Origin of the sequence: Sphingomonas lenta (assembly GCF_002288825.1) — a bacterium.
Classification (GTDB): Bacteria; Pseudomonadota; Alphaproteobacteria; order Sphingomonadales; family Sphingomonadaceae; genus Sphingomonas; species Sphingomonas lenta.
The window spans coordinates 109,120-224,040 of sequence record NZ_NSLI01000005.1; the positions used below are offsets into that span (position 1 = coordinate 109,120).

Consider the following 114,921-nt stretch of genomic DNA (forward strand, 5'->3'; position numbering starts at 1 on the left):
AGGACCTGCTCGTGGAGAGCCGCGTCGACCTGCTCGAACAGCCATTGCCCGCAGGCGAAGACGGCGCGCTGGCGGGCCGGCGCTGGCGCGTCCCCGTCTGCGCCGACGAGTCGCTCCACACCCGCGCCGACCTCGACGCGCTCGTCGGTCGATACAGCCACGTCAACATCAAGCTCGACAAGACGGGCGGGCTGACCGAGGCTCTCCAGCTTGGCGAGGCCGCAAAGGCGAGGGGGTTCGGGCTGATGGTCGGTTGCATGGTGTCGTCGTCGTTGAGTATCGCGCCGGCGATGCTGGTGGCGGGCGGGGCCGAGTTCGTCGACCTAGACGGCCCGCTCTGGCTGGCCGAGGACCGGCCGGGCGGCGTGGTCGACCGCGACGGCGTCATGTCGCCGCCCGCGCCCGGCTTCTGGGGCGGCGTGGCTTGAGCTTCGCGCGCGGCTGGTTCGCGATCCCGCTCTGGAAGCGGGTCGTCGCGGGCCTCGTGCTCGGCGTGGCGCTCGGCATGCTCTGGCCGGAGGGCGCGGCGGCGATCCGCATCCTGGGCGAGCTGTTCGTCAGGCTGATCCGCATGCTGGTCGTGCCCGTCGTGCTCGTCACCGTCGCCGCCGGCATCGCCTCACTCGGCGATCCGCGAAGGCTGGGGCCGATCGGCGGGCGTACGGTGGCGCTGTTCGCGGCTACGACGCTGATCGCGGTCACGATCGGCATGGCGACCGGCCTCCTGATCCGCCCGGGCGAGGGGATCGCGCTCGCCGGCGTCGCGCCGCACGCGCTCGGCCAGCCCGTCACGCCGGCCGAGCAGCTCCTCAACATCATTCCCACCAACATTATTGACGCGCTCGCCAAAGGCGACATGCTCGCGATCCTGTTCACCGCCGTGCTGCTGGGCGTGGGCAGCGTCGTCGCGGGCGAGGCGGGCAGGCCCGTGGTGGCGCTGCTCCAAGCTTTGAGCAACGTGCTCCTCCACATCGTCCGCATCGTGATGGAGGTGACCCCCTTCGGCGTGCTCGCGCTGATCGCCAACGCGGTCGCGACAGGGGGTGCGGCGGTGTTCGTCAACATCGGCTGGCTGGCGCTCTGCGTCCTCGTCGCGTCGCTCGCACAGATGGCGCTGGTGCACGCCACGCTGATCCGGCTCTGGGCCAGGCTGCCCGTGGTGCGTTTCTACCGCGGGATCGTCGACGCGCTGGCGGTGGCGTTCTCGACGGCGTCGTCCTCCGCGACGCTCCCCGTCGCGCTCAGGGTCGCGAGCGATAACCTCGGCGTCGCCAGGCCGATCGCATCTACCGTGCTCCCGCTCGGCGCCAGCATCGGCAAGGACGGCACCGCCATGTATGTGGGCCTGCTCGGCCAGTTCGCGCTCCAGGCGCTGGGCGTTGTCCCCGACGGGTGGATGCTCGTCGTCATGCTGCTCACCGGCGCGCTCGCGGCGTTCGGCACCGCGCCCATCCCGTCCGCGTCCCTGTTCATGCTGGCCGCGATGTTGTCGGCGGTGGGCGTGGGACCCGAGCAGACGGCGCTCGTCGTCGGGCTCGTGCTGCCGTTCGACCGCCTGCTCGACATGACGCGCACCGTGCCGTCCGCGTCCGCCAACCTCACGGTGGCGACGCTGGTCGCCCGCGCCGAGGGCGCGCTGGACGAGCCGCGCTTCCGAGGTCTAGCATCTGCGCCGGCATGAACTTGCGCCATATCGAGATCTTCCACGCGGTCTACGTCAACGGCTCGGTCAGCGCGGCGGCGCGCGCGCTCAACGTGTCGCAGCCGTCCGTCTCCAAGACGCTGCGCCACGCCGAGGGCCAGCTCGGCCTGGAGCTGTTCCAGCGCACGGGCGGGCGGCTCGTGCCGACGGAGGACGCGCACGCGCTCTTCTCGGGCGTCGCCGAAATTCAGGAACGCGTGCGCGCGCTGCGCGAGGTGGGCCGCAACCTGCGCCTCGGCGCGGGAACGAGCCTTCGCGTCTCCGCACTCCCCAGCCTGGCGCTGGGGCCCTTGCCCGCCGCCGTGGCGCGCTTCCTCGGGCGGCGGCCGGAGGTGCATTTCGACCTCCAGACGATCCACCACGACGACCTGCTTCGGAAGTTGTACGAGCGCGAGACCGACCTCGCCATCGCGTCCGAAGTGCCGCTGGGCGCACCGCTCGGCTCCGCATGGCTCGGCGAGGGCGAGCTAGTGGTGCTCTACCGCGAGGCCGACATGCCCGACGCGCCGCCCCGCATCGAGCTGGCGCAGCTCGCCGGCCGGCCCTTCATCTCGCTCGCGGCGAGCGGCCCGATCGGCCGCGCCTTCACGACCGAGCTCGACCGCTTGGGCGTGGAGCTGGACGAGGTCGCGTCGGCCCGCACCTTCTATATCGCCGCAGCACTCGTCCGCGCGGGCGTGGGCTGCACGGTGGTCGACGGCTTCACCGCCGAGGCGTCGCTCGCGCCCGGCCTGTCGATGCGGCCGCTGAAACCCTCGCTGACCTACGACGTGCACGCCGTCCACCTGCTCGACCGGCCGCCTAGCGCGCTCGCGGGCGAGTTCCTGACGACCCTGAGCGACGTGATCGAGGGGCGATGAGAAAAGTCACGCTCGCCCTCGCGCTGCTGGCTGCCCCCGTCCGCGCCGAGCCCGACGCCACCGTCGCGGCCGCGCTTGCCAAGGCGGGGCCGGGCGCGCGCATCGGCCTCGTCGTCGTCGACGACACCGGCAACGAGATCGTCGCCATCCGCCCCGACGAGCGCTTCGTGCCCGCGTCCAACACCAAGATGTTCACCACCGCCGCCGCCTTTGCGACGCTCGACACGGCCGGCCCCGACGCCGCCGGCGCGACGGTGCGGCTCGACGGCCGCGACGTGGTGCTCGCCGGCCACGGCGACGCGCGGTTGTCGAGCGCGGCGGATTGCCGCACAGACTGCCTCGTCGAACTCGCGCGCGCGGTCGCGGCGCGCACCCGCGTCGTCGGAGACGTGATCGGTGACGACAGCTTCTTTCCCGACGAGCGCTGGCCGGTGGGGATGAGCTGGAACAACATGGCCGGGCGTTACGGCACCGCGATCTCGGCGTTGACGATCGACGACAATGTCGCGGTGCTCGACGTCCGGCCCGGCGCACCCGGCGCGGCGCCGGTGATCACCGGCGACGGTTACTACCGGATCGAGAACCGCGCGGTGACGGTCGCCGGCGGCAAGGCGTCGCTGAGTGCCACGCGCACGCCGGGGAGCGACCTGCTGCGGGTGACTGGCACCGTGCCGGCCGGAACGGCAACTGAAACTCTGACCGTCGGCGTCGACGATCCCGCGCACCGCGCCGCTTGGCGGCTCGCGGCGCTGCTCAGACGAGAAGGTGTTCGCGTGACGGGCCGCGTCGGCGTACGCCACCGGCCGATCGGGCCGGCCGACGATCCGGAGACCCGCTGTGCGGCTCCGCCCGCGCGTCCGCCTGCGCCGCCCGTGCTGGCGCGCCTCAGCCCGCCGCCGCTCGCTGAGGACCTGACCGTCACCAACAAGGTCAGCCAGAACCTCCACGCCGACCTGCTGCTGCGCCGCGTCGGCGCGGTCGGCGGCACGGGGTCGGTCGCGGACGGGCGCGCGGCGGTGCGGGCGATGCTTACCCTCGCAGGCGTGGAGCGCTGGGCCTACGACTTCGCCGATGGCTCCGGCATGTCGAGCTACAACCGCGTGACGCCCCGCGCGACGATCCGCTTTCTGCGCTGGGTCGAGGCGCAGCCCTGGGGCGAGGCGTGGCGCGGGACGCTGCCCGTGGCGGGCGTGGACGGTACGCTCGCCCGCCGCTTCAAGGGCACGCCGCTCGAGAGCAAGCTGTTCGCCAAGACGGGCACGCTCAACGCGACGAACGCGCTGTCGGGTCACATGGTCGCGGCGAGCGGGCGCAGGCTCACCTTCTCCGCCTTCGCCAACGACGTGCCGGGCGACGCGTCGGCGACGGCGGCGATCGACGCGGCGCTGCTAGCGGTCGCCGCCGCCAACTGACGCGTCCCAGGCGGCGATCAGCGCGTCGCCTGTCGCCGGGCGCAGCTCGAAGATGCCGCTGTCGAAGTGCCGCGTCGGATGTACGCGGTTGGTGAGCAGCGTCCAGGCGAGCCTGCGCTCCCAGTCGATCCACAGCCCCGTGCCCGTGAATCCGGTATGCCCGATCGTGCCGGCGGAGCAGGCCTGTCCGCCCGACCAGCCCGGATGGCGGATCTCCCATCCGAGCATGCGGTGCTGCTCCAACGGCGTGCGGATCGCCTCGATCGCCGCGGAGGACGCGCCGCTGCCGTCGAGCAGGCCCAGCGCGAAGTCGAGCACGCCGTCCACCGTCCCGAACAGCCCGGCATGGCCCGTGCGCCCGCCCATCGCATGAGCGTTCTCGTCGTGCACCTCGCCCTTCAGCACGCGCCCGCGCCACGGGCACAGCTCGGTCGCGACCGCCGGGCCGGGCGGCGGTCCCCAGGCCAGGCCAGGGTCGAGCGGCAGCGCGTCGAGCCCGCCCCCCGTCAGCCGCTCCACGACGATGCCCAACAGGATGAAGTTGATGTCCGAATAGACTGGCGGGCCGTGTCGCCATTCGCGCTGGAGCACGAAGGCGCGCAATCGGGCGGGGTCGTCGCCATAAGTGTAGATCGGCTCTACCGCGGGCAGGAAGGTGCGGTGCGCCAGGCAGTCGCGGAACGTCAGCCGCCGCTCGGGCGCGTTCGCGACGTCGTACTGGCGCAGGTCGGGGATGGCGTCGGTCAGCGGCCGGTCGAGGTCGATGCGCCCCTCGTCGGCCAGCCTGAGCACGAAGCTGGTGGTGGCGATTACCTTGGTGAGCGAGGCGAGGTCGAACCAGTGTCCGCGCGTGAGCGGCTCGGGTGCTGGAACGCGTTGCGCGAGGCCGGCCGTCCGCACGGCGCGCGCGCCGTCGGCGGTGACGATCCCGAGCGTCGCGCCAGGGATGCGGCCGTCCTCGACGGAGGCGAGCGCCGGCGCGAACGCGGCGTCGGCGACCTGCTCGATCACGCGTCGTCACGCGGGCGGACGCGCGCCAGCACCGGCAGGAACGGGATCGCGGCGAGGCTCAGCACGCCCGACAGCAGGAAGAAATTGTCATAGCCGATCGCCCCCACGATCGTCCCGCCCGCGCCCGCGAGCAGCCGCGGCAGCAGGAACGCGAAACCGGTGAGAAAGGCGTATTGCGCTCCGGAGAAGCGCGGGTTCACCAGCAACGACAGGTACACCACGAACACCGCGCCCGCGAGCCCGTTGCCGAACTGGTCGAGCGCGGTGGCGAGGTAGAGGACCGGCTCGGCCACCTCCCGGTGCGCGAGCCAGACGAAGCCGAAGTTGCCGATCGCGGCGGTGAGCGCGCCGAGCGCCAACGTCCATCCCATGCGCCAGCGCGTGACTAGCCAGCCGCCCGTGCCGACACCGGCGACGCTCGCCGCGAGCGCCACCACGCCGTCGGCGCGGCCGATCTGGGAGAGGCCATAGCCCAGCTCCTTGATCATCGGCTTGGACAGGTTGAGCGCGAGCACGTCGCCCATGCGGTAGAGCGACACGAACGCCATCAGCACGATCGCGGCGAAGCCGTATCGCCAGAAGAAGTCGGCATAGGGCCCGATCGCCGCCGACCGGCGGACCCACGCGTCGGCGGGCGCGCGGCGGATGCGCGGCAGCGCGGCGGCCATCGCCAGGAACGGCAGCATGCACAGCCCCAGCACCCAGGGCGTGACGTTCGCCCGCCCGTCGATGCCGGCCGCGGCCGCGAGCCCCAGCGCGACCGAGCCGACGCCCGCCGTCAGCGCCGCCGCGCCGAGCAGGATCGCCGCGCCCGCCAACAGGCCCGCCAGGAGCGCCGCGCCCCGCCCGCCTCCCGCGCCGTCGGCCGGCCGCATCGCGACCAGCACGGGAAAGGGCAGGAACGCCACGCCCGCGACCGCGAGATAGGCGAGCGTCCACCCGCCCGCATCCGCCAGCAAGAGCGCGCCGCTGCCCGCGGCGACCATCGCGCTGCGGTAGCCCCAGAGGTTCGCCGCGACGATCGGCCCCTGCTCGTCCTGGGTCGGGAACAGCTCGATGCGCCACGCGTCCGCCGCGATCTCCAGCGTCGTCGTCCAAAAGGCGAGCAGCACGGCGAAGAGGGCGGTCACGGCCAGACCGTCGCCGCCCGTGAACGCCAGCGCCGCCATCGAGGACGCGATGCCGAGCTGCGCCAGCATGATCCACCCCCGGCGCTTGCCCCACCAGCGGCCGAAGCCGGGCACGACGAAGCGGTCGAGCAGCGGCGCCCAGACGAACTTCAGCGTCGGCAGCAGCTGCACCCAGGCGAAGAAGCCGATCACCGCCAGCGCGACCCCGTCCGCCTGCAGCCTGAGCGCGAGCACGGTCGAGAACATGTAGAAGGGCAGCCCCGCCGAAAAGCCGAGCAGGCCGAAGAGCGCCATGCTCCCCCGGTCCGGTCGGGCGCGATAGGCGGCGGGGGAGGCCGCGACGGCGGCGATCGAGGTCATCCGCCTTTCCTAACGAAGTGCGGGGCGGCCGTCGCGTGGTCGATGCCTATGTTCGTATCGCCTTCGCATATTCCCGTCATGCGGTGCTGACCCGCGGACGGCGGGATGTTAGGGGCCGGTGGTGCACGGCGTTCCCCACCCTTGGCGGCTCCACATTGATCGCGGGGGAACGTTCACCGACGTGGTGGCCCGCGCGCCGGACGGGCGGCTGCTGACGGCCAAGCTCTTGTCGGAGGACCCCGGCCGCTACGACGACGCCGCCGTCGAGGCGATCCGGCGATTGACGGGCGTACGCGACGGGCCGCTGCCGCCCGCCGAGATCCGCATCGGCACCACCGTCGCGACCAACGCGCTGCTCGAGCGCAAGGGCGAGTCGACCCTGCTCGCGATCACGCGCGGCTTCGGCGACGCGCTCCGCATCGGCTACCAGGATCGGCCCGACATTTTCGCGCGCGCCATCCGCCTGCCCGAGCCGCTGTACGATTGCGTCGTCGAGGTGGACGAGCGGGTGGACGCCGACGGTGGGGTGCTCAGGCCGCTCGACCTGGACACGGCGGAGCGGGACTTCCACGCCGCGTACGACGCGGGACTGCGCTCGATCGCGATCGCGCTGATGCACGGCTACCGCCACTCTGAGCACGAGCGGGCGCTGGCCGAATTGGCAAAGCGCATCGGCTTCACTCAGGTGTCGGCGAGCCACGACGTCGCGCCCGTCATCAAGCTCGTCGCGCGCGGGGATACGACGGTGGTCGACGCGTATCTCTCGCCGGGCCTCGGGCGCTACGTCGAAGGTCTGGAGCGCGAGTTGGGCGGGGCCAGGCCGCTGTTCATGCAGTCGAACGGCGGGCTGGTCGAAGGCGCGCGGTTCCGCGGCCGCGACGCGCTGCTGTCGGGTCCGGCGGGTGGGATCGTCGGCATGGCGCGCACCGCGGAGGCGGCCGGGTTCTCCCACGTCATCGGCTTCGACATGGGCGGCACCTCGACCGACGTCTCGCTCTACGCCGGGCGGTTCGAGCGGCGGCACGAGGGCGTGGTGGCGGGCGTGCGCGTGGTCGCGCCCACCATGCGCATCGACACGGTCGCGGCGGGCGGCGGGTCGATCTGCCTGTTCGAGGACGGCCGTTTCCGCGTCGGCCCCGGATCGGCGGGGGCCGATCCGGGGCCGGCCTGCTACCGCCGCGGCGGACCGCTCACCGTCACCGACTGCAACCTGCTGCTCGGCAAGATCCAGCCCAGGCACTTCCCGCAGGTGTTCGGGCCCGCGGGCGACCAGCCGCTCGACCGCGCGGCGGCGGAGGCGCGCATGGACGCGCTGCTTGATCAAGTCGAGGCGGCGACCGGCGCGCGGCCTGCCCAAGAGGCGGCGGCGGAGGGGTTGGTCGCGATCGCGGTCGCCAACATGGCGGGGGCGATCAAGGCGATATCGGTCGCGCGCGGGCATGATCCCGCCGCCTACACGCTCGCCTGCTTCGGCGGCGCGGGCGGGCAGCACGCCTGCCTCGTCGCCGACGCGCTGGGCATGGAGCGGGTGATGATCCACCCGCTCGCGGGCGTGCTGTCGGCCTATGGCATGGGGCTCGCCGACCGGCGCGTGCTCCAGGAGGCGACGGTGGCGCTCGCGCTGGAGGACGCGGCCGCACTGGAGACGGCACGGGCCGAGCTGGAAATCCGAGCACGCGACGAGCTGGCGATGCAGGGCGTGACGGAGGGCGTCGCGGCGGAGTCGCGCGCGCAGCTGCGGTTCGCGCGGGCCGACTTCGGCATCGAGGTGCCGTTCGGCCCGGCCGACGCCATGCGCGCGGCGTTCGACGCGGCGCACCGCGAGCGCTTCGGCTTCACGGGCGGGGGCGCGCTCGTCGTCGAGCTGCTGCGCGTGGAGGCGGTCGCCGCCGCGGGCGAGGGCGGCGCGGCCGTCACGCTCCCGTCCGATAGCGCGCCGCCGATCGCGGAGGTCGCGACCCACCTCGCCGGCGAGGCCCGTCGCGCGCCGCTGTACGAGCGGAGCGGGCTGACCGTCGGTGCGGAGATCGCGGGGCCTGCGCTGATCGTCGATCCCGTGTCGACCACCGTCGTCGAGCCTGGCTGGACTGCGCGCGTGCAAAGCGAGGGCAGCCTGGTGCTCACCCGCCGCGCGCCGCGCGCGCGAGCGACGGCGGGCGCGGCGCTCGACCCTGTGAGGCTCGAGATCTTCGCCGGCCTGTTCATGGGGCTGGCGGAGGAGATGGGCGCGGCGCTCCAGCGGAGCGCGTCGTCGGTCAACATTCGCGAACGGCTCGACTTCTCCTGCGCGCTGTTCGACGGGCAGGGCAACCTCGTCGCCAACGCCCCGCACATCCCCGTGCACCTCGGCAGCATGGGCGAGAGCATCCGCACGGTGATCGAGAGCCGGCGGGGCACGATGAAGCCCGGCGACGTCTATGCGCTGAACGCGCCCTATCGCGGCGGCACGCACCTGCCCGACATCACTGCGATTATGCCGGTGTTCGCTGGCAGCCCCGATCCCGCCTTCTTCGTCGCCGCACGCGGGCATCATGCCGACGTGGGCGGGATCAGCCCCGGCTCCATGCCCCCACACAGCCGCACGATCGAGGAGGAGGGCATGATCCTCGACGACGTGACGGTCGTCGACGGCGGCGCGTTCCGCGAGGCGGAGCTGCGCGCGCTGTTCGCGTCCGGCCGGTATCCGGCGCGCAATGTCGACCAGAACATCGCCGACCTGCTGGCCCAGGTCGCCGCATGCGCCCGCGGCGCGTACGGGCTCGAGGCGCTCGTGGCAGCGCACGGGGCCGAGACGGTCGCCGCGTATATGGAGCACGTCCAGGCGCACGCTGCCGACGCGGTGCGGACGCTGATCGCCGACCTGCCCGAAGGCGCGTTCGCGTACGAGCTGGACGACGGCGCGGTCGTGCGTGTCGCGGTGCGCGTCGAGCGCGATCAGGGTCGGGCGGTCGTGGACTTCACCGGCACGAGCCCGCAGCACCCGGGCAACTTTAACGCCCCGCGCTCGGTCGTGCGCGCGGCGGTGCTCTACGTCATGCGGCTGATGGTCGGGCGGAGCATCCCCCTGAACGACGGCTTCCTCCGCCCCGTCGAGATCGTCATCCCGGACGGCTCCATGCTGTCCCCGCGCCACCCCGCCGCCGTGGTGGCGGGCAATGTGGAGGTGAGCCAGGTCGTCACCGATGCGCTGCTCGGCGCGCTGGGCGCGATGGCGGCCTCGCAGGGCACGATGAACAACTTCACCTTCGGCGACGCCACCCGCCAATATTACGAGACGATCGCCGGCGGCGCGGGCGCAGGGCCCGACGGCGAGGGCGCGTCGGCGGTGCAGACGCACATGACCAACAGCCGCCTGACCGACCCCGAGGTGCTTGAAACGCGCTTCCCCGTGCTGCTGGAGGAGTTCGCGATCCGGCGCGGATCGGGCGGCGAGGGCGCGCATAGCGGCGGCGACGGCGCGGTGCGCCGCATCCGCTTTCGCGCACCCATGCGCGCCGCGATCCTGTCGAACCGCCGCCGCGTGCCGCCTTTCGGCCTGGACGGCGGCGGGTCGGGCGCTGCCGGCGCGAACCGCGTCGAGCGCGCGGACGGCTCGGTCGAGCCGCTCGGCTCCACCGCCGCGGTGGAGATGACGCCGGGCGACGCGTTCGTGATCGAGACGCCGGGCGGCGGCGGATGGGGACGGTTAGGGTGAGCTACCCTCACCCCGGCCGCCCCCGTCATGCCGGACTTGTTCCGGCATCCATCGTCGTGCGAGCGATCCGTCCGGAGTGCGCGGACCACGATGGACCCCGGAACAAGTCCGGGGTGACGAAAGGTGGGCGCATGAGGGAAGGGCGAGCCTGATGCTGGTGCTGGCGGGCATACTGGTGATCGCGGGCGGGTTCCTGCTCAGGTTCAACCCGCTGCTGGTGGTGCTCGCCTCCGCGCTGGTGACGGGGCTGGCGGCGGGGCTCGACCCGCTGCGCATCGTCTCGGTGTTCGGCAAGGCGTTCAACGACAGTCGCTACGTGTCGGCGATTTACATCGTGCTGCCGGTGATCGGGCTGCTCGAACGCTATGGCCTCCAGGCCCGCGCCCGCGAACTGATCGGGCGGTTCGCGCGGGTGACCGCCGGGCGGCTGCTGATTTTCTACCTGCTATTCCGCCAGGTCACGGCGGCGCTGGGCCTCGTGTCGATCGCCGGGCACGCGGTGACCGTGCGGCCGCTCGTCGCGCCCATGGCGGAGGCCGCGGCGGAGGGGCGGGGCGCGGTCGACCAGGGCGAGCGCGTCAAGGCGCTCACCGCCGCGACCGACAATGTCGGCCTGTTCTTCGGCGAGGACATCTTCATCGCGATCGGCTCCATCCTGCTGATGGTGGGCGTGCTTCAGGGCTACGGCATCGCCGTCGAGCCGTTCGACCTGTCGGTCTGGGCGATCCCGACCGCGGTGGCGGCGTTCCTGATCCACGGATTCCGCCTCCACCTGCTCGACCGCAGGCTGCCGAAGTGATCGGCCTCAACCTCGTCTACGGCGTCGCGGGCTCGGTCTTCGCGCTGTTCGCGGTGCTGGCGCTGGCCGACGCCCCGCGCCGGATCGCCAACGCCGCCTTCTACGCGCTCCTGTCAGTCAGCTTCTTCGCGGGCGACCTCCTCGGCGATTTCGGCAACGGCCTGCTCGTGATCGCGCTCACCGCCATCGCCGCCTCCGGCCGCTTCCGCGCCCGCCCGCGCGAGGCGTCGCCCGAGCGGCCGCGCGGCAACGCGCTGTTCGCGGCCGCGCTCATCATCCCGGCCACGGCGCTCGTCGGTACGCTGCTGTTCAAGCAAGTGCCGGCGCTGGTCGACGCGCGGCAGGCGACGTTGGTCGCGCTGGCGCTCGGCGTGCTGCTGGCGCTCGGGATCGGCTATGCCTGGCTCCGGCCCGGCCTGGCGACGCCATTCCGCGAGGGCAGGCGGCTGATGGATGATGTGGGGTGGGCGGCGGTGCTGCCGCAGATGCTGGCGAGCCTCGGGGCGGTGTTCGCAATCGCGGGTGTCGGCGACGTTGTCGGCGGCTTGGTGGGCGGCGCGATCCCGGAAGGGAGCCTGCTCGGCGCGGTCGCGGCGTACGCGGTCGGCATGGCGCTGTTCACGGTGGTGATGGGCAACGCCTTCGCGGCCTTCCCTGTGATGGCGGCGGCGGTGGGCGTGCCGATCCTGATGCGGCAGTTCGGGGGCGACCCCGCGCCCGTGGCCGCGATCGGCATGCTGGCGGGCTTCTGCGGGACGCTGATGACGCCTATGGCCGCGAACTTCAACCTGGTGCCCGCGGCGCTCCTCGAGCTCAAGGACCGCAACGGCGTGGTGAAGGCGCAGGTGCCCACCGCGCTGCCGCTGCTCCTGTTCAACCTCGCGCTCCTCTGGTGGGTGCTGTCGTGAGCCGCCTCACGCGAGTCGTCGCCGAGCGCTTCGCCCAGCTCACCCTGTCGCACATCGGCCAGGAATACCCGCACAAGCTCGACCATGTGCTGAACGGGCCGGAGGACGCGGCGACGCCCTCGGCGCTGCACCCGATCTTCCACGGCAGCTTCGACTGGCATAGCTGCGTCCACGGCTGGTGGCAGCTCCTGCGCCTGCTCGGGCTCCATCCCGACATGGCGCAAGCGGGCGACATCCGCGAGCGGGCGGACGCGATGCTCACGCCCGACAAGGTCGCGGGCGAGCTCGCCTATCTGGACCGGCCGGGGAGCGCCGGTTTCGAGCGGCCGTACGGCTGGGCCTGGGCGCTGGCGCTGCACGGGGAGGCGGCCCGGCACGACGCGGATTGGGGTGGAGCGCTGGAGCCGCTGGCCCGCGCCTTCGCCGAGCGGTTCCGCGCGCACCTGCCCAAGCTGACCTATCCGATCCGCACGGGCACGCACTTCAACACCGCCTTCGCCCTGACACTCGCCCATGAGTGGGCCGAGATCCACGACCCGGACTTGGCGGACTTGACCGCCGAACGCGCGCTCGCCTGGTTCGGGGCCGACCGCGGCTGCCAGGCCTGGGAGCCCGGCGGCGACGAGTTCCTCTCCCCCGCGCTGTCGGAAGCGCTGCTGATGAGCCGCGTCCTCGGCCGCGACGCGTTCGGCGGGTGGTTCGACGTCTTCCTGCCCGACCTCTGCGACGGCCGGCCCGCGACCCTGTTCGAGCCCGCGCACGTGTCCGACCGCTCGGACGGCAAGATCGCCCACCTCGACGGGCTCAACCTCAGCCGCGCCTGGTGCTGGCGCGGGATCGGGCGGGCGCTGGGAGCGGATCACCCGGTCGCCCGCATGGCCGAAGCCGCGGCGGAGCGCCACGTCGCCGCCAGCCTGCCGCACATCGCCGACGATTATATGGGCACGCACTGGCTCGCCACCTTCGCGCTGCTCGCGCTCGAAGGCTAGGCGATCGGCAGCTCCAGCTCGAACGCCGCGCCCTCCACGCTGTCCGTCAGCGCGATCGTCGCGCCGTCGCTCTCCAGCAGCGAGCGCAGGATCGGCAGGCCGAGCCCCGTGCCGCCCCCTGCGCGCTTGGTCGTGAAGAAGGGTTCGAACACCCGCGCGCGGTCCGTCGGCGCGATACCGGGCCCGTCGTCGGCGACGCGCAGGACCAGCGTCGCGTCCCGGCGCTCGGCGGCGACCGCGATCCGCGTCGCGCCCGCCTGGCGGCTATTCTCGAACAAGGTGGTGAGCGCCGCCTCCAGCGCGGACGCGGACATGGCCAGCCGCGGGAGGTCGGCCGGCAGCGCGACCGCGAAGTCGGGCGTGCGGAACGCGTCGGCGACGCGGGCGAGCACGGGGACGGGATCGATAGTCTCACCTCCGGCGCCCGGCGTCATGTCGGCGCGCGCGAGCTCCAGCAGGCGCGTGACGAGCGCGGTCAGGCGGCCCGCGTCGGCGTCGGCGTTGGCGATGAAGCGCGCGCGTTCGGCGGCGCTCATCTCCGCGCCGTGGTCGGCGAGCAGCTCCAACGCGCCGCGGATCCCCGCCAGCGGCGTCTTGAACTCGTGGCTGACCGCGTGCGCGAAGTCGCGCAGGTAGCGGGAGCGGCGCTCGACGCGGTCGGCCATGGTGGCGAAATCGGCGTAGAGGCCCTGGATCTCGACCGCGGCGGTGGTGGGCGGGTCGGGCACGCGCACCCCGCCGCGCCCGCCCGCCACCTGGCGCGTGACGCTACCCAGGCCCTCGATCGGCTTGGCGATGCCGCGCGACAGGACGCCGCTCAGGATCACGAGCAGCAGGAAAATGGAGAGCACGCCCAGCGCGATCTTGCCGCGGTCCTCGTAGAGGCCCCGGAACAGCGCGCGCGCCGACCGCGACAGCAACAGCACGCCGACCACGCGGCCCTCGACGACGATCGGCCGCGCATGATGCACGCGGATCGCGGCGGCGCGCGACAGCCATTCGAAGCGGTACACCGCGCGGTAGCCGCTATGCCGCCGGAGCACGGTCGCCGGCCGGCCCCTGAGCGCGCGGGCCACCTCGGGCAGGTGCGCATAGCCCGCCGCCGTCCCGATCAGCCGTCCCCGCCCGTCGAGCAGCGCGATCGACGCGAGCGTGGTCCGGCGCGTGCGCCGGAGCACGGGCGCGATCCGCTGGGCCGCCCGCCGCGCGACCGGGTCGGGCGCGCCCGCGATCGCGCGGGGCGGCGGGCGCTCGGGCAGGATGGGCGAGGTGCTGAGGTCGATGGAGGGCGGCTCGGGCCGGAACTCGGCGGGCGGCGTGGCGAGCGGCGGCGCGCCCGGCCAGAGCGCGGCCGCGGCGGCGGCGAGCGCGGCGGACTGCGCGATCAGCTCCGATTCCGTCTGGCGGACGAGCGTGTTCTCGTAGACGCGTAAGCCCACCGCGCCGACGCCCGGCAGCGCCGCGACGAAGAACAGCACGGCGAACAGGATGGTCCTGAGCCGTAGCCTCGGCCAGCGGCGCTTCAGCCAGTCCTTGGCGGCGCGGATCACCGGCCGGCGCACGCGCCCAGGCGATAGCCCACGCCGGGCCGCGTCTCCACCACGTCGACGCCGCCCACGTTCGCGAACTTGGCGCGGAGGTTGCGGACATGGCTGTCGATCGTGCGGTCGGTGATGGCGAAGCCGGGGCCGTGCAGCCGGTCGATGATCTGGTCGCGGCTCCACACGCGGCCAGGCATGGAGGCGAGCGTGCGCAGCACCGAGAACTCGGTCACGGTGAGCGGCACCTCCGCCCCCGCCCATTCCGCGCGCCAGCCGTCCGGGTCGAGCAGGAGGCGCCCGTGGCGGAGCGGCTGCGCGGCGTCCTGAACGGCGGGCGGTCGCGGCGCGGTGCGGCGCAGCACCGCCTGCACGCGCGCCACCACCTCGCGCGGCGAGAAGGGCTTCACCACGTAATCGTCCGCGCCGAGCTCGATGCCGAGCACCCGGTCGATCTCGTCGTCGCGCGACGACAGGAACAGCACGGGCAGGTCGCCGCCCGCGCGCAACCGTCGGCACACCTCCAGCCCGTCCATCCGCGGCATGTTGATGTCGAGCACGACCAGGTCGGGCCGGACCCGCTCGACCGCGGCGAGCGCGGCCTCGCCGTCCTCCGCCTCCGCGGTGTCGAGCCCCGCCTTGTCGAGCGCGAAGAGCAGGAGCTGGCGGATGTGCGGGTCGTCGTCGACGACCAGGATGGTGCGGGGCATGGGGCACTGGATCACGGCCGCGCCTCCGCCGTCAACGGCCGCGCGGGGGGCTGGACCTGCGGCGGGGGAGGCGGGAGCGGCGCGCCGCCGCAGGCGCGGCCGTTCGCGGGCTCGGGCGGGCGCGGCTTCTCCGGCCCGACGATCGCCTCCGCGGCGGCGAGCCGGCGCGCGCCGCGCCACGTCCAGCTGCGCCAATCCCCTTGCTCGCGCCGGAGCTGGGCCAGCGCGTCCTCGCGCAGATAGGCGACGCGGTCGCGCAGCACCGGACCGCCCGCTCGGCGCTCCAGCTCGACGAGCGGGATCAGCGCGGAGGTGCCGAGTTGCTGGAGGTAGCAGAGGTCGATCCGGTCGCCCTCGCGCGCGTTGCGCACGTTGTAGGCCGCCGCGGTCGCCTCCAGATCCACGACGCTTGCGCCCGCCAGCGTCAGCGCGGCCGCGAGCGCGTTGGCGTTGAGGAGCCACGCCGCCGACCGGCCGCGCAGCATGCGCCAGCACACCAGCACCAGCCCCACCGCGACGAGCGCCATCCAGGCGAGCGCCGCCAACCGCAGCACCGTCATCTGGTACGCGTCGACGTAATCGAGCGTGCGCCGCGCGCTGGAGGCGACGAGCAGGAGGTTCTGCGCGATCCAGAGCACGACGAGCCGGCGCACGAGCGGGCTCCGCGCGCCCGGACCGCCGGGGCGCAATGCGACGAGCACGAACGCGCCCGCGAGAAGCGCGGTGACGATCAGCAGGTACGCGCCGCGATGCGCGTAGTCGGCGAGCGTCACTTCGCCGGGCAGCGGCGCGCCGCTCCAGAGGAAGAGGAGGTCGAGCGCGTTCTCGACGGCGAAGATGACGTTGAACGTCAGGAGCGAGAGCGTGAGCGTGGCAACGCTCGGGTCGGGAAGCAGGGGTCCCGAGACGCGGACGGTAGGCAGACGGAGCGCGTACGGCCTGAAGCTCGGCCACACGGTGACGAGCACCGCACCCCAGAACACCAGGCGCACCACCGTCTCCCAGAACGAGGGCGGCTCCAGCCGGCCGACCGCTTCGCCGATCAGCGGGTTCGCGCCTGCGAACAGCAGGATGAACACCGCGCCGCCGATCACCGGCAGCGCCAGCGTGCCGATCACGGTGCGCGCGCCGCCGCCCGTCCCCCGACGGAGCAGGCGGAGCGCGTCGCCGAGCAGGCGGAACGGAGCGGCCACGGCATAGGCGGCGAGCCGGACCGCCCAGCGCGCGGCGTCGTCGAAGCGGACGCGCGTGAGCAGCGCCGCCGAGGAGACGGACGTCCAGAACAGCGCCCATGCGAGCGGGCTGGGGTCGTCGACCAGCACCAGCCCAAACAACGCCGCCGCGCCGAGCGCCGGCAGCGCCGCGCGCCGCCGCACCGCGGGCGCCGCGATCGCGAGCGCCGCGGCCCAGGCCAGCGCGAAGCCGCCCAACGTCCAGCCCGGCTCGTGCCCGAAGAAGAGCTGGTGCGCGAGCACGACGAGCAGGAACGCGGCGGCGACCTTGCGCTGGAAGCTCAAGCGGGTCGGGGTGGATCGGGGCATGCACGGGCTCCTGACGGTGGAGCCTCGGCCCTGGCAGCCGCGCGTCGAGAGGAGGCTGCGCCGCCCGCGCGGTTTCGGCGCGGACGCCGTGCAGGAATGGTGCAGGGCTGAGTGCGCCGCTCTACTTCACCCCCACTCGTCACCCCGGACTTGTTCCGGGGTCCATCGCCGTCCGGGCGGACCGGTCGCGAGCGGGGGGACGGACGGCGGTGCGCACCCTCGACGCGGATCGTGCGTACGACGATGGACCCCGGAACAAGTCCGGGGTGACGGGCGAGGGGTTAAGCGGGGAACGCCCGCCCCACGCCGTCGTTTGCCCTCGTAACGAACACATGGTTTGGAGCACCCTTATGGCATCGGCGGCGGTTACGGCGATCGGCGACACCCTGAACCCGGTCGACGGCGACCGGGAGAACCCGGCGCGCGGGCTGCCGAGCACGGCGGCGGTGGGCGGCCATCCGCTGCATCCGATGATGATCCCGTACCCGGTCGCGTTCCTCACGGGCGCGCTTGTCACCGATCTCGCCGCGCGCAGCACCGAAGACCCGTTCTGGGCGCGCGCGTCCAAATGGCTGCTGGGCGCGGGCATCGTCTCGGGCTTGGCCGCGGGTGCGGTTGGCGCGATCGACTATTTCACCATCCGCCGCGCGCGCGAGAAGACGGTCGGCAAGCTGCACGCCTACGGCAACCCGGCGGCGCTGGGCTTGGCGGCGGCGAGCCTGCTCGCACGGCGCGGTTCGGGCGACGAGCCGCCGAGCACGACCGCGGTCGGCCTGAGCGCGGCGACGGCGGCGCTGGTGGGCGTCACCGGCTGGGCGGGCGCGGAGCTCTCCTATCGCCACATGGTCGGCGTGATCGGCGAGAACGACCAGCACGACCACGAGGAGAAGCAGCTGGTCCACTGATCGTACCCGGCTAGGACGACATAGATCATTCCCGACCGAAACGATCTGGGCTACCCGCACCGCGTGAGGCGGCTAGAACGGTACGCATGAAACGGCGGGACGGCACGGTCGGGCTGGTCGAGATCGCGCGGATCGCGGGCGTGTCGCCGGCGACCGTGTCGCGCGCGCTGGCCGGCAATCCGGTGGTCGCGGAGGCGACGCGGGTGCGCGTCCGCGAGCTGGCGCGCGAGCACGGCTTCCGCCTCAACCAGACGGCGAGCGCGCTGCGCAAGCGGCGCACCGCGACGATCGGCGTCGTGATCCCGCTGGGTCACGAGGCGGGGCAGGCGCTGTCGGATCCTTTCTTCATGGGGCTGATCGCGCCGCTCGCCGACAGGCTGGCGGAGGCCGGCTACGACCTCCTTCTCTCCCGCGTGATCCCGGCCGACGACGAGTGGTTGACCGATCGCGTCGACAGCGGCCGCGTCGACGGCACGGTGGTGATCGGCCAGTCGGACCAGATGGACGCGATCGAGGACGTGGCGCGCCGCTACCAGCCGATGGTCGTCTGGGGCGCGCGCGTCGCGGACGGCGCGCAGGTGACGGTGGGCACCGACAACGTCGCCGGCGGGCGCGTCGCGGCCGAGCACCTGCTGGAACGCGGCCGCACGCGCCCGGCTTTCCTCGGCAATCCGGCGGTGCCCGAGTTCGCCGCGCGCTACCAGGGTTTCCACCAGGCGATGGCGGAGCACTCGGTCGGCGACACGGTGTGGCCCGTGCACCTGACCACGACCGACGCGTATCAGGAGATCGCGGCGTTCCTGGCCGGCCACGAGCCGCCGGACGGCATCGTCGCCGCGTCGGACGTGATCGCGATGACGGCGATGCAGGCGCTCGCCGAGCGGGGCTTGCGCGTGCCGGAGGACGTGTCCGTCGTGGGCTATGACGATATCGCCGTCGCGCGCTACACCACCCCGCCGCTGACCACCGTGCGCCAGGACTTGGGATTGGGCGCGCGGCTGATCGTCGACCTGCTCCTGAAGCGCATGCGCGGCGAGGCGGTCGAGTCGGTCGAGATGCCGCCGGAGCTGATCGTCCGCGGGTCGAGCTAGGCGGCCAACGCGCTCGGCGCGACCTCCCGCGGCGCGCGCACCAGCATCGTCGCGACGGCGGCCGCCAGCATCATCGCACCCGCCAGCAGCAGCACGTTGCGCGCGTCGCCGCGAAGCCACGGCTCGTAGATCAGCGGCATGGTCAGGCTCTGGATCAGCATGGGCACGACGATGAACATGTTGAAGATGCCCATATAGACGCCCGTCCGCTCCACCGGGATGGAGCCCGCGAGCATGACGTAGGGGTTGCCCATCAGGCTCGCCCAGCCGAGCCCGATGCCGATCATGGGGAAGTACGCCCACCCCTCGCTCGTCATGCCGGGCAGCGCCAGCATCGCGAGGCCGCTCGCGACCATGCAGAGCGCGTGGACGGGCTTCGCGCCCATGCGCCGCGTGACGGGCACCAGCGCGAGCGCGGCGACGAAGGCGACGGCGTTGTAGAAGCCGCCGAGCCGCCCGTTGACGAGCGCCGCGTCGCGCACCGCGTCCGCCGCCGTGCTCCCGTAGAGCGAGCGCGACAGCGAAAAGACGACGTACTGCCAGTAACAGAACATGCCGTACCACTGGAACAGCATCGCGACCGCCAGCTGGCGCATCGGGCGCGGCATGTCGCGGAACGCCTCCGCGAGGTCGCGCGCCATGGTGCCGATCCCCTGCGGGCGCGAGCGCATCCGCGCGACCTCCGCGTCGCTCAGCGGCAGCTCGGGCACGCGCCAGACCGACCAGACGATCGTCGACAGGCTCAGGATCGCGCCGATCACGAACGCGATCTTGGTCACCTGCGGGATGCCGTTCGCGTCGACCAGGTCGGGGTTCATGCCGAGCGCGACGAAGATCGTCGGCGCTAGGTACGAGAGCGTCTGCGCGAGCCCCGTAAACGCGCTCTGCGTCAGGAACCCTAGCGGCCGCTGCGGCTCGTCCAGCCGGTCGCTGACGTATGCGCGGTACGGCTCCATGGTGATGTTGTTGGCCGCGTCCAGGATCCAGAGCAGCGACGCCGCGACCCACAGCTCGGGGCTGTACGGCATGGCGAGGAGCGCCAGCGAGCAGATCACCGCGCCGATGAGGAAATAGGGCGTCCGCCGCCCGATGCGCGTGACGGTGCGGTCGCTGAGCGCCCCCACGATCGGCTGGACGATGAGCCCCGTCATCGGTCCCGCCAGCCACAGGAGCGGCATGGTCGCCTCGTCCGCGCCCAGATAGCTGTAGATCGGCCCCATGTTCGACTGCTGCAGCCCGAACGAGAATTGCAGGCCCAGGAAGCCTAGGTTCATCTGCACGATGCGGGCGAAGGACAGGCGGGGTTTGTTCAAGATCGCTCTCCTGGGCGCGGCCTCTCAGGTGCCACTGTGGGAGGCAGCGTACCAGCACGGCAAACGTTTGCAAGTTGCCGCTTGAAAACGTTTGCGGGTCGGCTATGCAGAGGAAAGCGAGTCGGCCGGAGCCGACCGACGGTTCAGAGGAGAGGTTTCGCATGAAGGCGACATCGCTATTGCTCGCCGCGTCCGTGCTGGCGCTGGCCGTTCCCGCAGCCGCTCAGGACATCACGCCGCCACCCGACGCCGCCGGCCAAGCGCAGCAGGCTCCGCTCGCGCAGGACGGCGAGCTGGAAGGCGAGCAGGCGGGCGACATCGTCGTCACCGCCGTCGCGCGCGGGACCAACCGGCTCGACAGCTCGGTTTCGGTCAGCTCGCTGGGCGAGGAGGAGATCCAGAAGATCGCGCCGCGCTCCGTCGCCGAGGTGTTCCGCAACATCCCTGGCATCCGCTCCGAGTCGTCGGGCGGCGAAGGCAACGCCAACATCGCCGTGCGCGGCCTGCCGGTGGCGTCGGGCGGTGCCAAGTTTCTCCAGCTCCAGGAGGACGGGCTGCCCGTCCTCGAGTTCGGCGACATCACCTTCGGCAACGCCGACATCTTCCTGCGCTCCGACTTCAACGTCGCGCGCGTGGAGGCGGTGCGCGGCGGCTCGGCGTCGACCTTCGCGTCCAACTCGCCGGGCGGCGTCATCAACCTCATCTCCAAGACGGGCGAGACGCAAGGCGGCTCGATCCAGGGTACGCTGGGCCTCGACTATGAGGAGTACCGCGTCGACGCCGATTATGGCGGCCGCTTGGCCCCCGACCTCCGCTTCCACATCGGCGGCTTCTACCGCCAGGGCGAGGGTCCCCGCCGCGCCGGTTACGACGGCAACAAGGGCGGCCAGATCAAGGCCAACATCACCAAGGAGTTCGCGGGCGGCTACCTCCGCGTCTTCGGCAAGTACCTGAACGACCGCGCGATCGGCTATCTGCCCAACCCGGTGCTGGTGCGCGGCAGCAACGGCGATCCGGACTACCAGAACGTGCCCGGCTTCCGCATCAACCGCGACACGCTCCACTCGCGCTACTTCACCACCAACGTGACGCTGGACGCGGACAACCGGCTCACCACCAACGACATCCGCGACGGCCAGCACCCCGTCGTGTTCGCCGCCGGCTTCGAGGTGCAGGGCGAGTTCGCCGACGGCTGGACGGTGACCAACCGCTTCCGCTTCTCCGACGTGTCGGGCCGGTTCATCTCCAACTTCCCCGGCTCCGTCGACACGGCCGCGGGCACCGCGACGGCGCTGGGCGGGGCGGGCGCGACCGCGCGTTATTTCAACGGCCCGAACGCCGGCCAGGCGGTGCCGGCGAACCAGCTGGTCGCGTCGATCGTCGTGTTCGACACCAAGCTCAACAGCCTGGACAACATCACCAACGACCTGCGCCTCGGCCGCCAGTTCGAGCTCGGCGGCGGCACGCTCGACCTGACGGGCGGCTTCTACGCCTCGCAGCAGGAGATCGACACGGCGTGGCTCTGGACCTCGACGCTGCTCGAGGTGCGCGGGCGCGGGAACGCGGCTCTCGTCGACGTGCGCGGGCCCGCTGGCCAGGTCGTCACGCAGGACGGCTTCTACGGCTACGGCGCGCGCTTCTTCGGAAATTGCTGCCGCCGGCGCTACGACGTGACCTACGAAACCTACGCGCCGTTCGCGAGCGCCACCTTCTCCAGCGGCGGGCTGACGCTCGACGGCTCGCTCCGCTACGATTTCGGCAACGCGGAGGGCGCGGTCTACGGGTCCGATCTGGGCGGCGGGCGCGTCGGCATCACGCGGGGCGACATCAACGCCGACGGCGTCATCACGCCGCCGGAGACGCAGGTGGCGTTCATTCCCTACGCCCAGCCCGCGCCGGTCGACTATGATTACGACTACCTGTCCTACTCGGTGGGCGTGAACTACCGCTTCCGCGACGACCTGTCCGCCTTCGCGCGCTACAGTCGGGGGGCGCGCGCCAACGCCGACCGGCTGCTGTTCGGCCCGGCGGTGAGCACGGTTACGGGCGACCTGGTCGACGCCGACGCCGCGGTCGACTTCGTCAAGCAGGCCGAGGGCGGGCTCAAATACCGCCAGGGCGGGCTCGCGCTGTTCGGCACCGTCTTCTACGCGGAGACGGAGGAGCAGAATTTCGAGGCGACCACCCAGCGCTTCTTCAACCGCGATTATCGCGCCTGGGGCGTCGAGCTGGAAGGCAGCATCCGCCGCGGGCCGTTCAGCCTGTCGGCCGGCGCGACCTATACCGACGCGGAGATCCGCCGCGACGCGATCAACCCGGGCGTCGAGGGCAACCGCCCGCGCCGCCAGGCCGAGTTCATCTATCAGGTGACGCCGCAATTCGACACGGAGCGCTTCACGATCGGCGCGAACGTGGTCGGCACCACCGACAGCTTCGCGCAGGACAACAACGAGCTCGTGCTGCCCGGCTTCACCCAGGTGAACGCGTTCGCGCAGGTGCGGCTCATGGACCGGGTGCAGCTCGCGGTGAACGCCAACAACCTGTTCAACGTGAAGGGCTTCACCGAGGCGGAGGAGGGGACGATCCCGGCGAACGGCATCGTCCGCGCCCGCTCGATCAACGGGCGCACCGTGTCCGCCTCGGTCCGGCTCGACTTCTGATCCACGTCCTCCCCACTGGCCCGGCGGGTTGCGAGCCCGCCGGGTCCTTCTTTACCGGACCGAGATGACCCCGTTCCGCTGGACCCCCGAGCACGTCGCGGCGATCGGCCGCGCGCCCGTGCCGAGCGCACCGCTCATCACCGCCGCCCCGCGCGTGATCGAGGGCGTCGACCTGTGGGACCATTGGCCGGTGCTGGAGGAGAAGGGCGACCTCGCGGAGATCGCGGGCGGGCTGCTGGTCGTGGCGCTCTCCGCGCCCGTGCTGCCCGATCCCGACGCGCGCCACGCGATGGCGCGGCTCCGGCTGCTGCACCGGCGGGGCGAGACGTGGCGCGACCTCGGGCCGCTGCTGCCCGACGGCTTCTCGCCGGGCAGCCGCGAATGGGCGGGCTCGGCGGTCGTCGACCGCGAGCGTCGCCGGCTGACGCTCTACTTCACCGCGGCGGGAGCGCGGGGCGAGGCGGCGGTCACGTTCGACCAGCGCCTGTTCGAGACCTCCGCGGCGCTGGATGTAGCGGGCGACGCCGTGCGCTTGGGCGACTGGACGCGGCCCGCCGAGATCGTGCGCCCGGACGGCGTCACTTACGAGACGGACATGGCCGGAGGCGGCGCGGTCGGCACGATCAAGGCGTTCCGCGACCCGTACCACCTCCGCCAAAACGGAAACGACGTAGTGCTCTTCGCCGCGTCGCGCGCGGGCGCGGCGAGCGCGTTCAACGGCCTGGTCGGCGCGGCGGTCAGGTGCGGCCAGGGCTGGTCGCTCCTGCCGCCGCTCGTGGACGCGACGGGCGTCAACAACGAGCTGGAACGCCCGCATGGCGTTCGGCACGCGGGCCTGACCTACCTGTTCTGGTCGACCCAGGCCAAGGTGTTCGCACCTGGCCTGGACGCGCCGACCGGCCTGTACGGCCTCGTCGCCGAGGGACTGGACGGGCCGTGGCGGCCGCTCAACGGCCACGGCCTGGTGTTCGCCAACCCGGCCGCGGCGCCCGCCCAGGCCTATAGCTGGCAAGTGCTGCCCGACCTGTCGGTATGGGGCTTCGCCGACATGGTCGGCCTCGCGCACCCGCCGCGCAACAGCGCCGAGGCGCGCGCGCATTTCGCGGGCACGCCCGCGCCGGTGCTGCGGCTGCGGCTGGACGGGGACCGCGCCGTTCTCGCCTGAGGTGAACCCAATCTTCACCTAATCCGAATTAGTCCGGTTCGGTGACGAGGAGGCGGTATCGGCAGGCGCGTGTGGCGGTCGCGACGGGGGCGGCGTATTTCGTCGTCGCCCTGGCGACGATCGCGCTGACCCGCTTCGGCGGCGGCGTCGCGTGCCTGTGGTTCGCGGGCGCGGTGCAGATCGCCGGCCTCGTCGTCCGCCCGCGCCGCGAATGGCCGGGCATCCTGCTCGCCTGCGCGGCGGCCAGCGCCGTCGCGACCGCCTGGGTGGGCGTCGGGCCGGTCGGGGCCGTGCCGCTGGCCCTCATCAACATGCTCGAAGGCGTGATCGCGGCGCACCTGCTGCACCGGTTCGACGTCGGGCGCGACCCGCTCGACTCGCTGGGCCGGCTGACCCGCCTGGTGTTCGCCGTCGGCGTGGCCGCGCCGCTCGCGACGGCCCCGCTCGGCGCGGCGGTGGTTTCGCGGATCACGGGCACCTCGTTCTTCGACAATCTGGTGCTGTGGATGTCGGCGCACGCGCTCGGCAACATCAGCGCGGTGCCGATCCTGGGCTTCGTCGCGTCGGGCGCGGTCGGGCGCTGGGTCCGGAACGCGTCGCCCGAGCGCCTGGCGGAAGCGGCCGGGCTCGTGGCGCTGACGGTCGGCGTCACCGCCGGCGTCTTCGCGCAGAACGGCGCGCCGCTGCTCTTCGCGCCCGTGCTGCCGGCCATGGTCACCACCTTCCGCGTCGGCAGGATGGGCGCCGCGGCGTCCGTGCTGATCATCGCCGGCGTCGGCGGCCTGTGCACGGTGGTCGGGTCCGGGCCCGTCCACCTGCTCGACGGCGATCAGGTGCAGAAGTCGCAGTTCTTCCTGCTTTACCTGGCGGCGACGGTGCTCACCATCCTGCCGGTCGCGGCCGATCTCCGGCGCCGGCGCACCCTGTTCAACGAGTTGCGGGAGAGCGAGGCGCGCTACCGGCTGCTGGCCGACAACTCCACGGACATCGTGCTGAACTTGGACGTGGATGGGACCATCCGCTACGCCTCGCCGTCGATCGCGCAGCTGGGCGGGTTCACGCCCGAATCGGTGCTCGGCCGGAACGCCGTCGAGCTCGTGCTGCCCGAGCACCGCGCGGAGGTGACGCGCGCGCACCTCGCCGCGCTCGAGGACCCGGACAGCACGGTCGCCGTGGAGTACCGCGCCGCCACCGCATCGGGCGAGGTGCGCTGGTTCGAGACGCACACGCGCGGCTTCCGCAACGGGCTGGGCGAGGTGACCGGAGTGGTGAGCGCGATCCGCGACATCAGCCAGCGCAAGGCCGTGGAGGGCGAGCTGTCGCGCGCGGCGGCCACCGATCCGCTCACCGGGCTCGCCAACCGGCGCGTGTTCGACGCGGCGCTGGACCGCGTGCTCGGCGCGGGCGGCCGCGCCTGCGTGGCGGTGGTCGACCTCGACCATTTCAAGCAGGTCAACGACCGGTTCGGCCACGAGGCGGGCGACCGCGTGCTCGCGCGCTTCGCCGAGCTGGCGCGCGGGAGCCTGCGCGACGGCGACCTGGTGGCGCGGCTGGGCGGCGAAGAATTCGGCGTGCTCCTGCCGAGCGCCGACGTGGAACGCGCGCAGGCGGTGTGCGAGCGGTTGCGCCTGCTGGTGGCCGCGACCGGCTTCCCGGCCGGCCGCGCCGTGCTGCGCGTCACGGCGAGCATCGGCTTGGCCGAGGTCGCGCCGGGCGCCACGCGCGCCGACGTGATGCGCGCCGCCGACGAAGCGCTCTACCGCGCGAAAGCGGAAGGACGCGACCGGCTGAGGCTCGCCGCGTAACGGGCACCCCGCAAAACAGCACTTTGCGGGGTGCCCCTAGCTTGCGCCCGCCGCCCGGCGGCGGCATCGCGACGCTATGGACCGGTACGACGTCGTCATCGTGGGCGGGGGGCATGGCGGCGCGCAGGCCGCGATCGCGCTCCGCCAGGCCAAGTTCGCCGGCTCGATCGCGATCGTGGGCGACGAGCCCGAGCTCCCCTATGAGCGCCCGCCGCTCTCCAAGGAATACCTGTCCGGCGAGAAGGAGTGGGAGCGGCTGCTGATCCGCCCGCCCGCCTTCTGGGCGGACCGCGACGTGAAGCTCCGGCTCGGCGAGCGGGTGACGGCGGTCGATCCGGCCGGCCACGCGCTGATCACGCCGACGGGCGAGGTCGGCTACGGCGAGCTGATCTGGGCTGCGGGCGGCCGGCCCAGGCGGCTGACGTGCCGCGGCGGCGACCTCGCGGGCGTGCACAGCGTCCGCACGCGCGCCGACGTCGACCGGATGCGCGCCGAGCTGCCCGACGTGGCCCAAGCGGTGGTCGTCGGCGGCGGCTATATCGGGCTGGAGGCGGCCGCCGTGATGCGCAAGGCGGGCGTCGCGGTCACCCTGCTCGAAGCGCAGGAACGTGTCCTCGCGCGCGTGGCGGGCGAGGCGCTGTCGCGCTTCTTCGAGGCCGAGCACCGCGCGCAGGGCGTCGACGTGCGGCTGGGCGTCGCGGTCGACCGGCTGGAGGGCGATGGGCGCGTCACCGGCGTGCGGCTGGCCGACGGCGAGCTGCTGCCCGCCGACCTCGTGGTAGTCGGCATCGGCATCGAGCCGGCGGTCGAGCCGCTGCTTCGAGCGGGCGCGGAAGGCGGCGACGGCGTCCTCGTCGATGAGGCGTGCCGGACCTCGCTCCCGCACGTCTACGCCGTCGGCGACTGCGCCCTCCACCGCAACCGCTTCGCCGGCGGCGCGGCGGTCCGCATCGAGTCGGTCCAGAACGCCAACGACCAGGCCAGCGTCGCCGCCAAGCACATCGCCGGCGAGGCCGCGGCGTACGACGCCGTGCCCTGGTTCTGGTCGAACCAGTACGACCTGAAGCTCCAGACGATGGGCCTCTCGACCGGCCACGACGCCGCGCTGGTCCGGGGCGACCCGGCCGCGCGCAGCTTCTCGGTCGTCTACCTGCGCGGGGGCAGGGTGGTGGCGCTCGACTGCGTCAACAGCGTCAAAGACTATGTGCAGGGCCGCAAGCTGGTGCTCGACGGCGCGCGAATTTCGCCCGATCGGCTCGCGGACGCGGCCGTGCCGCTCAAGGAGATGGCCTGACGTTGCGCCCGCGCGCGCGGCGTGGTGAAACGGCCGCAACAACCGAGAGGAACGCGATGGCGACCAGCCCCAAGCCGCCCAGCATCCCCATGCCGCCCGCCCTGCCGATGGTGGGCCACCTCCACCAGCTCCGCGGCGGGCTCGTATCGCCGCTGCTCCGTATGGGCCGCGACTTCCCCGACGGCATCTTCAAGCTGAAGTTCGGCAGCCGCGTGGGCATCTTCGTCACCGACCCCGACCTCGTCGCCGAGCTGTCGGACGAACGCCGCTTCCGCAAGATGCCCGGCCCAGCACTCCGCGTCGTCCGTAAGTTCGCCGGCGACGGCCTGTTCACCGCCTTCAGCGACGAGCCCAACTGGGGCAAGGCGCACCGCATCCTGCTCCCCGCCTTCAGCCAGCGCGCGATGCGGGGCTATTTCGACATGATCGTCGAAGTCTGCGATCAGCTGGTGGAAAAGTGGTCGCGCGCGAGCGGCGCGGACGTCCACGTCGCCGACGACATGACGCGGCTGACGCTCGATTCGATCGCGATCGCCGGCTTCGGCCACCGCTTCGACAGCTTCCAGCGCGAGGAGCTCGACAGCTTCCTCACCGCGCTGGGCCGCGCGCTCGGCGAGGCGCTCAGCACCATAACGCGCCTGCCCATCCAGAACCGCTTCGCCAAGCGCGCCAAGGCGCAATACGAGGCCGACATCGCCGAGATGAACGCGCTCGTCGACGGCATCATCGCCGACCGGAGGCGGAACCCGACCGACGGCCGCGACCTCCTCAACCTCATGCTCACCGCGACCGACCCGGAAACGGGCGAGCAACTCGACGACGTCAATATCCGCTACCAGGTGCTGACCTTCCTGATCGCCGGCCACGAGACGACGTCGGGCATGCTGACCTTCGCGTTCAGCTACCTGCTCCGCAACCCGGCGGTGCTCGCGCAGGCGTACGCCGAGGTCGACCGCGTCCTCCCCGGCGACCGTCGCCCCGACTTCACCGACGTGGCCCGCCTGGAGGTGGTCGAGCGCATCCTGAAGGAGGCGCTCCGCCTCTGGCCCACGGCACCCGCCTTCAGCCTCGCCCCTTTCGAGGACGAGGTGATCGGCGGCCGCTGGCTGATGCGCAAGGACCGGCCCGTCAACGTCTTCGTCCCCGGCCTCCACCGCAACCCGAAGGTCTGGCCCGAGCCGGAGGAGTTCAGCATCGACCGCTGGCTGCCGGAGGCGGAGGCCGCGCGCCATCCCCACGCCTACAAGCCCTTCGGCAACGGCGAGCGCGCCTGCATCGGCCGCCAGTTCGCGATGGTGGAGGCCAAGATCGCGATGGCGATGATCCTCCGCCGCTTCGCGATCAGCGATCCGCACGCCTATCGCCTGCGCATCAAGGAGACGCTGTCGATCAAGCCCGACGACTTCTTCATGCGCGTCCGCCTCCGCGCACCCCATGAACGGCTCCAGCTCGGCCACGCCGAGCCGGTCGCGGAGGACGCCCCCGTCGCCGCCGTAGCGGGCACCGGCCGGCGCTTCGCCGTGCTCTACGGCACCAGCCTCGGCACCGCGCGCGACGTGGCGGAGGAGATCGCCGAGCGCGCGCGCCTCGACGGCTTCGACGTCGTCGTCCGCGCGCTCGACGAGAGCTTCAAGGGCGGCGCTAGGCCCGAGGACAAGATCGTCGTCGTCGTCACCGCGACGTACAACGGCCGCGCCCCCGATAGCGCCGTCGAGGTGGAGCGCGCGCTCGACGCCGGCCTCTTCGAGCCGACCCGGATCGGCGACGAGTGGCGCGGCGCGAGCTTCGCGGTGCTGGGCTTAGGCAACAGCCAGTGGCCCAACTACCAGGCCTTCCCCAAGCGCGTCGACGCCGCGCTCGAGGTCGCGGGCGCGACCCGGCTCGTCGCGCGCGCGGAGGCGGACGGGCAGGGCAACTTCGACGGCGCGGTCGCCGCGTTCGTCTGCGACCTGTGGCGTGCGCTCGGCGCCACCGCCGAACCCAGCGACGCCGCATCCTCGCTGACGCTCCGCCCCGTCGACCTCGGCGACGCGCGCCAGCAGGCGCTCCCCGAGCACGCGCAGCGCCTCGAGATCGTCGCCAACGAGGAGCTCGTCACCCCCGCGACGCCGGACCTGTGGGACTTCGCGACCGAGCCGCCCAGGCCCTCCACGCGCCTCATCACCGTGCGCCTGCCCGAAGGCCAGAGCTACCACACCGGTGACCACGTCGCCGTCTACGCCAGCAACCGCCCCGAGCTCGTCGAGCGCGCGCTCGCCCGCCTCGGCCTCGACGGCGCCGCGCAGCTCCGCGTCGACGGCCGGGGAGGCCGCTTCAAGCACCTGCCCCTCGGCCAGACGGTCACCGTGCGCCAGCTCCTCACCGACTTCGTCGAACTGTCGGACACGCTCCCCCGCCGCGCGCTCGACGCGGCCGCCCAGCACACGCGCTGCCCGCATACGCGCGCCGAGCTGGAACGCCTCGCCGCCGATTACGACGCCGAGGTCACGGCCAAGCGCCTGACGCTCCTAGACCTGCTCGACCGCCACGGCGCGATCGAGCTCCCCCTCGACGCCTTTGTCGAGCTCTGCGCGCCCATTTCCCCACGCTTCTACTCCATCGCCTCCAGCCCGCTCGCGCGCCCCGATGCGATCGACCTCATCGTCGGCACCATCGCCGCCCCCGCCTGGTCGGGCCTGGGCGAGCATCGCGGCTTCGCGAGCGGCTACATGGCGGGCAAGCGGCCGGGCGACCACGTATTCGGCTATGTCCGCCGCCCCAACCCGCCCTTCGCTCCGCCCGCCGACCCGGCGACGGCGACCATATTGATCGGTCCCGGCACCGGCTTCGCCCCGCTCAGGGGTTTCCTCCAGGAACGTGAGGCGCAGGCGGACGGGGGCGCATCAGTCGGCCGCAACCTCCTCTTCTTCGGCTGCCGCCACCCCGACCATGACTGGATCTGCCGCGCCGAGATGGAGCGCTGGCGCGACCGGGGCCTGGCCGATTTGTACTTAGCCGTCTCCGCCGTCCCCTCGCACCCGTGGCGCTACGTCCAAGACGCGCTCTGGGCCGAGCAGGCCCAGGTGTGGGCCGCGCTGGAGCAGGGCGCGCACCTTTACCTTTGCGGCGACGGCAAGTTCATGGCCCCCGCCGTCCGCGACACGCTGATCCGCATCTGGATGAACCAGGCCGGCGGCGAGCACGCGCAAGGCTCGGAATGGCTCAATGCGCTGATCGAGGACGGCCGCTTCCACCAGGACGTATTCGGCTTCGGGAAGTAGCTAGCCTGCAGGCTGGGCCTATGTTATGGCCTATGCCGTGGGTTATGAGCGTCACGTCCGCCTGTTCCGCAACGGTCGTAGCCAAGCGGTCCGCATCCCGCGCGAGTTCGAGCTGCCCGGGAACGAGGTCGTGATGCGTAAGGAAGGACACCGCATCATTATCGAGTCGGCGCTGGTGCGCCCGCTTGCCGAGGTCCTCGCCGGGCTTGAGACGCTGGACGAGGACTTCGGACCGATCGACGATCCAGCGCCCGGTCCCGTTAACTTCTGACCGGTCATATGTACCTGCTCGACACGATGATCGTGTCGGCCCTCGTCCGCGACCCTCATGGCAAGCTCGCCCAGCGCGTTGCGCGAGCTCCGGCGGATGGGGTCGCCACCAGCATCGTCTGCGCTGCCGAGCTTTGGTACGGTGCCGAACGCTCCGGCTCCGCGCGGCTGAGATCCCAACTGGAGCAGGTTCTGCGCGCACTGCCCGTCCTGCCGTTCGGCGACGATGCCGATCGCCGCTACGGCGCGCTCCGTGCTGCTCTGGAGCGCAAGGGCCAAGTCATCGGCGGCAACGACATGCTGATTGCCGCCCATGCGCTATCGCTCGACGCGATGCTTGTAACCGACAACCTGCGCGAGTTCGACCGCGTCGACGGTCTAAGGACGGAAAACTGGCTGCGTACTACGGGGTAAAAAACGGCTGTCCTACAACCCCCGACTCATGGCCTACCCTGTCGGATGAGCAAGCAGCGCAGACGCCGGCAGCACCGGCAGCCCGCCCGCAGCCCGGTCACCACCGGCTCCGCGACCCCCTTCACCCCCGTAACCTTACGCCCGCGCCACGACGGCTGGACGCCCGCGCGGCAGGAGGCGTTCATCCGGACGCTCGCCGAGTGCGCCAACGTCGAGGAGGCGGGCGCCGCGGTGGGCATGTCGCCGCGCTCCGCCTACACGCTCCGCGCCCGCGCCGACGCCGGCAGCTTCCGCCAGGCCTGGGACGCGGCGCTGGACTACGGCGTCGGGCGGCTCGAGGACGCGATGCTGGGCCGCGCGCTCCACGGCGTCGCCGTGCCCGTCTTCTACCAAGGCGAGCAGATCGGCGAGCGCCGCCGCTACGACGAGCAGCTCGCCATGTTCATCCTGCGCGCCCGCGCGCCCGAGCGCTACGGCAAGTGGCGCGACGGCCTGATGGCAAAGCGCGAGCATCCCGATGGCGTGGCGCTGATGCTCCAGCGGGCGATCCTCAACTTGGCCGAGGACAATCTGGCCGACGAAGCGGGCCGCCCCCGCCGCGAGCGCCCGCCGCTCAGACGCGTGTACCTCGCCGCCGACCCCGCCGAACGGGAGGCGATGGACGAGGAGCGCCAGCGCCAGGACGCGGCGGCGCGCCAGGCGAGCTTCGAGGCCTATCTCCAGACGCTCCGCCGGCATACCGGCCTGGGCTCGTCCGAGGACGACTACGTCGACGACGTAGCGCGAACTTCCTGAACTTCCGAGGTGCGCGATCAGGAGCGCGCGGACGGCGCCAAGCCCCTCCCGTCACCCCGGACTTGTTCCGGGGTCCATCGTGGTGCGCGCGCTACGGTCGACCGGGTATGCGCGACGGTCCGTCCCCTCGCTCGCGGACGGATCGCCTGGACGGCGATGGACCCCGGAACAAGTCCGGGGTGACGAAGAAGGTGGCTGGTCCGATACACGCGGAGGCGAGTCAGGACCCTTGCGGGAGAACCGAGCCGCGTCCAACGTTTAACCCAGATCGATAAGAGCCAGCATAGGAGAGGGCCGATGCAGCAACTGAGCGCGATGGACGCGTCGTTCGTCTATCTGGAAACCCCGCACACGCCGATGCACATCGGCTCCGTCGGCATCTACGACCCCTCCACCGCGCCCGGCGGCTTCGTCCGGTTCAAGGACATCCTCCAGTTCATCCAGTCGCGCCTCTCCGGCGCGCGCAGCTTCCGCCAGCGCCTCGTCCGCGTGCCCTTCGACCTCGACCATCCCTACTGGATCGAGGACCCCGAGTTCGACATCGAGTTCCACGTCCGGCACATCGCGCTCCCCAAGCCCGGCGACTGGCGACAGCTCTGCATCCAGGTGGCGCGCCTTCACTCGCGGCCCTTGGACATGACCAAGCCGCTCTGGGAGTTCACGATCGTCGAAGGCCTCGACAATGTCGAAGGCCTGCCGCCCGGCTGCTTCGCGCTCGTCTCCAAGGTCCACCACGCCGCCATCGACGGCATGTCGGGCGTCGAGATGTCGGCGGCGATCCACGACCTCGACCCCAACATGGCCCCGCGCGAGGGCGAGCCCGACACGTGGCGGCCGGAGAACATGCCGCACGTCGCCGACCTGCTCGTGCGCTCCTACTTCAACTCGCTCGCCCAGCCCGCGCGCGTCATGGAGACGATCGGGCGGTCGCTGCCCGGCATGGCGCGGCTCGGCAGCCAGGTCGGCAAGGGCGACGTGTCGATCCGCAACGCCCGCCCCGCGCCGCGCACGCGCTTCAACGGCAAGGTCTCGGCGCACCGCGTCTGGGACGCCGTCCCGTTCAAGCTCGCCGACATCCGCGCGGTGAAGGAGGCTGTGCCCGACGCGACCGTCAACGACGTGATCCTCGCCGTCGTCGGCGGCGCGCTGCGCAAGTACCTCCTGAGCAAGGGCGAGCTGCCGCGCGACACCTTGACCGCCATGGCCCCGATCTCGGTCCGCGGCGACGGCGACAAGGGCGCGCTCGGCAACCTCGTCTCCGCGATGGTGGTGGGGCTGGGCACCACGGTCGAGGACCCGATCGAGCGGCTGCGCTACGTCCATGAGGAGGCGATCAATTCGAAGGCGATGACCAACGCGGTCGGCGCCAAGAACCTGTCCGACTATTCCAAGCTGATGCCCTCCGCACTCGCGGGGCTGGGCGCGCGCCTATACACCCGCGTGGGCGCGGCAAACGCGCACTCGCCGGTGTTCAACTGCGTCGTCACCAACGTGCCGGGCTCCCGCGTGCCGCTCTACTTCTCGGGCGCGCGCATGGTGGCGATGTACGGGACGGGGCCGATCTTCGACGGCATGGGGCTGATCAACACCATCTACAGCTACGGCCAGACGATCGCGATATCCTTCACCTCCGACCGCGACATGATGCCCGACCCTGCGGCCTATGCCGACGCGCTCCGCGAGACGTTCGCCGAGATGCAGGCCGCGTCGACGAACCTTGGCGCGAAACCAAGCGCGGCGCTGCCGGTTAACGTGGGTGAGGCCGAACCGGCCGCTCGATAGAGGAGAAGCACCATGGCCCAGGACGACAACGCCGCATCCCAAGCCGACGCCACCGCCCGCGAGGCAGCGGGCGCCGCGCAGGGGACCACCGACCGGATGCGCGAGGGCATGGCGCGCGCCGGCGAGGCTATGCGTGCCGGCGGGCAGAAGATCGCCGAGAACAACGCGCAGATCGGCTTGAAGATGATCGATCAAGCGGAGACCAACGCCCACCAGGCCTTCGAGGCGATGCGCCGCGCCGCCCAGGCCAAGGACCTGTCGGAGGTCATGCGCATCCAGGGCGACTATCTGCGCGAACAGGGCACGCGCTCGATGACCCAGGCGCGCGAGATCGGCGAGCTGATCATGCAGTTCGGCCGCGACGCCGTCGGCACGATGCGCGGCCAGGGCGGCTCAGGCCAGGGATGACCGACCTCTTCCCTCTCCCGCTTTCGCGGGAGAGGGTGGCCGAGCGCAGCGAGGTCAGGTGAGGGCCCGTTCTGACGTAAGAGGGTGCCCTCACTCTGCTGCTTCGCAGCTGTCCCTCTCCCACGAAAGCGGGAGAGGGCAAAATTGGGTCAGGCGTGCCCGGCCCGGGGGTAGACCCAGCTCCTCAAGCCCTCGCGCTTGAACGGGGCCCAGCCGTCCTCCGGCTGCGCTAGCCGGTCGGCGACCGCGTAGAGCGCGGCCGGGTTGACGCCCAGACCGCAATGGCTGCCGTACACCTCGATATTGTCGGTCGTGCCGCACTGGGGCTCGCGGCAGTTCTGCCAGGCGACGACGCCGTCCTCCTTGCTGTAGATGGCGGTGGACGGCACGGGCGGGGGCGAACGGCCCTCCTCGATCATGCCCCGCGTGTAGCGGTCGTCGACCCGGTCGCCGCTCATCAGCTCATAGAGCCGCCACACGGTGGTCGCCTTGGGCGTGCCCGCGAAGGGGGAGCCCAGCGTGATGATCTGGCGCACCGCGTCCGGCGCGCGGCGCGCGGCCATGCGGGCGAGCACGCCGCCCAGGCTCCAGCCGACCAGGCTCACCTTCTGGCCGGTGCGCTCGTGGATCTCGCGGATCTTGGCGACCAGCTTCTCGCCCTCGCGGCCGACCGCGCGGGGGCCGAGGTTGCGGCCCAGACCCCACTCGCACGCGTCATAGCCGAGCTGGCGCAGGAAGCGGCGGAGCACGGCGGTGGACGCGTCGGTCGTCATGAAGCCCGGCAGCACGAGCACGGGATGTCCGTCGCCCCGCGGCGCCGTCGCCAGAAGCGGGCCGGCGGCGACCGAAAACGACCCCCACTCCGCGAGCGCGCGGGGGAGTTCGGTCAAAGCGAGTAGCGCGGAAGGCGGCCGGGTGGCGCCTCCCGTGGGAATGGCGGATGCCATGTGTTTCTCCTGCGAGGTGCCGTCATCAACCCCCGGACGGCTATATGGTTCATTTCACGCCGAATGCATGGTGCCGGGCAAACACCCGCGCGGCGTCGAACGACAGGATCGCGAGGTCGTGCCGCGTCCCGCCGCGGTCCTGCACATGCTCGCGCAGGAGCGCCTCTCCTCGGAAGCCCAGGCTCTCGAACAGCTGCACCGCGCCCGTCTGGTCGGGCGTCATGTGGGCGACGAGCTTGGCAAGCCCGCGCTCCGCCGCGATCGCGAACACCGCCTCGAGGAGGTCGCGGCCGAGCCCGTGTCCGCGCCGCTCCGCGGAGACGAGCAGGCGCACTTCGCCGACATGCGGGCTCCACCCCAGTGGATCGCGCACCAGCGCGGCGGTGCCGACGAGCTCGCCCCCATCCTCCGCGACGAGGCTGTCGATCCAGCCCTCCCTGATCGCGCGCAGCCACGCCTCGATCACGCGCGGATGCTTGAGGTCGCGGCCGAGGAACAGGAGGTCGTGCTCGGGCAATCCGGCGGCGAAGCTCCGCATCCGCTCGGCGTCGTCGGGTTCGAAGCGGCGGATTATATGGCTCATGTCGAACGCACCCCCAACCAGTGGACGAGCTTGGGCCAGAGCCGCTTCACCGCGTTGCCGCCGGCGACGAGGCTGACATGGCCGCCTTTCAGGACGACTTCCTCCTTGTCCGCCGAGCCGATCATGCCGATGAGCGGCGCGGAGGCTTCGGTCGGCACGATATGGTCGTGCTGCGCCGCGACGTGGAGGAAGGGGGCGGTGATGCGCCGGAGGTCGACGCGCCGCCCGCCCACCTCCAGCGTGCCGGCGAGCAGCCGGTTCTCCCACATGAGCAGCTTGGTCGTCTGCCGGAAATACTCGCCCGCGAGCGGCAGGATGTCGCTCGCCCAGCGGTCGAACATGCGGAAGGATTTCACGAACTCGTCATCGTGGAGTTGGTCGTAGAGCCTCGCCCCGGTCACCGCGCGCGTGCCGGGGCGGAGCATGTCGAACGCGGTGTAGAGATAGTCGCCCGGGCAGTTGCCGAACGTGTCCACCAGCCGGTCCACGTCGAAGAAGCGCCGGTCGGCCCAGGCCTGGAACATCTCCATCCGGCTGAAATCGACGGGCGTGGTGAAGGTGACTAGGTTGGCGAGCGGGCCGTTCCCCTCCAGCGCCGCCCAGAGCAGCGACAGCACGCCGCCGAAGCAGTAGCCGACGACCGAGACGTCCGGCTCGCCGGTCTCCTCCTGCACCCGCGCGACGGCGCTCGGCAGGAAGTCGAGCACGTAGCTCTCCAACGTCAGCCGCCGCTCGTCGGCGCGGGGCGGGGCCCAATCGAGCATGAACACGTCGAAGCCGTGATCGAGAAGGTATTCAACCAGGCTTTGACCCGGCACCATGTCGAAGATGTAGCCGCGGTTGGTCGTCGCCATGACGAGCAGCAGCGGCACGCGGTACACGTCGTCGACGCGCGGCCGATAGCGGTAGAGCCGCATCGTGCCGCGCTCGACGAGCACGTCCTTCGCGGACGCTCCGAGCACGGGTGCGGGGGAGGCGAGATACTCCAGCCCTTTGATGTTGCGCCGGAGCGCGCGTTCGAACTCGGCCTGCGCGGCGAGGAATGGGTCGGGGGCGGGTGCGTTCACCCCTCGGGCGTCTCCGGCGGCTTGCGGTTGCGGGTAGGTCCGGCGGGCGCGGGCTTCTCCGTCGCGGCGGGCGCGAGCTCCGCCAGCTTCGCCTCCATCCGGAACAGCGCACCCTCGATGCGCGCGAGCCGGGCGGAGATGTCCTCGATCTCCGCGCGGCTCGGCATGTTGGCGGCGGCGAGCGCGCGTTCCATCACGCCGCGGAACGCTTCCTGCGCGTGGCTCGTCGCGGCCGTCGCGCCGCCCAGCATGCGCACGAACTCTTCGGATTTCAGCGTCTGGCCGCCCATCGAGTTGGTGGCCTTCTCCCACTCGCCCAGCATGGAACGGAAGAACGCGGCATAGTCGGGCGGCGTGCTGCTCATCCCCGCATCGTCGCGCGGGCGGGGGAGGGCGTCAAGGGCGACGCTCGCGGGCCTCCGGCGCGGGCGGGATCTCGGGGAGCGGTTCGTCGATGCGGGGTCCGCCGGAAGGCGTGACGGGGACGGGACCCGACGCCGTCGTCTCCAGGGTCGCGTCGCCGCCGAGCGAGCGGTATAGCGCGACGCGGTTGGTGCCCGCCAGCAACTGCGCCTGCACCAGCGTCTGCTGCGCCTGCAGGAAGGAGCGCTGCGCGTCGAGCAGCGTTAGGAACGTATCGATGCCGCCGCGATAACGCGCCTCGTTGAGCCGCAGCGTCTCGTTGGTGGCGGCGACGAGCTGGCGGCTGGCGCGCAGCTGCTCGCCGATCGTGCCCTGCCGCGCGAGCGCGTCCGACACCTCGCGAAAGGCGATCTGGATCGCGCGCTCGTACGTGGCGAGCGCGGCGTCGCGCTGCGCCTGGCTGAGCCGCACGTTCGCCCGCGCCGCGCCGGCCTGAAAGATCGAATAGGTGGCCTGCGGCGAAACGGAGTAAGTGAAGGTGTCGCCCGAGAAGAGGCTGGAGAGCGCATTGCTCGCGAAGCCGAGTACGCTCGTCAGCGAGATGCGCGGGAACAGGGCCGCGCGCGCCGCGCCGATCTCGGCGTTGACCGCGCGCAGCTCGTACTCCGCCTGCACCACGTCCGGGCGGCGAAGCAGGATGCGGCTGTCGAGCCCGGCGGGAAGCGCCGCCAGCGTCTGCGACGCCTCATCGATCGTGGCGGGGAGCAGCGCCTCATCGACGGGCGCCCCCACGAGCAGCTGTAGCGCGTTCGCGTCCTGCGCGACCAACGCGCGCTGGTTCGCGAGCGAGGCCTCGGCGGTCGCCAGGATCTGCTGCGCCTGGGTCAGGTCGGACCGCGGCGCGATGCCGCCCTCCAGCCGCGCGCGCGTGAGGCGCACGCTCGCCTGCGCCGCGCGCGCGGTCTCCTCGGCGACGCGGAGCAGCGATCGGTCGGCGGCGTAGGTCAGCCACGCTTCCGCGATGTCGCCGACCAGGATCAACCGCGTCGCGCGTGCGGCGGCTTCTTGCGCGAAATAGCGTTGCTGCGCCGCGCGGGTGAGCGAGGCGACGCGGCCGAACAGGTCGATCTCGAACTGGGTGAAGCCGAGCTGCGTCTGGAAAAAGTCGGTCGCGCGGCCGCCGCTGGAGCTGCTGGTGGTCGTGCCGGTTCCGGTGCCGCCCGAACCGGTGCCGGTCCCTCCGGTGCCGGTGCCCGTACCTGTCCCGGTGCCCGTTCCTCCGGTCGTGCCGCCCGTGGTCGTGCCGCTGTTGTTGCCCGTGAAGCCGCCCGCGACACCCTGCGCACGCTGGTAACGGCCGGTCAGATCGACCTGCGGGAACCGCTCAGCGCGCTGGATGCGGTAGAGCTCGCGCGCGGAGCGGATGTTGGCGACGGCGATCCGCAGGTCGCGGTTGTTGGCGAGCCCCTGCGCGATGACCTGCTGGAGCCGCGGATCGCGGAAGATGTCGCGATAGGTGATCGCCGGCAGTGACGCCTCCGACTGGCGCAGATACGCATCGCCTACCGGCCAGGAGGGCGGGACGGGCAGGTCGGGCCGGACCAGCTTCGGGTCCATCGAGCAACCGGCGAGCGCCGCTGCCGCGGCGAGCAGGATGACCTTGCGCATCACGCCGGCTCCGCCTCCGGTTCCTTGCCGTCGCGTGGGCGATGCCCCGTCGGCTCGCCCCTGAGCTTCGCCAGCCCGTCGCGTGCGCCGCGGCGGACCAGGACGAAGAAGAAGGGGATGTAGAACACGGCCAGCACCGTCGCGGTCAGCATGCCGCCGATCACCGAGGTGCCGATCGCGATACGGCTGTTCGCGCCCGCGCCCGTCGAGATGGCGAGCGGCAGCACGCCGATGATGCACGCGATGCTGGTCATCAGGATCGGCCGGAAGCGCAGGCGCGCGGCCTCCAGCGCGGCGTCGATCACGCGCGCGCCGCCCTTCTCCTCCTGCTCGGCGAACTCGATCATCAGGATGGCGTTCTTGGCCGCCAAGCCCATGGTCGTGAGCAGGCCGATCTGCAGGTACACGTCGTTGATGAGCCCGCGCAGCGTCACGAACGCGACCGCGCCCACCAGGCCCAGCGGAATCGTGAGCATCACCGCGACCGGAATGGACCAGCTCTCGAACAGAGCGGCGAGGCAGAGGAAGACGACCAGCAGCGACAGCGCGTAGAGGAGCGGCGCCTGGCCCGAGGAAAGCTCCTCTTGATAGGAGAGGCCCGACAGCTCGACGCTGGTGCCCGGGATCTCCGCCGCCAGTTCGCGCATGCGCTCCAGCGCCTCGCCCGAGCTGCGGCCGGGCGCGGCCGAACCCTGGAATTCGAAGGAGGGGATGCCGTTGAAGCGCGACAAGGTGGTCGGCGCCTGGCTCCAGCCGGTGGTGGCGAAGGACGAGAAGGGGACCATCTGGCCGTTCGCTCCGCGCACGAACCACTGGTTCAGATCCTCCGGCTGGTCGCGATACTCGGCGTCGCCCTGGACATAGACGCGCTTCACGCGGCCGCGGTCGACGAAGTCGTTCACATACTGCCCGCCCCAGGCGATCGACAGCGCGCCGTTCACGCCCTGCTGCGTCAGGCCCAGCGCCGTCAGCTTCTGCTGGTCGGCGTTGACCTGCAGCGTGGCGACGTCGGGCAGCTCGGTCTGGCGGACGGAGGCGAGCAGCGGGTCGGCACGCGCCGCGGCGAGCAGCTGGTCGGCGGCTTCCCTGAACCGCTGGCGGCTGAGCCCGCCCGTGTTCTGGAGCTGGATGCTGAAGCCGTTCGCTTGGCCGAGACCGCGGATCGCCGGCGGCACCAGCGCGAACACCTGCGCGTCGCGGAAGCCCTGGAAGGCGGCGGAGGCGCGGGCGACGATCGACTCGGCGTCCTGGCCTTCCCCCTCGCGCTGCGCCCAGTCGACGAAGTTGAGGTAGGCCTGGCCGGTGTTCTGGCCGCTCGTTCCGCCACCGCCGCCACCCGCGACGGTGAACATGGTGCGGAGATTCTGCCCCTCGTTGCGGGCGAAATACTCTTCGATGCGGCGCTGCACTTCCGTCGTCCGGCCCTGCGTCGCGCCCGGCGGCAGCTGGAACTGGACGATCGCGCCGCCTTGGTCCTCGGTCGGCAGGAAGCCGGTGGGCAGGCGCAGGAAAAGCACGGCCAGCAGCGCGCAGGTCGCGACGTAAGCGCCCATCGACAGCCACTTGCGCTCGATCACCTTCCGCGTGACCCGCAGGTACCAGTCGGTCAAGCGCCGGAAGCCGTTGTTGAACCCGTCGCGCAGGCGTCCAACGAACCTCGCCACGCGCGGCAGCCGGCGGGCGAACCAGCCGCGGGTCTTCTCGCCGTCGGCCTGCTCCTCTTCCCGACGCTTCAGGAAGTTGGAGGTGAGCGCGGGCGAGAGGATCAGCGCCACCAGCACCGACAGGATCATGCCTGCGATGATCGTGACGGAGAACTGGCGATAGATGACGCCCGTCGAGCCGCCGAAGAAGGCCATGGGTATGAACACCGTCGAGAGCGCGATCGCGACGGCGATCAGCGCGACGCTGATCTCGTCCATCGACCGAATCGTCGCCTCCTTGGGGGTCATGCCGGGATTCTCCTCGAGCAGACGCTCGACGTTCTCGACGACCACGATCGCGTCGTCGACGAGCAGACCGATCGAGAGCACAAGGCCGAACAGGGTCAGCGTGTTGATCGACAATCCCAGCGCGTAGAACACGGCAAAGGTGCCGAGCAGCACCACGGGCACCGCGATCGTCGGGATCAGCGTCGCGCGCCAGCTCTGCAGAAAGACGAACATGACGACGACGACCAGGATGATCGCCTCAATCAGCGTCTTCACCACCTCCTCGATCGACAGGCGGATGAAGTCGGTGGAGTCGTTGGCGTAACCGAACTTCAGGCCCGGCGGGAAGTTCTCGGCCGCCGCCTCGATCTGCTGCTTGACGAGCTGCGCGGTCGCCAGCGCGTCCGCGCCGGGCGCCAGGAGGATGGCGATGCCCGCGCCGGGGTGGCGATTCACGCGCGACAGCGCCGCGTAGCTCTCCGCGCCCAGCTCCACCCAGCCCACGTCCGATATGCGGACGGTGGCGCCGTTGGGCAACGTCTTCAGGATGATGTCGCGGAACTGCTGCGGCGTCTGGAGCCGCGACTGGGCGGTGACCTGCGCGTTCAGGAGGTTGGTCGTGGGCTGGGGCTGGCCGCCCAGCTCGCCGGCCGCGACCTCCGTATTCTGCGCCTGGATGGCCGCCGTCACGTCCTGGGGCACGAGCTGGAAGCTCTGCAGCTTCTCCGGCTCCAGCCAGATGCGCATGGCGTATTGCGATCCGAACACGTTGGTGTCGCCCACGCCCGGCGTGCGCGCGAGCGGGTCCTGCAGCGTGGAGACGAGATAGTCGGACACGTCGCGGTTGGTGAGCCGGTCCGTCTCGTCATAGACGCCGACGATCATCAGGAAGTCCGGGTTGGACTTGCGGACGACCAGGCCCTGCTGCTGCACCTGGGCGGGCAGGCGGGGGATGGCCTGCTGCACCTGGTTCTGGACCTGCACCTGCGCGATGTCGGGGTCGACGCCCTTGTCGAACGTCGCGGTGATCGAGACCTGCCCGCGCGAGCTCGACTGCGACTGGAAATAGAGCAGGCCGTCGATGCCCGTCAGCGACTGCTCGACGACCTGCGTCACCGAGTTCTGGATCGTCTCCGCGTTCGCGCCGGGATAATTGGCGCGGATCGTCACCTGAGGCGGGGCCACGTCCGGATATTGCGCGATCGGCAGGCCGAAGATCGCGCCCACGCCCGCCAGCATGACGATGATGGCGAGCACCCAAGCGAAGATGGGCCGTTCGATAAAGATGCGGGACACTGCTCGGCTACCCGCCCTTCTTCGACTGTTGCATCTTTTCCAGCTGCTCGGGCGAGGGCGGGCGGACCTGCTGCGGCGCGGTGGCGGGCACGGGGCGGACGGGCGCGTTGGGGCGCAGCGTCGGCAGCAACCCTTGCGTGATCACCCGGTCGCCGGGGTTCAGGCCCTGCGTCACGACCCAGTACTCGCCCTGCGTACGCTCGGCGACGACGTCGCGCTGCACGGCACGGTTGCCCGGGCCGACGATGAACAGCCGGGCGCGGCCCTGCGGGTCGCGGGTGACAGCGGACTGCGGCACCAGGAAGGCGCGCTGGTTGATCGCCTGCGCGAAGCTCGCGCGAACGAACATGCCGGGCAGCAGCAGCCCCTGCGGGTTCGGGAAACGCGCGCGGATCGTGACGGTGCCCGTGGACTGGTCGACGACCACCTCCGAGAACTGGACGGTGCCGGCGTACCCGTAGTCGCTGCCGTCCTCCAGCTGGAGGCGCATCTGCGCGCTGGCGGGCACGACGCCGCCCTGCGCCAGGGACCGTCGCAGGCTGAGCAGGTCGGCGGCCGAGCGCTGGATGTCGACGAAGATCGGGTCGAGCTGCTGGATCGTGGCGAGCGGGTCCGCCTGGCTGGTCGTCACCAGCGCGCCGACGGTGAACAGCGACCGGCCGATCCGTCCGCTGATGGGGGCGGGCACGGTGGTGAAGCGCAGGTTGATGCGCGCCGTCTCCAGCGCGGCGCGGTTCTGCTGCACGGTGGCGGCCGACTGGCGCGCGGTGGCGGCGGCGTCCGTATATTCCTGGCGCGACACCGCTTCGATCTCCGCGAGCGGTGCCAGGCGTCCGGCGCGCACCTGCGCCGCCTGGGCGGCGGCCTGCGAGGCGGTGACGTTGGCGGCGGCCTGGTTCACCGCGGCGCGGTAGAGCGAGGGATCGATTTGATAGAGCGGCTGTCCCTGACGGACGATCGACCCTTCTTCGAAGAAGCGGCGCTGGATCACGCCCGACACCTGCGGGCGGACCTCCGAACTCTGAAACGCGACGGTGCGGCCGGGGAGCACGGTGACGAGCGCGGCGTCGGTCGGCTGCACGGTGATGAAGCCGACCTGCGGCGGCTGCCCTCCCGGACCGCCCGGACCGCCGCCTTTCTGTCCGCCCTGACCTTTCGCGGCGCCTTCGCCGCTTCCGCAGGCGGCGAGCGTCAACGCCAGAACCGCGCAGCCCGCGCGCAGGAGACTGCCCGCACCACCGATCGACCGCGTCACCCCATTCTCCTGAACCGCGCCGGCGAGCGCCGGGCGAGGACGCCCATGCGTCATGCGGACCCTTCTTGCAAACCCGTTACAGCCCTGCGCCGCTTCCGTCATCGGCGGCGCGTTAGCCGGACGGCGCGGTCGCCGCTTCCACCTGAATTATGTCTGAATGATTTCCCTAATAGGCGGGCGTCAGCACGCCCAGCAGCGCGCTCAGCGCCGCGTCCTCCCGCTCCTCCAGCCAGTGCGCATAGACGCCGAAGCGGGCGGCGGGATGCGCGAAGGGGAGGAGCGCGACCTGCCCGAGCGCGGGGTAGTCATGACTCTCGCAGAGCAGCGCCGCGCCCCCGCCGTCGGCGACCATCGCCAGGATACGTCCCAAGCCGCAGTCGCGCATGTCGCTGGTGGGGCAGGCGCCCTCGCCGAAGACGCGCCGCGACAGGAAGCGGTGCACCTCCGCGCCCGCCGAGCGGCGCGACGCCAGGAACAGGAGGTCGCGCGCAGCGTCCGGCGCGACGTACGCCTCGGCGGCGAGCGCGTGCCCGCGCGGCAGGGCGAGCAGCGCCCGGTCCTCCCAGAGCCGGACCGAGCGGAAGCCCGGATCGGGCTCGCCCGGCAGCAGCCCCAGCGCGATCTCGCCCGACCGCAAGCCAGCGAGCAGGCCCGCGCGCCCCATCTCGTGCACGCCGACCAGCACGTCGGGTCGTCGTCGCCCGAAGGCGACCAGCTCCTCGCCTAACCGGTCGCGGCCGATCGCCGCCGAACAGCCGATGGCCAGCGTGATGTCGTCCAAGCTCCTCTCGAAGGGCGACTCTGTCGTGGTCGTTGCCATTGGGCGCGAGCATGCGCGAGGGCGGTCCCGCCCGCGCATGCTCCGCGACGAAGCTGCGACGAAGCCGCGCACGGCATCTCGCCGGGCTCCGGCCCAGCTGCTAAACGGTTCCGAACAGGGGAGGACCAGGGCGTCATGTCCGCACCGCACATCGTCATGGTGGACGACGAGGAAGACCTGCGCGAGCCGGTCGCCGCTTACTTGCGCGACCAGGGCGTGGAGGTGGAGGAAGCCGACGGCGGCCCCGCGCTCGACCGGCTGCTCTCCGCGCGCGTGCCGCAGGTCGCGGTGCTCGACGTCACCATGCCGGGCGAGGACGGCTTCTCGATCGCGCGCCGCCTGCGCGCCTCCTACGGCCCCCGGATCGGCATCATCATGCTGACCGCGCGGCGCGACCTGGTCGACCGCGTCGTCGGCCTGGAGCTGGGCGCGGACGATTACATGATGAAGCCGTTCGAGCCGCGCGAGCTCCTCGCCCGCGTCCGCTCGGTCGCGCGCCGCGTGGCTGAGCCCGCGGCCGCCGCTCCCGCGCCGGAACCGGAGGCGAAGCCCGCGCCGGCGAACGGCTATCACGACGCTTTTTGGGTGCAGACGAGCCGCGGCCAGATCCGCGTCCCCGTCGACACGATCGAGTGGATCGAGGCCGCCAAGGACTATGCGCTGCTCCACACGGGTGAGCGCAGCCACATGATCCGCGTCACCATGGCCGCGCTCGCCGAGACGCTCGACCCCGAGCGCATGATGCGCGTCCACCGCTCCGCCTTCGTGCGGCCGGCGGCGGTGAGGGAGGTCGCCCAAGTGGGGCGGCACACGACGCTGGTGCTGCAATCGGGGACGGCGGTGCGGGTGGGCCCTATCCACGCCGACGAAGTCCGGCAGCGGTTGAGGCGTTAGTTCGGCCAGGTGATCCTATCTCAGCCGTCATCCTGAACTTGTTTCAGGATCCAGCGTGGTACGCGCGACCAAGGCTGAGTCGTTCGCACAGCCCTGGATGCTGAAACAAGTTCAGCATGACGGGGATGAAGAGGGCTCCAGGGCGGCGCTAAGCGAATCAGGTACTCGTCATCCGCTTCGTCGCTTCGTCTCCATCCCGTCGCGAAACGGCTGACCGGAGAAGCCTGAGGGTGGATAGCGCGCTCAACGCTTTTCCAAGGTCACCCACGATGAAGAAGCAGCCCAATCCCTATCTCATCGGCATCATCAGCTTCGCCGTCACGGTGTTGGCCATCATGCCGCAGGCGTCGATCGCCTGAGCGTTTCGCGCGGCTGGACTCCTCCCCGCTCCCGGCCGCGCGCCGGCGGTCCGCTTCCCTCGTGCGGAACCGTCGGAGGGGCCGCCCGGACCTGTTCCGGGCGGCCTTTCAGTTTCCCGCCAGCAGATCGCGGCACGCCGCGCGCAGCACCTCTTCGACGCAGGGGTGGTAGAAGGCCTGGTCCGCCAGCCGTCCCGCGCTCATGCCCTGTGCCACCGCGAGGCAGAGTAGGTGCCCGACATGCTCCGCGCCCGGCCCGACGATCGCGCCGCCGAGCAGCCTGCCTTCGCGGTCGGCATAGACGCTGAGGAGCCCGCCCGCGTCGCGCCCGCCGTCGATCGTGACGCGGCCGTTGTCGCCGAAATCAGCCCGGCCGATCCGATGCCCCTCGGGTAACGCCCCGTAGCCGCAGCCGACCAGCACCACCTCCGGCTCGGTGAACGTCATCGCCAGCTCGGGCAGCCGCGCGAGCGGAGCTCCGCCCACCGCCACCGCGCCCGCGCTCTCGCCCGTGCGCGACGCCTCGTGCAGCACGGGCCGGTCGGCGGCCGCGTCGCCCGCCATGAACACCGCGCTGTCACCGCAGCGCCGCGTGACGGGGTCGAACTCGGGCGTGCCGTGCTCGTCCAGCTTCAGCCCCGCCGCTTCGAGGTTCAGCGGCTTCAACTCCGGCCGGATGCCGCTGGCGGAGATCACGAGGTCGAACGTTCCTTCGCCGCCCGCCCAGCGCAGCCGCGCCGCGCCCTCGGCCATCTTCGCCGCCTCCAGTTCCTGCTCGAGCCGCAGGTCGACCATGCCGGCGAAGATGTCGCGTGCGACCCGGGCCACGTCCGGGTCCTCCAGCTTGGCGACGGTCGCCCCGTCGTCGATGACCGTCACCTCCGCGCCCAGCCAGCGGAACGCCTGCGCCTGCTCCAGCCCCAGCGGCCCCGCGCCGAGCACCGCGACGCGGCGGGGCAGGGTGGGGATCTCGAACAGGTCCTCGTAGGTGCGCACCAGCGAGCGCACGGGATCGAGCACGGGCGGCACGGCGGGCCGCCCGCCCGTCGCGATCACCACCGCGCCCGCCTCGATGCGCGGGCCGCCCTCGACCTCCAGTGCCGTCGGCCCGACGAACCGCGCCGCGCCGTCGATCCGCTGAGCTTCCGGGATTGCGAACCAGCCCTCCATCGCCGACGCGACGAAACGGTCGCGCTCGGCCCTCATCCGCGCGAGCACCGCCACGCCGTCCACCTCGACCGAGCCGGTGCGCACGCCGAACATGCCCGTCCGCCGGGCGTGCTCCGCCGCCTTGGCCGCGGCGAGCATCAGCTTGGACGGCATGCAGCCGACGCGCGCACAGGTGGTGCCGCCCGGTCCGCGCTCGACGATGACGGCGCGCTTGCCCAGGCCGTTTGCCGCGCGCCAGGCGGCGAGTCCCGCCGTGCCTGCGCCGATCACCGCCACGTCGCAGGTCAGGGTCTCGCTCATCCAGGTTAGACGCGGGCCGAGCGCCGCCGGTTCCGGGGAACAAAGCGCCCGCGTCGCGGGGTTGGTGGCGCATGATCATCGCCGAGCCCCTCGCCCCCCATCTGGTCCAGGCGCGCGCGCCCGACCCGGCCATGTTCGCAGCCCCCGACCCGAAACCGCCCTCGGCGCGGCGCTGGATGCCCAAGCGCGTGCTCGTCGCGAAGTCGGCGCTGGAATGGGAGCACGGCCGCGCCGTCGCCGAGCGCGCGGCGGCGCTGGGCGTCGACGTGGTCGAGCTGCCGTCGGACCGCCTCAACCTCAACTTCCCCGACGACCCGCGCCGCGCTTACGCCGAGGCCAAGGCGACGATGGCGCTGGTCGTGGCGAGCCCGTCCAAGCGCAAGCTCCAGCCGATCGCACCGTCGGCCGACTGGCGCGTCGACCTGGCGGAGGGGTGCCCCGCGCATTGCAGCTACTGCTACCTCGCCGGCTCGCTCAAAGGCCCGCCGATCACGCGCGTCTACGCAAACCTCCCGGAAGTCTTTAAGGAGCTGCCCCGGCACTTAGGGATGGGCACGATCACTTCGCGCTCGCGCCACCGCCAGCACGAAGGCACGACTTATGAAGCGTCCTGCTACACCGACCCGATCGCGCTGGAGCACCTGACCGGCTCGCTCTCCGCGCTCATCGCCTATGTCGGCGCATGGGACGCCGACGCGCAGCTCCGCTTCACGACCAAATTCTCCGGCATCGACCCGCTGCTGACGATCGAGCACAACGGCCGCACGCGCATGCGCGCGTCCTTGAACCCCAAGCCCTATGCCCGCTTCGAGGGCGGCACGAGTCCTGTCGCCCAGCGCATCGGGGCGCTCCGCCGCATGGCCGACGCCGGCTATCCCGTCGGGCTCACGATCGCCCCCATCATCGCCGCGCCCGGCTGGGAGATGGCCTATGGCGGCCTGATCGACGATGTCGCCGCCGCGCTGGAGGGCGCCGAGCCCGACCTGACCGTCGAGCTCATCACCCATCGCTTCACCGAGGGCTCCAAGGCGGTGCTCGAGAGCTGGTACCCCGGCTCCGGCCTCGACATGGGCCCCGACGGCCGCACGGTGAAGCGCACCAAGTTCGGCGCGGTGAAGCACGTCTACGATAAGGACGTGATGAAGACGCTCCGGGCGTTCTTCGAGGAGCGGATCGCGGAACGGCTTCCCTACGCACGCATCCTTTATTGGACCTGAGAGTTCGCGCCCGTCGCAACCCCTAAACCGTCACCCCGGACTTGTTCCGGGGTCCATCGTGGTGCGTACGATCCGGTAGGTGCGCGCGTACGACGATGGATGCCGGAACAAGTCCGGCATGACGCTAGGTATTCGACATCCAATCACAGGTCCTCAAACCCATGCCCATCCGCGCCATCCTCTTCGACATCGACGGCACGCTGGTCGACTCCAACGACCTCCACGTCGACGCCTGGCTCGAGGCGTTCGAGCGTCACGGCCACCGTTTCACCCGCGACCAGGTCCGCGAGCAGATCGGCAAAGGCGGCGACATGCTCGTCCCCGCGCTGCTTCCCGACCTGCCCGAAGACGAGCAGGAGAAGCTCGCCGACGCCCACGGCGAAGCGTTCCAAGGTGCGCGCCTACAGCAGGTTCAACCCTTTCCCGGCGCACACGATCTCGTCGCGCGCGTGAAGCAGGCCGGGCTCAAGGTCGCGCTCGCCTCATCTGCTGCGCAAGCGGAGCTCGACCATTATCTCGACCTGCTCGCCATCCGCGACCTGGTCGACGAGACCACCACGACCGACGACGTCGAGAACTCCAAGCCAGCCCCCGACGTCGTCGCCACCGCGCTCAAGAAGCTCGGGCTCGGCGCGCACGAGGTGCTGTTCGTCGGCGACACGCCCTACGATATCCAGTCGGGCGCGAAGTGCGGCGTGGCGACGGTGGCGGTCCTCTCCGGCGGCTTCCCGCGCGAGACGCTGAAGGGCGCAAAGGCGATCTACAACGACGCGGCCGCCCTCGCTGCAGCGTGGCCGGCATGGGTGGAACGGAGCTAACGTAAACCCTCGCCGTCACCCCGGACTTGTTCCGGGGTCCATCGCTGAGCAGTCGAACCCGTCGAGGGAGCGCGCTGTCGTCCGTCCATAACCCTCCAGCGATGCGCCCGGACGACGATGGACCCCGGAACAAGTCCGGGGTGACGAGGTCCTGTGGAAGACTGGCCGGCATGCTCGGCCAAGCTGCGCCGGAACACCCCCCGTCCGCGCCCGTTCTCCCGCCATGCAATCGACCGACCTGCTTCTCGGCCCGCCTCCGCTCGATCTCCTTTCCACCGCCAGCCTCTTCCTCGATTTCGACGGCACGCTCGTCGAGCTGATCAACCGCCCCGACCAGGTCCGCGCTGACGCCGACCTCCGGAACCTGCTGCTCCGCCTAAGCGACGCGCTCCCCGACCGCGTGGCGATCGTCAGCGGCCGCTCGATCGAACAGCTCGACCTCATGCTGGGCGAGGCCGCGCATCACCTCGCGCTTGCCGGCAGCCACGGCGCCGAGTTCCGCGTCGAGGGCGAAGCCGCCGAGGTCGCGATCCCGCTCGCGCTCCCGCAGATCACGGCGGCGATGGACGCCTTTGCCGCAACCCGCCCCGGCGTGCTCGTCGAGCGCAAGACGCTGGGCGCAGGCCTCCACTACCGCGCCGCGCCTGAGCACGAGGCCGACGCGCTCGCGCTCGCGCGAGCCTTAGCGCGCGAGCACGGCCTCTACCTCCAGCCCGGCAAGATGATGGCCGAGGTCCGCGCTGACGGCGACAAGGGCAGGGCGGTCGTGCGCCTTGTCCAAGGCGCCGCGATGGCCGGCACGACCCCGCTCGTCTTCGGCGACGACGTCACCGACGAAGCCGGCTTCGGCGCCGCCGCCCACCTCGGCGGGGCGGGGGTGCTCGTCGGCGACCCGCGCGAAACCCAAGCGACCTACGCGCTCCCCGACGTGGCCGCGGTACGCCGCTGGCTCGCCCAAGCCGTGGAGCGCCTGTCGTGACGCCGGACATGAATCTCTGGCCGATCGGAAATTGTCAGGTGTCGGCGCTCGTCGACGGCACGGGCCGCTTTGTCTGGGGCTGCGTGCCCCGCGTCGACGGCGAGCCCGCCTTTTCAGCACTTCTCGGCGGCGACGATCCCGACACGGGTTATTGGTCGATCGAGCTGGAGGACGTGGCGACTACGCGCCAGCACTACCTCCGCAACACCGCCGTTCTCGTCACGCGTCACGAGGATGGGCACGGCAACGCGATCGAGGTGGTCGACTTCTGCCCCCGTTTCCAGCGCGACGGCCGCACTTACCGCCCGACCGCCTGGGCCCGCATCGTCCGCCCCGTCTCCGGCTCCCCGCGCATCCGCGTCGCGCTCCGCGTCGGCAAGGGCTGGGGCGGCCGCGCGGAGGAGACCGCCGGCTCCAACCATGTCCGCTATCTCATGAGCGAGCTGACGTTGCGCCTGACCACCGACGCTCCCGTCGGCCGCGTCCGCGACGAGCAGTGGTTCCGCCTCGAACGCCCGCTCCACTTCTTTCTCGGGCCCGACGAGGGCTTTGTCGGCCACTTGGGCGAGACGGTCGCCACCATGCGCGACCGCACGATCGCCGAATGGCGCCATTGGTCGCGCGGGCTCGCCACGCCCGTCGAGTGGCAGGGCGTCGTGATCCGCTCGGCGATCACGCTCAAGCTCTGCCAGCACGAGGAGACGGGCGCGATCGTCGCCGCGCTCACCACCTCGCTCCCCGAGCACGCGAATTCCGGCCGTAACTGGGACTATCGCTACTGCTGGATCCGCGACGCCTACTATACGGTCCAAGCGCTTAACCGCCTCGGCGCGCTCGACGTGCTCGAAGGCTATCTCGAATATCTCCGCAACATCGTCGACGGCGCGCGCGGCGGCCATATCCAGCCGCTATACGGCGTCGGCGGTGAGGCGCTGCTCGAGGAGCGGATCGCCCCCGACCTCCCCGGCTATCGCGGCATGGGTCCCGTGCGCGTCGGCAATCAGGCGTACGAGCAGATCCAGCACGACGCCTATGGCCAGATCGTCCTGTCTGACGTCCAGGCCTTCTTCGACCAGCGCCTGTTCCGCCTGTCGGGCCCGGAGGACTTCCGCTCGCTTGAGCGCGTCGGCGAGCGCGCCTGGGCGACGTACGATAAGCCCGACGCCGGCCTATGGGAGCTCCGCACTAAGTCCCACGTCCATACCTACAGCGCCGCCATGTGCTGGGCGGCTTGCGACCGCCTCGCCAAGGCGGCTGACGCGCTGCACATGGAGGAGCGCCGCACTTTCTGGGCGGACCGTGCGGAGCATATGCGCCGCGTCATCGAGGAACGCGCCTGGCGCGAGGACACGCAGCGCATCTCCGCGACCTTCGGCGGCGACGATCTCGACGCCAGCCTCATCCAGCTCCTCGACCTGCGTTTCCTCGCCCCCGACGACCCGCGCTTCCAGTCGACGCTCCGCGCCGTCGAGGACGGACTCCGTCGCGGCAGCCACATGCTCCGCTACGCGACCGAGGACGATTTCGGCCTGCCGCACACCGCGTTCAACGTCTGCACCTTCTGGCTCATCGAGGCGCTCCACGCGACGGGTCGCATCCAGGACGCGCGCCAGCTCTTCGAGGAGATGGTCGCCCGCTGCACGCCCGCCGGCCTCCTGTCGGAGGACATCGACCCCGTCACCGGCGAGCTGTGGGGCAACTATCCGCAGACTTATTCGCTGGTCGGCCTGATCAACTGCGCGGTGCTGTTGAGCAAACCCTGGAGCGCGGTCCGGTGAGTTCGCGTCTCGTCGTCATCTCTAACCGCGTCGCGTCGCCGAAGGCGGCGAGCGGCGGCAACCAGGGCGGGCTCGCGGTGGCGCTGCTCGCCGCGTTGCGCGAGAATGGCGGCGTCTGGTTCGGATGGTCGGGCGAGACCATCGACACCTTCACCGGCGAGATGGACCGGGTGGAGGAGGGCGGCGTCACCACCGCCACCATCGACCTCGAGCCGCAGGACATCGACGAATATTACAACGGCTTCGCCAACCGCACGCTCTGGCCGCTCTTCCACGACCGCATCGACCTGACCGAGTTCGAGCGCGATTACGAGGGCGGGTACGTCCGCGTGAACCGCCGCTTTGCCGACACCGTCCACCCGCTGATCGGCGAGGACGACCTCGTCTGGGTCCACGATTACCACTTGATCCCGCTCGGCCGAGAGCTGCGCCGCCGCGGCGTCGAGAACCGGATGGGCTTCTTCCTCCACATCCCCTGGCCACAGTCGCGCATCCTCCTCTCGCTCCCGCATCACGAAGAGCTGGTGCGCTCGCTGTTCGAGTATGACGTGGTCGGCTTCCACACCCAGGACTGGCTCGACGCGTTTCGCGAGTATGTCGTCCGCCAGCTCGGCGCGGAGATTGAGGCCGACTGCGTCATACGCCTCGACGGCCACGCGATCCGCGCGATCGTCGCCCCCATCGGCATCGACGCGGGCGAGTTCGAGGAGGCCGCCGCGGGCACGCGCGCCCGCTTCGCGCGCGACCGCATGCACATGACGCTGACCGGTCGCCAGCTCCTCGTCGGCGTCGACCGCCTGGACTACTCCAAGGGCCTGCCCGAGCGCTTCCTGAGCTACGAGCGCTTCCTCGTCCGCAACCCCGACCTCCAGGGCCTCGTCTCGTTCCTCCAGATAGCGCCCCCCAGCCGCGAGAAGGTCGACACCTACCAGGAGATCCGCGCCCAGCTCGACAGCCTGTCCGGCCGCATCAACGGTGAGTATTCCGACATCGACTGGGTCCCCGTCCGCTACGTCAACCGCGGCTACCAGCGCGAGGAGCTCGCAGGCATTTATCGTGCCGCCCGAGTGGCTTTGGTGACGCCGCTCAGAGACGGCATGAACCTCGTCGCCAAGGAATATGTCGCGGCGCAGGACCCCGACGACCCCGGCGTCCTCGTCCTCTCCATGTTCGCCGGCGCCGCCGCGCAGCTCACCGACGCTGTGATCGTCAACCCCTTCAGCGCCGACGAGGTCGCCGACGGCATCGCCGAGGCCCTCGCCATGCCACGCGAGGAGCGCATCCGCCGCTGGCGGGCGCTGATCGAGAACGTCCGGCGCGAGGACGTCTTTTGGTGGCGCGACCTGTTCCTCAATGCGCTTCAGAAGGCGGACGTGCGCGAGCCCGCCTAATTCCTCCACTGCATCGTAGATGCGGGGGAGGGGGACCGCTCGCGTAGCGAGTGGTGGAGGGGGCACAGCACGATACCGCATCCCGTTGTTCCCCCTCCACCAGCCTATGGCTGGTCCCCCTCCCCCGCTGTAAGCGGGGGAGGAACTTGGCCCACGCCTTCCACCCGCCGCCGCACCAATGCTTCCGGCATCTCCGTCCTGAGCCACCCGAGCACCGCCTCCCGCACCTCGCACCGGAGGTCCCACACCGCCCCCGCGTCCCGCGCCGTCATCAGCGCGCGCACCTCGATCGCGTCCGCCCTCATGTCGATCACCTGCACCACCGCTGTCCGCCCGTCCCAGCGCGCGCTTGCCCGGATCGCCCGCTCCGCCGCTTCGCGCACGCGGCCCACGTCGGCGGTCGGATCGAGGAACCAGGATACCGCGCCCGTCAGCTCGCTCCGCTCGCGCGTCCAGTTCTGGAAGGGCGCTTCCAGAAACTTCGACACCGGCACCACCAGCCGCCGCTCGTCCCACAGCTTGACGACGACATAGGTCAGCCGGATCTCCTCGATCCGCCCCCATTCGCCCTCGATGATTACCACGTCGTCGATGCGGATCGGCTCCGTGAAGGCCATCTGCACGCCCGCGATCAGGTTCTTGAGCGCCGGCTGCGCGGCCGCGCCGACCACGAGCCCCGCAATGCCCGCCGACGCCGCCAGCGTGACGCCGATCGAGCGAACCGCCGGGATCGACAGCAGCATCAGGCACACCGCCACGAAGATCACCAGGAACGTGCCGATCCGCCGGAGGATCAGCGCGCGCGTCCGCCTACGCCGTGCGCGTAGGTTGTCCTCGACCGAGATGTCGGCCCTGAGCGCGACCAGGTCCTCCAGCGCCCGGAGCGCCGCCACGCCCAGCCATCCGAGCAGCAACGGGAATACGAGCCCCAGCACTTGCCGCCACGTCGCGATCGCCTCCGCGCTCGTCACCGACGCCCGCGCCGCGAACGCGACGGCGATCGCGACGAGGAACCATCGCGTCGGCTGCCGCAGCCGGGTTAGCAGCACGTCGTCGCCCCCGAACCTGGTCCGCCGCGCCGCGCGCTCGAGCAGCATCAGCGCCACCCAGTGCACCAGCAGCGCCACGCCCGCCGCGCCCGCGATCACGAGCGCGTCGCGGATCCAGCCCAGCTCGGTGAAGAAGGAAGGCATGAACCTACTCTTCTACCCGTCACCCCGGACATGGGACCCCAGCAAAGTAGTACTTTGCTGGGAGCCCCGTTCCGGGGTCCATCGTGGTCCGCGCACTCCGGGCGGGTCGTGCGCACGACGATGGATGCCGGAACAAGTCCGGCATGACGGAAAGAGGGAAGTCGGAACTGCGGGAACCACGCCCGTTCAAGCGACCGCACCGCACCCAGGTTCCGGAACAGGGTCGGCCCGCCCTCGTTAAACGGCGAAACCGTCCCGTCCGGGGCGGGGGAGTTGCCACGAATGAACGACCAACCGGCGCCGCCCGCGCCGATCGCCGCTGCGCTCGCCGAGGCGCTGGCGGAAACCGACCTGCTGTTCGTCGCCGCCGACGAGGGCCGCGCCGCCCAGGTCGCCGCCATCCTAGCCGCCTTCGCGCCGGACGCGCGCGTGCTGCACCTGCCGTCGAGCGACGCGCTACCCGGCGAGGACGCGCCCGCCAGCCCCGCCAATATCGGCGCGCGCGTGGCGGCGCTCCGCTGCGCCCGTGTGGCGGCACAGGAGGGCAGGCGCACCGCGCTCGTCACCACCGCCGAAGCGACCGTCGTCCGCTACGCGCCGCCGGACGCGTTCGAGGCCGCGCCGCCCGCTTACGCGATCGGCGACGCGCTGGATCTGGACGGCTTCGCCGAGCTCGCGATCGGCATCGGCTACCACGAGGACGATCGGGTCGATGAACCCGGCGAGGTGGCGGTGCGCGGTCAGGTGGTCGACATCTTTCCCGTCGACAGCGCGCTGCCCGTCCGCATCGAGGTGGAGGACGGCCGCGTATCGGCGATCCGCCGCTACGACCCCGTCTCGCAGCTCACCGTCGAGGAGCTCGACCAGCTGGAGATCGGCCGCGCCGGCGAACCCGAAGCGACCGGCGGCGTGTCGCTGCTCGACCACCTGCCGGACGCGGCGGTCGCGCTCGACGCGAAGGCGGATCGCCGCCGCGACCGCTTCCTGGCACTGTCGGTGGACGCGCTCAAGCGTCGCGGCCGCGCCGCCGACCTGCTCGTCTCGGCCGAGGACTGGGGCGCAGGGCTGAAGAAACGCGAGCGCGTCGACCCCACGCCTGACGCGGCCGACCCGCCGCCCCGCTTCGTCGAGCAGCGCAACCCCGCCCGAGCCTTCGACCGCTTTGCGAAACAGGCGCTCGCCGACGGCCGCTTGCTGCTCGCCGGCTCCCCGCGCGACCTGCGCTTCCTGAAAGCGCGGTCCAAGTTTGACCTGCAACCCGTTGAAAGCTGGGCAGAAGCAATCGCCGCACCCGCGGGCTCGGCGCTCGCCATACAAGCGCCCGTCGACCGCGGCTTCACGCGCGACGGCGTCGCCGTGATCGCCGGCGGTGACCTGCTCGGCGGCCGTGCGCGCGCCGACGAACTCGCCTCCGCCGCCATAGACCCGCTCGCGCTCGCCGTCGCCGAGCTCCGCGTCGGCGACGTCGTCGTGCACGAGGATTTCGGCATCGGCGCGGTGGACGGGATCGAGGCGCTTCCCGATGGCGGCGACGCGATCGCGTTGCGCTACGCCAAGGACAACCGCCGCCTCGTACCCGTCGCCGAAGCCGACCGCATCTGGCGCTACGGTGCCGACGCCGATCAGGTCACGCTCGACGCATTGGACGGGCATACGTGGCAGAAGCGCCGCGGTGACATCGACGCCGCCGTCGCCGAGAGCGCGCGTGGCCTGGCGCAACTCGCCGCCGAACGCGACGCCCGCACCACTGACCCGATCGAGCCCGACCCGGCCGCCTATGAGCGCTTCGCCGCCGGCTTCCCCTTCACCGAGACCGCCGACCAGGCCCGCGCCATCGCCGCCGTCCGCGACGACCTCGCCAGCGGCAAGCCCATGGACCGTCTCGTCGTCGGCGACGTCGGCTACGGCAAGACGGAGGTGGCGCTCCGCGCCGCCGCCGCGGTCGCACTCGCCGGGCGTCAGGTCGCCGTCGCGGCGCCCACCACTGTGCTCGTCCGCCAGCACCTGGAGACCTTCACCCGCCGTTTCGACGGCACGGGCGTCGAGGTCGCCGGCCTCTCGCGCCTGACCTCGGCGGCCGAGAAGAAGCGCGTGCTCGCCGGTCTCGCCGACGGCTCGATCAAGGTCGTTGTAGGCACGGGCGCGGTCGCCGGGAAAGGTGTCGAATACAAAGACTTGGCGCTCGTCGTTATCGACGAGGAGCAACGTTTCGGTGCCGCCGACAAGGCCAAGCTGGCAGGGTTGGGCGCGGGCCATGTGCTCAGCCTGTCGGCCACGCCCATCCCCCGCACGCTGCAATCGGCGATGGTCGGCCTCCAGGCCGTCTCCGTCATCGCGACCCCGCCCGCGAAGCGCCAGCCGATCCGCACCGCCGTGGAGCAGTGGTCCGACGACATGGTGCGCGCCGCGCTGCTGCGCGAGCGGGGCAGGGGCGGACAGAGCTTCGTCGTCGTGCCCCGCATCGAGGACATGGACGACATCGCCGCGCGCCTGGGCAAGCTCGCCCCCGAGCTCAAGCTGATCACCGCGCACGGCAAAATGCCCGCCGCCGAGATCGACGAGGCGATGGTCGGCTTCGCGAACGGGGACGGCGACGTGCTGCTCGCCACCAATATTATCGAAGCGGGCCTCGACGTGCCGCGCGCCAACACGATGGTCGTCACCCATGCCGACCGCTTCGGCCTGTCCCAGCTCCACCAGCTCCGCGGCCGGGTGGGGCGGGGCGGCCGCCGCGGCCAGGTGCTGCTCCTGACCGAACCCGGACAGGAGATCGCAGAAGCGACGCTCAAGCGCCTGAAAACGCTGGAGGCGTTCGACCGCTTAGGCGCTGGCTTCGCCATCGCCGCCCGCGACCTCGACCTGCGCGGCGCGGGCGACTTGCTCGGCGAGGAGCAGGCCGGCCATACCAAGCTCATCGGTATCGACCTCTATCAGCACCTCCTCACCCACGCTCTCCGCCAAGCCCGCGGCGAGCAGGTCGAGGTCTGGACGCCCGAGCTCAATCTCGGCCTCTCCGGCCGCCTACCCGACGACTGGATCCCGGAGGTCGACACGCGCCTGTCGCTCTACGCCCGCCTCGCCCGCATCGAGGACGGCGGCGCGCTCGACGCGTTCGAGGCCGAACTGGAGGACCGCTTCGGCGCGATCCCCGAGCCCGCGGCCGCGCTCCTCCAGCTCACCCGCCTGCGCCTCCTGGCCCGCGCCGCCGGCGTGGAGAAGGTGGACGCCGGCCCCGCCGCCGTCGCGCTCACCCCGCACGGCAAGCGGGAGATGCCCGAAGTCGACGGCCTCGCCGAGAAGAACGGCCGCTGGCTGCTGCCCGAACGCATCGAGGACGACCGCGAAAGGGTGGAGCGGGTAGGCGAGCTGCTCACCGAACTAGCCGACGCCTAATCTCCTCCCCCGCTTACAGCGGGGGAGGGGGACCGCTCGCGTAGCGAGTGGTGGAGGGGGAACTACGGGATGCGCCCAATCAGGACCGCTGTCCTACAATCCCTTCGCTGTGCAAGGCTCCCCACCGACTCGGGCCCGCACTCGCCGGCCAACTCTTTGACATCGCCGGACAGTGCCGATCCTCAGCGCGGGCCTCCGCGCCCCACGCACTCGGTTCGTCGGTTTTTCACGCCGACATTCCCTTACTTTCGTTACCTTCGACCAGCGCCGCCGCCGCGCTGAGCGCCGCCACGATCCGCTCGCCCACGCTCGGATGCGTGCACACGATCGTCGGGCTGGGGTGCGGCGCGGTGAACACCGGCAGCTTGGGCCGCGCCGCCCGCACCACCGGTTCCGCCTGCGAAGCCGGCCGCCCGAGCAGCACCGCCGCCCGCAACCGCGGCAGCAGCGCGAGCAGTCCCGGCAGCATCGTCAGCCCCTCCGCGATCTCGCGACGCCTGAGCGGCCGGTTCGCGGTACCCGGCGCGTGCACGACCCAGGGCACGACATTCCACAACACCGTGTCCTCGCGCCTGAGCCCCGCCGCCTCCGAAAAGCGCACCAGGTTGCGCGACGTGCCGCTCGGATTGTCACGCGACACCATGCGGTCGTCGGTCATCCCTGCGCCGGGCGTCTCCAGCAGGATGAGCACGCGGGCCTCTACGCCCCCGTCCAGCGGATCGAAATGCAGCACCGCCCGTCCGTCCGCGACCAACGCGTCGCGGAACCGCTCCAGCGGCGCGATGCGCTCACTCGGCGGCGAGCTGCAGCCCCTCGTCTACGTCCGCCTCGCCCTCGGCCGCGACGCCTTGCTCCAGCCGCTTCTCGTCCGCCTCGATCTGCGCGGCGTCGCCCTCATCGATCCCGAACCGCTTAGCCACGTCGGGCGCGAAGCGGAGCAGGTCGCCGCGAAGTTTAAGCAAACTCAAGTCCTTGGACTTGCCTTCCATCATGACGTCGAAGTCCAGCCCTTCCGCCATCCGCATGAACGTCGCGAACTCGAACGGGTTGGTGAAGTCGCTATGCCCCGTCCAGATCGGCGGGAGCAGCACCGTCTTGATCTTGGCGCCCGCCTTGAGCGGCGCGGCCAGCGTCTCGCCCTTCTTTGCCTTGACCTTGCCCGCCGCCTTGTTCGCCTCGCGCTCCTTGGGGCTGATCTTGCGCTTCACCTCGCGCATCTCGGTCCGGGGCGAGGAGAAGTGCAGTTTCGGCCTGACCCCCTCCGGCCAGGACGCGACGAACCGCTCCAGCGTGTCGCGCATGTCGAGCCGCTGGAGGTTGAGACACCAGAAATGCTGGTAGTCGAACACGAGGCGCACGCCCGTGCGCTCATGGATCCACAGCGCGTCGGCGGCGTCGAAACGGATGTCGTCATTCTCCAGCACCAGCCGCCGCTTCACATGGTCGGGGCACTGCTCGTACCCCTCGATCCACCGCGCGCGGCTCGCCTCGCGGTCGCCGTAGACGCCGCCGACATGCGTCACCATGACCGCTTCATCGTCCAGCTCCATGCGGTCCAGCATCTCCGCCTGGCTCGACAAATCCCAAATCGACTTCTTGGTCAGCTCCGGGTCGGGCGCGTTGAGCAACACATATTGCGACGGGTGGAACGACAACCGGATGTCGTACTCCTTCGCTTTTCGCCCGAACGCCCTCAACTCGGCGTCGCTCTCGGCCACCATATTGTGGAACTGCGGCATGTCGGGATGCGTCGCGTAGGGCGCGATGTCCGACGACAGCCGGTACATGTCCAGCTCCTTGGAATGCAGGTAATCCAGCACCTTATCCAGATACTCCAACGAGCATTTGAGGTGCGGGTTCTTCTGCCAGCGCCGCGTATCCTGCGTTTTCAGGTCGGGCCTGCCCATCACCTTGACGGGAAAGCCCAGCCTGAGCGGCCTCGTTCTGTCGGTCATGCCGCGATCCTGCCTTCCGGAAATCCGATGCGCTCCACGAACGCGTTCCATTCGGGGTAGCGGAGCGCGCCCCCCGTCGCCTGCGCGTGTCCCGATCCGTAGCGCGAGTCCGCGCCGTCGGGCCGGTGCTCCGCCAGGAACTCGACCAAGTTCCGCCCCGTCGCCGACCGCGCCGCGAAATGGACCCACCCCTCGCGGTAGCCCGAATTGGCCGCGATCACGATCTTGTCCTTGAGCCGTCCCCGCCACTGCTGCGCGATCAGTGGGTGGATCTGGGTGGGCGAATGGAAGCGGATCAGCGCCACGTCACCGACGACGCGCGGCGGCACGCGCTTGGCCGCCTCGAGCTCGGCCGCGACCTCCGCCTTGGCTGCGAGCAGCGCGTCGCGCTCCGGGCTAGGCTCCTTGGTGACCACCTTAGGCCCGTCGCCCCGCATCAACAGCGCCAGTGCGGGCGAAGCGTCCGCCGCCGCCGTCCGCCGGGGTGCGTTGATCAGCGACGTCGCATCCTTCAGCGCCGTCTTGCCGTACCGCTCCTGCGCGGCGGTCAGCTCGGGCCAGCCGTCATCGGCCATGTCGCCGATCAGCCCCAGCGCGGGCAGCCAAGCCAAATCCTCCGGCGCGCCCACCGCCCAATAGGCGAGCAGTGCGGAGGTCGGCTCGGGCTCCAGCCCATTGCCGCTGATCGTGGTCGCGTCCTCAGGCGCACCGGTCGGCACGTGATGGTCGATCACCACCGTCGGCACGCTCGGCAATACCGGCTCCGCCCGCGTGCCCAGGTCCGCGAGGATCAGCCCGCCGGGCGAGCGCGCCTCCAGCTCGGCGCGGAAGTCCGAGTCCCAGGGCGACTCGCCCTTACCCGTGATCCTGACCTCCGCCGGTCGTCCGAGCCCGCGCGCCAGTACGGCCGCCGCCGACAGCCCGTCCGCGTCGAAGTGGCTGACCACCAGCGCCGGCCGGTCGGGCGCGAAGCCGTCCAGCGCCCGTGCGAACGCTTCGCGGGTCGCGGCGCGGGGATCCGTCGCGGTGTCGAGGACGCCTACCATGCCCACGCAAACGACCGCGCTCGCGGCTGCGTTCCAGTTGGGTTACAGCGAGGCGCATGATCCGCCTCCTGCTCTGGCTGCTGCTGCTTCTGCCCGTCGCCGTCCAGGCGCAGGAGCGCGGTCCCACGGTGCTCGCCGCCGCCTCGCTCCAGGAGGTGATGAACGCCGCCGCCGACGGTTGGGCCAAGCAGGGTCGTCCGCGCCCCGTGCTCAGCTTCGCCGCCTCCTCCGCGCTCGCGCGGCAAGTTCAGGCGGGCGCGCCCGCCGACCTGTTCGTCTCCGCGGACGAGAAGTGGATGGACGCGCTGGCGGTCAAGGGCCTGCTCGCGCCGGGCTCCCGCGCGGTCCTTGCGGGCAATCGCCTCGTCATCGTCGCGCCCGCGGGCGGCGACGCCCAGCTCACCGCCGCCACGCTGGCGACGACGCTGTCGCAGGGTCCGCTCGCCATGGCCGACCCGACCTCCGTCCCCGCCGGCAAGTACGGCCGCACCGCGCTCCAGCGGCTCGGCGCGTGGAATGCGGTGCAGGGCAGGGTGGTGCGCGCCGAGAACGTCCGCGCCGCGCTGGCGCTGGTCGAGCGCGGGGCGGCGCCGTTCGGCATCGTCTACCGCACCGACGCGCGCGCGTCGCGGCTGGTGCGCGTCGCGGGCGTGTTTCCCGCCGCCAGCCACCCGCCGATCCGCTACCCCGTCGCGCGGCTCAAGCGGTCGACGCACCCGCAGGCGGAGGCGTTCCGCCGCTTCCTGCTTTCGCCGGAAGGGCGCGCGATCTTCGCCCGCTACGGCTTCCTGCCGCCGCAATGACGCCCGACGAGTGGGCGATCGTCCGCCTGACGCTGCTCGTCGGCGGCGTGGCGGTGGCGGCGACCCTGCCGCTCGCCTTCGCGCTGGCGCTGCTGCTCGCCCGCGGCCGGTTCCCGGGCAAGCTCCTCGTCGACGGCCTTGTCCACCTGCCGCTCGTCGTGCCGCCGGTGGTCACGGGCTGGGTGCTGCTGCTCGCCTTCGCGCCCGCCGGACCACTCGGGCGATTGCTGGACGCGTGGTTCGGTACCAGCGTGCTGTTCCGCTGGACGGGCGCGGCGATCGCGGCCGGCGTCATGGCGCTGCCGCTGATGGTGCGCGCGATCCGCCTGTCGATCGAGGCGGTCGACCGCCGGTTGGAGCAGGCCGCGCGCACGCTCGGTGCGGGGCCGTGGCGTGCGTTCGGGACCGTGACGCTGCCGCTCAGCCTGCCGGGCGTGCTCGCCGCCGCCGTGCTCGGCTTCGCCCGCGCGATCGGCGAGTTCGGCGCGACGATCACCTTCGTCTCCGCGGTGCCTGGCGAGACGGAGACACTGCCGCTCGCCATCTATTCGGCGCTGCAACGGCCCGGCGGCGAGGCGATAGTATGGCGGCTATCGGCGATCTCGGTCGCGCTGGCGCTAGTGGCGCTTGTCGCGTCCGAGGCGCTGGCGCGACGCGCGGGCAGGGGCACGCATGTCCTTTGACGTCGCGGTGCAGCTCACCCGTGGCGACGCGCGGATCGGTGCCGCGTTCCAAACCGGCGCCGGCGTAACGGTGCTCTTCGGCCGCTCGGGCGTCGGCAAGACGACGGTGCTCAACATGGTCGCGGGGCTGATCCGCCCCGACAAGGGCCACGCCCGCGTGAACGGCCGCACGCTCTACGACCGCAACGCCGCGGTCGACTTGCCGCCAGAGCGCCGCCGCGCCGGCTACGTGTTCCAGGAGACGCGGCTCTTCCCCCACCGCCGCGTCCGCGCCAACCTGCTCTACGGCGCCGAGGACGAAGCGCGGCTCGCGGAAACCGCGGCGATGCTCGACATCGCGCACCTGCTCGACCGCTGGCCGCGCACGCTGTCAGGTGGCGAGGCGCGCCGCGTGGCGATCGGCCGCGCGCTGCTGTCCGATCCCGAGTTCCTGCTGCTCGACGAGCCGCTCGCCTCGCTTGACGCCGCCCGCGCCGATGAGGTGATGCGGGCGCTCGAGCGCCTGCGCGACGGGACGCGCCTGCCCATGCTCCTCGTCACCCACGACCCCGCCGAGGCCGAACGGCTGGGAAACCACGTCGTCCGGCTGTAGGCCGCCACTTATGGCGCAGCCGGTCCACATCCTTCACCTCCACTCCTCCTTCGACTTGGGCGGCAAGGAGGCGCGAGCCGTGCGCCTAATGAACGCCTGGGGCGACCGGGCGCGACACACGGTCGTCTCCGGCGTCCCCGGGGCGCTGGGCGCGCGCGCGGCGATCGGCAAGCGCGTGAAGTACGAGATCGCGCAGGACTCGCCGCCGCTCACCGGCAAGCCGTCAGTCGCTCGCTATGAGGCAATCGCGCGCTTCATGCGTCGTTTCGACCTAGTGCTGACCTATAATTGGGGCGCCATCGACGGGGTCATGGCCAAGCGCGCCTTCGGTAAGGGCTTGCCGCCGGTCGTCCACCACGAGGACGGCTTCAACGAGGACGAGGCCAAGGGCCTGAAGCTCGAGCGCAACCTCTACCGCCGCGTCGCGCTCCCGGCCGCGCACGCGCTGATCGTGCCCAGCCGCACGCTGGAGCGCATCGCGCTCAGGACGTGGAAGCAGCCCGAGGAGCGCGTCCGCCGCATCGAGAACGGCATCGACACGCACCTTTACGCCGGCAAGCCCGACCCGAAGGCGATCCCCGGCTTCGTGCGAAACGAGCGCGAGGTCGTCATCGGCGCGCTCGCCCGGCTCACGCCGGTGAAGGATCTATCGCTGCTGGTCCGCGCGTGCGGCGGCTTGTCGGGTCGCTTTCGGCTCGTCATTGTCGGCGAAGGGCCTGAGCGCGATCTCATCCTCCAATCGGCGGCGGCGATGGGCATCGCCGACCGGGTCGTCCTGCCGGGCTTCCTGCGCGAGCCGCACCGCTATGTCGGGTTGTTCGACATCCTCGCCGTCTCGTCGCGGTCCGAGCAGTTTCCCATCTCGGTCGTGGAGGCGATGGCGGCCGGGCTGCCGATCGCCGGCCACCCGGTCGGCGACGTGCCGCTGATGGTCGCGGCCGACAACCTGCCCTTCATCACCGAGTATCCGGGCGAGGTGCGCTTGCGCGACGCGCTACAGCCGCTGGTCCTCGACGCGGACCTGCGCGCCCGCGTCGGCGCGGCGAACCGGGCCAAGGCGCGGGCCGAGTTCGACGAGGCGGTCATGATCGGCCGCTACGCGCAGCTCTACGAACAGGCGATGGGCCGCCCCGGCGCGCTCGGCGGGTGAGGACTTTTCCGTCCGCAACCTTTCGCTATAGAGCGCGTAACTTGCGATAGAGAGGTTCCGCGCCCGTGTTCAAAGGCTTGACCCCCATCAACTATAACGGCCGCGAGGTCTGGCCGCTGGTGGAGGGGGGCAAAGGCGTGTCTGCGACGAACCACGCGTCGGCGGGCGCCTGGGCGGCGGCGGGCGGCATCGGCACCGTGTCGGCCGTCAACGCAGACAGCTATGACGCCGAAGGCAAGATCATTCCCCAGATCTATCGCGCGCTGACGCGGCGCGAGCGGCACGAGGAGCTGATCCAGTACGCGATCGACGGCGCGGTCGAGCAGGTAAAGCGCGCCTATGAGATCGCCAGCGGCTGCGGCGCGATTAACATCAACGTGCTGTGGGAGATGGGAGGCGCTCAGCGGATCCTGCACGGCGTGCTCGAGCGGACGCGCGGGCTGGTGTCCGGCGTCACCTGTGGTGCCGGCATGCCGTACAAACTGTCGGAGATCGCGGCGTCCTACAATGTCGGCTACCTGCCGATCGTCAGCTCGGGCCGCGCCTTCCGCGCACTCTGGAAGCGCGCCTATTCGAAGGCGGCGGAGTGGCTGACGGCGGTTGTGTACGAGGACCCCTGGCTCGCGGGTGGCCATAATGGCCTGTCGAACGCCGAGGACCCGCTCAAGCCCGAGGACCCGTACCCGCGGGTAAAGGCGCTGCGCGAGACGATGCGCGAGGGCGGTGTCCCGGACACGACGCCGATCGTGATGGCGGGCGGCGTGTGGTACTTACGCGATTGGAACGACTGGATCGACAATCCGGAGCTCGGCTCCATCATGTTCCAGTACGGCACGCGGCCCTTGCTGACGCAGGAGAGCCCGATCCCTCAGGGGTGGAAGGACAAGCTTCTCCACATCGAAGAGGGCGACGTCCTGCTCCACCGCTTCTCGCCCACCGGCTTCTACTCGTCGGCAGTGCGCAACCCGTTCCTGCGCAGCCTCGAAGCGCGCTCCGAGCGGCAGATCGCCTTTTCGACTCAGGAAGCGGGCGACCATGTGTTTCAGCTCGACGTGGGCGTGAAGGGCAAGAACTTCTGGGTCACGCGCAACGACCTGCTCCGCGCGCGCGAGTGGTTCGGGCTGGGCTTCACCGACGCGCTGAAGACGCCCGACAACACGCTGGTGTTCGTGACGCCCGAGGAAAAGGCGGAGATCCGCAAGGACCAGGCGGACTGCATGGGCTGCTTGTCACAGTGCCTGTTCTCGAGTTGGGCCGACACGGAGACCAACTCGACGGGGCGCCTGGCGGACCCGCGCTCCTTCTGCATTCAGAAGACGCTCCAGGACATCGCGCACGGCGGAGACACCGACCGCAACCTAATGTTCGCGGGCCACGCGGCCTACAACTTCAAGCGCGATCCCTTCTACTCGAACGGGTTCGTGCCGACGGTGAAGCAGCTCGTCGACCGCATCCTGACAGGGGATTAGGCCCAGCCCTCCAGCACCTGGTCGGGCGGGCGGTGGCCGTCGGCCCACATGCGGATGTTGAGGATCACCTTCTCGCCCGTGGCGACCCGCCCTTCATAGGTGGCTGAGCCCATGTGCGGCGTCATGACGACGTTGGGCAGCGCGAGGAGGCGCGGGTCGATCTCCGGCTCGTGACGCCAGACGTCCAGGCCGGCGCCGGCCAGGCGGCCCTGCTCCAGCGCGTCGGTCAGCGCATCCTCGTCGACGATGCCGCCGCGCGACGTGTTGATGAGGAACACGTGCGGGCGCAGCAGCGCCAGGCGGCGGGCGTCGAGCAGGTTCTCGCTGTCCGGGTTGCGCGGCGTGTGGATCGACAGGATGTCGATCTCCGCGAGCATGCCGTCGAGGTTGGGGTGCCACGCCGCGCCGAGCTCCGCCTCCAGCACGAGCGGCAAGCGGTGGCGGTTGTGGTAGTGGATCGAGAGTCCGAAGGCGCGGGCGCGTCGGGCGACCGCCTGGCCGATGCGGCCCATGCCGACGATGCCGAGCTTCTTGCCGCCGATGCGATGGCCCAGCATGCCGCCGGGGCTCCAGCCGGTCCACTGGCCGGAGCGGACGAGCTTCTCGCCCTCCGCCAGTCGCCGCGGCACCGCCAGGATGAGGGCCATCGCCATGTCGGCGGTGTCCTCGGTAAGGACGCCGGGCGTGTTGGTGACGATAACGCCGCGGGCGCGGGCGGCGTGCAGGTCGATGTGGTTCACGCCGGCCCCAAAGTTAGCGATCAGCTTGAGGGCGGGGCCGGCGGCGGCGATGAGGTCGGCGTCGATCTGGTCGGTGACGGTGGGGACGAGCACGTCGCAGTCGGCCATCGCCCGGCTAAGCTCGTCGCGGGTCATGGGTCGGTCGTCGGCGGGCAGGCGGGCGTCGAACAGCTCCGAGAGGCGGCGCATCGTCGCGTCCGGGAGCACGCGGGTGACGGCGACGCGGGGGGCGGGACGGCGCTGGTCGGTCATGGAGACCGTGGTGAGGGCCGCGGCCCGCCTACGTCAACCCGGTTGATGCGCGGCCCGGCGGCTTGGTAGGGACAGGGCCATGCGTACTCCCTCCGTGCTCGCGGCCGCCGCCGCCCTCTCCCTCGTCGTGCCCGTCGAGGCGCAGGCCCCGCCCAAGCCGCCCTATTGGGCCTCGATCGCCGCGGGCAAGGCGCGGATGCGGACGGGGCCCGGGCGGACCTATCCGGCGAGCTGGCTGTACCAGCGCGCCGACCTGCCCGTCCGCGTGGTCGCGACGTTCAAGGAGTGGCGCAAGGTCCAGGACCCGGATGGGACGGAGGGCTGGATGCTCGGCAACCTGATCTCGTCGACGCGGACCGCGATCGTGCGCGGCGCGGAGCCGGTGCCGATGCGCGACCGGCCCACCGCAGCGGGACGGGTGCAGTGGCGCGCGGCCCCCGGCGTGGTCGGGCGGCTGAGCCAGTGCGGCAACGGCTGGTGCCGGTTCGACGTGAAGGGGCAGACGGGGTTCGTGGAGGTCTCCGGATTGTGGGGCGTGGAGGCCGGGGAGCGGTTGCCATGACATCCTCTCTCCTTTGGAGAGAGGGTGGCCGAGCGTAGCGAGGTCGGGAGAGGGGTAGTAACTATACGGCGGTGCACTGCCCCTCTCCCCGGCCCTCTCCCCGAAGGGGAGAGGGAGATTAGATTAGCTCTACCGCGACGGCGGTGGCTTCGCCGCCGCCGATGCAGAGGCTGGCGATGCCCTTCTTGCCGCCGGTGCGCTCCAGCGCCGCCAACAACGTGGTGAGGATGCGCGCGCCGCTCGCGCCGATGGGGTGGCCGAGCGCGGTGGCGCCGCCGTTCACGTTCACTTTCTCGTGCGGCACGCCCAGATCCTTCATCCACGCCATAGGGACGCAGGCGAAGGCTTCGTTGATCTCGTAGAGGTCGACCTCGTTCGCGGACCAGCCGGTCTTGTCGAGCAGCTTGCGCACCGCGCCGACGGGGGCGGTGGTGAACTTGGCGGGCTCCTGCGCGTGAGCGGCGTGGCCGACGATGCGCGCGACGGGCTTCAGGCCCTTGGCGTCCGCGACCGATTGGCGCGTGACGACGAGCGCGGCGGCGCCGTCGGAGATGGACGAGCTGGACGCCGCGGTGATCGTGCCCTCCTTGGCGAAGGCGGCCTTGAGCTGGCGCAGCTTTACCGGGTCGCCGCGCGCGGGAGCCTCGTCGACCGTCACGACCTCCTCGCCCTTGCGCGTCTTCACGGTGACGCCGACGATCTCGCGCTCGAACGAGCCGTCCTTCTGGGCGCGGAGCGCGCGGGTGAGCGACTCGACGGCGTAGTCGTCCTGCGCGTCGCGGGTGAACTGGTACTCGCGCGCGGTGTCCTCGGCGAAGGTGCCCATGGCGCGGCCGGCGTCGTACGCGTCCTCCAGGCCGTCGAGCATCATGTGGTCGAGCACGACGTCGTGGCCGATGCGCGCGCCCCCGCGCATCTTCTTGAGGATATAGGGCGCGTTCGACATCGACTCCATGCCGCCCGCGACGATCAGGTCGGCGGAGCCGGCCGCGATCATGTCGTGCGCGAAGATCGCCGCCTGCATGCCCGATCCGCAGACCTTGTTGACGGTGGTCGCCTCGACCGACTTGGGGAGCCCCGCGCCGATCGCCGCCTGGCGCGCGGGCGCTTGCCCCAAGCCGGCGGGGAGCACGCAGCCCATGAAGATCTTCTCGACGTCGTCCGGAGCCACGCCCGCGCGCTCGACCGCGGCCTTGACCGCCGTAGCACCCAGCTCGGTCGCGGACGCGCCCGACAGCGCGCCCTGGAACGAGCCCATGGGCGTGCGGGCGTAGGAGAGGATGACGACAGGGTCGGCGGTCATGGCGTTCGCTCCGGCAAAGTGTGTTTCCCCGATCTAATGTTGCACGTGCGAAAAGGAAACGGGGGAGGGGTGGATGGGGCGGAAGTACACTAAAGTACACGCCCAGAACGCGGGGGTGCGGCGAACCACGCGTCGCGCTCCGCTTCGGCGGCGGCCAGCTTAGCTTCGCAACTTTCCCGCCCGTTCAGCAAATGCGTTGCGGCGTCGAGCAACTTTGTTGCGTCCACGCCGTCGCGCGCCCAGAGCGCGTCGCGCTTGTCGAGCGCGCGCAGCGCCGCATAGGCGAGGCGGCTGTCGTAAGTCGTGCGCCAGCCGACATGGCGGCCGCGGTGGAACACCTCGGTACGGCGCGCGACCATTCCGCCCGCCATGGCCGCGTCCAGCGCCTCGTCCGTGCCCCGGCGCTGCGCCTCGTCCCAGGCGCGCGCGAACGGGCTGTCGTCGCCCGCGCGGGCGCGGAGCTGATAGGCGGAGCGCGCCGAGCGCCCGACCGATCGCGCGGCGGCCGCGACCGTCCCGCACCGGGTCAGCGCGTCGATGAAAGCGCGCTGCACCTCCGCCGACCAGCCGTCGGCGCGGCGGCGGGCCTGGGGCACGGGGGCGAAGAGGAGGAGGTTGTCGTGCTTCTCGGGCGAGTCGTGCCGGTACATAGCGGGAACGCTGGCACAAGGCGGGGGCTGTAGGAAAGGGATTTTAACTGCACGGACGCATGCTGCAGGGGCAGAGCGCTCGGCGCTGGATGCGAACGCTTGAAGGACGTATCCGCGGTTGCGATGCAGCGCGACGAATAGTCGCAATCTGCCTTGTGCGCCCCGCTGACAGCGATAGCCTTGCACCATGCGCGAGCTCTTACAGGAGGTGTTGACCCTCCAATCTGATTTCTCATCACAGAATACCCCCGCCATGCAGGTGCGGGGCAATCTAATACGTAACGTCATCCCCGAGGAACTTAGGCGCTGGCGTGCGGTTCAACCTCAAGCCCTGCTACCTTTTCGCGGGCGATTGAACGTCCAGGGGCGCGACGGAACGGGCCTAAAGACGTTTGTACCGTGGGTCCGCATCCGCTCACCCGAAATGTCACCTTCGGCGCAAAGCGGCTGGTATGTGGTCTACTTGTTCCGTCAGGACGGCACGGGCGTAGCGCTTTGCGTAAGCCACGGTTCCACCCGGTTCGACGGGCGCGAGTTTAAGCCCCGAACCGCCGAGGAAGCAGCATCGCTTATGGCGTGGGGAAGAGCTCTTATCCGGAGCCAGGCGTTTAACTTTGGCATGGTCGAAGGTGTGGACCTCGGCTCCGCGGCAACGTTGTCCAAGGCGTACGAGAGTACGACCGCATTCTCTAAGACCTATGCCGCCAATGCTGTCCCTGATGATGCAACCCTCGCCCGTGAGGCTGAACGCGCGGTCGCACTGATTGCTGAGCTATATCGCGCTCAAGAGCTAGGCCGGGCTCCAGACGCCCCTCCGCCCGAACTTATCGAAGCCGACAATGCGGTGAGTACAGTATCTCGCCCCGGCTCCACCCGACAGTCGAGCAAGGGGCAGGGCTTTGGCTTGAGCGCACCCGAGCGCAAAGCGGTGGAGGCGCACGCAATGAGCCTAGCCGCTGCCTGGTTAGCTGCGAACGGGTTTACTGCCATCCGCGACGTACATGCCGCATACTCCTGCGACTATTTGGCGACCCGCAACGGGGTGGAGCATCATGTGGAGGTCAAAGGCACGACCTCCCCCTATGGCAAGGTCATCCTTACCGCTAACGAGGTGGAGCTGCACCGGCGAACCCACCCCACGAACCTACTCATCGTGGTGCACGGAATTGACCTGATAGACGCCCGTACCAAGGCCACCGGTGGAGAGGTGACAGTTCTTGATCCCTTGGTAATTGAGAACTGTACGCTGACGCCCCTTAGCTTTGCATGCCTGCTGCCCTGACCGCTAGCAGAAGCAGAGCTCGATAAGGACCTAGGCTCGGGTCGAGAAGGCGCACCGGAGATGCCGTCGCCCCGTAAGGTATCAGGAAGGAGCTGTGCAGGAATTTTCGCTTTTGGTCGATGTCTATGCGGGTTGGAAGAAGGCCGCCGAGTTTACGCTTCGTCGCTTATTGCCACGCTAGGAAGTCGCGCTAAGCTGTTAGCTTATGGAGTGGGGAGCAGGTCAGTGGATTTCTTGTTAAAATATGAGGGCCGCCTAGCAGACGATCACGAACTTGATTTCTATGACGCAGCAAAAGCCATGTCCGGCTTTCAACGTTCTCTAGCTCTGACGGCGCACCTGGTTGCAAATGGCGAGATTATAACTCAAGCACCGTCGCTGAAAAACGCCCGCATTCTAGTCGCCACGCCACGCCCTGGTTCATGGGAAGTAGTTGCTTCAGTCATCGGCGGGCTCTGGGTTATTGGCAATGCGAAAAAGGACTCCCCTTTTGGGCATCTTGTATACTCTGTGTATGACTACGTTATTACGCAGACGCTTGGCTTTCCAGTAGACTACAATCAAAGCCTTTTCAAACAAAACTCAGCAGAATTAGAGAAGAAGAACATCACACCTGCTAAGCTGGACAGCCTGACCGAAAAGGTTGAGGGCAGTGTCGCCGATATGCATCGACCAATTGTGGTATCTCGGACCGCAGAGCATGCCGACCTTTTTGCAGGTCGCGTGGCTAACCAGCGAATTAGACTTGGTAGAGAGCTGAATGAAGAGAGTAACGACTATATACGACAGACCTTGATCGACAAGTTTCCTACTCTTGTTGAAGGTGTTGTCTCCAGCTACAACAGAAATACATACAGCGGCAGATTGTATGTGTTCGAGGAACAGAGACCTATCAGCTTCGAGCTTATAGATGGTGCAAAGACCAAGCCTAACATTACTAATGTGACCACTAGTCTTCGGACAGGCGCGATTGAGCGAGGTACTAGAGATGGGGCTGTAAGGATGAAGGGATTTCGAGTAACAAGCTCTACAGGACGTCTGAAAGGGTTTCGAGTTCTTTCAGTTGAGTACCTGTAGCACCGTTCTCCTGCGCCAATCTGCGCAACGCAGTAAGCGCAATTCGCCGCTGCCCATTCTTCTGCATTGCTCCCGCCCGTTCCCACGCGGGTTGGCCAGGACCGTCGTACACGAGCTCTGCTGACTCAGGATCAACGACCCGCAGAACCACCAGCCTGTCGCAACATGAGTACATCGACACTGCCTTGCCCGCCGTCATCTTGATCTGAACGTCACCATCCGCATCATAGGCGTCATGAGTAGCTCGTGATGGCGGGTAGAGCGTCAAGCCCAGCGCCTCTGCCGCCACCACTTCCCCTATCGAGCCGACCACATGTCCATCGGGTGTGAATGGGCGTCCTGGATATCGAGCCTGTAAGTCCGCAACCGCTTCGTAGATTCGGCGCACTTCGGGCGGGAGGTTAATTCGCATAATCTCGCGACCATACGCGGAAACTTCGGGAGAGGAAGGCAAGGTGTGGTTAATACACCAACCCTAACCGAAGCCGTACTAGATTGTTGGGCGAAATGTGCGATCGTTAGCGAGTAGGCCGAAGTTACAATCTAATTTTAGTGGCTTATAGACAGGAATAGCGGAGCGGGAGGGATTCGTACGTCCGTTTGTCCCCTTGTGGCTACTTCAGTGACGCGCAAGCCGCCGCACTTGGCGCTTAGCGCCCGCTCTACGTCCCGCTACTATCCTCTCCCGTGCTCCTCCCCATCCTCCTCGCCCTGGTCGGCGCGATCGTCGGCAGCTTCCTCGCCACGCTGGTGGTGCGCTGGCCGGAGGGGCGGTCGGTGGTCGCGGGGCGGTCGGCGTGTGACGGGTGCGGGCGGCCGCTCCGCGCGTGGGAGCTCGTGCCGCTGGTGAGCGCGCTCGGCTTACGCGGGCGGTGCGCCGCGTGCGGGAGGCGGATCGATCCGGTGCATGGGCGGGTGGAGCTCGCCTGCTCGGCCATGGGGTTGGGCGCTGGGCTGGTGGCGCCCTGGCCGGAGGCGGCGGCGGGGGCGGTGTTCGGGTGGCTGCTCGTGGCGCTGGCGGCGCTGGACTGGCGGCATTTCTGGTTGCCCGACCGGCTGACCGGCCTGCTCGCGCTGGGCGGGCTGCTGAGCGCGGCGGTCGCGCCGCCCGGCGTCGCGGACCGGCTGATCGGGGGGGCGGCGGGTTTCGGGAGCTTGTGGGTGATCGCGTGGGGCTACCGCCGGTTCCGCGGGCGCGAGGGGATGGGCGGGGGGGACCCCAAGCTGATGGGCGCGATCGGGCTGTGGCTCGGGTGGCGGCTGCTGCCCGGCGTGCTCGTCGTGGCGGGGATGGTGGGCTTGGGCGTGGTGCTGTTCCGGCGGTGGCGGGGCGAGGCGGTGGCGGCCGACAGCGCCTTGCCGTTCGGCGCGCTGCTCGCCGTGGCGACTTATCCGGCGTGGCTGCTCATGATATCGGTGGAGCCATGATGCTCATCACACTCGCGCTCCTGATGCAGGAGGCGCCCGTGCTCGGGCCCATCGGCCGGCAGGCGCTGCCGTCCAAGGGCTGCGCCGCCTATTTGTGGAACAATGGGCCGAAGCGCCAGCTCGTCGCGATGGCGACCGCCGAGCCGGGGGTGATCCGGTTGCACCTCGACGGGAAGACGGTGGACGTGGCGCGGGCCGAGGCGCGGGGAGCCGCGGGCTTCGGGTTCGCGGGTACGACCGAGTATCGCGGGCCGGACGTGATGGCGGTGCTCGACATGACGGTGCAGACCAGGGGCGACCTGTCGGGGGGCGCGGTGGTGCCGGCGGCGACGCTCCGGGTCGAGCGTCCGGGGCGCGACGTGCTGGTGGCGCCGGTGGCGGGGCTGATCGGGTGCGTGTGACGCTGGACCGCCAGCGCGCGGCGTTCGACGCGGCGATGCCGGAGCCGCTGGCGGTGCGGCGCGACCGGCTGAAGCGCGCGGCGGCGATGGTGCGGGATAACGCCGAGCGGTTCTGCGACGCCTTGTCGGAGGATTTCGGGCACCGGAGCCGCGAGCAGTCGATGATGACGGACATCGCGGGCTCGATCGCGCCGACCAGCCACGCGCTGAAGCATCTGGACCGCTGGGCCAGGCCGGAGCGGCGTGGCGTTCAGTTCCCGCTGGGGCTGCTGGGGGTCAGGGCCTGGATCGAGTACCAGCCGCTGGGCGTGGTGGGCGTGATCGCGCCGTGGAACTTCCCGGTGAACCTGGTGATGAGCCCGCTCGCCGGCGTGTTCGCGGCCGGGAACCGCGCGATGGTCAAGCTGAGCGAGTACACGCCCGCTACGGCGGCGCTGTTCGAGGAGGTCCGGCCCAAATACTTCGCGGAGGAGGAGCTCGCCTTCGTGTCGGGCGGGCCGGAGGTGGGCCGCGCCTTCGCGGAGCTGCCGTTCGACCACCTGCTGTTCACGGGGGCGACGGGGATCGGGCGGCACATCCTGCACGCGGCGGCCGACAACCTGACACCGGTGACGCTGGAGCTGGGCGGCAAGTCGCCCGCGATCATCGGAACCGGCGCAGACCTGCGCCAAGCGACCGAGCGGATCGCGATGGGGAAGATGCTCAACGCCGGGCAGATCTGCCTCGCGCCTGATTATGTGCTCGCGCCGGAAGCGCAGGAGCAGGCGGTGGTGGACGGCGTGCGCGCGGCGGTGTCCGCCATGTACCCGACGCTGCTAGGGAATCCGGATTACACCTCGGTGATCAACGACCGGCACCACCAGCGGCTGCACGAGTGGCTGGACGACGCGCGCGCTAAGGGCGCGCGGGTGGAGGTGGTGAACCCTGCGCAAGAGGGCTTCGCGGGGTCGAACAGCCGCAAGATGCCGCTGCACATCGTGCGGGACGTGACCGACGACATGACGCTGATGCGGGAGGAGATCTTCGGGCCGGTGCTGCCGGTCGTGCCCTATCGCGGCATCGACGACGCGATCGCGCGGGTCCGGCGGGGCGGGCGGCCGCTCGGGCTCTACTATTTCGGGCCGGACGCGGCCGAGCGGCGGCGCGTGCTCGACCGGACGCATTCGGGCGGCGTGACGCTGGACGACGTGCTGTTCCACGTGTCGATGGAGGACCTGCCCTTCGGGGGCGTGGGGCCCTCGGGCATGGGCGCGTACCACGGGCGCGACGGGTTCCGGACGTTCAGCCACGCGCGTGCCGTGTACAAGCAGGCGAGGGTGGACGTGGCGAAGCTCGCGGGGCTCAAGCCGCCCTATGGCGCGGCGACCCGCAAGTCGGTCGAGCGTCAGATCGGGAAGCCGCGCTGAATTAAGCGGTTGCCAAGTTTCCGAATGTAGGAATAACCATTCGGGCCGGGTGTATTGAGGGGGCGTGTCGCGCGTGCGGTTGGTGGATCGGCGACTTTACTGGCTTGCCGTCGCCCTGACCGCCGCCTCGCCCGCCCATTCCCAGATCAATCAGCAGCCCAGGGCGCCCGCCCAGGGCCCCGACACGCGCGACGTCGAGCCGGAGGCGCGTGACCCCGCCGATGCGCAGGGTGACGAGATCGTGCCCGAGTCGGAGCTGAACTCTGCGCTGCCGCCGCTGTCGGACGACATCAACGCGCCGCTGGAGCCGATGCCCGCCGACACGGCCCCCGCGCCGCTGCCGCAGGCGCCCGCGACCGCGCCCGCGTCGCAGGTGGGCGACGTCATCCCGCCCGTCGCGCCCGAGGACCCGGCGCTCAGCGCGCCGCTGGAGCCGTTGAGCAACTTCAACACCGCCCCGCTCGCGACCGCGGCCGACCTGCCGGCAGAGGACGCGGTCGAGATCGAGTATGAGACGGTCGTCACCGGCCTCGACAAGCTGGGGCTGGACGACGACTGGCGCGCGCTCTCCGCGTTGCGCGAAGGCGACGGCGAGGCGGGCAACGAGATCCAGGTCGCCGAGCGCGCGCGCGAGGACGAGGCGCTGGCGGTCAGGCTCATGCGCTCGCTCGGCTATCACGACGCCACCGCGAGCTCGACCGTGGAGCCCATCCCCGGCCAGCAGAAGCTGCGCGCGACCGTCAACGCGACGCCCGGCCGGCTCTACACGCTGTCGTCGGTCAACGTTCAGGCGGGCCCGACCACGCCGCCGAACCTGGTGCGCGAGCAGCTGCCGCTGAAGGTAGGCGACCCGATCGAGGCCGCGCGCATCCAGGGCGCCGAGGCGAACGTGCGCCTCGTGCTGCCGCAGCGCGGCTACCCGTTCGTCGAGGTGGGCGAGCGCGACATCCTGCTCAATGACACGGGGCCGGAGGCGACGGGCGACTATACGTTGCCCGTCGAGACGGGGCCGCGCTCCAGCTTCGGGGTGCTCCGGACCGAGGGCGATCCGGTGTTCGACCTCGACCACCTAAACATCTTCCCGCGCTTCGAGGCGGGCGAGCTGTACGACGTGCGCCGCACCGACGACCTGCGCGACGCGTTGGTGGCGACGGGGCTCTTCTCCTCGCTCGCGGTCGAGCCGGTGCGGACCGGGCGGCCGGGCCCGGACGGGACGGAGCAGGTCGACCTGCTCGTCCGCCAGGCGCGCGGGCCCGCACGCTCGCTGAACGGCGAGATCGGCTATGAGACGGGCCGGGGCTTACGCGCGCAGGCGCAGTGGCAGCACCGCAACCTTTTCCCGCCCGAGGGCGCGCTGATCGCCGAGGTGATCGCCGGCACGCAGGAGCAGGGCGTATCGGGCATCTTCCGCCGCTCCAACGCAGGGCGGCGCGACCGCACCTTCACGATCATCGCGTCGGCCAACCGCAACAATTACGACGCGTTCGAGGCGTTCACGGGCACGCTGGCGGTGCGCTGGAGCTATGACTCCACGCCCATCTGGCAGAAGCCCTTCACATACGCGTACGGCGCGGAGCTGGTCGGCACGAACGAGAACGTGTTCGACTTCGCCCGGAACGAGCGCGACCGCCGCACTTTCGGCATCGCCGCCATCCCGCTCCAGGCGCAGTTCGACCAGTCGGACGACCTGCTCAACCCCACGCGCGGCTACCGGCTCAAACTGAACCTCAGCCCGGAAACGTCGGTGCAGGGCAGCGTGCGCCCGTACATCCGCGGCATGGTGGAAGGCACCTATTACCAGCCGATCAACGACCGGCTCGTCGTCGCCGGACGCGCGCGCGTCGGCTCCATCGCGGGCGTCGACCGAGACGATCTCGCACCGTCGCGCCGCTATTATGGCGGCGGCGGCGGGTCGGTGCGCGGCTACGGCTTCCAGCGGCTGGGACCGTTCGAGCCCGTGTCGTCGCTGGAACCCGACGAGGAGGGCAATATCGACCTGGCCGACCTCAGGCCGATCGGCGGGCGGTCGCTCAACGAGTTCGCGCTGGAGGCGCGGTACAGGTTCGGCGATTTCGGCATCGTGCCGTTCATCGACGCAGGCAACAGCTACGAATCGACGCTGCCGCGCTTCTCCGACCTGAGATTCGGCGCGGGCATCGGCGCGCGATACTACACGAACTTCGGCCCGATGCGCATCGACGTGGCGACGCCGTTGAACCCGCGCGAAGGTGACGGTCGGATCGCGCTCTACATCTCCATCGGCCAGGCTTTCTGATGGCGAGCGACGCCCCCGACACCGCTCCGGACGCCGCACCGGCGTCGGACGCGCCCGCGGCGCGGCGGCCCTGGTGGCGGACGGCGCTGAAATGGACCGGCATCGCGCTGCTCTCGCTCCTACTGCTGCTGGGCGCAGTGTTGCTCGGCATCAACACCGATCCCGGCCGGCGCTTCGTCGCCGATCAGCTCGGCGGCTACACGACGGCGACGGGCGTCAACATTAAGGTCGGGCGGATCGACGGCTCGCTCTACGGGCGCATGACGCTGTCCGACGTGCGCGTGTCGGACCCCAGGGGCGTGTTCCTGACGTCCCCGCGCATGATCGTCGACTGGCGGCCGTTCAAGTTCATCAACAACCACGTCGACGTGCGCGAGTTCTCGACGGAGCTCGTGACGCTGAGGCGGAACCCCGTGTTCCTGCCGAGCGACCCGAATGCGCCGCTGCTGCCCGACATCGACATCGACGTGGACCGGTTGCGTATCGGGCGGCTCGACATCCTGCCGGCGGTGACGGGGCGGCGGCACGTGTTGGGGATCACGGGCGAGATCCACATCGCCGACCGCCGCGCGCAGGTGGTCGCCGACGCGGTCGCGCTCCGGGCGCCGGGCGTGGCGGGGGGCGACCGGCTCCGGCTCCGGCTCGACGCGGTGCCCGACCGCAACCGGCTCGACATCGACGCAAGGCTGACCGCGCCGGTCGGCGGCGTCGTGTCGACCATGGGTGGGTTCAACGCGCCCGTGACGGTGACCGTCGACGGAGCGGGCGCCTGGTCGCGATGGCGGGGCAGGGCGGTCGCGACGCTGGGCGGCGGCGAGCTCGCCAACCTCGATCTCGCGCTGAACGACGGCCGCGCCCGCATCACCGGGCGGACGCGCCCCGGCCTTTATCTCGCCGGCCCCGTCGAGCGGCTCACCGACCCGTTCATGAACGTCGAGGCCGACGTCACGTTGCTGGAGCGCCGGGCGGACACGCGGATCAAGCTGCGCTCGCCCGCGCTGTTCGTCGACGCGGGCGGATTGATCGACCTCGGCAATAGCCGCTTCGGGAACTTCGCGGTCGACGCGCAGCTGCTGACGCCGGGCGCGATCGCGCCCAATCTGGCGGGTCGGGACGTGCTGGCGCGCGTGGTGCTGGACGGCGCGTTCGCGACCCCCACCGTCAACTATAAGGTCTCCGCCACCCGGCTCGCCTTCGGCGACACGGGCGTGGACCGGCTCTACGCCGAGGGGCTGGCGCGGGTCGACGCCGACCGCATCCTGATCCCCGTGAGCGCGCGCGCGGCGCGGGTGACGGGGCTGAACGCGGCCGCGGGCGAGCTGTTGACCAACGTAAGGGTCGACGGCGACCTGGCGATCACGGGCACGAACGTCCTATCGGACAATCTGCGCATCCGGTCCGACCGGATCGACGCCACCGCGATCGTCGTCGCGAACCTGTCGACCGGGCGCTACACGGGCGCGCTGAAGGGTCGGGTCAACGACTATCGCGTCGACGGCATCGGCATCCTCAACGTCACCACCGACGCCAAGCTGGTGACAGCGCCCGGTGGCGGGTTCGGCATCACGGGCCGCGTGGTCGCGACGACGTCGCGCATCTTCAACGAGGGCGCGCGCGACTTCCTGGGCGGCAACGTGGTGGTGCGCGCGGACGTGGCCTATGATCCGAGCGGGGTGATCCGCTTTTCGGGCGTGCGCCTCAATGCGCCGCAGTTCCGCGTGACGCGCGGCTCCGGCTTCTACGATCCGGCCGGGCGGATCGCGTTCGAGGCAGACGCGATTTCGACGCAGTACGGGCCGCTCTCCGCGCGCGTGACCGGATCGGTGTCGAACCCCGTCGTCGTGCTGCGCGCGGCGCGGCCGGGCCTGGGCGTGGGCCTCTCGAACGTGCAGGCGCGCATCGTCGGGCGGGGCGGGGCCTACGCCGTCGTCGCGAGCGGCGCCACGCAGTACGGCGCGTTCAACGCCGACCTGCTCGTCAGGCCGGGCGCGCAGCTGGCGATCGACGTGCGGCGGCTGCTGTTCGCCGGGATCACGTTCAACGGACGCGTGGTGCAGACCGCGGCGGGGCCGTTCGCGGGCGCGCTTCGCTTCGCGGGCGCTGGCCTCTCGGGCAACGTGCAGCTCGCCAACCAGAGCGGCTATCAGCGCGCGGTCGTGGCGGCGCGCGGGTTCAACGCGCAGATACCGGGCGCGAACGACTTCACTATCGGGCGGCTGATCGCGAACGCGACGGTGGTGCTGTTCCCGAACGCGCCGGAAGTGGTGGCCGACGTCCAGATCGGCGACCTGCGCTACAACGAGTTCGTGCTCCAGGCGGGCCGCGCGCGCGTCAACTATCGCGGCGGGCGCGGCGCCGCGCAGGCGCTGCTGACCGGATCGAACGGGGTGCCGTTCCGCCTGGCGGCGAATGCGCGGCTGTCACCGGGCGACTATCTCGTGGCGCTGCAGGGGCAGGCAAACAACATCCCGTTCCGCACCGTCAACCCGGCGCGCATCCGTGACGTGGGCGCGGATTACGTGCTCAGCCCGACGCGCATCGACTTCGGCCAGGGCTCGGCGCGCGTGGCGGGCAGCTACGGCAACGGCCTGCGCGCGCAGGCGCGGCTCGATCGGCTGGAGCTGTCAACGCTGAACGCGTTCGGCGACCTGCGGCTGAGCGGGCAGGTTACGGGCAGCCTCGACTTCAACCAGGCCAACGCCAACGCCTTCCCGACCGCGGACGCGCGACTGACGGTGCGCAACTTCACGCGTACCAGCCTGGCCGCGATCTCGACGCCGGTGGACATCGTCTTCGCCGGCCGCCTCGTGCCGCAGGGCGGCGAGGCGCGCGCGCTGGTCAGGCGCGGGCCGATGGTGATCGGGCGCATGCTGGCGACGCTCAGGCCGCTGCCGCCGGGCGCGGGGGCGTGGACGACGCGGCTGCTCTCCGCGCCGCTGGCGGGCGGCATCCGGTACAACGGGCCGTCGGGCGTGCTGTTCAGCCTGGGCGGGTTCGCCGACCAGCAGCTGAGCGGGCCGATCGCGGTCGCCGCCGACTTTTCCGGCCTGGTGCGCCAGCCGCGGCTGAACGGCCTGATCCGCGCCGACAATCTCACCTACACCAACGAGACCTACGGCACGCGGCTGACGAACATGCGCGTCGCCGGGCGGTTCAACAACGACCGGCTGGAGCTGACGCAGATCGACGCGCGCGCGGGCGATGGCACGGTGCGGGCGCAGGGCACGGTCGGGCTGGCGGCGGCGCAGGGCTTCCCCATCGATCTCCGCGCGACGCTCCAGAACGCGCAGCTCGCCGACAGCGACGCGCTGAGCGCGTCCACGACGGGAACCTTGCGCATCACCAACGGGCTCCAGGGCGGCCTCATCCAGGGCGAGCTCGACCTGCCGGAAGTGCGCTACCAGATCATCCGCCAGGGCCAGGCCGAAGTGCCGGAGCTGACGGGCGTGCGCCGCCGGAGCGAGATCCGCGTGGCGCGGCCGACCGACCGGCCGGCGCGCGCGCCCGCTGGGCTGTTCCGCCTCGACTTGGCGGTCAGGGCCAACAACCAGGTGTTCGTGTCGGGGATGGGACTCGAGTCCGAATGGGAGCTCGACCTGCGCGTGGGCGGCACGTCCGCCGCGCCGGTCGTCACCGGCGGGCTCGACCTGATCGAGGGCGAGTACAGCTTCGCCGGCAAGCGTTTCGAGGTGACGCGCGGGCAGATCGACTTCCGCGGCGGCGCGCTGACCGATCCGGGGATCAACATCACCGCGAGCACCACGACGAACGGCATCACCGCCAACATCGTCATCACCGGCACCGGCCAGCGACCGAACATCGCCTTCACCTCCACGCCTGCGCTGCCGCAGGACGAGGTGCTGAGCCGGCTCTTGTTCGGGTCGAGCCCGGCGAACCTGTCGGCGACGGAGGCGATCCAGCTCGCGGCCGCCTTGAACGGCCTGCGCGGCGGCGGGGGCGGGTTGAACCCGCTCGGCAAGCTGCGCTCGGCGACCGGCTTCGACCGCCTGCGCATCCTGGGCGCGGACCAGGCAACGGGCCGCGGCACCGCGCTGGCGGCCGGCAAGTACCTGACCGACGACATCTACATCGAGATCGTCACCGACGCCCGCGGCTTCACCGCCACGCAGATCGAGATCGCGCTGACCCGCGCGCTGTCGTTGCTGTCGTCCACGGGCTCGTTCGGCGGGTCGAACGTCAGCTTGCGATATTCGCGGGACTATTGAGCGGGGATGCGTTAACCTCCACCTTTCGAAGACCGGGTATGGTCCAGGAGGCGAGGGTGGCCGAGCATTTCGACGTGGTGGTGGTGGGCGCCGGCATCTCGGGCGTCGGCATGGCGTACCATCTCCAGAAGCGCTGCCCCGACCGCAGCTACGTGATCCTGGAAGGGCGCGAGCGGATGGGGGGCACGTGGGACCTGTTCCGCTATCCGGGCATCCGCTCGGACTCCGACATGCACACGCTGGGTTTCTCCTTCCAGCCGTGGCGCGACGCCAAGGCGATAGCCGACGGACCCAGCATCCGCACCTATGTCGAAGAAACCGCCCGCGAGCACGGCATCGATCGCCGCATCCGTTTCCGCACGCATGTGAAGCGCGCGTCGTGGTCGAGCGAGGACGCGCGCTGGACGATGGAGGCGACGGGGCCGGATGGGGAAGCCGTCACCTACACGTGCAACTTCCTGTGCATGTGTTCGGGCTATTACAACTACGCGCGGGGCTATTTGCCTGAGTTCCCGGGGGCGGATCGGTTCCAGGGTAGGTTGGTGCATCCGCAGCATTGGCCGGAGGATTTGGACTATGCGGGCAAACGCGTCGTTGTGATCGGGAGCGGGGCGACGGCGGTGACGCTGGTGCCGGAGCTCGCGAAGAAAGCCGAGCACGTCGTCATGCTGCAGCGCTCACCCACCTATGTCGTGTCGCGGCCGGCGGAGGACGCGATCGCGAACTTCCTACGCCGCGTGCTGCCGCACCGCGCGGCGTACGGGCTGACGCGCTGGAAGAACGTGCTTTTCGGGATGTACTTCTTCCGGCTAGCGCGCCGAAAGCCCGAGAAGGTCAAGGCGCGCATCCTGCAGTGGGTGCGCGACCATCTAGGCCCCGACTACGACGTCGGCACGCACTTCACGCCGCGCTACAATCCGTGGGACCAGCGGCTGTGCCTCGTGCCCGACGCCGACCTGTTCGACGCGATCAAGGGCGGGCGAGCGTCGGTCGTGACGGACACGATCAGGATGTTCGACGAGGGCGGGATCGCGCTCAACTCGGGCGCGCGGCTCGATGCGGACATCGTCGTCACGGCGACGGGGCTCGAGCTGCAGCTGCTGAGCGGCGTCGAGTTCTGGATCGATGGCGAGCTGCGCGACTTGTCCAAGACGCTGAACTACAAGGGCTGCATGTTCTCCGACGTGCCGAACCTGGCGTACGTCTTCGGCTACACCAACGCGTCCTGGACGCTGAAGGCGGACCTGACCGCGCTCTATGTGTGCCGTCTCCTCAACACGATGCGCAAGCGCGGTTTGCGGCAGGCGACGCCGGTCAACGACGACCCGAGCGTCACGGCCGAGCCGTTCCTGGATTTCACGTCGGGGTACGTCCAGCGCGCGATCGAGCACTTGCCCAAGCAGGGGTCGAAGAAACCCTGGCGCGTCAACCAGAACTACGCGCTCGACGTCATGGCGCTAAGGTTCGGGTCGGTGGACGATGCGATGCGGTTCTCGAACCCGGAAACGGTCCGAGCGGCGGCTTGAGGAGCTGACTGCCGCGATCCGCTATAAATTATTATAATTATAAAGAGTTTCGGCCCGAAACATCCTCGCCCGCGAACTCGACAGTGTGGGAGCGGACGTTCGGGCCGAGATGCCGATCAGACGGGACGGCTATTCTCGCCCCAAATCAGCGCGATGATGAACGCCAGCATGTTGTTACTCCCTCGTTCGCACCGTCGTTACGGTGCGAGCTTTGCTTAACAGGAGGTAAACCAGCGGGCAACACACTCATGAGCCGATTGTTCCGACTTTCGCCTCATTAGGGATATTTTTAATTGAGGTGCCTAGAGCCGTTCACATGAGCGGCGTTTCGGCCCATAAAATCGACGGTAACGCCGGTGAAGCGTCGGGCGGGTCACATCCCCGAACGGGCAGCGCTGCCCGGGCGCCGCGCTGGCGTTTTCTCATTTTGGGACGGATAGCCAACTTCGACCTGCTCAGGCGGCACCTCGGACGCGCCCGCGCCGACATCCTCGCTGGCGACCTGAGCCGCATAATCAATCGAGCCCTTCCGCAGGCGAGAAGCGGCGTATCCGCGTCGGACCTGATCGAGATCGCGTTCGAAGATTATAATCGCCAATCGCTGTACCGAGCGGCGACGACGATTGAGCACCTCTTGAATCGGCCGATCGAGATAGACGGCGAGCTATACGATATTGATGTCCTGCTTGGCGCAGCTGTGGCGGACGGGCCGCCCACGGACGACGTCCGCATGATCGAGCAGGCCGAGCTCGCGCTTCGCCAGGCGACCGCTGACCGTAAGGTCGTAATTCGCGACGCTCATGCGGCGCATGAATCGGTGGACCGCATCGCGCTCGCGCGCGACCTGAGCCGCGCCGTCGCGAACGGGGAGCTGTTCCTCCAATATCAACCCAAGATGCACGTCCGGCGGCAGCGCGTCGCCGGGGTGGAGGCGTTGATCCGCTGGAAGCACCCGGAGCGCGGGTTGGTTCTCCCGGGCGACTTCATCCCGCTCGCGGAGGAGACGCGGGCGATCCTGCCGATGACGTTGTGGACGATAAGGCAGGCGATCGCCGATCAGGCGGTCCTGACGAGCCATGGCCACGACCTGCGCGTGTTCGTCAACATCGCAGGTGTACTGCTGAGCGACGCGCGCTTCGTCGAGGAAGCCTGCGCGATCGTGGCCGATCACGCGGACAAGATCGGTTTCGAGATCACCGAGACGTCGGTCATCCGCGATCCCGAGAGCGCGATCGCGAACTTGAAGATCTTCGACGATATCGGCGTCCATATCGCGATTGACGATTACGGCGCCGGTTTGTCGTCGCTCGCCTATTTGAAGCGCCTTCCCGCGCGCGAACTCAAGATCGACAAACTGTTCGTCACGCAGCTGACGACATCGAATCGTGACCCGCTGATCGTCCGCTCCACGATCGATCTGGCCCACGCGCTAGAGATGGAGGTGGTTGCCGAAGGTGTGGAGACGCAGGCCGCACTTGCGCTGCTATCGGTGATGGGCTGCGACATGATTCAGGGTTTTCTAATCAGCCGTCCGGTCGGACTGAACGCGCTTATCACTTACCTCCAGGATGAACGGCATACCGAAGCGGTGGAAGATAGTCGGGCTACGTTCAACCGCTTGGCAGCGACATGGAAACGCGGGTGATAGGTTTTGTGATCAGGCGCTGTCTCCTGGCGTTGATCCTTGTCCTAGTCTCGAACGGCCCTGTGCAGGCCACCACGCCAGAGGATCTGTTACCGGCTGAGCTCAAGCGCACGGTGGCGCAATGGCGCGCGACGGTACTTGTGAACCCTCGCATGGCGCTCCGCATGGGTACGGCGGCTCACCAGCAGGCCGAGACGATCTCCGGCTTACGTCGGAGAAAGTATGGGCATGCAACCGCTCTCTGGCTCCAGAGTGAAGCCCTTCTCCAACTGGGGGAACTGGCGCGCGCGCGACAACTGATATGGCGGGGTGAGTTGCTCGTAGGCAAAGTAGCTCCAACGTCGCAGCTGGCCGGCGACATTCAGCTTGTGAGCGGCGGGATCTATGCAGCGAACGCCGACGTCGCTTCGGCTCTCCGAGCTTATCAGTTGGCGCATCGAACATTTCAAAAAACAGGTAATCGCAGAAGCGAGTCGATATCGCTGATCTACATATCCAATCTGTACAGCGACGGTAAAGACCATGAAGCAGCGCTGAAGTACCTTGAACAAGCTCTTGAGGTGTACTCCGCCGATCCCAAACTGCTTCCATCGATATATAACAATCAGGGCACCAGCTTGTATGCGCTTGGCCGCAACCGGGAGGCGGTGAAGCAGTTCGCCAAGGCTCGCACGCTTGCTCGCCGGCTTAATTTCTCCGTTCTAGAATCGCAGACGTTGCGCAACATACTTCGCGCGCAGCTCGACGACGGGCAGATCGCAATGGCGCAGATCACCGCCCGGGAAGCGCTTCTCGCCGCACGACACGCCGGCGGATCCGAGGAGCCCGCGATGCTGAGCGTGATCGCGCAGCTCGAGTTTCAGCGCGGGCGGCTGCAGCGGGCCCTGTCGCTCATCGAGCAGAGCTTCGCCGGCGTCGACCTGACCAAGTCGACCATGCCGATGCGTGAGGCTCACGCGACCGCGCATCGCATCCACCGCGCGGTCGGGAACGCGCCGGAGGCGCTCGCGCATCTAGAGGCCCTGAAGCGGCTAGACGACGAAGCGACCAAGCTCGCCACGCAGACCAGCACCGCATTGATGGGCGCGCGGTTTGATTTCGCGAACCAGGAGCTGCGCATCGCCCGCATGAGGGCCGAGCAGTTGCAACGCACGATCCGCGACGAGCGCGAAGAGGCGCAGTTCCGCCTCTGGATCTTCGGCATGGCGACGGCAGCGTCGCTGGTCGTGTTCGTCCTGCTCAGCGTGGCGCTGTTCACGATCCGCCGCAGCCGCAACCAGGTCCGCGCGGCGCACGACGATCTCGCCGTCACCAACGGCGCGTTGGGCGAGGCGCTCGCCGCCAAGACGGAGTTCCTGGCGACGACGAGCCACGAAATCCGCACGCCGCTGAACGGCATCCTGGGCATGACGGAGGTGATGCTGCTGGACCGCGCGCTACCGGACGCCGCGCGCGAGCGCGTGCGCCTGGTGCACGGCGCGGGCAAGACGATGAAGGCGCTGATCGACGACATCCTGGACGTCGCCAAGATCGAGCGCGGCAGGCTGTCGCTGGAAAGCGTGCCCTTCCGGCTCGCCGACGTTCTGGGCGACGCGGCGCTCCTGTGGGAGGACCAGATCCGCACTAAGGGGGTGGCGTTCGAGAGCGGGTTCGACTTGCCTGAGGCGCAGGTGCTGGGTGACCCGGCGCGGTTGCGGCAGATCGTGTTCAATCTGCTCTCCAATGCGGTCAAGTTCACCGAATCGGGGGCGATACGTTTTTCGGCGAGTATCGACGAGGATGGAGCTTACCGCATTCAAGTAGCCGACACCGGTGTGGGCATCGCAACGGATAAGCTCGATCAGGTGTTCGAGTCGTTCCGCCAGGCCGACGCCAGCGTCACGCGCCGCTTCGGCGGCACGGGGCTGGGACTGTCGATCAGCCGTAGCCTGGCGCGCGCTATGGGCGGCGAGCTGTCGGTCAGCAGCTGTCCGGGCGCGGGATCGATCTTCACGCTGACGGTGCCGCTCGCCGACCATGTCGAGGAGGTGGTTAAGGCGGAGCAGAGCCGCGGGAGCGCCGTACTGATCGCCGACCGCAACCCGATTATGCGGGCCATGTTCCGCAGCCTGCTCTCGCCGCATGCCGACACGATCATCGCGGTCGGCGCCGCCGAGGAGGCGCTCCTCGCCATCGAGGCGCACGCGCCGGGCAGGATCCTGATCGACGAGAACATGCTGGCCGACGAGGCGGGCCGCGAGATCGTCCGAGAGGGCCGCCGCCGCGGGGCCGCGGTGACGTTGCTCGAGGCGCCCGGCGTCAGTGTCTATCGGGGCGATGATGTCATCACATTACAGAAGCCCGTGCCGGGACCTGTACTCGTCGCAACGGTGTTTTCATCCGGCGGTAACCTAAGCTACACGGCGCCACTTGTGTCGCGTGCGGCCTAGGCGGATAAGAATTGTGATGACGGCGAGTAACACACCGGTCGGCTCGGGGCGCGAGGCGGTGCGATGAAGGTCCTCTTCATCGAGGACGACCGGATGAATCGGCGCGTGGTCAAGGACATGCTGGACGTCGCCGGCGCGGTGATGACGGAGGCGGAGAGTGCGGAGGAAGGCCTCGAGCTGCTCGACGCGAACCAGTACGACATCCTGCTCGTCGACCTGCGCATGCCGGGCATGGACGGCATGACCGCCATCCGACACATCCGCGCGCGCGGGGACGCCAAGGCGCAGGTGCCGGTGATCGTCGTGACGGCCGACACCGCGCCCGACCTGCGCGAGCAGTGCTTGGAGGCGGGGGCGGACGACGTCTTGTTCAAGCCGGTCGCGATGGAGGCGCTGTTCGACTCGATGGGCCGCGTGCTCGCCAAGGCGGCGGGCGAGGGCGGCTTCATCCGCTAGTCGGGTTTCGGAAAGCGGCGGAGCGCGTCGGCGAGCGAGGTCGTGCCGCTGCCGCGCGCGGCCGGCTTGGGCTGGTCGGGCGAGGGCGACCAGCCGGTGACGAACAGGATGTCGAAGCGCTCGGGGACGCGCCCGTCCGGGTCGGCCGCGGCGGCGAAAGCTTCAGCGGCGCGCGCGAGCGTCGCGCGGGTGAGCGCGGATCGGCCGCGCAACAGGTTGGACGCGCCCATGCCGCGCAGGTCGTCGAGCAGGCGGCCGATCCCGGCGTAGCGCACCGTCAGCGTCTCCACGTCCGCCACCGGAAGCGTGAAGCCCGCGCGCATCAGCAGGTCGCCCGCCGACCGGAGCTCCACCATCGGGTGCACGCGTGGCGCGGGGCGCTCCGCCTCCGCCGTCCGGAACGCGCGCTTGAGCGTGGTGAGCGTGGAGCCGCCCAGGAACGCGCCCAGGAACAGGCCGTCGGGCCGCAGCGCACGGCGGATCAGCGTGAGCGCGCCGGGCAGGTCGTTCACCTGGTCGAGCACGCCGGCGCTCACCACCAGGTCGAAGCTTCCGTCGGCGAAAGGCAGGCGATCCTCGTCCGCCTGCACGCCGCCCGCGGCGCGCGCAAAGGCGAAGCCGGCGTCGCAGCGCGCGACCCTGGCGCCGGGCGGCGGTGCGAACGCGCCGTCGGAGCAGCCGAGGTCGAGCACGTCGGAGAAGCTCCGCGACACGGCGCCGAGCCGCTCGGCCAAGCCGTCGAGCATGGCCTCGCGTAAGAAGGCGTGCTCGGGGTAGCGGTCGGCGACGCGGTCGCGGCGGCGCCGGCGCGCGGCGCGGTCGAAGATGTCGGGCGCGGTCACCGGCGCGGCTTGTGCCCGCGACGGCGGCGGCCGACAAGGGGCGCATGGGAGGAATGCTCACCACGCCGCTGAAGCTGGTCGGGCGCTGGGCGCTGCCGCCGCGCTGCGCGGGGTGCGGCGTGCTGGTGGGCGAGGACCACCGCTTCTGCACGGGCTGCTGGGGCGGGCTGCGCTTCCTGGGGCCGCCCTGGTGCGCGGGGTGCAACCTGCCGTTCGACTACGACCGCGGGCCGGACGCGCGATGCGGCGCGTGCCTGGCCAAGCCGCCGCGCCACGCGGGCGTGCGCGCCGCGGTCGCCTATGACAAGGTGTCGCGCCAGCTCGCGCTCCGGCTGAAATACGGGCGGCGGATCGGGCTCGCGGAGACGATGGCGCGGCACATGGCGCGGCTCGTGCCTGCCGAGATCGACCTGCTCGTGCCCGTGCCGCTGCACCGCTGGCGGCTATGGTCGCGGGGGTTCAACCAGTCGGTCGCGATCGGCGCGGCGCTGGGGCGCATAGCGGGCCTGCCGCTCGACCGCGCGGCGCTCGCGCGCACGCGCGCGACGCCGTCGCTGAAAAGGCGCGGCCACGGCGCGCGGGCCAAGGCGGTGCGGGGCGCGTTCGCCGTTCCCGACCGCGCGCGGGTCGCCGGCCGCCGGATCGGCCTGGTCGACGACGTGTATGCGAGCGGGGCGACGACCGACGCCGCCACGCGAGCGCTGCTGCGGGCGGGCGCGAGCTCCGTGACGGTCCTGTGTTGGGCGCGGGTGCTGGGCTCCGACGATTGACAAGCGCGGGGTTCGTCCGCACTTCCAAGCACATGGCCCGCGTCGAAATCTACACCAAGGCGTTCTGTCCTTATTGCACACGCGCGATGCGCCTGCTGGCGAGCAAGGGCGTCGACCCGGAAGAGTACGACATCACGCTGGGCGGGTCGCAGCGGGCGGAGATGATCCAGCGGGCGAACGGGCGCACCACCGTGCCGCAGATCTTCATCGACGGCCGGCATATCGGCGGGTCCGACGACCTCGCCGCGCTCGACCGCCAGGGCGGGCTCGATCCGCTGCTCCGGTGACGCGCGTCGCTTTGTTGCAGATGACCGGCGGGGTTCATCCCGCTGAGAACGCGCGCATTCTGGCGGACGCCGTGCGCGAGGCGAAGTCGCGCGACGCGGCGATGCTGTTCACGCCCGAGATGTCCAACCTGCTCGACCGGGACCGCGAGCGCGCCGCCGGGAAGATCACGGAACAAGAACGCGATCCCGTGATCGAGGCGTTGCGAAACGCCGCGCGCGAGCATGGCATATGGGTGCATCTCGGATCGGCGGCGGTGAGGCGGAGCGACGGCCGGCTCGCCAATCGCGCGTTCCTGATCGACGACGAGGGCGCGATCCGCGCCTGCTACGACAAGCTCCACCTGTTCGACGTCGATCTGCCCACGGGCGAGCGCTGGCGCGAGTCGGCGGCGTATGCGTGCGGGGAGGCTGCGGTGGTCGCGGATACGCCCGCGGGCAGGCTGGGGCTGTCGGTCTGCTACGACCTGCGTTTCCCGGCGCTCTACCAGGCGCTGAGCGGGGCCGGCGCCACCGTGCTGACCGTGCCCGCGGCGTTCACGCGGCCGACGGGGGCGGCGCACTGGCACGTGCTGTTGCGCGCCCGCGCGATCGAGAACGCCTGCTTCGTCGTCGCCGCCGCGCATACGGGCGAGCATGAGGACGGCCGCGCGACCTACGGCCGCTCGCTCGTCGTCGACCCCTGGGGCGAGGTGTTGCTGGACATGGGCGAGGAGCCGGGCGTCGGCGTGGTCGAGCTCGACCCGGCGCGCGTCGCCGAGGCGCGGGCGCGCGTGCCCGTCCTGGCGCACCGCCGCCCGATCCCGGCGGTGACGGTGGCGTCGTGATCGTGTTCGACCTCCGATGCGCGAACGAGCACGTGTTCGAGGCGTGGTTCGGCTCGAGCGCGGCGTACGACCGCCAGCGCGAGGCCGGGCAGGTGCGCTGCCCGCTGTGCGACAGCGCAGACGTGGGCAAGGCGGTGATGGCCCCCAACGTCGCGGCCAAGGGCAATCGCGGCGGCGGCGTGGACCAGGCCGGGGCCAAGCGGATGCTGGCCGAGCTCGCCGCGGCGCAGGCCAAGGCGCTGGAAGGCTCGGAGTGGGTCGGCGGCTCGTTCGCGACGCGCGCCCGCGCGATGCACACGGGCGAGGAGGCGCATGTGTCGATCCACGGCCAGGCGACGCTCGCCGAGGCCAAGGCGCTGGCGGACGAAGGGGTGCCGGTCGCGCCGCTGCCGCTGCCGGTGACGCCGCCGGAACAGCTGAACTGATTGACCCGTCGGGGCCGGCCGCGTAACCCGGCCCCGCGCCGTGCCCCCGTAGCTCAGCCGGATAGAGCGACGGTTTCCTAAACCGCAGGTCGGGAGTTCAAGTCTCTCCGGGGGCACCATCGCGCCGGCGCGGCGCGGGCAGCGGCGCTGCCCGCACCAGCGCCGAGCGCGGCCGGCGTAGCGCAGCTACGTTCGACGACGCGGGTCCGCCGCGGCGCTTCCCGCGATGAAGGCCGACGCGGTCCGTGACGGCGCCCGCGTCGGCCGAACCGCTGTTACGACTTCACGTGCGCCGAGATGTGCTTGTTCATCTCGAACATCGTGACTTTGTCCTTGCCGAAGACCTTCTTCAGCTTGTCGTCGGCCATGATCTCGCGCTTGTTCTCAGGGTTCTGCAGGTTGTTGGACTTGATGTAATCCCACACCTTGCTGATCACCTGGCTGCGCGGAAGCTTGTCGTTGCCGACCACCGCGCCGAGCTCGGTCGAGGGCTGCACGGGCGCGTGGATGCCGGTGCCCTCGCGGGTCTGCTTCTTGGCGGCCTTCTCCGCACCCTCTTGCTGCTTGCCAGTAGCCATTCCGTTACTCCCTGTTTGGGCGTGTCCCGCCCGGGCGGGCGGGGCGACGCCGTGACTCACGCTATGTCGAGCGCCCTCCGGTTGTGCGCCGCGTCGGACCTTTTGTCACGTCCCGCGACCGGATCGCCGGTGCGGAATCGCACGAGGGCGCGCAAAGGTTGCACAGCCGTAATGTCCGACACGCCGTCCGCGGTCAGAAGCCCACCCGCACGCGCACGCCGTAGGTGCGCGGCTGTCCGGGATAGCCCGCGAAGTTCCCCGTCTGCTCCGGCACCGGGAAGCCGGTGATGAAGAAGAACTTGTCGGTGAGGTTCTCCACGAACACCTCGCCGCGCAGGCGCCCGTCGTCCGTCTGGACGCCCGCCAGCGCGTTCACGAGCGCATAGGCCTCGTTCCGGATCGCGGCCCTGCCCGCAATGGCGGTGCCGGAGCCGCGCTGCGAGATCTCCACCTCGCTGTTGAAGCGGCCGTCGACGTGGACGATGCCGCGCAGACCGGCGGTGAGCTGCGGGTTCCACGTCGTCGAGAAGGTCACGGCGTGGCGCGGGATGTTCGCGAACTGCTGCCCCTGCGACCCCTGCAGCGGCGAGTTGGCGGGGAAGGTGACGTCCTCGTCGACCTGGACGTCGTTGAAGGTGTAGCCGAGCCGCACGGTCAGGTCGGTGCTGGGCCGGAAGATCGATTCCGCCTCGATGCCCTTGGACGTCGAGTCGCTGATGTTCTGCACGACGAAGTTGTTGCCGGCGAACACCAGGTTCTGCAGCCCCTTATACTTGGCGTAGAAGCCCGCGAGGTTGAACGTGAACTGCGGGCTAGGGCTGGTTTTGACGCCGACTTCGAACGAGTCGACCGTTTCGCGCCCGAACTCCAGGTCGGAGCCTTGGGGGCCGTTGCCGCCGAGCAGCACCGAGTCGAACGTCGCCTGGTCGAGATTGTAGCCGCCCGACTTATAGCCGCGGTCGTAGCTGCCGTAGACGAGGTAGCGTGGGCTGAAGGCGTAGGACAGCTTGGCCGTGCCCGTGATCACATTCTCTTCGCGGTCGTCCTGGTAGGCGCCGTTGAACTCGGTGTTCACCGCCGGGTTGCAGCCGAGCAGGAACAGGTTGTTGAACAGCGTCGGGCTGGCGCCGCGGATCAGCGCGGCGTAGGTCGCCGCGGCCTGGTTGCCCGCGCGCAGCTGGTCGAAGAAGGCGCAGGAACCGGAGTTGTTGCGGATGTCCGCGTCCAGCTCCTTCTTTTCGTAGTTGTAGCGAAGGCCGAGCGTCAGTTTGAGCTGGTCGGTCAGGTTGAGGATGTTGTGCGTGAAGGCCGCGAGCGCGGTGGTCTTGACGCGGAAGTTGTCGTTGTTGTTCCCTTGGCCGGGCTGCGCGCCGGGTAGCGGGCTGTTGAGCAGCGCGAAGAGCGGCGATCCCGGCGGCGCGATCTGCTGGAGCCGGACGTTCGGTGCGACCTGCGGGTTTTGGAGATAGATGAGCTGGCCGAGCAGCGGCACCGTGTTCGCCGGCAGCGCCGGCCCGCCGACGAGCGACGCGCCGAGCTGGGGCAGGGTGGGGACGTTGAAGCTGCCGAAGAACTGCGAGCGCGCGAGGCCGGCGAACACCGTGTCGACGTAGCGGTTGGCGTCGCGGCCGAAGCGCACCGTGTCGCGCAGCGTCAGCGTCTCGTCGAGGTAGAAGCCGCCCACCAGGAAGTCGAGAAAATCGCCGAACGCGGTGCCCTGGAACCGGATCTCCTGCGTAAAGTCGGTCAGGTCGGAGCGGTACTCGTCGCGATAGGCGCGGTCGATACCCGAGAAGTCGATGTCCTGGTCGCGCAACACGCGGAAATCGCGATAGGCGGTGATGGAGGTGACGTTGACCGCGCCGAGCGAGAAGTTGAGCTCGCCCGATACGCCCCAGTCCTTCACCCGCTCGGCGTAGGAGCGGTTGGGCGAGATCGCCTGGATGCGATCGGACGGCGAGCCGGTATACAAGCCGACCAGGCCCTGCGCCGCCGCGATCCCTTGGATGACTGGCGCGAGCGGACCACGCACGACGCTGACCGCGCCGCAGCAGTTCTCGTCCGTCTCCGTATAATCGCCGATGAGCCGGAAGGTGACGTCGCCATTGTCGAACAGCGCCTGGCCGCGGACGAGGTAGCGGTCGATGTTGTTGATCCGCCGGTCGCTGTTCGCGTCGCGGATGAAGCCGTCGCGCTTGCGGTATGCGCCGTCGAAGCGGAGCGCGATCTGGTCGGTCACCGGGCCGGTGATCGCGCCGCGAAGCTCATAAGCGTCGAGATTGCCGTATGCGCCCTCGACATAACCGCCCAGTTCGAACTGCGGCTTGGCGGTGAAGATGCTGAGCGCGCCCGCCGACGTGTTGCGGCCGAACAGCGTGCCCTGCGGACCGCGCAGCACCTCCACGCGCTCCAGCTCGGGCAGTTCGGAGAGCGCGACGCCCGCGCGCGAGCGGAACACGCCGTCGATGAACACGCCCACCGCGGGCTCGAAGCCGGGGTTGTCGCCCGCGGTGCCGATGCCGCGGATCGCGAAGGACGAGCCCGTCGCCTGGCTCTGGCCGGTGGTGGTCTGGAGGCTGGGGGCGAGCTGCTCCAGGTCGCGGACGTCCTGGACGGCGGCGTCGCGCAGCAGCTCGGCCGGGACCGCGGTGATCGCGATCGGCACGTTCTGCACCGTCTCGTTGCGGCGCGTGGCGGTGACGACGATGTCGTTGCCGGTGGCGGCCAGCGTCGCATCCGCGGGGTCGGGCGCGACCTGGGCTGCGGTGGCGGGCGACTGCGTCGGCGGGGTCTGCGCGGCGTCGGCGGGCGGCTGGCCGGGCGTGGTCGTGCCGGGCGATCCCGCCGTGTCCTGCGCATGGGCCGGCGTCGCGACCGCCAGGGCGAACACCGAAGCGGCGAGCAGATGCGAAGTCTTGATCACGGCTATCCCCTTCATGACGACGCCGGTCTGTTGCCGGGCTCGTTCGTTCGTGCTTCAGGTACGGAGGGTAGGCGGGCTGGAACGCGCGCGTCAATGCGGCCGGGTATGGTCGGCCCACCCGATCGGAGCTTAGTTGCCGAAATGATACAGTTGCGATTGCGAACCGATCAGCATCAGTTCCTCGTTCCGCGAGGTTCCGCGTGACGGATGGCCCCGTCGAACGCGCCGTCGGCACGCCGGCCGGCGAGGACGCGGCCGCCGACGGCGACCTGGTCGGGCTCGATCCCGTAGCGGTCATCCCCGACGAGGTGCGCGACGCGATCCGCACGCTGATCCGCTGGGCGGGCGATGATCCCGATCGCGAGGGGCTGCTGGACACGCCGCGCCGCGTCGCCAAGGCGTGGAAGGAGTATTGCGCGGGCTATGGCGACGATCCCGCCCAGCACCTCGCGCGCGTGTTCGAGGAGGTGGGCGGCTACGACGAGATCGTGCTCCTGAGGGACATCCCCTTCCAGTCGCATTGCGAGCACCACATGGCCCCCATCATCGGGAAGGCGCATATCGCGTACCTGCCGCGCAACCATGTGGTGGGCATATCCAAGCTGGCGCGCGTGCTCCACGGCTATGCCCGCCGGCTGCAGGTGCAGGAGCGGCTGACCGCGCAGATCGCCGACTGCATCTGGGACAACCTGAAGCCCTTGGGCGTGGCGGTGGTGATCGAGGCGAGCCACGCCTGCATGACCGCGCGCGGCGTGCGCACGCCGGGGGTGGCGATGACGACGAGCCGGATGATGGGCGTGTTCCGCGAGGACGAGCGCTCGCGGCGCGAGGTGCTGGCCTTGATGGGCCGCTGAGGATGCGGCGCACCGTCCTGGTGACCGGCGGCGCGAAGCGGCTGGGCGCGGCGATCGCGCGGCGGCTGGCGGCCGACGGGCACTTGGTGGTGGTGCACTACGGCCGCTCGGGCGCGGAGGCGGAGGCGTTGGCGGCGGAGCTGGGCGGCGTGGCCGTGAGGTGCGACCTGGCGGACGCGCACGCCGTGGACGGGCTGGTCGAGCGCGCGGGCGAAGCCGCGGGCGCGCCAGTCGACGGGCTGGTGAACAGCGCGTCGCAGTTCGAGTTCGACCGGCCGCCGGAGGTCGACGCGGCGCTGCTCGACAGGCTGATGCGCGTGAACCTCTCCGCGCCCGTACGCTTGGCCTGCGCGGTCGCGGAGCGGTCGGGCGACGCGGCGGTGGTGAACCTGCTCGACCAGAAGGTCGCCAACCTCAACCCGGACTTCTTCTCCTACAGCTGCACCAAGGTCGCGCTGGCCGGCGCGACGCCCATGCTGGCGCAGGCGCTGGGGCCGGGATGCCGGGTCAACGCGGTGTCGCCCGGGCTGACGCTGGCGAGCGGCGACCAGAGCGACGGCGAGTTCGGCCGCGCCGCCGTGAAGAACCTGCTCCGTCGACCGGTGGGCGCGGACGCCGTCGCCGACGCGGTCGCGTTCCTGATGAACGCGCGCGGGGTGACGGGGCAGAACCTGTTCGTCGACTGCGGCCAGCGCTTCCTGCCGCGCGGGGGCGACGTGATGTTCGAGGACCGGGATGGTTGAGGCGCGCTACACCACGCTGCTCGACGGGTTGGAGTTGCCTGTCCGGCTCGGCATCCACCCGCATGAGCTGGCGGCGCCGCAGCGGGTGCGGCTATCGGTGCGAATGACGGTCGCCTATCCGCAGCCGGTCGCGAACGACCGGATCGAGGAGGTGCTCGACTACGACTTCGTCCGCGAGGGCGTGCACGCCATGGCGCGCGAGCGGCGGTTCGCGCTGCAGGAGACGCTGTGCGACGCGGTGGCGGCGCTCTGCCTGCGCGACGAGCGGGTGATCGAGGTGGTGGTGCGCTCGGTCAAGCCGGACGTGTACCCGGACGCGGCCGTCGGGTGCGAGGTCGTGCGGGGGCGCTGATCCAGATTAGAGGCAAGTTAACCGTCCTTTTAACCAGTCCGTAGCAGGATGACGGCGGAAAGGATCGGCACATGCTCCAGCTCGTCTACATCAGCTCCTCGCGCGAGGCGGTGTCCGCCGCGGAGCTCCAGCGCATCCTCGCCGCCTCGCGCCGGAACAACGGGCGCGACGGCATCACCGGCCTGCTGTTCTTCGACGGCAAGCGCTTCTTGCAGGCGCTGGAGGGCGAGGCGGACAAGGTGGTCGCCGCGTTCGAGCGCATCCGCGACGACGCGCGCCACTCGGGCGTGGTCGTGCTGTCGCGGCGCGAGATCGCCGAGCGCGAGTTCGGCGACTGGGCGATGGCGAGCCGGGGCGCGCCGCACGAGGAGGACGCGATGCTCGCCCGCGTGGCCGAGCTCGCCGCCAACGCCGCACCCGCGGTGCAGGCGACGTTCAACAGCTTCGCCCAGGTCCGCCGCCGCGCCGCTTAAGCTGCTTCGAACGCCGCGTTGATCTCCAGGTCGACGCGATCCGACACCACCGGCACGGCCATGCCGAGGCCGAAGTCGCTGCGGTTCACCTGACCCGTGGCGCGGAAGCCGAAGTTGAGCTTCTTGTTCATCGGGTTGGGCCCGGCGCCGACGAAGCTCGCCTGAAGCGTCACCGGTTTGGTGATCCCCTTGATCGTGAGGTCGCCCGTCACGGTCGCCCGGTTTCCGTTCACCTGTACGTCGCGCGACACGAAACGCGCGGTGGGATGCTTGGCGGTCTCGAAGAAATCGGCGCTGTTCAGGTGCTTGGTGAAGCCGGCGCTCGTGCTCGACAGCTCGGCGGTGTTGAACGTCACCTCCAGCTTGGTCGCCTGCGGGCGGGCGGGGTCGATCGTGATCTGGCCGCCCGACGCGCCGAACTGGCCCGTCAGCATGGAGAAGCCCATGTGGTTGACGGTCCAGGTGACCTGGGTGTGGTTGGGATCGACGCGGTAGGTGCCGGCGCGGACGAGCGCCGGGTCGGGCTGGCCGGGCGTCTGGGCGACGACGGGCACGGCGATCAGGGCTAAGGCGGCGAAGGCCGGACGCATACGGTTCTCCTGCAAAAGTCTATCCGCCGCATCCTGCATCGAACCGCGTGGTTGCGACAGGGGCGGAATCGAAACGCTCCGTTGCCGAAAGCCGCTGGCGCATCAAACGGAGGAGCGCATCGGCGTCCGCCTCGCGCGTCCAGTCGGGCGGGGACTGGTTGCGGAACCAGGTGTACTGGCGCTTGGCGTATTGCCGCGTCTCGAGGCGGGCTCGGGCGAGCGCCTCGTCGCGGGTCGCGCGGCCGGCAAGCATGTCGGCAATAGGCGTGACGCCGATCGCGCGCATGACGGGCAGGTCGGGCGAGAGATCGCGGGTGAGTAGGGCTGCAACCTCGTCCACCGCACCTTCATCGAACATGGTCGCGAGGCGGGCGTCGGTGCGGGTGACGAGCGCGTCGCGGTCGGGAAGCAGCGCCGCGCCGACCACGTGGTAGCGGTCGCGGATGCCGCCGACGCGTTCGGCTTGCCAATGGGCGAGCGGACGGCCGGTCGAGCGCACCACCTCCAGCGCGCGGGCGACTCGGGTGATGTCGGAGGGGTGGAGGCGCGCGGCGGCGGGCGCGTCGAGCTCGGCGAGCAGACGATGGGCTTCGGCGACGGGCAGCGCGCGCGCCTCCGCGCGGATGGTGGGGTCGATGTCCGGTACGGGCGCGATGCCGTCTAGCAGCGTGCGGAGGTACAGGCCCGTGCCGCCGACCAGGATGGGCAGCTCGCCGGCCGCGACGGCGTCCGCGACCGCATCCCCCGCCTCGGCGGCCCAGCGGGCGGCGGAGCAGGCTTCCGCACCGTCGATGTAGCCGAACAGGCGGTGGGGCGCGCGCGCCTCCTCCGCCGCGTCCGGGCGGGCGGTGAGGACGCGGAGGTCGCGATAGACCTGCGACGCGTCGGCGTTGATCACCACGCCGCCCAGCGCCTCGGCGAGCGCCGCGCCCGCGGCCGACTTGCCGCTCGCGGTCGGCCCTGCGATGAGCGCCAATCTCGGGAGGTGGTCCATGTTCACGGCGACGCTGATAGCAGAGCGGAATCTTGATGACGCGCTGCTTTCCGACATCGTCCACGAGTTCGATACTGAGTGCACGGCGGGTCGATTGAAGACCGTCGATTGGATCGATCAAGATCGTGCAGCGGACCTGACCTTTGATCCGGCTAAAGATTTCAGTGATAAAGATTGTGCTGAACTCGCCGCAGCAATGCAGCAACGTGCTTGGGCGATCGCCAAAGGCGGGTTCGGCCGTGAGCTGGCGATGGATATTATCGTTCAGCCTACGGCCGGTCGCGAGAAACGCGCGCTCGTCGCCGACATGGACTCCACGATGATCACCGTCGAGTGCATCGACGAGCTGGCCGACTATGCCGGGATCAAGCCCGAGATCGCGGCGATCACCGAGGCGGCGATGCGCGGCGAGCTCGACTTCGAGGCGGCGCTCGACGCGCGGGTGCGGCTGCTGAAGGGCATGGATGCGAGCGTGATCGACCGCTGCCTAGCCGAGCGCGTCGGGATCATGCCCGGCGCGCGTGCGCTGGTGCGCACGATGCGGGCGCGGGGCGCGCGATGCGTGCTCGTGTCGGGCGGTTTCACGCGCTTCGCCGAGCCGGTGGCGGCGGAGATCGGGTTCGATCGGGCGATCGCGAACGTGCTGGAGATCGAGGGCAGGCGGCTCACCGGCGCGGTGCGGCGGCCGATCGTCGGGGCGGAGGCGAAGGAGCGGGCGCTGCGGGAGACCGTCGCGGAGGCAGGCGTGGGACTCGAATCGGCGCTGGCGGTCGGCGACGGGGCGAACGACCTGCCCATGATCCGCGCGGCGGGGCTGGGGGTGGCATACCGCGCCAAGCCGATCGTCGCAGCCGCCGCGGGCGCGCGGATCGAGCATAGCGACCTGAGCGCGCTGCTCTATGCGCAGGGCGTGCCGCGGCGGGAGTGGGTCACCAGCTAATTTCCTCCCCCGCATCGTAGATGCGGGGGAGGGGGACCGCTCGCGTAGCGAGTGGTGGAGGGGGGCGTAGCGCGACGAGCGACATGCCGGGGGCATGTCGCCGCGCGGAGCCGGCCTGCGGGACGCAGGCCGTGGGCGATGCCGTATCCCCCACGGCTTGCTTTGCAAGCCGGCTCCGGTCGGCGACAAGCCCCCGGCTTGTCGCTGATCGACCTACGCCCCCCTCCACCAGCCTGCGGCTGGTCCCCCTCCCCCGCTGTAAGCGGGGGAGGATTTTAGGAGGGGATCACCACGCAGCTTACGCCGGCGGCGCGGCAGGCGCGTTGGGCTTCGGCGCGGGTGCGGTAGGGGCCGGCCTGGACGCGGGTGACGTTCCCCGCGCGGACATAGGAGACCTCGCCCACCCGCCCGCCCACCCGCGCGCCCAGGTCGCGCGCGTTGCCGGCGTCGCGGAACGCGCCGAGCTGGATGCGGTAGCGTCCGCCCGCCGCGGCGCGCACGGGCGCGGGCGCCGCCGCACGAGGTGTCGCGCGGGGCGCGGGCGCGGCGGCCGGACGCGGAGCCGTCGCGCGCGGGGTGGGCGTCGCGGCCGGCGTCGGGGCCGGGCTGGGGCGGGTGGCGACGGCTTTGGGCGTCGCCGCCGGAGCGGGCCGCGACGCGGTCGCGCGCGGGGTCGGCGTCGCACGCGGGGTCGGGGTGGCGGCGGGCGCGGGCGGCGCGGAGGCGACGGCGGTGGGCGGCGCGTCGGTGGCGCGGACGGCGGTGCGGTTCGGGTCGACGCCGGGCGCGAGCTTCGCCTGCGCCTCGTACTGGCGCGCTAGCTCCAGCCCGCGCTGGCGGTCGGCGGGCGTGATGTGCCGGTCCATCTGCGCCAGGGTCTGCGAGGCGGATTGGAGGTTGGCGGCGCTGGCGCGCGTCATCAGCGCATAGGCGCGGGGCACGTCGCGCTTCACGCCGTCGCCGTTGAAGAGCATGGTGCCGAGCACGAGCTGCGCGCGGGGCTCGCCGCGGGCGGCCGACTTCTCGAGCCAGGGCAGCGCCTCCGCGCGCTTGCCCGCCTGGAACAGCGCCAGGCCGTAGTTGTCGCCCGCCTGTTCATGGTTCTGGAGCGCCGCGCGGCGGAACCAGCTCTCGGCGAGCGCGGGATCCTCCGGCACGCCGCGGCCGAGCTTGTACGCTTGGGCGAGGTTGAACTGCGCGTCGGCGTCGCCCGCGATCGCCAGCGGACGCCATTTCTCGACGGCGGTGCGGTAGTCGCCGCGGCTCCAGGCGTCGACGCCCAGCTTAACGTCCGGGCTCTGCGCGGCGCCTACGCCCGCCACCAGCGCCACCGCTCCCAGCCCCAAGAGAAAACCACGCATGACCAAACCCCCGACCCGCTAGTCCCCCCGCATCATGCCCCGGTTCGGCGCGGACGGGAAGCGCCGTTTACCATTCCTTATACCCACGCGTGGCAGGTCATGGGCCGAACAGCGGGAGTGAAGGGGAGCTATGCGCGTTCTCGCGATGGCGTCGCAGAAGGGCGGATCGGGCAAGACGACCTTGTCCGGCCATTTGGCCGTGCAGGCGCAGCTGGCGGGCCACGGGCCCGTGGTGCTGATCGACATCGACCCGCAGGGGTCGCTGGCGGACTGGTGGAACGAGCGCGAGACGGAGATGCCCGCCTTCGCGCAGACCACTGTCGCGCGGCTGGCCGCCGACCTGGAGGTGCTGCGCCAGCAGGGCTTCAAGCTCGCCATGATCGACACGCCGCCCGCCATCACCATGGCGATCCAGAGCGTGATCCAGGTGGCCGAGCTGATCGTCATCCCGACGCGCCCGTCACCGCACGACCTCCGCGCGGTGGGCGCGACCGTCGACCTTTGCGACCGCGCGGGCAAGCCGCTCATCTTCGTGGTCAACGCCGCCACGCCCAAGGCGCGCATCACCAGCGAGGCCGCGGTGGCGCTGTCGCAGCACGGCACCGTCGCGCCGATCACCATCCACCAGCGCACCGACTTCGCCGCGTCGATGATCGACGGCCGCACGGTGATGGAGACGGACCCGAACGGCCGCTCCGCCGCCGAGGTGCAGGCGCTCTGGACCTACATCGCCGACCGGCTGGAGAAGAACTTCCGCCGCACCGTCTTTTCCGTGCCGACCGCGCCGGGCGCGGGCATGGGGATGGGCGTGCGCCCGGCCGCCGGCGGCTTCGGCCGCCGGGTCGCGGGGTGAGCGCCATGCTGAGCTCCAAGCCGCTCGCCTCGCTCTCGTCCGGCCTCCTCGCCCGCAAGGGTCAGGCCAAGCCCGCCATGCGCCCGCAGGGCTTCGGCGGGTTCGCGTCCTCCGCGGCCGCCGCGCTCGACGATCTGGGCTGGGACGACATGGGCTCGCCCGAGCCCGCCGCGCCCCAAACCGCACCGACGCCCGCGCCGACGCCCGCGCCGACGCCGGTGCTGGTCTCGCCCGCTCCCCCGCCTGAGCCCGAGCCGGCCGAACCCGCGCCCGTGCCGCCCGTCATCTCGCTGCGCGAGGCGCTGGCGAAGCGGATCGAGCAGGTGCGCGAGCCGAAATCCGTGTCGCTCGCCACCGCCGCCCGTATCGGGCGCGAGTCGGCCAAGCAGACCAAGAACGGCAAGGCCGCGTTCACGCTGCGCCTCGACGCCGACCGCCACCTGAAGCTCAGGCTGGCGAGCGCGTTGGGGGGGCGGTCCGCGCAGATGCTGGTGACCGAGGCGGTGGACGCGCTCTTGGACACGATGCCCGAGGTGGCGGCGCTCGTCGCGCAGCTGCCCGAACCGAAACGTCGTCGATAGGGATGGGGGTCTCGATGAAGACGCGGATGCTGTTGAAGGTGAGCCTGCCGGCGCTGCTGGTCGCGGGCGCGACGGTCGCGGTGGCTTCGGCGGGCGAGGGGGTGGCCGACGCCAAGGCGGCCGCCAAGGTCGCCGCCAAGGCCGAGCGCGCGCTGGGCAAGCGCGCGGGCGCGGACGCGGTCGCGTGGGCCGAGCAGGCGGTGACGCTGTCGCCGCAGGACGCCGGCCACCGCGCGCTGCTGGGCCAGGCCTACTTGCAGGCGGGCCGCTTCCGCTCGGCGCGCGAGGCGTTCGCGGACGCGCTGCAGCTCGACGGGCGCAACGGACGCGTGGCGCTGGGCCTGGTGCTCGCGCAGATCGCGACCGGCGACTGGTCGGCCGCCCGGGCGACGCTCGACGAGCACGCCGGCAAGATCTCGGCGAGCGACCGCGGCCTCGCCGTGGCGCTCACGGGCGACCCCGCCTCGGCGGTGGCCATGCTGACGGACGCGGCGCGCCGCCCGGACGCCAGCCCCAAGACGCGGCAGAACCTGGCGCTCAGCCTGGCGCTCGCCGGGCAATGGCAGATGGCGCGCGTGGTCGCGGCCGCCGACATGTCGCCCGCCGACGTGGACGCGCGCATGGTCGAATGGGCCGCCTTCGCGCAGCCCCGCGACGCGTCCGACCAGGTCGCGCACCTGCTGGGCGTGAAGGCGGTCGAGGACGCCGGCCGTCCGGCCGCGCTGGCGCTGAACGCCGCGCCCGCGGTCGTGCCGACCGTCGAGCCGGTCGCCGTCGCGGCCGCCGCCGCGCCCGTCGTGGTCGCGCCCGAGCCGACCGCCGAGGCGGTGCGCGCGCCCGGCTTCGGCAAGGTAGTGTTCGGCCCGCGCCAGGAGATCGTGCAGGCGCTGCCCGCGCCGACGATCCGGCCCGCGCGCGGCCTCGTAAAGGTGGCGCTCACGGCCAGGCCGCAGCCGCTGCCGGTCGTCGCCAAGGCCGCGCCTGCGCCTGCGCCCGCCGCCGCGCCCGCCAAGGGCGGCTGGTTCGTCCAGCTCGGCGCGTACGACTCGCCCGCGGTCGCCCGCGAGGCATGGGGCCGCGCCCAGCGCCGCTTCGCCGCGCTGGAGGACCACACGCCGTCCGGCATGAACTTCGCCGCGCGCGGGCGGGACTTCTACCGCCTGTCGGTGGGCGGCTTCGCGCATTCGGACGCGCAGGGCTTCTGCCGCCGCTACCGCGCGGCCGGGGGCAGCTGCTTCGTCCGCCAGGTCGCGGGCGATCAGGTCGCACAGTGGCTGCGCAAGCCGGGCGTGCAGGTCGCCGCGCGCTGATCCTCTTTCTTAGTTCCTCCCCCGCATCTACGATGCGGGAGAGGAATTCTGATCAGATGACCTCGCGGCCGCCTTTCCATAGCCGGAGAGCGCGGCCCTGGACGGGCAACCCGTCGAACGGCGTGTTGCCCGCCATGCCGGCGTAGACTTCCGCGTCCACCCGCCATGGCGCGTCGGCGTGGAAGAGCAGCAGGTCGGCGGGCTTGCCCGGCTCCAGCGTGCCCGCGTCCAGGCCCAGCACGCGTGCCGGCTGGCTCGCCAGCAGCGCGAAGAGGCGGGGGAGCGTGACGCGGCCGTCTCTCCACAGCGCGAGCGCGAGCGCGAGCAGCGTCTCCGCGCCGGCCGCGCCCGCTTCCGAATCGGCGAAGGGGAGGCGCTTGGCCTCGGGTCCCTTGGGCTGGTGGCCCGAATGGATCACGTCCACCGTCCCGTCCGCCACCGCCGCCAAGCACGCCTGCCGGTCAGCCTCGTCGCGCAAGGGCGGCGAGAGGTGCGCGAAGGAGCGGAAGCCGCTGAGTGCGATGTCGGACAGGAACAGGTGCGCCGGGCCGACGCCGCAGGTGACCCGCACGCCCCGCCGCTTGGCCGCGCGGACCAGGTCGAACGCGGCGGCCGTGGTGACCTGGCGCAGGTGGAGCCGCGCGCCCGTCTCCTCGGCGAGCAGGAGGTCGCGCGCGACCGCCAGCGCCTCCGCGACCGCGGGCGCGGCGGGAAGGCCGAGCCGCGTCGCCGTCTCCCCCTCCGTCGCGACCGCGCCCGCGGTGAGGCCGCCGTCCTCCGGGTGGCTGACGACGGCCATGTCGAGGTCGCGCGCGTAGAGGAGCACGCGGCGCATCACGTTCGAATCGGCGATCCAGCGCGCGCCCGTGCCCGCCGCCTTGGCGCCCGCCGAGCGGCAGAACGCCAGCTCCGCCAGTTCCTCGCCCTTGAGCCCCCGCGTCGCGGCGGCGATTGGGTGAATCCATAGGTCGGGCTTGCCGATCAGGCTGGCGCGCTGGACGACGCCGGGGTCGTCCAGCGGCGGCGATTGGTCCGGCATGAGCCCTACGCGCACGATCCCGCCCGCCCGGAACGCTGCGCGGTCGATCGCGAAGACGCCGAGGTCGACGATGCCGGGCGCGAGGTGCTTGCCGCCGCAGTCCACGACCGCCGCGCCGTCGGGCACCGCCACCGTCCCGAACGCCTCCACCGCGCCGTCGCGGACGAGGAGCCCGCCCTCCCGCTCGCCCTGCACCGGGCAGACCAGGCGCGCGTTGAGGAAGGCGACGGCGCTCACGCCCAGCCCTCCACGCCCCGCGCGCGGCGGGTGAGCACGTCGAGGCACGCCATGCGGACGGCGACGCCCATCGCGACCTGCTCGGTGATCGCGGACCGCGGGCCGTCGGCGACGCTCGAGTCGATCTCGACGCCGCGGTTCATCGGGCCGGGATGCATGATGAGCGCGTCGGGCACGCGGGCGAGGCGCTCGGGCGTCAGGCCGTAGCGGAGGCGATACTCGCGCGGGGAAGGGACATAGGCGCCGTCCATGCGCTCGGTCTGTAGACGGAGCATCATCACCACGTCCGCCCCCTCCAGCGCCGCGTCGAAATCGGTGAAGGGCTGGACGTACATGCGCTCGACCTGCGCCGGCATCAGCGTGGAGGGCGCGCAGACGCGCACCTCGGCGGCGAGCGCCGTCAGCGCCAGGATGTTGGACCGCGCCACGCGGCTGTGGAGGAGGTCGCCGCAGATCACGACGCGCTTGTGCGCGATGCTGCCGAGCCTGCGCCGGATGGTGAGCGCGTCGAGCAGCGCTTGCGTGGGATGCTCGTGCCGTCCGTCGCCCGCGTTCAGCACAGGGCAGTCGACCTTGTCGGCGATGAGCTGCACCGCGCCCGAGCTGCCGTGGCGGATGACGAGCACGTCGGCGCGCATCGCGTTCAGCGTCTGCGCGGTGTCGATCAGCGTCTCGCCTTTCTTCACTGACGATTGCGCGGCGTGCATGTTGACCACGTCCGCGCCGAGCCGCTTGCCCGCGATCTCGAACGACAGGAGCGTGCGGGTGGAGTTCTCGAAAAAGGCGTTGATCTGCGTAAGCCCAGCCAACCGCCGGTCCGGCGGGGAGGCAGGCGCATCCACCCACCTCTCGGCCTCGTCGAGCAGGAACCGGATCTCGTGCGGCTGTAGCCCCTCGATGCCCAGCAGGTGGCGATGGGGGAACACGGCCCCGCCCTGGATCATGGACGCGGGGCGGTGGTCGGAGCCGATCATCGGGAGCGCGGGGTAGCGGGGGTGCGGGAAGGGGGCAAGCGGCCCCTTACTGGTCCTGCCTCGGCTTGGGCGGGGGAGGGCGCCGTATCACCGCCATGCGCTCCGCGGGCGCGGTGATCGCGGGCAGGCCGTTCTCCGGCCGGTCGAGGTAGAAATACGCGACCGCGGCCACGTCGTCGCTGCGATAGTAGTTGGTGTGGCCGTCGGGCAGCGACGGGTCGTCGAGCTTCTTGCCGTTGGTCAGCAATTGCTGGAAGTTGTTGCGCGATCCGGGGTCGATCGTGACCGGGATCAGCGACGCGCCCTTCTTCTGCAGGCCCTGGACGATCGCCTTTCGCGCGCCGCCCATCTGCTGGAGCGAGACCTCGACGTCCTGCCTGAACCAGACGGGATCGGGGACGTGGAAGCGGTAGAACGTCCAGCGGCCCTCGCCTTCCCAGGTCGCGATCGGCGCGCCTTGATAGCGGTGCGCGTAGGCACCCTGGCCCCAGGCGGTGCCGATATAGTCTTCCGTCCCCGTGCCGACGAGCGTGGGGGCATCCGTCCGGTCGCCGTCGAGCGCGATCTTGACCTCGCCCTCACCCCACCAGGTCTTCTCATAAACGGGGTTGGTGAGCACGGTGACGCTCGTCCCCAGAAAGCGCCCGCGGCCCCGGATGCGCGGCAGGATGCGGAAGTCGCGGCCGAGCGCGGTCGCGCGGTCGCGGCTCCACCAGGCGTGGAAGTAGAGCGCGTTGTCCGGCTGACGCTCCACCTCGCGATAGTTCACGTCGAAGAAGATGAGGTTGACGGGCTTGCCGGACCCGTTCGTCACCACGATCCGCGCGCCGCGCCGGAACGGCATGGTGGCGTAGGATACGAAGGACCGCGCCTCGGGGCTGGCGAAGAGCGCGGTCTCCATCGCCGTCATCTCGCCCGCGCCGTGGAGGAAGAAGTCGCCCAGCGGCGCGGACACGGCGGGCGTGGCCGCGCCGTCCCAGAACATCTGGAGGTGCAGGCCGCGCAGCGCCTCGGGCGAGCGGTCCTCGATCGTCATCCAGATGCGGTCGATCACGCCCGCGCCCTTGATGTCCGCCAGCGTGTGCGAGCCGCCGACCGGGATCGTCTCGAACGCGTGGCCTTTGCCGCCGCGGTTCTCGCGCGCGCCCTGGCCCTTGGCGCCCGTCGGGTTCTCCGGGCTGATCCAGCGCGTCCGCTCGCCCTCGGGCGGGGCGAGGTGCAGGTCCTGCGCCTGCGCCGCGAGCAGGGCGGCAAGCAGGGCCCCGATCATCGGCCGGCTCCCGCGCGCTGCGTCGGCCCGCGCCGCTGCTTCGACAGGCGCGCGATCAGCACCGCGCTCCGGAGCGCCTGGCGCTGTATGGAGTCCAGGTCCGCCCACTCGCCCTCGGCGTGCGCGCCGCCGCCCGACATGCCCAACCCGCCCAAGGTCGCCACGTCCGCCGCGACGAAGCCGGAGTCGGCCGCGCCGCGTTTGGCGGGGTCGAGCTCGGGCATCTCGGGAAGCCCCAGCTCGCGGTTGACGGCGTTCAGCTCGGCGAGCAGCGCGCGGTTGCCTTCCGACGGTGCCATGGCCGGCATGGTGTTCGCGAAGGTGAGCGTCGCGCCCGTGCCGGGCAGGTGCTGCTTGACGATCGCCTCCATCTTGGCCCGGATCCGCGCGTCCTGTTCGGGGGTGAGCGTGCGCAGGTCGCCGCGCGCCACCGCCTCCGAGGGGACGATGTTGGTCTTGCCCGTCGCGGTGGCGGTCTCGCCCGCCGCGTCCAGCCTGGCGGGCGTGCCGCCGGCGAGCACGCCGACATTGTAGGTCGCGTACTGCTCGGGCAGCTCGCGGCGAAAGGCGTCGAGGATGCGCGCCATCTCGTACACCGCGCCATAGCCCAGCCCCGCGCCGAACACCTGGCTGGAATGGCCCGTCTTGCCCGTCGTGCGCAGCTCCCAGTTGCCGCCGCTGCGCCGCGCTACCGTGCCGTAATCCCGGCCCTGCTCGACCGCCAGGTTCTCATATTCCAGCGCGGCGTCGGCGTTGCGGCCCGCCTCGATCAGGTCGCGGCGCGCGAGCTCGAGCGGCTGGCCCGTGCGCTCCTCGTCGCCCGTCAGCACCACGGTCACGTCCGCCCCCTTGAGCGTGCCCGCCGTCCGCATCGCCCGCAACGCCGCGACGATGACGACCAGCCCGCCCTTGTCGTCGCCCACGCCCGGCCCGACCGCGCGCGAGCCAGCCCTTGTGAAGCGCTGGAACGGCGAGCTGGGCTCGAACACGGTGTCCAGGTGGCCGATCAGGAGCACGCGCTTGCCGCGGCCGTTTCCCTTGTGCGTCGCGATCAGGTGCCCGGACCTACCCGTCGCCGTCATGTCGACCCAGCGGACCTGAAAGCCTAGCGGCTCCAATTCGGCGCGCATCATCTCGCCCACCGCCCTTACGCCCGCGGCGTTCAGCGTGCCGGAGTTCTGGTTCACCATCCGCTCGAGCAGCCGGACGTGCCGCTCCTGCTCGGCGGCGATCGTCGCGCGGGCGGTCTCGGTCGCGCGGTCGGCGGCGAGCGGGGCACCCTGCAAAGTAGTACTTTGCGGGGACCCCAGGGCGGGCGTGGCGAGGAGGGCTAGGGCGAGAAGGGCGATGCGCATGGCCGCAGCATAGCGCTGCGTTTAAGCCGCTGGAAAGGAACATACATCATCGTTGCGCGCGGGGAGGACGAGCTATGTACACCATCACGGCCGATCCCGGCCGCAAGCTGATCACCATCGCGCTCCAGGGCATGCTCACGCCCGAGCAGGTCGCGGCGCTGTACCGCGACGAGCATCTCGCGATCCAGCGGATGGGGTGCCGCGTCGGCGAGCACCTCGCGCTGGTCGACCTGACCGGCTGCCCGCTCCAGATCCAGGACGTGGCGAGCGCGTTCCAGCGCGCGATGGACGGACCCGGTAAGGCGCGACGGCTGGCGCTGTTCACCGGCAGCTCGCTCGCGCGCATGCAGATACGCCGCATCATGCGACGCTCGGACGCCGCGCTGTTCGAAACGCGCGCTGAGGCGGAAGCCTGGCTGTTCGCGGACGACGCGCGAGCCGCGGCTTAGGCCGGCGCTAGCGCTTCGTGCGGCCGGTCACGACCACCAGCGGATCGGACCGAGACCCGTCCGCCAGCACGCGCGTTTCGATCGTGTCGAACCCCGCGCGCTCCAGGTAGAGTGCGAGGAGCTTGGCATGCCCGGCCATGTCGAGCGCGCGCCAGATCGCGACCGCCTTGGTCGGGAAGCAGCGGTTGGAGTAGCTGACCGCGAACGGTGCGCCGGGGCGGAGCGCGCGGGCGACCTCGGCGAACACCTCGACCGGGTGCTGGAGGTACTGCGCGCCGACGCAGCAGAGCGCGGCGTCGAAGCTCGCGTCCGGCAGCGGCAGCGCGGTATCTTGGTTGAGGTCCTGGATGAACCAGCGGGTGAGCCGCGGATTGGCGGCGAGCTCTTGCCGGTTCATGCCGTGGCCGACCACCTCGCCCAGCGCGAGGTCGTCCGGCAAGTGGCTGACCCAGCTCGACATGAGGTCGAGCACGTCCGACCCCGGCGCGATCAGCTCGCGATAATAGCTGGTAAGCGCCGCGACCGCGCCCTCGTCGATGTGGTGGACGAGGCGGGGCGGGGCGTAGAAGTCGAGGTCGGGGGTCGCGTCCTGCTTGGCGAAGGCGTGGGGCGGGAGTTCGGGGAGGAGCATGGGCGGGGAACGCTCTCGGTGCGGGGGCGGTCCCTGTGGGTCCTGATCCGGGGGGGTCGCGCGGCGAAGCCGCGCCGTCGGTCGAGCTTGGCAGCTACGCCGGCCGGGCTTGGGCGTCTCGCGGCTAGCTTGCGCTAGCCGCGTGCGCCCTGCGCCTCACCCACTGTAGTACATATCGAACTCCACCGGGCTCGGCGTCATCTCCCACCGGGCCACCTCCTCGTACTTCAGCTCAATATACGCCTCGATCTGATCCTTGGAGAACACGTCGCCGCGCAGCAGGAACTCGTGGTCCGCGGCGAGCGACTCCAGCGCTTCGCGCAGCGACGCGCAGACGGTGGGCACGTTCGCCAGCTCGGCTGGCGGCAGGTCGTACAGGTTCTTGTCCATCGCCTCGCCGGGGTGGATCCGGTTCTGGATGCCGTCCAGGCCCGCCATCAACAGCGCGGCGTAGGCGAGGTACGGGTTGGCCAGCGCGTCGGGGAAGCGGACCTCGACGCGCTTCGACTTGGCGCCCGTGCCATAGGGGATGCGGCACGAGGCCGAGCGGTTGCGGCTGGAATAGGCCAGCAGCACCGGCGCTTCGTAGCCCGGCACCAGCCGCTTGTAGCTGTTCGTCGACGGGTTAGTGAACGCGTTCAGCGCCTTGGCGTGCTTGATGACGCCGCCGATGAAGTAGAGGCAGGTGTCGGACAGGCCCGCATAGCCGTTGCCCGCGAACAGCGGCTCCTTGCCCCGCCAGATCGAGAAGTGCGTGTGCATGCCCGATCCGTTGTCCTCCTTGATCGGCTTGGGCATGAACGTGGCCGTCTTGCCGTAGGCGTGCGCGACCTGGTGCACGACGTACTTGTAGATCTGCATGCGGTCGGCCGTCTGCGTCAGCGTGCCAAAGGTCAGCCCCAGTTCGTGCTGCGCCGCCGCGACCTCATGGTGGTGCTTATCGCAGGGCAGGCCCATCTCGATCATGGTCGAGACCATCTCGCCGCGGATGTCGACCGCCGAGTCCACGGGCGCCACGGGGAAATAGCCGCCCTTGGCGCGCGGGCGGTGGGCGAGGTTGCCGCCCTCATACTCGCGACCCGTGTTGGTCGGCAGCTCGATGTCGTCGATGCGGTAATAGCTGGTCGAGTATGAGTTCTCGAAACGCACGTCGTCAAACATGAAGAACTCGGCCTCGGGCCCGACATAAACGGTGTCGCCGATGCCCGTGCTGCCCAGATACGCCTCCGCGCGCTTGGCCGTCGAGCGCGGGTCGCGGGCGTAGAGCTCGCCGGTCGACGGCTCCACCACGTCGCAGAACAGGATCAGCATCGGCGTCGCCGAGAACGGATCCAGATACGCCGCGTCGAGATCCGGCTTCAGGATCATGTCCGACTCGTTGATCGCCTTCCAGCCGGCGATCGACGAACCGTCGAACATCAGGCCATCGGTCAGCGCGTCCTCGTCGATGACCGACGACACCATGGTCAGGTGCTGCCACTTGCCCTTGGGGTCGGTGAAGCGGAGGTCGACCCACTCGATCTCCTCGGCCTCGATGCGGTTCAGAATGTCCTGCGCGGTGTTGGGCATTTCAGCTTCCCTCTGGTCCGTCATGCTGAACTTGTTTCAGCATCCATGTCTCGAATATCGAATGTGGTCATGGTCGCGCGCTGGACCCTGGAAACGAGTTCAGGGTGACGCGCTACGTGCGCGTCAGATCGCGTCCTCGTCGCGCTCGCCGGTGCGGATGCGGAGCGCGCTCTCGACCGCGGTGACGAAGATCTTGCCGTCGCCGATGCGGCCCGTCTGCGCGGCCTGCGCGATCGCCTCCACCACGCGCGGCGCGATCGCGTCGGACACGACCACCTCCAGCTTCACCTTGGGCAGGAAGTCGACGACGTACTCGGCGCCGCGGTAGAGCTCGGTATGGCCCTTCTGCCGGCCGAAGCCCTTGGCCTCGGTGACGGTGATGCCGGACACGCCGACCTCGTGCAGCGCCTCCTTCACCTCGTCGAGCTTGAAGGGTTTGATGATGGCTTCGATCTTCTTCACGTGCGTGCGTCGCTCCCGCAGTCGGCTCAGTAGCTACGCGGCGCGCGATGCAGCGACCGTGCCAAGCGGGCGCGCCGCCGGAAACCGTTCGTTAACTTCCGATAGGAAGGCGTGCGCTGCCCAAAAAACAGGCAGTTCAAGCGGTGCTGCCTAACGCGGCGGCAGCAGATCGCGCACCCGCTCGGGCGGACGGCACAGGCGCACGCCGCGCGCGGTCTCGACCAGCGGGCGCTCGATCAGGCGGGGATCGGCGACCATGGCGTCGAGCACCGCCGCGTCGTCCGCGTCCGTCGGCACCACGTCCTTCGCCTCCGGCCGGAGCGCGTCGCGTGGGCGGAGACCGGCGCGACCGAGGAGGCGGGCGAGCTCGGCGCGGTTGGGCGGATCGGCGAGGTAGTCGACGACGATCACCGCCGCGCCCGCCTCCTGCAACAACGCGAGCGCCGCGCGCGATTTGGAGCAGCGCAGGTTGTGGAGGATCGTCGCCTTCACGCGCGGCGCATGAAAGCGAGCGAGTAGATGTACGCCAGCACCACCGCGCCGCAGATCGCGCTGCCGGTATAGGGCTGCGGCACGAACGCGTACGCCGCGTAGCAGGCAATCGTGCGCCCGATCGCGTGGCGCAGGCCCACGGGATCGTCGGCGGTCCAGCCCCACGGGATCCAGATCAGCCCGGCGGCGATGGCGGGATAGAGCACGAGCAGCGTCGGCCGGCCCGGCGCGCCGATGAACGCGATCGGGTAGAGCGCGGCCACGAACAGGATGCATTGCAGGAACAGCTGCGTCAGCGGGTTGTCGCGTCCCGCGAAGAAGTCGTGGCCCCGTACACGCGCGATCAGGATGGCGAGCGGCACGATGAGGCCCGTGCCCCAGAGCACCGCATAGGCGAACGCCGTGGGCGACAGGAACAGCCCCAGCACCGCGCCGATCGTCCATAGGATCAAGCCGGACAGCGGCATCGACCGGGTATCGCCGGAGCGGATCGCGGTCTGGAGGTCGGACAAGGGCCGAGCGGCGTAGCTCCCCCGCGTCGATGACGTTGAACTGGCCATGCTTTCCCCCTCCGTCACCCCGGACTTGTTCCGGGGTTCATCGTTGTGCGTACGTTCCGACGGCGGTGTTCGCACGCCGATGGACCCCGGAACAAGCCCGGGGCGACGGACAAAGAGTGGTTAGCCGGCCTGCTCCGCCAGCCACGCCTCCAGCCACTTGATCGTGTACTCGCCGCGCTGGAACTCGGGATCGTCGATCAGCGCCTGGTGGAGCGGGATGGTGGTCTTCATCCCCTCGATCACGAACTCCTCCAGCGCGCGGCGCAGGCGGCGGATGCAGCCTTCGCGGTCGCGGCCGTAGACGATCAGCTTGGCGATCATCGAGTCGTAATAGGGCGGGACCTTGTACCCCTGGTACAGTCCGGAATCGACGCGGACATGCATGCCGCCCGGCGCGTGGAACAGCTTCACGAGGCCGGGCGAGGGGGCGAAGGTGCGCGGGTCCTCGGCGTTGATGCGGCACTCGATCGCGTGGCCGCGGAACTCCAGATCCTCTTGCGTCACCGAGAGGGGATGGCCTTCGGCGACGCGGATCTGCTCGCGGACGAGGTCGAGGCCGGTGATCATCTCGGTGACCGGATGCTCGACCTGGAGGCGCGTGTTCATCTCGATGAAGTAGAACTCGCCGTCCTCCCACAGGAACTCGATCGTTCCCGCGCCGCGATAGCCCATGTCCGCCATCGCCTTGGCGACGACGCCGCCCATGCGCTCGCGCTCGGCCGCGCTGATGACGGGGGAGGGGGCCTCCTCCAGCACCTTCTGGTGGCGGCGCTGGAGCGAGCAGTCGCGCTCGCCCAGATGAATGGCGTTGCCGGCGCCGTCGCCGAAGATCTGAAACTCGATGTGCCTGGGATTGCCCAGGTACTTCTCCATGTAAACGGTGTCGTCGCCAAACGCGGCCTTGGCCTCGGAGCCGGCCTGCTGCATCAGCGTCTCGAGCTGGTCCTCGGCTGGCACCACCTTCATGCCGCGCCCGCCGCCGCCCGCCGCCGCCTTGATGAGCACGGGATAGCCGATCTCGGCCGCGAGCTTCTTCGCCTCCTCGACGTCGGTGATCGCGCCGTCGGAGCCGGGCACGAGCGGCAGGCCGAGCGCGCCCGCAGTGCGCTTCGCCTCCACCTTGTCGCCCATGACGCGGATGTGTTCGGGCTTGGGGCCGACGAACAGGATGTTGTGGAGCTCGACGATCTCCGCGAACTTGGCGTTCTCCGACAGGAAGCCGTAGCCGGGGTGGATCGCGTCCGCGCCCGAGATCTCGGCCGCCGAGATGATGTTGGGGATGTTGAGGTAGCTGTCGGTCGCTTGCGGAGGCCCGATGCAGATCGCTTCGTCGGCGAGGCGCACGTGCATCGCATCGGCGTCGGCGGTCGAGTGCACCGCGACCGTCTTGATGCCCATCTCATGGCAGGCGCGGTGGATACGCAGCGCGATCTCGCCGCGGTTGGCGATCAGCAGCTTCTTGATCTGTCGCAAGGCTTTACTCGACGACGATCAGGGGTTGATCGAATTCGACGGGCTGACCGTTCTCCACGAGGACGGCGACGACGGTGCCGGCCGCGGGCGCGGTGATCGGGTTCATGACCTTCATCGCTTCAACGATCAGCAGCGTGTCGCCCGCCGCGACCTTGTCGCCGACGGCCGCGAACGGCTTCGCGCCCGGCTCGGCCGCCAGGTAGACGGTGCCGACCATCGGCGAGCGCACGGCGTTGGCGTGGTTCGCCGTCGCGGGCGCGCCGACCTCCGCCGGAGCGGGTGCGGCGGTGGTCGCCGGCAGGGCTGGCTGGAGCGGGGCGGGGGAGGGCTGCGCGTAGTGCACCGCCGGCGCGGCGTTCACCGCGGCCGCCTTGCGCGCGACGCGGATGCGGCGGTCGCCGTCCTCCACCTCGATCTCGGTCAGTTGGGTGGCGTCGAGGATGCCTGCGAGCTGGCGGACCAGCTCCACGTCGACCTGCATCGCCCCTTCGGCCCCCTGTTGGCCATCGGTCGTATCTGTCATGGCGAGCGTCCCTGTCAGAGTCGGGCCGCGGCTTCAAGCGCGAGCAAGTAGGACAAGGCTCCGAAGCCCGCGATCGTTCCCCTGGCGGCCTGGCCGACGAGGCTCCTGTGCCGAAAGGACTCGCGCCGATGCGGGTTCGACAGGTGCACCTCGATCACGGGCGTCACGACCGACTTGATCGCGTCGTGCAGCGCGACGGACGTGTGCGTATACGCCCCCGCGTTGAGCAGCACCGCCTTAGCTTGGCGAGCCTGCGCCTCGTGCAGCCAGTCGACGAGGTGCCCCTCATGATTGGACTGGCGCATGTCGATCGCGAGATCGAGTTCGCGCGCCCGATCCTCCAGCATCCCCGCGATGTCGTCCAGCGTGTCGGTCCCGTAGATCTCCGGTTCGCGGAGCCCGAGCAGGTTTAGGTTGGGGCCGTTTAGGACGAAGATGGTGTCGGGCATGGCGCAGCGATAGCGCGGTCAGCCGCGCCCGAACAGCCGCGCGTCCCAGGGCCAGCGCGCCGCCTGTACGATCCGGACGCGAGCGGCGTCGGGGTGGAGCGGGTTGAGAAGGTAGTTCCAACTAGCCGGAGCGATGACGGATGGCACGCGGGCGAGCGGGGTCGTAGCCGCGCGTAGGAAAGCGTCGCCCCAATCGGCGGTGAACGGCGCATCATGCTGGTCTTGTCCGGCAGGCCAATCGGTGATCGCCAAGTCGTCCGGCGCCTCGACTTCGAGAAGCTGGTACGGCGCAGGCCGGACGGCGCGGTGCTGATGGACGAGCACCTCCAGCAATGCGAGCGCGCTTGAGTCGGCGGCGTACACGATCGGGCGACCGGCATGGTGCCAGCGTCCGCCGACAGTCAGGCCGCCGACGCCGTCGAGGGTCAACCAGTCCGATATGCGCCAGAGCCGCAAGGGCGCAGCTCAGGCGAGCATGCCGTGCCGGAAACGCTGGAGCAGGTTGATGACGAGCTCGCTTCCCGAATAGCTCCGCATCAGCTCGATGGGCGGCGTGCCGTCGAAGTCGAACTGCGGCGCGCGAAGCCATTCCATCGCATAAGCACGGTCGCCGAACACCTGCGTCGCCAGCGCGAGCACCTCGGCGAAGCGGGCCAGGCGGTCGCTCTCGTCCAACGACAGGCGGGCGTCGTCGGCCAGTCTCCGGTCGAGCGTCCGGCGAGTGCCCACAATGCCGACTAGATCGGCGATAGTGACGACTTTGCCGTCCGCCACGGCCCGAAGCGCGCTGACGGGCAATCCCTTCTGAACCTCCCGCACACGGGTGAGCGGGGGAGCCGCAAGGAAGCGATCTACCGAAAAAGCCGATGTTGCCATACGGCAGAGACTTAGTAGGCAAACGGCAAAGGGTCAATGTGCGCTGCAAGGGTTCAACAAACGGCCGATTGCGCCTAGATCGCCCGCATGACCTCAGGCATCGACGGCACCGTCTCCATCACCGTCAACGGCGAGCACAAGCGCGTGAGCGCCGGGCTGACGCTCGCGCAGCTCGCGACCGACCTCGGACTGGTGCCCGAGAAGGTCGCCGTCGAGCGCAACCTGGAGGTGGTACCGCGGTCCACGCTGGCGCAGGTGCCGGTGGAGG

General features: G+C 70.5%; 101 protein-coding genes and 1 tRNA gene (2 of these 102 cut by a window edge). 59 read left to right on the top strand and 43 right to left on the bottom strand.

What is annotated here, in order from left to right; translation table 11 throughout:
* The 4 genes in view from dgcA to dacB are tightly spaced (each overlapping or abutting the next) and all read left to right on the top strand, a layout consistent with a single transcriptional unit that may run on beyond the window.
* Positions 1-428, top strand: the 3' portion of a protein-coding gene (gene dgcA, locus CKY28_RS15905) for an N-acetyl-D-Glu racemase DgcA (RefSeq protein WP_095999372.1). Its footprint begins 565 nt before the window's first position; the window shows 428 of its 993 coding nt (coding positions 566-993); the start codon falls outside the window, past its left edge; its stop codon occupies positions 426-428.
* Positions 425-1,681, top strand: a complete 1,257-nt coding sequence (locus CKY28_RS15910) for a dicarboxylate/amino acid:cation symporter (protein WP_095999373.1) — start codon at positions 425-427, stop codon at positions 1,679-1,681. Before dgcA ends, CKY28_RS15910 begins: the two co-directional genes overlap by 4 nt.
* Positions 1,678-2,562: a LysR family transcriptional regulator gene (locus tag CKY28_RS15915; protein ID WP_095999374.1), complete on the top strand. Its 885-nt coding sequence runs from the start codon at positions 1,678-1,680 to the stop codon at positions 2,560-2,562. Before CKY28_RS15910 ends, CKY28_RS15915 begins: the two co-directional genes overlap by 4 nt.
* A complete protein-coding gene (gene dacB / locus CKY28_RS15920) occupies positions 2,559-3,974 on the top strand; it encodes a D-alanyl-D-alanine carboxypeptidase/D-alanyl-D-alanine endopeptidase (RefSeq protein WP_095999375.1) in 1,416 nt (471 codons plus the stop codon). The genes CKY28_RS15915 and dacB overlap by 4 nt, the downstream gene beginning before the upstream one ends.
* Here the strand turns inward: dacB and CKY28_RS15925 are convergent.
* Entirely contained in the window at positions 3,951-4,985 is a 1,035-nt protein-coding gene (locus CKY28_RS15925) for a serine hydrolase domain-containing protein (protein WP_095999376.1), read from the bottom strand. The genes dacB and CKY28_RS15925 overlap by 24 nt on opposite strands.
* A complete protein-coding gene (locus tag CKY28_RS15930) occupies positions 4,982-6,475 on the bottom strand; it encodes an MFS transporter (RefSeq protein WP_245841876.1) in 1,494 nt (497 codons plus the stop codon). The genes CKY28_RS15925 and CKY28_RS15930 overlap by 4 nt, the downstream gene beginning before the upstream one ends.
* A 121-nt stretch (positions 6,476-6,596) precedes the next feature.
* Between CKY28_RS15930 and CKY28_RS15935 the strand changes: the two genes are divergently transcribed.
* The 4 genes from CKY28_RS15935 (at position 6,597) to CKY28_RS15950 (ending at position 12,865) form a co-directional block, all read left to right on the top strand.
* Positions 6,597-10,169 (top strand): hydantoinase B/oxoprolinase family protein, encoded by a 3,573-nt coding sequence (locus tag CKY28_RS15935; protein ID WP_095999546.1) that lies wholly within the window; start codon positions 6,597-6,599, stop codon positions 10,167-10,169.
* A 151-nt stretch (positions 10,170-10,320) separates the two neighbouring features.
* Positions 10,321-10,968 (top strand): DUF969 domain-containing protein, encoded by a 648-nt coding sequence (locus CKY28_RS15940; protein WP_095999377.1) that lies wholly within the window; start codon positions 10,321-10,323, stop codon positions 10,966-10,968.
* Positions 10,965-11,876 (top strand): 5-oxoproline transporter, DUF979 family subunit, encoded by a 912-nt coding sequence (locus tag CKY28_RS15945; protein ID WP_095999378.1) that lies wholly within the window; start codon positions 10,965-10,967, stop codon positions 11,874-11,876. Before CKY28_RS15940 ends, CKY28_RS15945 begins: the two co-directional genes overlap by 4 nt.
* A complete protein-coding gene (locus CKY28_RS15950) occupies positions 11,873-12,865 on the top strand; it encodes a DUF2891 domain-containing protein (RefSeq protein ID WP_095999379.1) in 993 nt (330 codons plus the stop codon). The genes CKY28_RS15945 and CKY28_RS15950 overlap by 4 nt, the downstream gene beginning before the upstream one ends.
* Here CKY28_RS15950 and CKY28_RS15955 read toward each other — a convergent pair.
* Genes CKY28_RS15955 through CKY28_RS15965 form a run of 3 tightly spaced genes read right to left on the bottom strand, consistent with a single transcriptional unit; the run spans position 12,862 to position 16,654 of the window.
* Positions 12,862-14,427 (bottom strand): sensor histidine kinase, encoded by a 1,566-nt coding sequence (locus tag CKY28_RS15955; protein WP_245841877.1) that lies wholly within the window; start codon positions 14,425-14,427, stop codon positions 12,862-12,864. The two genes, CKY28_RS15950 and CKY28_RS15955, sit on opposite strands and share 4 nt — an antisense overlap.
* The gene (locus CKY28_RS15960; RefSeq protein WP_095999380.1) at positions 14,412-15,113 is read right to left on the bottom strand and encodes a response regulator transcription factor; all 702 of its coding nucleotides are present in this window, start codon (positions 15,111-15,113) and stop codon (positions 14,412-14,414) included. Before CKY28_RS15960 ends, CKY28_RS15955 begins: the two co-directional genes overlap by 16 nt.
* 11 nt (positions 15,114-15,124) lie before the next feature.
* Entirely contained in the window at positions 15,125-16,654 is a 1,530-nt protein-coding gene (locus tag CKY28_RS15965) for a DUF4153 domain-containing protein (RefSeq protein WP_141243969.1), read from the bottom strand.
* Between the two features lie 350 nt (positions 16,655-17,004).
* On the opposite strand from CKY28_RS15965, the gene CKY28_RS15970 reads away from it, so the two are divergent.
* Both CKY28_RS15970 and CKY28_RS15975 read left to right on the top strand, forming a co-directional pair.
* Positions 17,005-17,559: a DUF2231 domain-containing protein gene (locus tag CKY28_RS15970; protein WP_176473137.1), complete on the top strand. Its 555-nt coding sequence runs from the start codon at positions 17,005-17,007 to the stop codon at positions 17,557-17,559.
* A gap of 86 nt (positions 17,560-17,645) precedes the next feature.
* Positions 17,646-18,650 (top strand): LacI family DNA-binding transcriptional regulator, encoded by a 1,005-nt coding sequence (locus CKY28_RS15975; protein WP_095999383.1) that lies wholly within the window; start codon positions 17,646-17,648, stop codon positions 18,648-18,650.
* Here the strand turns inward: CKY28_RS15975 and CKY28_RS15980 are convergent.
* A complete protein-coding gene (locus CKY28_RS15980) occupies positions 18,647-19,924 on the bottom strand; it encodes an MFS transporter (protein WP_095999384.1) in 1,278 nt (425 codons plus the stop codon). The genes CKY28_RS15975 and CKY28_RS15980 overlap by 4 nt on opposite strands.
* Before the next feature lie 200 nt (positions 19,925-20,124).
* On the opposite strand from CKY28_RS15980, the gene CKY28_RS15985 reads away from it, so the two are divergent.
* The 10 genes from CKY28_RS15985 (at position 20,125) to CKY28_RS16030 (ending at position 33,816) form a co-directional block, all read left to right on the top strand.
* Positions 20,125-22,623, top strand: coding sequence for a TonB-dependent siderophore receptor (locus CKY28_RS15985; protein WP_095999385.1), 2,499 nt, complete (start codon positions 20,125-20,127; stop codon positions 22,621-22,623).
* 64 nt (positions 22,624-22,687) lie between these two features.
* On the top strand, positions 22,688-23,788 hold the full coding sequence (locus CKY28_RS15990; protein ID WP_095999386.1) for a glycoside hydrolase family 68 protein: 1,101 nt from the start codon (positions 22,688-22,690) through the stop codon (positions 23,786-23,788).
* Positions 23,789-23,859: 71 nt separating this feature from the next.
* The gene (locus tag CKY28_RS15995; RefSeq protein WP_176473138.1) at positions 23,860-25,593 is read left to right on the top strand and encodes a sensor domain-containing diguanylate cyclase; all 1,734 of its coding nucleotides are present in this window, start codon (positions 23,860-23,862) and stop codon (positions 25,591-25,593) included.
* A 76-nt stretch (positions 25,594-25,669) separates the two neighbouring features.
* A complete protein-coding gene (locus CKY28_RS16000; protein WP_095999388.1) occupies positions 25,670-26,887 on the top strand; it encodes an NAD(P)/FAD-dependent oxidoreductase in 1,218 nt (405 codons plus the stop codon).
* A 56-nt stretch (positions 26,888-26,943) separates the two neighbouring features.
* Positions 26,944-30,147 (top strand): cytochrome P450, encoded by a 3,204-nt coding sequence (locus CKY28_RS16005; protein ID WP_095999389.1) that lies wholly within the window; start codon positions 26,944-26,946, stop codon positions 30,145-30,147.
* Positions 30,148-30,184: 37 nt separating this feature from the next.
* Complete coding sequence (locus tag CKY28_RS16010; RefSeq protein ID WP_095999548.1) at positions 30,185-30,418, top strand: antitoxin; 234 nt, start codon at positions 30,185-30,187, stop codon at positions 30,416-30,418.
* Positions 30,419-30,426: 8 nt separating this feature from the next.
* A complete protein-coding gene (locus tag CKY28_RS16015) occupies positions 30,427-30,831 on the top strand; it encodes a type II toxin-antitoxin system VapC family toxin (RefSeq protein WP_095999390.1) in 405 nt (134 codons plus the stop codon).
* A gap of 45 nt (positions 30,832-30,876) precedes the next feature.
* On the top strand, positions 30,877-31,626 hold the full coding sequence (locus CKY28_RS16020; protein WP_095999391.1) for a hypothetical protein: 750 nt from the start codon (positions 30,877-30,879) through the stop codon (positions 31,624-31,626).
* A gap of 297 nt (positions 31,627-31,923) precedes the next feature.
* On the top strand, positions 31,924-33,408 hold the full coding sequence (locus tag CKY28_RS16025) for a WS/DGAT/MGAT family O-acyltransferase (protein WP_095999392.1): 1,485 nt from the start codon (positions 31,924-31,926) through the stop codon (positions 33,406-33,408).
* A gap of 12 nt (positions 33,409-33,420) precedes the next feature.
* The gene (locus CKY28_RS16030; protein ID WP_095999393.1) at positions 33,421-33,816 is read left to right on the top strand and encodes a phasin family protein; all 396 of its coding nucleotides are present in this window, start codon (positions 33,421-33,423) and stop codon (positions 33,814-33,816) included.
* A gap of 149 nt (positions 33,817-33,965) precedes the next feature.
* Here the strand turns inward: CKY28_RS16030 and CKY28_RS16035 are convergent, their stop codons facing one another.
* From CKY28_RS16035 to CKY28_RS16070, 8 genes are all read right to left on the bottom strand, one after another.
* On the bottom strand, positions 33,966-34,706 hold the full coding sequence (locus CKY28_RS16035; protein WP_245841878.1) for an alpha/beta hydrolase: 741 nt from the start codon (positions 34,704-34,706) through the stop codon (positions 33,966-33,968).
* Positions 34,707-34,812: 106 nt separating this feature from the next.
* A complete protein-coding gene (locus tag CKY28_RS16040; RefSeq protein ID WP_095999395.1) occupies positions 34,813-35,346 on the bottom strand; it encodes a GNAT family N-acetyltransferase in 534 nt (177 codons plus the stop codon).
* Positions 35,343-36,413: an alpha/beta fold hydrolase gene (locus CKY28_RS16045; RefSeq protein WP_095999396.1), complete on the bottom strand. Its 1,071-nt coding sequence runs from the start codon at positions 36,411-36,413 to the stop codon at positions 35,343-35,345. The genes CKY28_RS16040 and CKY28_RS16045 overlap by 4 nt, the downstream gene beginning before the upstream one ends.
* Entirely contained in the window at positions 36,410-36,778 is a 369-nt protein-coding gene (locus tag CKY28_RS16050; protein ID WP_095999397.1) for a poly(R)-hydroxyalkanoic acid synthase subunit PhaE, read from the bottom strand. The genes CKY28_RS16045 and CKY28_RS16050 overlap by 4 nt, the downstream gene beginning before the upstream one ends.
* A gap of 31 nt (positions 36,779-36,809) precedes the next feature.
* Positions 36,810-38,444 carry an efflux transporter outer membrane subunit gene (locus tag CKY28_RS16055; RefSeq protein ID WP_095999398.1) on the bottom strand — a complete coding sequence of 545 codons (1,635 nt, stop codon included), beginning with the start codon at positions 38,442-38,444 and terminating at the stop codon, positions 36,810-36,812.
* A complete protein-coding gene (locus CKY28_RS16060; RefSeq protein WP_425442543.1) occupies positions 38,444-41,614 on the bottom strand; it encodes a multidrug efflux RND transporter permease subunit in 3,171 nt (1,056 codons plus the stop codon). Before CKY28_RS16060 ends, CKY28_RS16055 begins: the two co-directional genes overlap by 1 nt.
* 64 nt (positions 41,615-41,678) lie before the next feature.
* On the bottom strand, positions 41,679-42,926 hold the full coding sequence (locus CKY28_RS16065) for an efflux RND transporter periplasmic adaptor subunit (protein WP_245841879.1): 1,248 nt from the start codon (positions 42,924-42,926) through the stop codon (positions 41,679-41,681).
* 166 nt (positions 42,927-43,092) lie between these two features.
* On the bottom strand, positions 43,093-43,707 hold the full coding sequence (locus CKY28_RS16070; RefSeq protein ID WP_176473139.1) for a LysR family substrate-binding domain-containing protein: 615 nt from the start codon (positions 43,705-43,707) through the stop codon (positions 43,093-43,095).
* Between the two features lie 174 nt (positions 43,708-43,881).
* Between CKY28_RS16070 and CKY28_RS18830 the strand changes: the two genes are divergently transcribed.
* Positions 43,882-44,640, top strand: a complete 759-nt coding sequence (locus CKY28_RS18830; protein ID WP_176473140.1) for a response regulator — start codon at positions 43,882-43,884, stop codon at positions 44,638-44,640.
* A gap of 467 nt (positions 44,641-45,107) precedes the next feature.
* On the opposite strand, the gene CKY28_RS16080 is transcribed toward CKY28_RS18830, so the two are convergent.
* A complete protein-coding gene (locus CKY28_RS16080; RefSeq protein WP_095999402.1) occupies positions 45,108-46,469 on the bottom strand; it encodes a dihydrolipoyl dehydrogenase in 1,362 nt (453 codons plus the stop codon).
* Between the two features lie 71 nt (positions 46,470-46,540).
* On the opposite strand from CKY28_RS16080, the gene CKY28_RS16085 reads away from it, so the two are divergent.
* The 5 genes from CKY28_RS16085 (at position 46,541) to CKY28_RS16105 (ending at position 52,652) form a co-directional block, all read left to right on the top strand.
* A complete protein-coding gene (locus CKY28_RS16085) occupies positions 46,541-47,686 on the top strand; it encodes an SPL family radical SAM protein (protein ID WP_245841880.1) in 1,146 nt (381 codons plus the stop codon).
* A gap of 161 nt (positions 47,687-47,847) precedes the next feature.
* Positions 47,848-48,504, top strand: coding sequence for an HAD family hydrolase (locus tag CKY28_RS16090; RefSeq protein WP_095999403.1), 657 nt, complete (start codon positions 47,848-47,850; stop codon positions 48,502-48,504).
* A gap of 223 nt (positions 48,505-48,727) precedes the next feature.
* The gene (otsB, locus tag CKY28_RS16095) at positions 48,728-49,483 is read left to right on the top strand and encodes a trehalose-phosphatase (protein WP_095999404.1); all 756 of its coding nucleotides are present in this window, start codon (positions 48,728-48,730) and stop codon (positions 49,481-49,483) included.
* Positions 49,484-49,491: 8 nt separating this feature from the next.
* The gene (locus CKY28_RS16100) at positions 49,492-51,261 is read left to right on the top strand and encodes a glycoside hydrolase family 15 protein (protein WP_095999550.1); all 1,770 of its coding nucleotides are present in this window, start codon (positions 49,492-49,494) and stop codon (positions 51,259-51,261) included.
* Positions 51,243-52,652, top strand: a complete 1,410-nt coding sequence (locus CKY28_RS16105) for an alpha,alpha-trehalose-phosphate synthase (UDP-forming) (protein WP_095999551.1) — start codon at positions 51,243-51,245, stop codon at positions 52,650-52,652. The genes CKY28_RS16100 and CKY28_RS16105 overlap by 19 nt, the downstream gene beginning before the upstream one ends.
* 104 nt (positions 52,653-52,756) lie before the next feature.
* Here the strand turns inward: CKY28_RS16105 and CKY28_RS16110 are convergent, their stop codons facing one another.
* Positions 52,757-53,845 carry a mechanosensitive ion channel family protein gene (locus CKY28_RS16110; RefSeq protein WP_095999405.1) on the bottom strand — a complete coding sequence of 363 codons (1,089 nt, stop codon included), beginning with the start codon at positions 53,843-53,845 and terminating at the stop codon, positions 52,757-52,759.
* A gap of 282 nt (positions 53,846-54,127) precedes the next feature.
* Here CKY28_RS16110 and CKY28_RS16115 point away from each other — a divergent pair, with 282 nt between their 5' ends.
* Positions 54,128-57,238: a helicase-related protein gene (locus CKY28_RS16115; RefSeq protein WP_095999406.1), complete on the top strand. Its 3,111-nt coding sequence runs from the start codon at positions 54,128-54,130 to the stop codon at positions 57,236-57,238.
* A 226-nt stretch (positions 57,239-57,464) separates the two neighbouring features.
* On the opposite strand, the gene CKY28_RS16120 is transcribed toward CKY28_RS16115, so the two are convergent.
* The 3 genes from CKY28_RS16120 to CKY28_RS16130 are packed head-to-tail and all read right to left on the bottom strand — an operon-like array spanning position 57,465 to position 60,239.
* On the bottom strand, positions 57,465-57,971 hold the full coding sequence (locus CKY28_RS16120; protein WP_176473142.1) for a uracil-DNA glycosylase family protein: 507 nt from the start codon (positions 57,969-57,971) through the stop codon (positions 57,465-57,467).
* A 55-nt stretch (positions 57,972-58,026) separates the two neighbouring features.
* Positions 58,027-59,193: a UV DNA damage repair endonuclease UvsE gene (gene uvsE, locus CKY28_RS16125; protein WP_095999408.1), complete on the bottom strand. Its 1,167-nt coding sequence runs from the start codon at positions 59,191-59,193 to the stop codon at positions 58,027-58,029.
* Positions 59,190-60,239 (bottom strand): single-stranded-DNA-specific exonuclease RecJ, encoded by a 1,050-nt coding sequence (locus tag CKY28_RS16130; protein WP_095999409.1) that lies wholly within the window; start codon positions 60,237-60,239, stop codon positions 59,190-59,192. Before CKY28_RS16130 ends, uvsE begins: the two co-directional genes overlap by 4 nt.
* A gap of 56 nt (positions 60,240-60,295) precedes the next feature.
* Here CKY28_RS16130 and modA point away from each other — a divergent pair, with 56 nt between their 5' ends.
* The 5 genes from modA to CKY28_RS16155 all read left to right on the top strand — a co-directional run bounded on the left by modA (position 60,296) and on the right by CKY28_RS16155 (position 64,936).
* Positions 60,296-61,042, top strand: a complete 747-nt coding sequence (modA, locus tag CKY28_RS16135) for a molybdate ABC transporter substrate-binding protein (RefSeq protein ID WP_095999410.1) — start codon at positions 60,296-60,298, stop codon at positions 61,040-61,042.
* The gene (gene modB, locus CKY28_RS16140; RefSeq protein ID WP_095999411.1) at positions 61,039-61,725 is read left to right on the top strand and encodes a molybdate ABC transporter permease subunit; all 687 of its coding nucleotides are present in this window, start codon (positions 61,039-61,041) and stop codon (positions 61,723-61,725) included. The genes modA and modB overlap by 4 nt, the downstream gene beginning before the upstream one ends.
* Positions 61,715-62,317, top strand: a complete 603-nt coding sequence (locus tag CKY28_RS16145) for an ATP-binding cassette domain-containing protein (RefSeq protein ID WP_095999552.1) — start codon at positions 61,715-61,717, stop codon at positions 62,315-62,317. Before modB ends, CKY28_RS16145 begins: the two co-directional genes overlap by 11 nt.
* A 10-nt stretch (positions 62,318-62,327) precedes the next feature.
* The gene (locus CKY28_RS16150) at positions 62,328-63,467 is read left to right on the top strand and encodes a glycosyltransferase (RefSeq protein ID WP_095999412.1); all 1,140 of its coding nucleotides are present in this window, start codon (positions 62,328-62,330) and stop codon (positions 63,465-63,467) included.
* 65 nt (positions 63,468-63,532) lie between these two features.
* On the top strand, positions 63,533-64,936 hold the full coding sequence (locus CKY28_RS16155; protein ID WP_095999413.1) for an NAD(P)H-dependent flavin oxidoreductase: 1,404 nt from the start codon (positions 63,533-63,535) through the stop codon (positions 64,934-64,936).
* Here CKY28_RS16155 and CKY28_RS16160 read toward each other — a convergent pair.
* Positions 64,933-65,928 (bottom strand): 2-hydroxyacid dehydrogenase, encoded by a 996-nt coding sequence (locus CKY28_RS16160; protein ID WP_095999414.1) that lies wholly within the window; start codon positions 65,926-65,928, stop codon positions 64,933-64,935. The genes CKY28_RS16155 and CKY28_RS16160 overlap by 4 nt on opposite strands.
* A gap of 79 nt (positions 65,929-66,007) precedes the next feature.
* Between CKY28_RS16160 and CKY28_RS16165 the strand changes: the two genes are divergently transcribed.
* Positions 66,008-66,490 carry an SH3 domain-containing protein gene (locus CKY28_RS16165; protein WP_095999415.1) on the top strand — a complete coding sequence of 161 codons (483 nt, stop codon included), beginning with the start codon at positions 66,008-66,010 and terminating at the stop codon, positions 66,488-66,490.
* 118 nt (positions 66,491-66,608) lie between these two features.
* Here CKY28_RS16165 and CKY28_RS16170 read toward each other — a convergent pair whose 3' ends face one another.
* A complete protein-coding gene (locus CKY28_RS16170) occupies positions 66,609-67,793 on the bottom strand; it encodes an acetyl-CoA C-acyltransferase (RefSeq protein WP_095999416.1) in 1,185 nt (394 codons plus the stop codon).
* An 89-nt stretch (positions 67,794-67,882) separates the two neighbouring features.
* Positions 67,883-68,443, bottom strand: a complete 561-nt coding sequence (locus CKY28_RS16175) for a hypothetical protein (protein WP_095999417.1) — start codon at positions 68,441-68,443, stop codon at positions 67,883-67,885.
* A gap of 187 nt (positions 68,444-68,630) precedes the next feature.
* Between CKY28_RS16175 and CKY28_RS16180 the strand changes: the two genes are divergently transcribed.
* Both CKY28_RS16180 and CKY28_RS18385 read left to right on the top strand, forming a co-directional pair.
* Positions 68,631-69,725: an MrcB family domain-containing protein gene (locus CKY28_RS16180; protein ID WP_095999418.1), complete on the top strand. Its 1,095-nt coding sequence runs from the start codon at positions 68,631-68,633 to the stop codon at positions 69,723-69,725.
* Positions 69,726-69,950: 225 nt separating this feature from the next.
* Positions 69,951-70,802 (top strand): DUF7946 domain-containing protein, encoded by an 852-nt coding sequence (locus CKY28_RS18385; protein ID WP_141243970.1) that lies wholly within the window; start codon positions 69,951-69,953, stop codon positions 70,800-70,802.
* Here CKY28_RS18385 and CKY28_RS19380 read toward each other — a convergent pair.
* Complete coding sequence (locus tag CKY28_RS19380; RefSeq protein WP_425442537.1) at positions 70,753-71,214, bottom strand: DUF6998 domain-containing protein; 462 nt, start codon at positions 71,212-71,214, stop codon at positions 70,753-70,755. The two genes, CKY28_RS18385 and CKY28_RS19380, sit on opposite strands and share 50 nt — an antisense overlap.
* Before the next feature lie 275 nt (positions 71,215-71,489).
* On the opposite strand from CKY28_RS19380, the gene CKY28_RS16190 reads away from it, so the two are divergent.
* The 9 genes from CKY28_RS16190 (at position 71,490) to CKY28_RS16230 (ending at position 86,594) form a co-directional block, all read left to right on the top strand.
* Complete coding sequence (locus CKY28_RS16190) at positions 71,490-72,230, top strand: prepilin peptidase (protein WP_095999419.1); 741 nt, start codon at positions 71,490-71,492, stop codon at positions 72,228-72,230.
* Positions 72,227-72,631 carry a hypothetical protein gene (locus tag CKY28_RS16195; protein ID WP_095999420.1) on the top strand — a complete coding sequence of 135 codons (405 nt, stop codon included), beginning with the start codon at positions 72,227-72,229 and terminating at the stop codon, positions 72,629-72,631. The genes CKY28_RS16190 and CKY28_RS16195 overlap by 4 nt, the downstream gene beginning before the upstream one ends.
* Before the next feature lie 35 nt (positions 72,632-72,666).
* The gene (locus CKY28_RS16200; RefSeq protein ID WP_245841892.1) at positions 72,667-74,037 is read left to right on the top strand and encodes a coniferyl aldehyde dehydrogenase; all 1,371 of its coding nucleotides are present in this window, start codon (positions 72,667-72,669) and stop codon (positions 74,035-74,037) included.
* A gap of 73 nt (positions 74,038-74,110) precedes the next feature.
* Positions 74,111-76,312 (top strand): autotransporter assembly complex protein TamA, encoded by a 2,202-nt coding sequence (locus tag CKY28_RS16205; protein ID WP_245841893.1) that lies wholly within the window; start codon positions 74,111-74,113, stop codon positions 76,310-76,312.
* Positions 76,312-80,538, top strand: coding sequence for a translocation/assembly module TamB domain-containing protein (locus CKY28_RS16210; RefSeq protein WP_095999422.1), 4,227 nt, complete (start codon positions 76,312-76,314; stop codon positions 80,536-80,538). The genes CKY28_RS16205 and CKY28_RS16210 overlap by 1 nt, the downstream gene beginning before the upstream one ends.
* Positions 80,539-80,576: 38 nt before the next feature.
* The gene (locus CKY28_RS16215; RefSeq protein ID WP_095999423.1) at positions 80,577-82,064 is read left to right on the top strand and encodes a flavin-containing monooxygenase; all 1,488 of its coding nucleotides are present in this window, start codon (positions 80,577-80,579) and stop codon (positions 82,062-82,064) included.
* A gap of 316 nt (positions 82,065-82,380) precedes the next feature.
* Positions 82,381-83,709 carry an EAL domain-containing protein gene (locus CKY28_RS16220; RefSeq protein ID WP_095999424.1) on the top strand — a complete coding sequence of 443 codons (1,329 nt, stop codon included), beginning with the start codon at positions 82,381-82,383 and terminating at the stop codon, positions 83,707-83,709.
* 62 nt (positions 83,710-83,771) lie between these two features.
* Positions 83,772-86,138, top strand: a complete 2,367-nt coding sequence (locus tag CKY28_RS16225) for an ATP-binding protein (protein ID WP_176473144.1) — start codon at positions 83,772-83,774, stop codon at positions 86,136-86,138.
* A gap of 63 nt (positions 86,139-86,201) precedes the next feature.
* Positions 86,202-86,594 (top strand): response regulator, encoded by a 393-nt coding sequence (locus CKY28_RS16230; protein ID WP_095999426.1) that lies wholly within the window; start codon positions 86,202-86,204, stop codon positions 86,592-86,594.
* Here the strand turns inward: CKY28_RS16230 and CKY28_RS16235 are convergent.
* Positions 86,591-87,436, bottom strand: a complete 846-nt coding sequence (locus tag CKY28_RS16235) for a class I SAM-dependent methyltransferase (protein ID WP_095999427.1) — start codon at positions 87,434-87,436, stop codon at positions 86,591-86,593. The two genes, CKY28_RS16230 and CKY28_RS16235, sit on opposite strands and share 4 nt — an antisense overlap.
* Before the next feature lie 44 nt (positions 87,437-87,480).
* On the opposite strand from CKY28_RS16235, the gene CKY28_RS16240 reads away from it, so the two are divergent.
* From CKY28_RS16240 to CKY28_RS16260, 5 genes are all read left to right on the top strand, one after another.
* On the top strand, positions 87,481-88,206 hold the full coding sequence (locus tag CKY28_RS16240) for a ComF family protein (protein WP_245841882.1): 726 nt from the start codon (positions 87,481-87,483) through the stop codon (positions 88,204-88,206).
* 32 nt (positions 88,207-88,238) lie between these two features.
* On the top strand, positions 88,239-88,493 hold the full coding sequence (gene grxC / locus CKY28_RS16245; RefSeq protein ID WP_095999428.1) for a glutaredoxin 3: 255 nt from the start codon (positions 88,239-88,241) through the stop codon (positions 88,491-88,493).
* A complete protein-coding gene (locus tag CKY28_RS16250; protein WP_095999429.1) occupies positions 88,490-89,317 on the top strand; it encodes a carbon-nitrogen hydrolase family protein in 828 nt (275 codons plus the stop codon). The genes grxC and CKY28_RS16250 overlap by 4 nt, the downstream gene beginning before the upstream one ends.
* Positions 89,314-89,742, top strand: coding sequence for a DUF1178 family protein (locus CKY28_RS16255; RefSeq protein WP_095999430.1), 429 nt, complete (start codon positions 89,314-89,316; stop codon positions 89,740-89,742). The genes CKY28_RS16250 and CKY28_RS16255 overlap by 4 nt, the downstream gene beginning before the upstream one ends.
* 42 nt (positions 89,743-89,784) lie before the next feature.
* Positions 89,785-89,861, top strand: a tRNA-Arg gene (locus CKY28_RS16260).
* A 156-nt stretch (positions 89,862-90,017) separates the two neighbouring features.
* Here CKY28_RS16260 and CKY28_RS16265 read toward each other — a convergent pair.
* Positions 90,018-90,320, bottom strand: coding sequence for an SWIB/MDM2 domain-containing protein (locus CKY28_RS16265; RefSeq protein ID WP_245841883.1), 303 nt, complete (start codon positions 90,318-90,320; stop codon positions 90,018-90,020).
* Between the two features lie 193 nt (positions 90,321-90,513).
* Complete coding sequence (locus CKY28_RS16270; RefSeq protein WP_245841884.1) at positions 90,514-93,243, bottom strand: TonB-dependent receptor; 2,730 nt, start codon at positions 93,241-93,243, stop codon at positions 90,514-90,516.
* Between the two features lie 200 nt (positions 93,244-93,443).
* Here CKY28_RS16270 and folE point away from each other — a divergent pair, with 200 nt between their 5' ends.
* From folE to CKY28_RS16290, 4 genes are all read left to right on the top strand, one after another.
* A complete protein-coding gene (folE, locus tag CKY28_RS16275) occupies positions 93,444-94,097 on the top strand; it encodes a GTP cyclohydrolase I FolE (RefSeq protein ID WP_176473145.1) in 654 nt (217 codons plus the stop codon).
* Between the two features lie 2 nt (positions 94,098-94,099).
* The gene (locus CKY28_RS16280; RefSeq protein ID WP_095999432.1) at positions 94,100-94,840 is read left to right on the top strand and encodes an SDR family oxidoreductase; all 741 of its coding nucleotides are present in this window, start codon (positions 94,100-94,102) and stop codon (positions 94,838-94,840) included.
* Positions 94,833-95,192 carry a dihydroneopterin aldolase gene (locus CKY28_RS16285; RefSeq protein ID WP_095999433.1) on the top strand — a complete coding sequence of 120 codons (360 nt, stop codon included), beginning with the start codon at positions 94,833-94,835 and terminating at the stop codon, positions 95,190-95,192. Before CKY28_RS16280 ends, CKY28_RS16285 begins: the two co-directional genes overlap by 8 nt.
* A gap of 71 nt (positions 95,193-95,263) precedes the next feature.
* Positions 95,264-95,665: a BLUF domain-containing protein gene (locus CKY28_RS16290; protein ID WP_095999434.1), complete on the top strand. Its 402-nt coding sequence runs from the start codon at positions 95,264-95,266 to the stop codon at positions 95,663-95,665.
* Here the strand turns inward: CKY28_RS16290 and CKY28_RS16295 are convergent.
* Together CKY28_RS16295 and miaA are read right to left on the bottom strand one after the other, a co-directional pair.
* Entirely contained in the window at positions 95,662-96,255 is a 594-nt protein-coding gene (locus CKY28_RS16295; RefSeq protein ID WP_095999435.1) for a YceI family protein, read from the bottom strand. The two genes, CKY28_RS16290 and CKY28_RS16295, sit on opposite strands and share 4 nt — an antisense overlap.
* 19 nt (positions 96,256-96,274) lie before the next feature.
* The gene (gene miaA, locus CKY28_RS16300; protein ID WP_095999436.1) at positions 96,275-97,249 is read right to left on the bottom strand and encodes a tRNA (adenosine(37)-N6)-dimethylallyltransferase MiaA; all 975 of its coding nucleotides are present in this window, start codon (positions 97,247-97,249) and stop codon (positions 96,275-96,277) included.
* Here miaA and serB point away from each other — a divergent pair.
* Complete coding sequence (gene serB, locus CKY28_RS16305; RefSeq protein WP_425442538.1) at positions 97,248-98,189, top strand: phosphoserine phosphatase SerB; 942 nt, start codon at positions 97,248-97,250, stop codon at positions 98,187-98,189. The two genes, miaA and serB, sit on opposite strands and share 2 nt — an antisense overlap.
* Before the next feature lie 275 nt (positions 98,190-98,464).
* Here serB and CKY28_RS16310 read toward each other — a convergent pair whose 3' ends face one another.
* Complete coding sequence (locus CKY28_RS16310) at positions 98,465-99,550, bottom strand: SPOR domain-containing protein (protein WP_095999438.1); 1,086 nt, start codon at positions 99,548-99,550, stop codon at positions 98,465-98,467.
* Positions 99,551-99,680: 130 nt separating this feature from the next.
* On the opposite strand from CKY28_RS16310, the gene CKY28_RS16315 reads away from it, so the two are divergent.
* From CKY28_RS16315 to CKY28_RS16325, 3 genes are read left to right on the top strand one after another with little or no spacing between them, the layout of a single operon-like run.
* A complete protein-coding gene (locus CKY28_RS16315) occupies positions 99,681-100,403 on the top strand; it encodes a ParA family protein (protein WP_095999439.1) in 723 nt (240 codons plus the stop codon).
* 5 nt (positions 100,404-100,408) lie between these two features.
* The gene (locus CKY28_RS16320; RefSeq protein WP_176473146.1) at positions 100,409-100,984 is read left to right on the top strand and encodes a hypothetical protein; all 576 of its coding nucleotides are present in this window, start codon (positions 100,409-100,411) and stop codon (positions 100,982-100,984) included.
* A gap of 14 nt (positions 100,985-100,998) precedes the next feature.
* Positions 100,999-102,294 carry an SPOR domain-containing protein gene (locus CKY28_RS16325; protein WP_095999557.1) on the top strand — a complete coding sequence of 432 codons (1,296 nt, stop codon included), beginning with the start codon at positions 100,999-101,001 and terminating at the stop codon, positions 102,292-102,294.
* A 52-nt stretch (positions 102,295-102,346) separates the two neighbouring features.
* Here CKY28_RS16325 and CKY28_RS16330 read toward each other — a convergent pair whose 3' ends face one another.
* The 4 genes from CKY28_RS16330 to CKY28_RS16345 are packed head-to-tail and all read right to left on the bottom strand — an operon-like array spanning position 102,347 to position 107,169.
* Positions 102,347-103,570 (bottom strand): dihydroorotase, encoded by a 1,224-nt coding sequence (locus CKY28_RS16330; RefSeq protein WP_095999441.1) that lies wholly within the window; start codon positions 103,568-103,570, stop codon positions 102,347-102,349.
* Entirely contained in the window at positions 103,567-104,544 is a 978-nt protein-coding gene (locus CKY28_RS16335; protein WP_095999442.1) for an aspartate carbamoyltransferase catalytic subunit, read from the bottom strand. The genes CKY28_RS16330 and CKY28_RS16335 overlap by 4 nt, the downstream gene beginning before the upstream one ends.
* A 46-nt stretch (positions 104,545-104,590) precedes the next feature.
* The gene (locus tag CKY28_RS16340) at positions 104,591-105,814 is read right to left on the bottom strand and encodes a glycoside hydrolase family 172 protein (protein WP_095999443.1); all 1,224 of its coding nucleotides are present in this window, start codon (positions 105,812-105,814) and stop codon (positions 104,591-104,593) included.
* Positions 105,811-107,169 carry a M20/M25/M40 family metallo-hydrolase gene (locus tag CKY28_RS16345; RefSeq protein ID WP_095999444.1) on the bottom strand — a complete coding sequence of 453 codons (1,359 nt, stop codon included), beginning with the start codon at positions 107,167-107,169 and terminating at the stop codon, positions 105,811-105,813. Before CKY28_RS16345 ends, CKY28_RS16340 begins: the two co-directional genes overlap by 4 nt.
* Before the next feature lie 74 nt (positions 107,170-107,243).
* Between CKY28_RS16345 and CKY28_RS16350 the strand changes: the two genes are divergently transcribed.
* The gene (locus tag CKY28_RS16350; RefSeq protein ID WP_095999445.1) at positions 107,244-107,618 is read left to right on the top strand and encodes a hypothetical protein; all 375 of its coding nucleotides are present in this window, start codon (positions 107,244-107,246) and stop codon (positions 107,616-107,618) included.
* Positions 107,619-107,625: 7 nt separating this feature from the next.
* Here CKY28_RS16350 and CKY28_RS16355 read toward each other — a convergent pair whose 3' ends face one another.
* The 10 genes from CKY28_RS16355 to CKY28_RS16400 all read right to left on the bottom strand — a co-directional run bounded on the left by CKY28_RS16355 (position 107,626) and on the right by CKY28_RS16400 (position 114,653).
* A complete protein-coding gene (locus CKY28_RS16355; protein WP_095999446.1) occupies positions 107,626-108,249 on the bottom strand; it encodes a class I SAM-dependent methyltransferase in 624 nt (207 codons plus the stop codon).
* Between the two features lie 156 nt (positions 108,250-108,405).
* Positions 108,406-109,818, bottom strand: coding sequence for a type I glutamate--ammonia ligase (gene glnA / locus CKY28_RS16360; RefSeq protein WP_095999447.1), 1,413 nt, complete (start codon positions 109,816-109,818; stop codon positions 108,406-108,408).
* A 123-nt stretch (positions 109,819-109,941) separates the two neighbouring features.
* Positions 109,942-110,280, bottom strand: a complete 339-nt coding sequence (locus CKY28_RS16365) for a P-II family nitrogen regulator (protein ID WP_095999448.1) — start codon at positions 110,278-110,280, stop codon at positions 109,942-109,944.
* A 150-nt stretch (positions 110,281-110,430) separates the two neighbouring features.
* The gene (locus CKY28_RS16370; protein WP_095999449.1) at positions 110,431-110,772 is read right to left on the bottom strand and encodes an ArsC/Spx/MgsR family protein; all 342 of its coding nucleotides are present in this window, start codon (positions 110,770-110,772) and stop codon (positions 110,431-110,433) included.
* Complete coding sequence (locus CKY28_RS16375; RefSeq protein WP_141243971.1) at positions 110,769-111,332, bottom strand: DUF7010 family protein; 564 nt, start codon at positions 111,330-111,332, stop codon at positions 110,769-110,771. Before CKY28_RS16375 ends, CKY28_RS16370 begins: the two co-directional genes overlap by 4 nt.
* A gap of 120 nt (positions 111,333-111,452) precedes the next feature.
* A complete protein-coding gene (gene accC, locus CKY28_RS16380) occupies positions 111,453-112,805 on the bottom strand; it encodes an acetyl-CoA carboxylase biotin carboxylase subunit (RefSeq protein ID WP_095999451.1) in 1,353 nt (450 codons plus the stop codon).
* A gap of 4 nt (positions 112,806-112,809) precedes the next feature.
* On the bottom strand, positions 112,810-113,328 hold the full coding sequence (gene accB, locus CKY28_RS16385; RefSeq protein ID WP_245841885.1) for an acetyl-CoA carboxylase biotin carboxyl carrier protein: 519 nt from the start codon (positions 113,326-113,328) through the stop codon (positions 112,810-112,812).
* A 14-nt stretch (positions 113,329-113,342) separates the two neighbouring features.
* Complete coding sequence (gene aroQ / locus CKY28_RS16390) at positions 113,343-113,777, bottom strand: type II 3-dehydroquinate dehydratase (RefSeq protein ID WP_095999453.1); 435 nt, start codon at positions 113,775-113,777, stop codon at positions 113,343-113,345.
* An 18-nt stretch (positions 113,778-113,795) separates the two neighbouring features.
* Positions 113,796-114,233: an RES family NAD+ phosphorylase gene (locus CKY28_RS16395; protein ID WP_095999454.1), complete on the bottom strand. Its 438-nt coding sequence runs from the start codon at positions 114,231-114,233 to the stop codon at positions 113,796-113,798.
* A gap of 9 nt (positions 114,234-114,242) precedes the next feature.
* Positions 114,243-114,653 carry an antitoxin Xre/MbcA/ParS toxin-binding domain-containing protein gene (locus tag CKY28_RS16400; protein ID WP_095999455.1) on the bottom strand — a complete coding sequence of 137 codons (411 nt, stop codon included), beginning with the start codon at positions 114,651-114,653 and terminating at the stop codon, positions 114,243-114,245.
* Between the two features lie 87 nt (positions 114,654-114,740).
* Between CKY28_RS16400 and thiS the strand changes: the two genes are divergently transcribed.
* Positions 114,741-114,921 carry the 5' end (the start) of a sulfur carrier protein ThiS gene (gene thiS, locus CKY28_RS16405; RefSeq protein WP_095999456.1) on the top strand. 830 nt of this gene lie beyond the right edge of the window, so only the first 181 of its 1,011 coding nucleotides appear in the window; the start codon lies at positions 114,741-114,743; its stop codon lies off the right edge, out of view.

Coding starts and splice junctions, on each gene's coding strand:
- CKY28_RS15915 (WP_095999374.1), top strand. CDS start 1,678: ATGAACTTGCGCCATATCGAGATCTTCCACGCGGTCTACGTCAACGGC.
- dacB (WP_095999375.1), top strand. CDS start 2,559: ATGAGAAAAGTCACGCTCGCCCTCGCGCTGCTGGCTGCCCCCGTCCGC.
- CKY28_RS15930 (WP_245841876.1), bottom strand. CDS start 6,475: ATGACCTCGATCGCCGCCGTCGCGGCCTCCCCCGCCGCCTATCGCGCC.
- CKY28_RS15940 (WP_095999377.1), top strand. CDS start 10,321: ATGCTGGTGCTGGCGGGCATACTGGTGATCGCGGGCGGGTTCCTGCTC.
- CKY28_RS15960 (WP_095999380.1), bottom strand. CDS start 15,113: ATGCCCCGCACCATCCTGGTCGTCGACGACGACCCGCACATCCGCCAG.
- CKY28_RS15965 (WP_141243969.1), bottom strand. CDS start 16,654: ATGCCCCGATCCACCCCGACCCGCTTGAGCTTCCAGCGCAAGGTCGCC.
- CKY28_RS15970 (WP_176473137.1), top strand. CDS start 17,005: ATGGCATCGGCGGCGGTTACGGCGATCGGCGACACCCTGAACCCGGTC.
- CKY28_RS15975 (WP_095999383.1), top strand. CDS start 17,646: ATGAAACGGCGGGACGGCACGGTCGGGCTGGTCGAGATCGCGCGGATC.
- CKY28_RS15980 (WP_095999384.1), bottom strand. CDS start 19,924: ATGAACCTAGGCTTCCTGGGCCTGCAATTCTCGTTCGGGCTGCAGCAG.
- CKY28_RS15985 (WP_095999385.1), top strand. CDS start 20,125: ATGAAGGCGACATCGCTATTGCTCGCCGCGTCCGTGCTGGCGCTGGCC.
- CKY28_RS15990 (WP_095999386.1), top strand. CDS start 22,688: ATGACCCCGTTCCGCTGGACCCCCGAGCACGTCGCGGCGATCGGCCGC.
- CKY28_RS16000 (WP_095999388.1), top strand. CDS start 25,670: ATGGACCGGTACGACGTCGTCATCGTGGGCGGGGGGCATGGCGGCGCG.
- CKY28_RS16005 (WP_095999389.1), top strand. CDS start 26,944: ATGGCGACCAGCCCCAAGCCGCCCAGCATCCCCATGCCGCCCGCCCTG.
- CKY28_RS16015 (WP_095999390.1), top strand. CDS start 30,427: ATGTACCTGCTCGACACGATGATCGTGTCGGCCCTCGTCCGCGACCCT.
- CKY28_RS16020 (WP_095999391.1), top strand. CDS start 30,877: ATGAGCAAGCAGCGCAGACGCCGGCAGCACCGGCAGCCCGCCCGCAGC.
- CKY28_RS16025 (WP_095999392.1), top strand. CDS start 31,924: ATGCAGCAACTGAGCGCGATGGACGCGTCGTTCGTCTATCTGGAAACC.
- CKY28_RS16030 (WP_095999393.1), top strand. CDS start 33,421: ATGGCCCAGGACGACAACGCCGCATCCCAAGCCGACGCCACCGCCCGC.
- CKY28_RS16040 (WP_095999395.1), bottom strand. CDS start 35,346: ATGAGCCATATAATCCGCCGCTTCGAACCCGACGACGCCGAGCGGATG.
- CKY28_RS16050 (WP_095999397.1), bottom strand. CDS start 36,778: ATGAGCAGCACGCCGCCCGACTATGCCGCGTTCTTCCGTTCCATGCTG.
- CKY28_RS16055 (WP_095999398.1), bottom strand. CDS start 38,444: ATGCGCAAGGTCATCCTGCTCGCCGCGGCAGCGGCGCTCGCCGGTTGC.
- CKY28_RS16060 (WP_425442543.1), bottom strand. CDS start 41,614: ATGCTGGCGGGCGTGGGCGCGATCTTCGGCCTGCCGATCGCGCAATAT.
- CKY28_RS18830 (WP_176473140.1), top strand. CDS start 43,882: ATGTCCGCACCGCACATCGTCATGGTGGACGACGAGGAAGACCTGCGC.
- CKY28_RS16080 (WP_095999402.1), bottom strand. CDS start 46,469: ATGAGCGAGACCCTGACCTGCGACGTGGCGGTGATCGGCGCAGGCACG.
- CKY28_RS16085 (WP_245841880.1), top strand. CDS start 46,541: ATGATCATCGCCGAGCCCCTCGCCCCCCATCTGGTCCAGGCGCGCGCG.
- CKY28_RS16090 (WP_095999403.1), top strand. CDS start 47,848: ATGCCCATCCGCGCCATCCTCTTCGACATCGACGGCACGCTGGTCGAC.
- otsB (WP_095999404.1), top strand. CDS start 48,728: ATGCAATCGACCGACCTGCTTCTCGGCCCGCCTCCGCTCGATCTCCTT.
- CKY28_RS16100 (WP_095999550.1), top strand. CDS start 49,492: ATGAATCTCTGGCCGATCGGAAATTGTCAGGTGTCGGCGCTCGTCGAC.
- CKY28_RS16110 (WP_095999405.1), bottom strand. CDS start 53,845: ATGCCTTCCTTCTTCACCGAGCTGGGCTGGATCCGCGACGCGCTCGTG.
- CKY28_RS16115 (WP_095999406.1), top strand. CDS start 54,128: ATGAACGACCAACCGGCGCCGCCCGCGCCGATCGCCGCTGCGCTCGCC.
- uvsE (WP_095999408.1), bottom strand. CDS start 59,193: ATGACCGACAGAACGAGGCCGCTCAGGCTGGGCTTTCCCGTCAAGGTG.
- CKY28_RS16130 (WP_095999409.1), bottom strand. CDS start 60,239: ATGGTAGGCGTCCTCGACACCGCGACGGATCCCCGCGCCGCGACCCGC.
- modA (WP_095999410.1), top strand. CDS start 60,296: ATGATCCGCCTCCTGCTCTGGCTGCTGCTGCTTCTGCCCGTCGCCGTC.
- modB (WP_095999411.1), top strand. CDS start 61,039: ATGACGCCCGACGAGTGGGCGATCGTCCGCCTGACGCTGCTCGTCGGC.
- CKY28_RS16145 (WP_095999552.1), top strand. CDS start 61,715: ATGTCCTTTGACGTCGCGGTGCAGCTCACCCGTGGCGACGCGCGGATC.
- CKY28_RS16150 (WP_095999412.1), top strand. CDS start 62,328: ATGGCGCAGCCGGTCCACATCCTTCACCTCCACTCCTCCTTCGACTTG.
- CKY28_RS16160 (WP_095999414.1), bottom strand. CDS start 65,928: ATGACCGACCAGCGCCGTCCCGCCCCCCGCGTCGCCGTCACCCGCGTG.
- CKY28_RS16165 (WP_095999415.1), top strand. CDS start 66,008: ATGCGTACTCCCTCCGTGCTCGCGGCCGCCGCCGCCCTCTCCCTCGTC.
- CKY28_RS16170 (WP_095999416.1), bottom strand. CDS start 67,793: ATGACCGCCGACCCTGTCGTCATCCTCTCCTACGCCCGCACGCCCATG.
- CKY28_RS16175 (WP_095999417.1), bottom strand. CDS start 68,443: ATGTACCGGCACGACTCGCCCGAGAAGCACGACAACCTCCTCCTCTTC.
- CKY28_RS16180 (WP_095999418.1), top strand. CDS start 68,631: ATGCGCGAGCTCTTACAGGAGGTGTTGACCCTCCAATCTGATTTCTCA.
- CKY28_RS19380 (WP_425442537.1), bottom strand. CDS start 71,214: ATGCGAATTAACCTCCCGCCCGAAGTGCGCCGAATCTACGAAGCGGTT.
- CKY28_RS16195 (WP_095999420.1), top strand. CDS start 72,227: ATGATGCTCATCACACTCGCGCTCCTGATGCAGGAGGCGCCCGTGCTC.
- CKY28_RS16200 (WP_245841892.1), top strand. CDS start 72,667: ATGCCGGAGCCGCTGGCGGTGCGGCGCGACCGGCTGAAGCGCGCGGCG.
- CKY28_RS16210 (WP_095999422.1), top strand. CDS start 76,312: ATGGCGAGCGACGCCCCCGACACCGCTCCGGACGCCGCACCGGCGTCG.
- CKY28_RS16215 (WP_095999423.1), top strand. CDS start 80,577: ATGGTCCAGGAGGCGAGGGTGGCCGAGCATTTCGACGTGGTGGTGGTG.
- CKY28_RS16220 (WP_095999424.1), top strand. CDS start 82,381: ATGAGCGGCGTTTCGGCCCATAAAATCGACGGTAACGCCGGTGAAGCG.
- CKY28_RS16230 (WP_095999426.1), top strand. CDS start 86,202: ATGAAGGTCCTCTTCATCGAGGACGACCGGATGAATCGGCGCGTGGTC.
- CKY28_RS16240 (WP_245841882.1), top strand. CDS start 87,481: ATGGGAGGAATGCTCACCACGCCGCTGAAGCTGGTCGGGCGCTGGGCG.
- grxC (WP_095999428.1), top strand. CDS start 88,239: ATGGCCCGCGTCGAAATCTACACCAAGGCGTTCTGTCCTTATTGCACA.
- CKY28_RS16265 (WP_245841883.1), bottom strand. CDS start 90,320: ATGGCTACTGGCAAGCAGCAAGAGGGTGCGGAGAAGGCCGCCAAGAAG.
- CKY28_RS16280 (WP_095999432.1), top strand. CDS start 94,100: ATGCGGCGCACCGTCCTGGTGACCGGCGGCGCGAAGCGGCTGGGCGCG.
- CKY28_RS16285 (WP_095999433.1), top strand. CDS start 94,833: ATGGTTGAGGCGCGCTACACCACGCTGCTCGACGGGTTGGAGTTGCCT.
- CKY28_RS16290 (WP_095999434.1), top strand. CDS start 95,264: ATGCTCCAGCTCGTCTACATCAGCTCCTCGCGCGAGGCGGTGTCCGCC.
- CKY28_RS16295 (WP_095999435.1), bottom strand. CDS start 96,255: ATGCGTCCGGCCTTCGCCGCCTTAGCCCTGATCGCCGTGCCCGTCGTC.
- serB (WP_425442538.1), top strand. CDS start 97,248: ATGTTCACGGCGACGCTGATAGCAGAGCGGAATCTTGATGACGCGCTG.
- miaA (WP_095999436.1), bottom strand. CDS start 97,249: ATGGACCACCTCCCGAGATTGGCGCTCATCGCAGGGCCGACCGCGAGC.
- CKY28_RS16310 (WP_095999438.1), bottom strand. CDS start 99,550: ATGCGTGGTTTTCTCTTGGGGCTGGGAGCGGTGGCGCTGGTGGCGGGC.
- CKY28_RS16315 (WP_095999439.1), top strand. CDS start 99,681: ATGCGCGTTCTCGCGATGGCGTCGCAGAAGGGCGGATCGGGCAAGACG.
- CKY28_RS16320 (WP_176473146.1), top strand. CDS start 100,409: ATGCTGAGCTCCAAGCCGCTCGCCTCGCTCTCGTCCGGCCTCCTCGCC.
- CKY28_RS16325 (WP_095999557.1), top strand. CDS start 100,999: ATGAAGACGCGGATGCTGTTGAAGGTGAGCCTGCCGGCGCTGCTGGTC.
- CKY28_RS16335 (WP_095999442.1), bottom strand. CDS start 104,544: ATGATCGGCTCCGACCACCGCCCCGCGTCCATGATCCAGGGCGGGGCC.
- CKY28_RS16340 (WP_095999443.1), bottom strand. CDS start 105,814: ATGATCGGGGCCCTGCTTGCCGCCCTGCTCGCGGCGCAGGCGCAGGAC.
- CKY28_RS16345 (WP_095999444.1), bottom strand. CDS start 107,169: ATGCGCATCGCCCTTCTCGCCCTAGCCCTCCTCGCCACGCCCGCCCTG.
- CKY28_RS16350 (WP_095999445.1), top strand. CDS start 107,244: ATGTACACCATCACGGCCGATCCCGGCCGCAAGCTGATCACCATCGCG.
- CKY28_RS16355 (WP_095999446.1), bottom strand. CDS start 108,249: ATGCTCCTCCCCGAACTCCCGCCCCACGCCTTCGCCAAGCAGGACGCG.
- glnA (WP_095999447.1), bottom strand. CDS start 109,818: ATGCCCAACACCGCGCAGGACATTCTGAACCGCATCGAGGCCGAGGAG.
- CKY28_RS16375 (WP_141243971.1), bottom strand. CDS start 111,332: ATGGCCAGTTCAACGTCATCGACGCGGGGGAGCTACGCCGCTCGGCCC.
- accB (WP_245841885.1), bottom strand. CDS start 113,328: ATGACAGATACGACCGATGGCCAACAGGGGGCCGAAGGGGCGATGCAG.
- aroQ (WP_095999453.1), bottom strand. CDS start 113,777: ATGCCCGACACCATCTTCGTCCTAAACGGCCCCAACCTAAACCTGCTC.
- CKY28_RS16400 (WP_095999455.1), bottom strand. CDS start 114,653: ATGGCAACATCGGCTTTTTCGGTAGATCGCTTCCTTGCGGCTCCCCCG.